Annotated in this window: 116 protein-coding genes and 3 tRNA genes (1 of these 119 cut by a window edge); 96 read left to right on the forward strand and 23 right to left on the reverse strand. The window is 70.6% G+C overall.

Translation table 11 applies throughout. The features are described from left to right. The first annotated feature begins 148 nt into the window (after nt 1–148). Complete coding sequence (locus ACGF12_RS04135) at nt 149–853, forward strand: response regulator (protein WP_393025216.1); 705 nt, start codon at nt 149–151, stop codon at nt 851–853. 258 nt (nt 854–1,111) lie between these two features. Here the strand turns inward: ACGF12_RS04135 and ACGF12_RS04140 are convergent, their stop codons facing one another. After that, nucleotides 1,112–2,380, reverse strand: a complete 1,269-nt coding sequence (locus ACGF12_RS04140) for a hydrolase (protein WP_393025219.1) — start codon at nt 2,378–2,380, stop codon at nt 1,112–1,114. A 296-nt stretch (nt 2,381–2,676) separates the two neighbouring features. Between ACGF12_RS04140 and ACGF12_RS04145 the strand changes: the two genes are divergently transcribed. From ACGF12_RS04145 to ACGF12_RS04170, 6 genes are all read left to right on the forward strand, one after another. Beyond that, nucleotides 2,677–2,749, forward strand: a tRNA-Thr gene (locus tag ACGF12_RS04145). A gap of 43 nt (nt 2,750–2,792) precedes the next feature. After that, nucleotides 2,793–2,865: transfer RNA gene (locus ACGF12_RS04150), tRNA-Met, on the forward strand. Between the two features lie 83 nt (nt 2,866–2,948). Then, nucleotides 2,949–3,113, forward strand: a complete 165-nt coding sequence (gene rpmG / locus ACGF12_RS04155) for a 50S ribosomal protein L33 (RefSeq protein WP_006604855.1) — start codon at nt 2,949–2,951, stop codon at nt 3,111–3,113. Between the two features lie 116 nt (nt 3,114–3,229). Beyond that, nucleotides 3,230–3,688: a MaoC family dehydratase N-terminal domain-containing protein gene (locus ACGF12_RS04160; RefSeq protein ID WP_380608312.1), complete on the forward strand. Its 459-nt coding sequence runs from the start codon at nt 3,230–3,232 to the stop codon at nt 3,686–3,688. Between the two features lie 5 nt (nt 3,689–3,693). Then, entirely contained in the window at nt 3,694–4,116 is a 423-nt protein-coding gene (locus tag ACGF12_RS04165; RefSeq protein ID WP_393025223.1) for a MaoC family dehydratase, read from the forward strand. Between the two features lie 181 nt (nt 4,117–4,297). Further along, complete coding sequence (locus tag ACGF12_RS04170; protein ID WP_393025226.1) at nt 4,298–5,341, forward strand: UDP-N-acetylmuramate dehydrogenase; 1,044 nt, start codon at nt 4,298–4,300, stop codon at nt 5,339–5,341. On the opposite strand, the gene ACGF12_RS04175 is transcribed toward ACGF12_RS04170, so the two are convergent. Continuing rightward, nucleotides 5,338–6,381, reverse strand: coding sequence for an adenosine deaminase (locus tag ACGF12_RS04175; RefSeq protein ID WP_387617026.1), 1,044 nt, complete (start codon nt 6,379–6,381; stop codon nt 5,338–5,340). The two genes, ACGF12_RS04170 and ACGF12_RS04175, sit on opposite strands and share 4 nt — an antisense overlap. A 259-nt stretch (nt 6,382–6,640) precedes the next feature. Then, nucleotides 6,641–7,888, reverse strand: coding sequence for a pyridoxal phosphate-dependent aminotransferase (locus ACGF12_RS04180; protein WP_393025229.1), 1,248 nt, complete (start codon nt 7,886–7,888; stop codon nt 6,641–6,643). 285 nt (nt 7,889–8,173) lie between these two features. Between ACGF12_RS04180 and ACGF12_RS04185 the strand changes: the two genes are divergently transcribed. The 13 genes from ACGF12_RS04185 (at nt 8,174) to ACGF12_RS04245 (ending at nt 24,756) form a co-directional block, all read left to right on the forward strand. Continuing rightward, nucleotides 8,174–8,246, forward strand: a tRNA-Trp gene (locus tag ACGF12_RS04185). A gap of 150 nt (nt 8,247–8,396) precedes the next feature. Beyond that, nucleotides 8,397–8,720, forward strand: coding sequence for a preprotein translocase subunit SecE (gene secE, locus ACGF12_RS04190; RefSeq protein WP_393025232.1), 324 nt, complete (start codon nt 8,397–8,399; stop codon nt 8,718–8,720). Between the two features lie 209 nt (nt 8,721–8,929). Beyond that, the gene (nusG, locus tag ACGF12_RS04195) at nt 8,930–9,802 is read left to right on the forward strand and encodes a transcription termination/antitermination protein NusG (protein ID WP_393025235.1); all 873 of its coding nucleotides are present in this window, start codon (nt 8,930–8,932) and stop codon (nt 9,800–9,802) included. Between the two features lie 165 nt (nt 9,803–9,967). Further along, nucleotides 9,968–10,402 carry a 50S ribosomal protein L11 gene (gene rplK, locus ACGF12_RS04200; protein ID WP_387617018.1) on the forward strand — a complete coding sequence of 145 codons (435 nt, stop codon included), beginning with the start codon at nt 9,968–9,970 and terminating at the stop codon, nt 10,400–10,402. A 76-nt stretch (nt 10,403–10,478) separates the two neighbouring features. Next, on the forward strand, nt 10,479–11,201 hold the full coding sequence (rplA, locus tag ACGF12_RS04205; protein ID WP_030290441.1) for a 50S ribosomal protein L1: 723 nt from the start codon (nt 10,479–10,481) through the stop codon (nt 11,199–11,201). Between the two features lie 214 nt (nt 11,202–11,415). Further along, nucleotides 11,416–12,198, forward strand: a complete 783-nt coding sequence (locus tag ACGF12_RS04210) for a hypothetical protein (protein WP_393025240.1) — start codon at nt 11,416–11,418, stop codon at nt 12,196–12,198. Nucleotides 12,199–12,302: 104 nt separating this feature from the next. Next, nucleotides 12,303–13,154, forward strand: coding sequence for a hypothetical protein (locus ACGF12_RS04215; RefSeq protein WP_393025243.1), 852 nt, complete (start codon nt 12,303–12,305; stop codon nt 13,152–13,154). A 103-nt stretch (nt 13,155–13,257) separates the two neighbouring features. Then, nucleotides 13,258–14,190: a hypothetical protein gene (locus ACGF12_RS04220; protein WP_393025246.1), complete on the forward strand. Its 933-nt coding sequence runs from the start codon at nt 13,258–13,260 to the stop codon at nt 14,188–14,190. A gap of 135 nt (nt 14,191–14,325) precedes the next feature. Beyond that, nucleotides 14,326–15,204, forward strand: a complete 879-nt coding sequence (locus ACGF12_RS04225; protein ID WP_393025249.1) for a hypothetical protein — start codon at nt 14,326–14,328, stop codon at nt 15,202–15,204. A gap of 359 nt (nt 15,205–15,563) precedes the next feature. Continuing rightward, a complete protein-coding gene (gene rplJ, locus ACGF12_RS04230; protein ID WP_030290437.1) occupies nt 15,564–16,127 on the forward strand; it encodes a 50S ribosomal protein L10 in 564 nt (187 codons plus the stop codon). A 90-nt stretch (nt 16,128–16,217) separates the two neighbouring features. Next, nucleotides 16,218–16,601 carry a 50S ribosomal protein L7/L12 gene (gene rplL, locus ACGF12_RS04235; protein ID WP_360494915.1) on the forward strand — a complete coding sequence of 128 codons (384 nt, stop codon included), beginning with the start codon at nt 16,218–16,220 and terminating at the stop codon, nt 16,599–16,601. 685 nt (nt 16,602–17,286) lie between these two features. Continuing rightward, nucleotides 17,287–20,763: a DNA-directed RNA polymerase subunit beta gene (gene rpoB, locus ACGF12_RS04240; RefSeq protein WP_393025253.1), complete on the forward strand. Its 3,477-nt coding sequence runs from the start codon at nt 17,287–17,289 to the stop codon at nt 20,761–20,763. 99 nt (nt 20,764–20,862) lie between these two features. After that, the gene (locus ACGF12_RS04245) at nt 20,863–24,756 is read left to right on the forward strand and encodes a DNA-directed RNA polymerase subunit beta' (protein WP_393025256.1); all 3,894 of its coding nucleotides are present in this window, start codon (nt 20,863–20,865) and stop codon (nt 24,754–24,756) included. 103 nt (nt 24,757–24,859) lie between these two features. On the opposite strand, the gene ACGF12_RS04250 is transcribed toward ACGF12_RS04245, so the two are convergent. The 5 genes from ACGF12_RS04250 to ACGF12_RS04270 form a co-directional block, all read right to left on the reverse strand. Continuing rightward, a complete protein-coding gene (locus ACGF12_RS04250) occupies nt 24,860–26,134 on the reverse strand; it encodes a M48 family metalloprotease (RefSeq protein WP_393025259.1) in 1,275 nt (424 codons plus the stop codon). A 153-nt stretch (nt 26,135–26,287) separates the two neighbouring features. After that, on the reverse strand, nt 26,288–27,238 hold the full coding sequence (locus tag ACGF12_RS04255; RefSeq protein WP_393025262.1) for a hypothetical protein: 951 nt from the start codon (nt 27,236–27,238) through the stop codon (nt 26,288–26,290). A gap of 44 nt (nt 27,239–27,282) precedes the next feature. After that, nucleotides 27,283–29,523 carry a hypothetical protein gene (locus ACGF12_RS04260; protein WP_393025265.1) on the reverse strand — a complete coding sequence of 747 codons (2,241 nt, stop codon included), beginning with the start codon at nt 29,521–29,523 and terminating at the stop codon, nt 27,283–27,285. After that, a complete protein-coding gene (locus ACGF12_RS04265) occupies nt 29,520–30,437 on the reverse strand; it encodes a hypothetical protein (protein WP_393025268.1) in 918 nt (305 codons plus the stop codon). Before ACGF12_RS04265 ends, ACGF12_RS04260 begins: the two co-directional genes overlap by 4 nt. A gap of 90 nt (nt 30,438–30,527) precedes the next feature. After that, nucleotides 30,528–31,247 carry a Crp/Fnr family transcriptional regulator gene (locus tag ACGF12_RS04270; RefSeq protein ID WP_393025271.1) on the reverse strand — a complete coding sequence of 240 codons (720 nt, stop codon included), beginning with the start codon at nt 31,245–31,247 and terminating at the stop codon, nt 30,528–30,530. Between the two features lie 229 nt (nt 31,248–31,476). Here ACGF12_RS04270 and ACGF12_RS04275 point away from each other — a divergent pair, with 229 nt between their 5' ends. The 7 genes from ACGF12_RS04275 to ACGF12_RS04305 all read left to right on the forward strand — a co-directional run bounded on the left by ACGF12_RS04275 (nt 31,477) and on the right by ACGF12_RS04305 (nt 38,019). Next, nucleotides 31,477–32,151, forward strand: a complete 675-nt coding sequence (locus ACGF12_RS04275) for a DUF4097 family beta strand repeat-containing protein (protein WP_393025273.1) — start codon at nt 31,477–31,479, stop codon at nt 32,149–32,151. A gap of 82 nt (nt 32,152–32,233) precedes the next feature. Further along, nucleotides 32,234–33,421: a sensor histidine kinase gene (locus ACGF12_RS04280; RefSeq protein ID WP_393025276.1), complete on the forward strand. Its 1,188-nt coding sequence runs from the start codon at nt 32,234–32,236 to the stop codon at nt 33,419–33,421. After that, nucleotides 33,418–34,098 (forward strand): response regulator, encoded by a 681-nt coding sequence (locus ACGF12_RS04285; RefSeq protein ID WP_393025279.1) that lies wholly within the window; start codon nt 33,418–33,420, stop codon nt 34,096–34,098. The genes ACGF12_RS04280 and ACGF12_RS04285 overlap by 4 nt, the downstream gene beginning before the upstream one ends. A 188-nt stretch (nt 34,099–34,286) precedes the next feature. Then, a complete protein-coding gene (locus tag ACGF12_RS04290) occupies nt 34,287–34,898 on the forward strand; it encodes a hypothetical protein (protein ID WP_393025282.1) in 612 nt (203 codons plus the stop codon). A 54-nt stretch (nt 34,899–34,952) separates the two neighbouring features. Continuing rightward, complete coding sequence (locus tag ACGF12_RS04295) at nt 34,953–35,693, forward strand: NAD-dependent deacetylase (protein WP_393025285.1); 741 nt, start codon at nt 34,953–34,955, stop codon at nt 35,691–35,693. Between the two features lie 93 nt (nt 35,694–35,786). Then, nucleotides 35,787–37,001: a cytochrome P450 gene (locus ACGF12_RS04300; protein ID WP_393025287.1), complete on the forward strand. Its 1,215-nt coding sequence runs from the start codon at nt 35,787–35,789 to the stop codon at nt 36,999–37,001. 19 nt (nt 37,002–37,020) lie between these two features. Further along, nucleotides 37,021–38,019 carry an ADP-ribosylglycohydrolase family protein gene (locus ACGF12_RS04305; protein ID WP_393025290.1) on the forward strand — a complete coding sequence of 333 codons (999 nt, stop codon included), beginning with the start codon at nt 37,021–37,023 and terminating at the stop codon, nt 38,017–38,019. A gap of 279 nt (nt 38,020–38,298) precedes the next feature. On the opposite strand, the gene ACGF12_RS04310 is transcribed toward ACGF12_RS04305, so the two are convergent. Beyond that, nucleotides 38,299–38,610, reverse strand: a complete 312-nt coding sequence (locus ACGF12_RS04310) for a hypothetical protein (RefSeq protein ID WP_393025293.1) — start codon at nt 38,608–38,610, stop codon at nt 38,299–38,301. Continuing rightward, the gene (locus ACGF12_RS04315; protein ID WP_393025296.1) at nt 38,607–39,029 is read right to left on the reverse strand and encodes an ATP-binding protein; all 423 of its coding nucleotides are present in this window, start codon (nt 39,027–39,029) and stop codon (nt 38,607–38,609) included. Before ACGF12_RS04315 ends, ACGF12_RS04310 begins: the two co-directional genes overlap by 4 nt. A 208-nt stretch (nt 39,030–39,237) precedes the next feature. Between ACGF12_RS04315 and ACGF12_RS04320 the strand changes: the two genes are divergently transcribed. From ACGF12_RS04320 to ACGF12_RS04330, 3 genes are read left to right on the forward strand one after another with little or no spacing between them, the layout of a single operon-like run. Further along, nucleotides 39,238–40,509, forward strand: a complete 1,272-nt coding sequence (locus tag ACGF12_RS04320; protein WP_393025299.1) for a tetratricopeptide repeat protein — start codon at nt 39,238–39,240, stop codon at nt 40,507–40,509. 17 nt (nt 40,510–40,526) lie between these two features. Beyond that, complete coding sequence (locus ACGF12_RS04325) at nt 40,527–40,994, forward strand: NUDIX hydrolase (protein ID WP_393025301.1); 468 nt, start codon at nt 40,527–40,529, stop codon at nt 40,992–40,994. Nucleotides 40,995–41,035: 41 nt separating this feature from the next. Further along, nucleotides 41,036–42,358, forward strand: a complete 1,323-nt coding sequence (locus tag ACGF12_RS04330) for a serpin family protein (protein WP_393025304.1) — start codon at nt 41,036–41,038, stop codon at nt 42,356–42,358. Between the two features lie 3 nt (nt 42,359–42,361). Here ACGF12_RS04330 and ACGF12_RS04335 read toward each other — a convergent pair whose 3' ends face one another. After that, a complete protein-coding gene (locus tag ACGF12_RS04335; RefSeq protein WP_393025307.1) occupies nt 42,362–43,477 on the reverse strand; it encodes an ADP-ribosylglycohydrolase family protein in 1,116 nt (371 codons plus the stop codon). Nucleotides 43,478–43,617: 140 nt separating this feature from the next. Between ACGF12_RS04335 and ACGF12_RS04340 the strand changes: the two genes are divergently transcribed. Next, nucleotides 43,618–44,841 (forward strand): RNA-guided endonuclease InsQ/TnpB family protein, encoded by a 1,224-nt coding sequence (locus ACGF12_RS04340; RefSeq protein WP_393025310.1) that lies wholly within the window; start codon nt 43,618–43,620, stop codon nt 44,839–44,841. Nucleotides 44,842–44,928: 87 nt separating this feature from the next. On the opposite strand, the gene ACGF12_RS04345 is transcribed toward ACGF12_RS04340, so the two are convergent. The 3 genes from ACGF12_RS04345 to ACGF12_RS04355 all read right to left on the reverse strand — a co-directional run bounded on the left by ACGF12_RS04345 (nt 44,929) and on the right by ACGF12_RS04355 (nt 48,790). After that, nucleotides 44,929–46,200 carry a DUF2786 domain-containing protein gene (locus ACGF12_RS04345; protein WP_393025313.1) on the reverse strand — a complete coding sequence of 424 codons (1,272 nt, stop codon included), beginning with the start codon at nt 46,198–46,200 and terminating at the stop codon, nt 44,929–44,931. Nucleotides 46,201–46,313: 113 nt separating this feature from the next. Then, a complete protein-coding gene (locus tag ACGF12_RS04350; protein WP_393025315.1) occupies nt 46,314–47,927 on the reverse strand; it encodes a transporter in 1,614 nt (537 codons plus the stop codon). Next, on the reverse strand, nt 47,924–48,790 hold the full coding sequence (locus ACGF12_RS04355; RefSeq protein WP_393025318.1) for an ABC transporter ATP-binding protein: 867 nt from the start codon (nt 48,788–48,790) through the stop codon (nt 47,924–47,926). The genes ACGF12_RS04350 and ACGF12_RS04355 overlap by 4 nt, the downstream gene beginning before the upstream one ends. A gap of 256 nt (nt 48,791–49,046) precedes the next feature. Here ACGF12_RS04355 and ACGF12_RS04360 point away from each other — a divergent pair, with 256 nt between their 5' ends. The 8 genes from ACGF12_RS04360 to ACGF12_RS04395 all read left to right on the forward strand — a co-directional run bounded on the left by ACGF12_RS04360 (nt 49,047) and on the right by ACGF12_RS04395 (nt 57,873). Continuing rightward, nucleotides 49,047–49,604, forward strand: a complete 558-nt coding sequence (locus ACGF12_RS04360; RefSeq protein ID WP_393025321.1) for a DUF1707 and DUF4190 domain-containing protein — start codon at nt 49,047–49,049, stop codon at nt 49,602–49,604. Between the two features lie 318 nt (nt 49,605–49,922). Beyond that, nucleotides 49,923–51,521: a DUF2142 domain-containing protein gene (locus tag ACGF12_RS04365; RefSeq protein WP_393025324.1), complete on the forward strand. Its 1,599-nt coding sequence runs from the start codon at nt 49,923–49,925 to the stop codon at nt 51,519–51,521. 377 nt (nt 51,522–51,898) lie between these two features. Further along, nucleotides 51,899–52,270: a 30S ribosomal protein S12 gene (rpsL, locus tag ACGF12_RS04370; RefSeq protein WP_014144289.1), complete on the forward strand. Its 372-nt coding sequence runs from the start codon at nt 51,899–51,901 to the stop codon at nt 52,268–52,270. Between the two features lie 2 nt (nt 52,271–52,272). Then, on the forward strand, nt 52,273–52,743 hold the full coding sequence (gene rpsG / locus ACGF12_RS04375) for a 30S ribosomal protein S7 (protein WP_148644378.1): 471 nt from the start codon (nt 52,273–52,275) through the stop codon (nt 52,741–52,743). 39 nt (nt 52,744–52,782) lie between these two features. Continuing rightward, entirely contained in the window at nt 52,783–54,888 is a 2,106-nt protein-coding gene (fusA, locus tag ACGF12_RS04380) for an elongation factor G (RefSeq protein ID WP_393025327.1), read from the forward strand. 221 nt (nt 54,889–55,109) lie between these two features. Continuing rightward, complete coding sequence (gene tuf / locus ACGF12_RS04385) at nt 55,110–56,303, forward strand: elongation factor Tu (RefSeq protein WP_031063092.1); 1,194 nt, start codon at nt 55,110–55,112, stop codon at nt 56,301–56,303. Nucleotides 56,304–56,491: 188 nt separating this feature from the next. Next, complete coding sequence (locus ACGF12_RS04390) at nt 56,492–57,451, forward strand: glycosyltransferase family 2 protein (protein WP_393025331.1); 960 nt, start codon at nt 56,492–56,494, stop codon at nt 57,449–57,451. Then, a complete protein-coding gene (locus tag ACGF12_RS04395; protein ID WP_393025334.1) occupies nt 57,448–57,873 on the forward strand; it encodes a GtrA family protein in 426 nt (141 codons plus the stop codon). Before ACGF12_RS04390 ends, ACGF12_RS04395 begins: the two co-directional genes overlap by 4 nt. On the opposite strand, the gene ACGF12_RS04400 is transcribed toward ACGF12_RS04395, so the two are convergent. Then, complete coding sequence (locus ACGF12_RS04400) at nt 57,860–59,395, reverse strand: DUF2142 domain-containing protein (protein WP_393025337.1); 1,536 nt, start codon at nt 59,393–59,395, stop codon at nt 57,860–57,862. The genes ACGF12_RS04395 and ACGF12_RS04400 overlap by 14 nt on opposite strands. Nucleotides 59,396–59,520: 125 nt before the next feature. Here ACGF12_RS04400 and ACGF12_RS04405 point away from each other — a divergent pair, with 125 nt between their 5' ends. Beyond that, the gene (locus ACGF12_RS04405; protein WP_393025340.1) at nt 59,521–59,958 is read left to right on the forward strand and encodes a GtrA family protein; all 438 of its coding nucleotides are present in this window, start codon (nt 59,521–59,523) and stop codon (nt 59,956–59,958) included. A gap of 63 nt (nt 59,959–60,021) precedes the next feature. On the opposite strand, the gene rfbC is transcribed toward ACGF12_RS04405, so the two are convergent. Both rfbC and rfbA read right to left on the reverse strand, forming a co-directional pair. Continuing rightward, nucleotides 60,022–60,627 carry a dTDP-4-dehydrorhamnose 3,5-epimerase gene (rfbC, locus tag ACGF12_RS04410; RefSeq protein WP_393025343.1) on the reverse strand — a complete coding sequence of 202 codons (606 nt, stop codon included), beginning with the start codon at nt 60,625–60,627 and terminating at the stop codon, nt 60,022–60,024. Then, nucleotides 60,624–61,499 (reverse strand): glucose-1-phosphate thymidylyltransferase RfbA, encoded by an 876-nt coding sequence (gene rfbA, locus ACGF12_RS04415; protein ID WP_393025346.1) that lies wholly within the window; start codon nt 61,497–61,499, stop codon nt 60,624–60,626. The genes rfbC and rfbA overlap by 4 nt, the downstream gene beginning before the upstream one ends. An 83-nt stretch (nt 61,500–61,582) precedes the next feature. Between rfbA and rfbB the strand changes: the two genes are divergently transcribed. From rfbB to glmM, 43 genes are all read left to right on the forward strand, one after another. Then, a complete protein-coding gene (gene rfbB / locus ACGF12_RS04420; RefSeq protein WP_393025348.1) occupies nt 61,583–62,560 on the forward strand; it encodes a dTDP-glucose 4,6-dehydratase in 978 nt (325 codons plus the stop codon). Beyond that, entirely contained in the window at nt 62,557–63,492 is a 936-nt protein-coding gene (rfbD, locus tag ACGF12_RS04425; RefSeq protein ID WP_393025351.1) for a dTDP-4-dehydrorhamnose reductase, read from the forward strand. The genes rfbB and rfbD overlap by 4 nt, the downstream gene beginning before the upstream one ends. After that, the gene (locus tag ACGF12_RS04430) at nt 63,489–64,826 is read left to right on the forward strand and encodes a lipopolysaccharide biosynthesis protein (RefSeq protein WP_393025354.1); all 1,338 of its coding nucleotides are present in this window, start codon (nt 63,489–63,491) and stop codon (nt 64,824–64,826) included. The genes rfbD and ACGF12_RS04430 overlap by 4 nt, the downstream gene beginning before the upstream one ends. A 68-nt stretch (nt 64,827–64,894) precedes the next feature. Then, nucleotides 64,895–65,584 (forward strand): glycosyltransferase family 2 protein, encoded by a 690-nt coding sequence (locus tag ACGF12_RS04435; RefSeq protein WP_393025357.1) that lies wholly within the window; start codon nt 64,895–64,897, stop codon nt 65,582–65,584. Beyond that, nucleotides 65,581–65,979, forward strand: a complete 399-nt coding sequence (locus ACGF12_RS04440; RefSeq protein ID WP_393025360.1) for a DUF2304 domain-containing protein — start codon at nt 65,581–65,583, stop codon at nt 65,977–65,979. The genes ACGF12_RS04435 and ACGF12_RS04440 overlap by 4 nt, the downstream gene beginning before the upstream one ends. Before the next feature lie 5 nt (nt 65,980–65,984). Further along, the gene (locus ACGF12_RS04445) at nt 65,985–66,887 is read left to right on the forward strand and encodes a glycosyltransferase family 2 protein (RefSeq protein ID WP_393025363.1); all 903 of its coding nucleotides are present in this window, start codon (nt 65,985–65,987) and stop codon (nt 66,885–66,887) included. A 2,145-nt stretch (nt 66,888–69,032) separates the two neighbouring features. Beyond that, nucleotides 69,033–70,829: a hypothetical protein gene (locus tag ACGF12_RS04450; protein WP_393025365.1), complete on the forward strand. Its 1,797-nt coding sequence runs from the start codon at nt 69,033–69,035 to the stop codon at nt 70,827–70,829. A gap of 391 nt (nt 70,830–71,220) precedes the next feature. Then, nucleotides 71,221–71,529: a 30S ribosomal protein S10 gene (gene rpsJ, locus ACGF12_RS04455; protein WP_012785157.1), complete on the forward strand. Its 309-nt coding sequence runs from the start codon at nt 71,221–71,223 to the stop codon at nt 71,527–71,529. A gap of 14 nt (nt 71,530–71,543) precedes the next feature. Further along, nucleotides 71,544–72,191, forward strand: a complete 648-nt coding sequence (gene rplC / locus ACGF12_RS04460; RefSeq protein ID WP_393025368.1) for a 50S ribosomal protein L3 — start codon at nt 71,544–71,546, stop codon at nt 72,189–72,191. A gap of 4 nt (nt 72,192–72,195) precedes the next feature. Continuing rightward, nucleotides 72,196–72,873 (forward strand): 50S ribosomal protein L4, encoded by a 678-nt coding sequence (gene rplD / locus ACGF12_RS04465; RefSeq protein WP_393025371.1) that lies wholly within the window; start codon nt 72,196–72,198, stop codon nt 72,871–72,873. Next, nucleotides 72,873–73,190 carry a 50S ribosomal protein L23 gene (rplW, locus tag ACGF12_RS04470; RefSeq protein ID WP_030280768.1) on the forward strand — a complete coding sequence of 106 codons (318 nt, stop codon included), beginning with the start codon at nt 72,873–72,875 and terminating at the stop codon, nt 73,188–73,190. Before rplD ends, rplW begins: the two co-directional genes overlap by 1 nt. A gap of 43 nt (nt 73,191–73,233) precedes the next feature. Beyond that, nucleotides 73,234–74,070, forward strand: coding sequence for a 50S ribosomal protein L2 (gene rplB / locus ACGF12_RS04475; RefSeq protein WP_393025374.1), 837 nt, complete (start codon nt 73,234–73,236; stop codon nt 74,068–74,070). 11 nt (nt 74,071–74,081) lie between these two features. Next, a complete protein-coding gene (gene rpsS, locus ACGF12_RS04480; RefSeq protein WP_030055821.1) occupies nt 74,082–74,363 on the forward strand; it encodes a 30S ribosomal protein S19 in 282 nt (93 codons plus the stop codon). A gap of 50 nt (nt 74,364–74,413) precedes the next feature. After that, complete coding sequence (gene rplV, locus ACGF12_RS04485) at nt 74,414–74,761, forward strand: 50S ribosomal protein L22 (protein WP_030055822.1); 348 nt, start codon at nt 74,414–74,416, stop codon at nt 74,759–74,761. Beyond that, a complete protein-coding gene (gene rpsC, locus ACGF12_RS04490) occupies nt 74,761–75,585 on the forward strand; it encodes a 30S ribosomal protein S3 (RefSeq protein ID WP_393025377.1) in 825 nt (274 codons plus the stop codon). Before rplV ends, rpsC begins: the two co-directional genes overlap by 1 nt. 5 nt (nt 75,586–75,590) lie before the next feature. Then, nucleotides 75,591–76,010, forward strand: coding sequence for a 50S ribosomal protein L16 (gene rplP / locus ACGF12_RS04495; protein ID WP_030055824.1), 420 nt, complete (start codon nt 75,591–75,593; stop codon nt 76,008–76,010). Further along, nucleotides 76,010–76,234, forward strand: coding sequence for a 50S ribosomal protein L29 (rpmC, locus tag ACGF12_RS04500; protein WP_049649042.1), 225 nt, complete (start codon nt 76,010–76,012; stop codon nt 76,232–76,234). Before rplP ends, rpmC begins: the two co-directional genes overlap by 1 nt. Further along, a complete protein-coding gene (gene rpsQ / locus ACGF12_RS04505; RefSeq protein WP_030055826.1) occupies nt 76,234–76,506 on the forward strand; it encodes a 30S ribosomal protein S17 in 273 nt (90 codons plus the stop codon). Before rpmC ends, rpsQ begins: the two co-directional genes overlap by 1 nt. 102 nt (nt 76,507–76,608) lie before the next feature. Then, a complete protein-coding gene (gene rplN / locus ACGF12_RS04510; protein ID WP_030055827.1) occupies nt 76,609–76,980 on the forward strand; it encodes a 50S ribosomal protein L14 in 372 nt (123 codons plus the stop codon). A gap of 15 nt (nt 76,981–76,995) precedes the next feature. After that, nucleotides 76,996–77,307: a 50S ribosomal protein L24 gene (gene rplX / locus ACGF12_RS04515; protein WP_030232484.1), complete on the forward strand. Its 312-nt coding sequence runs from the start codon at nt 76,996–76,998 to the stop codon at nt 77,305–77,307. Then, nucleotides 77,307–77,876, forward strand: a complete 570-nt coding sequence (gene rplE / locus ACGF12_RS04520; protein WP_030300393.1) for a 50S ribosomal protein L5 — start codon at nt 77,307–77,309, stop codon at nt 77,874–77,876. The genes rplX and rplE overlap by 1 nt, the downstream gene beginning before the upstream one ends. Nucleotides 77,877–77,880: 4 nt before the next feature. Next, nucleotides 77,881–78,066 carry a type Z 30S ribosomal protein S14 gene (locus ACGF12_RS04525; RefSeq protein ID WP_030055830.1) on the forward strand — a complete coding sequence of 62 codons (186 nt, stop codon included), beginning with the start codon at nt 77,881–77,883 and terminating at the stop codon, nt 78,064–78,066. Nucleotides 78,067–78,335: 269 nt separating this feature from the next. Further along, on the forward strand, nt 78,336–78,743 hold the full coding sequence (rpsH, locus tag ACGF12_RS04530) for a 30S ribosomal protein S8 (RefSeq protein WP_030280781.1): 408 nt from the start codon (nt 78,336–78,338) through the stop codon (nt 78,741–78,743). Between the two features lie 22 nt (nt 78,744–78,765). Next, on the forward strand, nt 78,766–79,305 hold the full coding sequence (rplF, locus tag ACGF12_RS04535) for a 50S ribosomal protein L6 (protein WP_393025382.1): 540 nt from the start codon (nt 78,766–78,768) through the stop codon (nt 79,303–79,305). 3 nt (nt 79,306–79,308) lie between these two features. Further along, nucleotides 79,309–79,692, forward strand: a complete 384-nt coding sequence (gene rplR, locus ACGF12_RS04540) for a 50S ribosomal protein L18 (protein ID WP_030280785.1) — start codon at nt 79,309–79,311, stop codon at nt 79,690–79,692. A gap of 48 nt (nt 79,693–79,740) precedes the next feature. Then, on the forward strand, nt 79,741–80,364 hold the full coding sequence (gene rpsE, locus ACGF12_RS04545) for a 30S ribosomal protein S5 (protein WP_030055834.1): 624 nt from the start codon (nt 79,741–79,743) through the stop codon (nt 80,362–80,364). Beyond that, the gene (gene rpmD / locus ACGF12_RS04550; RefSeq protein ID WP_030055835.1) at nt 80,364–80,546 is read left to right on the forward strand and encodes a 50S ribosomal protein L30; all 183 of its coding nucleotides are present in this window, start codon (nt 80,364–80,366) and stop codon (nt 80,544–80,546) included. The genes rpsE and rpmD overlap by 1 nt, the downstream gene beginning before the upstream one ends. A 2-nt stretch (nt 80,547–80,548) precedes the next feature. After that, on the forward strand, nt 80,549–81,001 hold the full coding sequence (gene rplO, locus ACGF12_RS04555) for a 50S ribosomal protein L15 (protein ID WP_255752515.1): 453 nt from the start codon (nt 80,549–80,551) through the stop codon (nt 80,999–81,001). Nucleotides 81,002–81,326: 325 nt separating this feature from the next. Next, entirely contained in the window at nt 81,327–82,637 is a 1,311-nt protein-coding gene (secY, locus tag ACGF12_RS04560) for a preprotein translocase subunit SecY (protein WP_393025385.1), read from the forward strand. Beyond that, on the forward strand, nt 82,637–83,290 hold the full coding sequence (locus ACGF12_RS04565; RefSeq protein ID WP_393025388.1) for an adenylate kinase: 654 nt from the start codon (nt 82,637–82,639) through the stop codon (nt 83,288–83,290). Before secY ends, ACGF12_RS04565 begins: the two co-directional genes overlap by 1 nt. Nucleotides 83,291–83,406: 116 nt before the next feature. Further along, entirely contained in the window at nt 83,407–84,246 is an 840-nt protein-coding gene (gene map / locus ACGF12_RS04570; RefSeq protein WP_393025391.1) for a type I methionyl aminopeptidase, read from the forward strand. A 142-nt stretch (nt 84,247–84,388) separates the two neighbouring features. After that, on the forward strand, nt 84,389–84,814 hold the full coding sequence (gene mscL / locus ACGF12_RS04575; RefSeq protein WP_393025394.1) for a large conductance mechanosensitive channel protein MscL: 426 nt from the start codon (nt 84,389–84,391) through the stop codon (nt 84,812–84,814). A 192-nt stretch (nt 84,815–85,006) separates the two neighbouring features. Further along, nucleotides 85,007–85,228, forward strand: a complete 222-nt coding sequence (gene infA, locus ACGF12_RS04580) for a translation initiation factor IF-1 (RefSeq protein ID WP_003956442.1) — start codon at nt 85,007–85,009, stop codon at nt 85,226–85,228. A 32-nt stretch (nt 85,229–85,260) separates the two neighbouring features. Further along, nucleotides 85,261–85,374 (forward strand): 50S ribosomal protein L36, encoded by a 114-nt coding sequence (gene rpmJ / locus ACGF12_RS04585; protein WP_003956441.1) that lies wholly within the window; start codon nt 85,261–85,263, stop codon nt 85,372–85,374. A gap of 176 nt (nt 85,375–85,550) precedes the next feature. Continuing rightward, complete coding sequence (gene rpsM / locus ACGF12_RS04590) at nt 85,551–85,931, forward strand: 30S ribosomal protein S13 (protein ID WP_380608253.1); 381 nt, start codon at nt 85,551–85,553, stop codon at nt 85,929–85,931. 72 nt (nt 85,932–86,003) lie between these two features. After that, nucleotides 86,004–86,411 carry a 30S ribosomal protein S11 gene (gene rpsK / locus ACGF12_RS04595; RefSeq protein WP_030232513.1) on the forward strand — a complete coding sequence of 136 codons (408 nt, stop codon included), beginning with the start codon at nt 86,004–86,006 and terminating at the stop codon, nt 86,409–86,411. Nucleotides 86,412–86,556: 145 nt separating this feature from the next. Beyond that, nucleotides 86,557–87,579 (forward strand): DNA-directed RNA polymerase subunit alpha, encoded by a 1,023-nt coding sequence (locus tag ACGF12_RS04600; protein ID WP_049649049.1) that lies wholly within the window; start codon nt 86,557–86,559, stop codon nt 87,577–87,579. 127 nt (nt 87,580–87,706) lie between these two features. Next, nucleotides 87,707–88,186 carry a 50S ribosomal protein L17 gene (gene rplQ / locus ACGF12_RS04605; RefSeq protein WP_350519919.1) on the forward strand — a complete coding sequence of 160 codons (480 nt, stop codon included), beginning with the start codon at nt 87,707–87,709 and terminating at the stop codon, nt 88,184–88,186. A 90-nt stretch (nt 88,187–88,276) separates the two neighbouring features. After that, nucleotides 88,277–89,191, forward strand: coding sequence for a tRNA pseudouridine(38-40) synthase TruA (gene truA, locus ACGF12_RS04610; protein WP_393025398.1), 915 nt, complete (start codon nt 88,277–88,279; stop codon nt 89,189–89,191). Nucleotides 89,192–89,232: 41 nt separating this feature from the next. Further along, nucleotides 89,233–90,891 carry an ABC-F family ATP-binding cassette domain-containing protein gene (locus tag ACGF12_RS04615; protein WP_393025401.1) on the forward strand — a complete coding sequence of 553 codons (1,659 nt, stop codon included), beginning with the start codon at nt 89,233–89,235 and terminating at the stop codon, nt 90,889–90,891. Nucleotides 90,892–91,123: 232 nt separating this feature from the next. Then, nucleotides 91,124–91,567, forward strand: coding sequence for a 50S ribosomal protein L13 (gene rplM, locus ACGF12_RS04620; protein WP_030055846.1), 444 nt, complete (start codon nt 91,124–91,126; stop codon nt 91,565–91,567). Nucleotides 91,568–91,613: 46 nt separating this feature from the next. Further along, nucleotides 91,614–92,123 carry a 30S ribosomal protein S9 gene (gene rpsI, locus ACGF12_RS04625; RefSeq protein ID WP_049649053.1) on the forward strand — a complete coding sequence of 170 codons (510 nt, stop codon included), beginning with the start codon at nt 91,614–91,616 and terminating at the stop codon, nt 92,121–92,123. Between the two features lie 162 nt (nt 92,124–92,285). After that, on the forward strand, nt 92,286–93,650 hold the full coding sequence (gene glmM, locus ACGF12_RS04630; RefSeq protein ID WP_393025404.1) for a phosphoglucosamine mutase: 1,365 nt from the start codon (nt 92,286–92,288) through the stop codon (nt 93,648–93,650). A 110-nt stretch (nt 93,651–93,760) separates the two neighbouring features. Here glmM and coaA read toward each other — a convergent pair whose 3' ends face one another. Continuing rightward, a complete protein-coding gene (gene coaA, locus ACGF12_RS04635; protein WP_393025407.1) occupies nt 93,761–94,756 on the reverse strand; it encodes a type I pantothenate kinase in 996 nt (331 codons plus the stop codon). Nucleotides 94,757–94,855: 99 nt separating this feature from the next. Here coaA and glmS point away from each other — a divergent pair, with 99 nt between their 5' ends. Further along, the gene (gene glmS, locus ACGF12_RS04640) at nt 94,856–96,712 is read left to right on the forward strand and encodes a glutamine--fructose-6-phosphate transaminase (isomerizing) (RefSeq protein ID WP_393025410.1); all 1,857 of its coding nucleotides are present in this window, start codon (nt 94,856–94,858) and stop codon (nt 96,710–96,712) included. Between the two features lie 39 nt (nt 96,713–96,751). Here the strand turns inward: glmS and ACGF12_RS04645 are convergent, their stop codons facing one another. Continuing rightward, nucleotides 96,752–97,309 (reverse strand): Uma2 family endonuclease, encoded by a 558-nt coding sequence (locus ACGF12_RS04645; RefSeq protein ID WP_393025413.1) that lies wholly within the window; start codon nt 97,307–97,309, stop codon nt 96,752–96,754. 175 nt (nt 97,310–97,484) lie between these two features. Between ACGF12_RS04645 and ACGF12_RS04650 the strand changes: the two genes are divergently transcribed. The 5 genes from ACGF12_RS04650 (at nt 97,485) to ACGF12_RS04670 (ending at nt 102,634) form a co-directional block, all read left to right on the forward strand. Next, complete coding sequence (locus ACGF12_RS04650; RefSeq protein WP_393025415.1) at nt 97,485–98,960, forward strand: NAD(P)H-hydrate dehydratase; 1,476 nt, start codon at nt 97,485–97,487, stop codon at nt 98,958–98,960. 153 nt (nt 98,961–99,113) lie between these two features. Then, on the forward strand, nt 99,114–100,313 hold the full coding sequence (gene alr, locus ACGF12_RS04655; RefSeq protein ID WP_393025418.1) for an alanine racemase: 1,200 nt from the start codon (nt 99,114–99,116) through the stop codon (nt 100,311–100,313). Next, complete coding sequence (locus ACGF12_RS04660; protein WP_393025421.1) at nt 100,310–101,731, forward strand: alpha/beta fold hydrolase; 1,422 nt, start codon at nt 100,310–100,312, stop codon at nt 101,729–101,731. The genes alr and ACGF12_RS04660 overlap by 4 nt, the downstream gene beginning before the upstream one ends. 108 nt (nt 101,732–101,839) lie before the next feature. Then, on the forward strand, nt 101,840–102,334 hold the full coding sequence (gene tsaE, locus ACGF12_RS04665; protein WP_393025424.1) for a tRNA (adenosine(37)-N6)-threonylcarbamoyltransferase complex ATPase subunit type 1 TsaE: 495 nt from the start codon (nt 101,840–101,842) through the stop codon (nt 102,332–102,334). 105 nt (nt 102,335–102,439) lie between these two features. Next, nucleotides 102,440–102,634, forward strand: coding sequence for a hypothetical protein (locus ACGF12_RS04670; protein WP_380608238.1), 195 nt, complete (start codon nt 102,440–102,442; stop codon nt 102,632–102,634). A 9-nt stretch (nt 102,635–102,643) separates the two neighbouring features. Here ACGF12_RS04670 and ACGF12_RS04675 read toward each other — a convergent pair whose 3' ends face one another. Continuing rightward, nucleotides 102,644–103,213 (reverse strand): hypothetical protein, encoded by a 570-nt coding sequence (locus ACGF12_RS04675; RefSeq protein WP_393025741.1) that lies wholly within the window; start codon nt 103,211–103,213, stop codon nt 102,644–102,646. Between the two features lie 156 nt (nt 103,214–103,369). Between ACGF12_RS04675 and tsaB the strand changes: the two genes are divergently transcribed. The 5 genes from tsaB (at nt 103,370) to ACGF12_RS04700 (ending at nt 106,885) form a co-directional block, all read left to right on the forward strand. Beyond that, nucleotides 103,370–104,026 (forward strand): tRNA (adenosine(37)-N6)-threonylcarbamoyltransferase complex dimerization subunit type 1 TsaB, encoded by a 657-nt coding sequence (gene tsaB / locus ACGF12_RS04680; protein WP_393025428.1) that lies wholly within the window; start codon nt 103,370–103,372, stop codon nt 104,024–104,026. Between the two features lie 23 nt (nt 104,027–104,049). Next, a complete protein-coding gene (rimI, locus tag ACGF12_RS04685) occupies nt 104,050–104,538 on the forward strand; it encodes a ribosomal protein S18-alanine N-acetyltransferase (protein WP_393025744.1) in 489 nt (162 codons plus the stop codon). Then, on the forward strand, nt 104,531–105,637 hold the full coding sequence (gene tsaD, locus ACGF12_RS04690; RefSeq protein ID WP_393025431.1) for a tRNA (adenosine(37)-N6)-threonylcarbamoyltransferase complex transferase subunit TsaD: 1,107 nt from the start codon (nt 104,531–104,533) through the stop codon (nt 105,635–105,637). The genes rimI and tsaD overlap by 8 nt, the downstream gene beginning before the upstream one ends. Beyond that, complete coding sequence (locus ACGF12_RS04695; RefSeq protein ID WP_393025434.1) at nt 105,634–105,894, forward strand: hypothetical protein; 261 nt, start codon at nt 105,634–105,636, stop codon at nt 105,892–105,894. Before tsaD ends, ACGF12_RS04695 begins: the two co-directional genes overlap by 4 nt. Nucleotides 105,895–105,973: 79 nt before the next feature. After that, nucleotides 105,974–106,885 (forward strand): polysaccharide deacetylase family protein, encoded by a 912-nt coding sequence (locus ACGF12_RS04700; RefSeq protein ID WP_393025436.1) that lies wholly within the window; start codon nt 105,974–105,976, stop codon nt 106,883–106,885. Nucleotides 106,886–106,893: 8 nt separating this feature from the next. Here ACGF12_RS04700 and ACGF12_RS04705 read toward each other — a convergent pair whose 3' ends face one another. From ACGF12_RS04705 to ACGF12_RS04715, 3 genes are read right to left on the reverse strand one after another with little or no spacing between them, the layout of a single operon-like run. Further along, nucleotides 106,894–108,090, reverse strand: a complete 1,197-nt coding sequence (locus tag ACGF12_RS04705; protein ID WP_393025747.1) for an SAM-dependent methyltransferase — start codon at nt 108,088–108,090, stop codon at nt 106,894–106,896. Further along, a complete protein-coding gene (locus tag ACGF12_RS04710; protein WP_393025439.1) occupies nt 108,087–108,347 on the reverse strand; it encodes a hypothetical protein in 261 nt (86 codons plus the stop codon). The genes ACGF12_RS04705 and ACGF12_RS04710 overlap by 4 nt, the downstream gene beginning before the upstream one ends. A gap of 23 nt (nt 108,348–108,370) precedes the next feature. Next, nucleotides 108,371–108,685, reverse strand: a complete 315-nt coding sequence (locus tag ACGF12_RS04715) for a hypothetical protein (protein ID WP_393025442.1) — start codon at nt 108,683–108,685, stop codon at nt 108,371–108,373. Between the two features lie 248 nt (nt 108,686–108,933). On the opposite strand from ACGF12_RS04715, the gene groES reads away from it, so the two are divergent. Then, nucleotides 108,934–109,239: a co-chaperone GroES gene (gene groES, locus ACGF12_RS04720; protein ID WP_014136232.1), complete on the forward strand. Its 306-nt coding sequence runs from the start codon at nt 108,934–108,936 to the stop codon at nt 109,237–109,239. A gap of 116 nt (nt 109,240–109,355) precedes the next feature. Beyond that, nucleotides 109,356–109,888, forward strand: the 5' end (the start) of a protein-coding gene (groL, locus tag ACGF12_RS04725; RefSeq protein ID WP_393025445.1) for a chaperonin GroEL. The gene runs 1,099 nt beyond the window's last position; 533 of the gene's 1,632 nt are visible here — the first part of the coding sequence; the start codon lies at nt 109,356–109,358; its stop codon lies beyond the right edge, outside the window.

Genomic DNA, 109,888 nt, shown 5'->3' on the forward strand with positions numbered 1-109,888 from the left:
GCTCTCTCCCGCGGCCTCGCCGAGGCGATGGGCGGCAGCCTGGAGGTCGAGGACACCCCCGGCGGCGGCACCACCATGCTGCTCACCCTGCCCGCCGCCACCGAGTCAGCCGTCACCGAGCCAGCCGTCCCCGGGGAGGAACCACCACATGAGTGATCGAAGTGAACGAATCACCGAGAGGTGCGAGGTCCTGATCGTCGACGACGAACCGGCCCTGCTGCGCACCCTGCGGATCAACCTCAGCGCCCGCCAGTACGCCGTGCGCACCGCCGCCAGCGGCGGCGAGGCGCTCGACCGGGCCGCACACTCCGTCCCGGACGCCGTCCTGCTCGACCTCGGCCTGCCCGACGTCGACGGCATGGACGTGCTGCGCGGACTGCGCACCCGCAGCTCGGTGCCGATCATCGTGCTCTCCGGCCGGACCGACGCCGCCGACAAGATCGGCGCCCTGGACGCGGGCGCCGACGACTACCTCACCAAGCCGTTCCTGATGGACGAACTGCTGGCCCGGCTGCGCGCGGTGCTGCGCCGGCCGTTAGGCGGGGTCCCGCTGGGCCGGCCGGTGATCGGCGACCACACCGTCGACCTCGCGGCCACCACGGTGACCGGCCCGGGCGGCCAGGTGCGGCTCACCCCGACCGAGTGGCGGATCCTCAGCCTGCTGCTCGCCAACCCCGGCCGGCTGGTGCCCGGGCGGCAGATCCTGCGCGAGGTGTGGGGCCCGGCCCAGGAGGCGCGCGGCAACTACCTGCGGGTCTACCTCGCCGGGTTGCGCCGCAAGTTGGAGCGGGACCCGGCCCGCCCGCGCCATCTGGTCACCGAACCGGGGATCGGGTACCGCTACGTGCCCTGAGGACGTCAACGAACCGTCAAGGGCGGCTCGGCGGACGACAGGAGAGTGTCAAGGCCGGTCGGCGGCGGTGTTCCGTGGGCGTAGCGTCAGTGCTGGAACGAGCGGGCCCTGCTCCGTGTGGGGGAAGTCCGGGGCCGCTCTCCAGCCGCCGCCAAGGCGGCCAGCAGGTGGGGGAGGGGCGCGCGACGCACGTCGCGCGCCCCTTTGATTCCGCCGCTACGCGATATCCCGGGGTGTGTGCTCTCCCCGGTACGGGCCTCAGCCGTCCGCGCCGTCGGACTGCCGGGGCAGCGCCAGCGCCACGGTGTCCGCGAACTCCCGCACCGCACTGGTCCGGCTGACCACCCGGCCGCTGTGCACCACCAGCCGGCTGTGCCCGCCCGCGAGCGCCCCGGCCAGGCTGTCCCCGCGCACCGCCAGCAGCTCCGCCGGGAAGCCCGCGTCCACCCGGACCGGCGGCAGCCCGAGCGCCGACCGGGCCTGGTTCGCCACCGCGTCGTACGCCGCGTCCGGGTCCAACTCCCCGCCCGCGGCGAGCAGATAGGCCGACTCCAGCGGATCGGCCCGGCCGACCGGGTTGGACGGGTCCCGCAGCGCGCCGCTGCCCGCCGCCAGCGGCACCCCGGCCGAGGCCAACTCCCGTACCAGGCCCGGCCGCAGTCCGGTCACCCGGCCCTCAAGTCCGGTGCACCCGCCGTTCTGCGGCAGGCAGACCACCCGCACCCCGCAGGTCGCCAGCACGGTGGAGGCGCCCCGGGCCAGCGCCCCGCACGGCCCGAGCGACACCCGCGGCCGAAGTGGGGCCAACGCACCGGCCAGACGGGCCAGTTGGGCCGCGTCGGCGGCGGTGGTGTGCAGGTCCACCGGGCAGTCCGCCTCCCGGGCGGCCTCCAGCAGCAGTTGCACGTACCCGGCCGGGTCCGGGTCCAGCTCCGGGCAGCCGCCGGCCGCGGTGGCGCCGAGCTTGAGCGCCTCGCGCAGCTGCGCCCGCCCGTCCGCGCCGGTCCGGCCGGTGAGCAGCCGGGGCATCGCCACCGCCTGGAGCTCGGCGAGGCCCCGCAGCGCCTGCCGGGCGGTGAGCACCGCCTCCAGCCGGCGCAGCCCGTGCACGTCGCCGATCCGGACGTGGGTGCGCTGGGCGGTGGCGCCGTAGCCGAGCGAGGTGAGCGCGGCCTCGGTGATCCGGCGGGTGAGGTCGGTGGGGGTCTCCGGCGGCGGGGCGGGCAGGGCGGCGGAGAAGGCGGCGTCGTAGTGGGCGTGCGCCTCGGCGGGGGCCGGGAGCAGCAGGTAGCCCTTGAGGTCGATCCGGGCGCCGGTGGTGACGGTGGGCGCGCCGGGCAGGGCGGGCAGCGGGCCGAGGCTGCCGACGGTGCCGACGGCCTGGATCCGGTCGCCGCTGATCCGGACGTCCACCACCCGTCCGTCGGCCAGCCGGGCGTTGGCGAGCAGCAGGACCGGGCCGTGCCCGAGCGGGTTGGCCGCCGGGCCGGGCCCGGAGTGCGGCCCGTCGGCGGCTGCGCTGTCCATCGCCGGCTCCTTCTCGCGCTGCCCAGTGGGGACCAGTGGGGACCGGTGGGGGCCGGTCGGGATCGGCTCCGGGGGGATCGGCCGGTGTCCCGGTCAATGAGGGTCGAGCCTATGGCGCGCGGGGGCGGGGCGCCGGGAGGCGGGCAATAGTCGTATCGGGTCGGGGCGCACGGCCCGCGGGCCTGTCGAACGCCCTGCCTTGGATCGGTCGTCCGTCCACCTCGCCGACCTGCGGTCTTCGCCTCGGGATACGGATTTCACCTCTGGGCGCGGAACGTGTAATCTCTTCCTCGTTCGCCCCTATAGCTCAGTCGGTAGAGCGTCTCCATGGTAAGGAGAAGGTCTGCGGTTCGATTCCGCATGGGGGCTCTGGTGAGAAGCAGTCAGCTCAGGCTGTTCTGCGGATCACTGTGGCGGTGTAGCTCAGTTGGTAGAGCAAGCGGCTCATAATCGCTGTGTCACCGGTTCAAGTCCGGTCACCGCTACCCCGCGTAGTCGGTCGGGAGATCGCACTCCCGGTCGGCTACTCTTGTTGTGTTCTTATTCGTTGTCCAAGGAAGGCACTCCCGTGGCTGCCACCGACGTCCGCCCGAAGATCACGCTGGCCTGCGTGGAGTGCAAGGAGCGGAACTACATCACCAAGAAGAACCGGCGTAACGACCCGGACCGTCTTGAGATGAAGAAGCACTGCCCCCGCTGCAACTCGCACACCGCGCACCGCGAGACCCGCTGACCCTGTCACAGGGCGTCGGGCCTGTGTGAATTCAGGTCTTCTACTCCGGGCCGCATCCCTCAACGGGGGTGCGGCCCGGAGTTTTTTCGTATCCACCCGCGTTCCGAGGAGCTGCCATGGCGCTCGACCCCTCCTTCATCGGGCGTAGCTACCCGCCCACCGAGCCGTACGAGGTCGGCCGGGAGAAGATCCGCGAGTTCGCGATCGCGATCGGGGACGCCAACCCGGCGTACACCGACGCGGAGGCGGCGAAGGCCTTCGGCCACCGGGACGTGATCGCCCCGCCGACCTTCCCGTTCGTGATCACCTACCGCGCGGCCGGCCAGGTGGTCGAGGACCCGGACCTGGGCCTGGACTACAGCCGGGTGGTGCACGGCGACCAGAAGTTCGTCTACACCCGTCCGGTGCAGGCCGGCGACCGGCTGACGGTCGCGATCACCATCGACAACATCAAGTCGCTGGCGGGCAACGACGTGCTCACCGTGCGCGGCGAGGTGGCGGACGAGAGCGGCGAACACGTGGTGACGTCGATCATGACGCTGGTGGCCCGGGCCGCCGACGAGGCGGGGGAGTGAGCGGCATGGCGGTCAACTACGACGAGGTCGAGGTCGGCACCGAGCTCCCGACGCAGTCCTTCCCGGTGACCCGCGCCACGCTGGTGCAGTACGCGGGTGCCTCCGGCGACTTCAACCCGATCCACTGGAACGAGAAGTTCGCGCTGGAGGTCGGCCTGCCGGACGTCATCGCGCACGGCATGTTCACCATGGCCGAGGCGATCCGGGTGGTCACCGACTGGGCCGGCGACCCGGCCGCGGTGGTCGAGTACGGCGTCCGCTTCGTCCGTCCGGTGCCGGTGCCGAACGACGGGGTCGGCGCGGTGGTCGAGGTCTCCGCCAAGGTCGCCAAGAAGCTGGACGACCGCAAGGTGCAGGTCGACCTGCTGGCCACCACCGGCGGGCAGAAGGTGCTCGGGATGTCCAAGGCGGTCGTCCGGCTCGCCTGAGCCGCGGCCCCTTCGCCGACCGGGCTGCCGCTGATCGGCCGCCCCGGAGGCCCGCTCGACGGGCCTCCGGGGCGGTTTTCGTCCTTGTGGACGCCGCCGAGCCCGCCAGGGCCTGAGCACGGGGGGGCTCCGGCCACGGGGGCGGCGGGTCGGCCGCCCCCGCACCCGTACGCTGGTGGGCGTGCTGGTAGAAAACGACGCCCCCCTCGCCCCGCTGACCACGCTCCGGCTCGGCGGCCCGGCCCGCCGCCTGGTGACCGCCCACACCGACGACGAGGTGATCGCCGCCGTCCGCGAGGCCGACGCGGCCGGCGAGCCGCTGCTGGTCCTGGGCGGCGGCTCCAACCTGGTGATCGGCGACGCCGGATTCCCCGGCACGGTGCTGCGGATCGCCACCACCGGTTTCGCCCTGGACGGCGCGGTGCTGGAGCTGGCGGCCGGCGAGGTGTGGTCGGAGGCGGTCACCCGTGCGGTGCGCGAGCACGGCCTGGCCGGCGTCGAGTTCCTGGCCGGCATCCCCGGTTCGGCCGGCGCGACCCCGGTGCAGAACGTCGGCGCCTACGGCCAGGAGGTCGCCCAGACGATCACCGAGGTGGTCGCGTACGACCGCGTCGACGACCGGGTGGTCACCCTGACGAACGCCGAGTGCGCGTTCTCCTACCGCCACAGCCGCTTCAAGGCCGAGCCGGACCGCTATGTGGTGCTGCGGGTGCGGTTCGCCCTGACGGACCACGCGGGCCTCTCCACCCCGGTCAAGTACGCCGAGGTGGCCAAGCACTTCGGCGTCGAGCAGGGCGAGCGGGTGCCGCTGGGGGAGGCGTACGAGGCGGTGCTGAAGCTGCGCTCCGGCAAGGGCATGGTGCTGGACCCGGCGGACCACGACACCTGGTCGGCCGGCTCCTTCTTCACCAACCCGGTGCTCACGGCCGCGCAGTACGAGTCCTTCCGTACCCGCCCGGGCGCCGAGAACGCCCCCGCCTACCCGGCCCAGGAGGGCTGCACCAAGACCTCGGCGGCCTGGCTGATCGACAAGGCGGGCTTCGCCAAGGGCTACGGCAGTGGCCCGGCGACCCTCTCCACCAAGCACACCCTGGCGCTCACCAACCGCGGCTCGGCCACCGCCGAGGACCTGCTGGCGCTGGCCCGGGAGATCCGGGACGGGGTCAGGGAGGTCTTCGGGGTGGAGCTCGTGAACGAGCCGGTGATGGTGGGCGTCAAGCTCTAAGCGGCGCCGCGCCCGTCCACCAGCCAGGCGTCGATGTCCGCCAGCAGTTCCTTGCGGACGGCCTCCGGCGCGCACGAGCCGCGCACCGACTGCCGCGCCAGCTCGGCGAGTTCGGCGTCGCTGAAGCCCAGCACATCGCGGACCAGGTCGTACTGGGCGGCGAGCCGGCTGCCGAACAGCAGCGGGTCGTCCGCGCCGAGCGCCAGCGGCACCCCGGCGTCGAACAGCTTGCGCAGCGGGACGTCCTCAGGGCGCTCGTAGACGCCGAGCGAGACGTTGGAGGACGGGCAGACCTCGCAGGTGACCTGGCGGTCCGCGAGCCGGGCCATCAGCCGTGGGTCCTCGGCGGCCCGCACGCCGTGGCCGATCCGGCCGGCGCCCAGGTCGTCCAGGCAGTCCCGGACGGACTCCGGCCCGGCCAGCTCACCGCCGTGCGGGGCGGCCAGCAGCCCGCCCTTGCGGGCGATCGCGAAGGCCCGGTCGAAGTCCCGGGCCAGGCCGCGGCGCTCGTCGTTGGAGAGGCCGAAGCCGACCACGCCGTGGTCGGCGTACCGGACGGCGAGCCTGGCCAGCGTCCGGGCGTCCATCGGGGACTTCATCCGGTTGGCCGCGACCAGCACCCGGATGCCCACCCCGGTGGCCCCGGCGGCGTGCTCCACCGCGTCCAGGATCAGCTCCAGCGCGGGGATCAGCCCGCCCAGCCGGGGCGCGTAGGAGGTCGGGTCGACCTGGATCTCCAGCCAGCGGGAGCCGTCCCGCTTCTCGTCCTCGGCGGTCTCCAGGACCAGCCGGCGGATGTCGGACTCGTCCCGGAGCACCGAGCGGGCGGTGTCGTAGAGGCGCTGGAAGCGGAACCAGCCGCGTTCGTCGGTGGCCCGCAGTCGGGGCGGTTCGCCGGAGCTGAGCGCCTCCGGCAGCCGGACGCCGTGCTTGTCGGCCAGCTCAAGCAGGGTGGCGGGCCGCATCGAGCCGGTGAAGTGCAGGTGCAGGTGGGCCTTCGGGAGGCCCCTGACGTCTCGCGGGTTCAACAGGCGTTCCATTCGCCGATACTGCCGTATGCGGCCCCCAAACGGGAACCGCCCCCTTTCCGTCCCCCGAAGGGGTGAAAGAGGGCGGTGCTGCTACTCGCCCGCTCGCCTCCGGGCGCTCCTGACCCGGTGTCGACGTTCCTCGCTCCGGCGCTCGTTCCTCGCTGGTCGCTCGTCGCTTTCGGTACCGGCGCGCCCTTCGGCTCGGGGCGGTGGGTGAATCCCGTACGTCGGATTGACGTCCGTACCGGAACTACCTCGGGGTTGGGTCTCAGTCGCGGGCCTCGCCGAGCAGCTTCTGGATCCGGCTGATGCCCTCGACCAGGTCCTCGTCGCCGAGCGCGTAGGAGAACCGCAGGTAGCCGGGGGTGCCGAAGGCCTCACCCGGGACGGCGGCGACCTCGACCTCGTCCAGGATCAGGCTCGCCAGCTCGCCGGAGGTCTGCGGGCGCCGGCCGCGGATCTCCTTGCCCAGCAGGCCCTTGACCGACGGGTAGGCGTAGAAGGCGCCCTCGGGCTCGGGGCAGACGACGCCCTCGATCTCGTTGAGCATCCGCACGATGGTCTTGCGGCGGCGGTCGAAGGCGGTGCGCATCTCGTGCACCGCGGACAGGTCGCCGGAGACGGCGGCGATCGCGGCGCGCTGGGCGACGTTGGAGACGTTCGAGGTGGCGTGCGACTGCAGGTTGGTCGCGGCCTTGATCACGTCCTGGGGGCCGATCACCCAGCCCACCCGCCAGCCGGTCATCGCGTAGGTCTTGGCGACACCGTTGACCACGATGCACTTGTCGGCCAGCTCGGGCAGCAGGGCCGGCAGCGAGGTGAACTCCGCGTCGCCGTAGACCAGGTGCTCGTAGATCTCGTCGGTGAGCACCCACAGGCCGTGCTCCAGCGCCCAGCGGCCGATCGCCTCGGCCTCGGCCCGGGTGTACACCGCGCCGGTCGGGTTGGACGGCGAGACGAAGAGCACCACCTTGGTGTTCTCGGTGCGGGCGGCCTCCAGCTGCTCGACCGAGACCTTGTAGCCGGTGGTCTCGTCGGCGACGACCTCCACCGCGACACCGCCGGCCAGCTGGATCGACTCCGGGTAGGTGGTCCAGTACGGGGCCGGGACGATGACCTCGTCGCCCGGGTCCAGGATCGCCGCGAAGGCCTCGTAGATCGCCTGCTTGCCGCCGTTGGTGACCAGCACCTGGGACGCGTCCACCTGGTAGCCGGAGTCGCGCAGCGTCTTCGCGGCGATCGCGGCCTTCAGCTCGGGCAGGCCACCCGCCGGGGTGTAACGGTGGTTCTTCGGGTCGCGGCAGGCCTCGACGGCCGCCTCGACGATGTAGTCCGGCGTGGGGAAGTCGGGCTCGCCGGCACCGAAGCCGATCACCGGGCGGCCGGCGGCCTTGAGGGCCTTGGCCTTGGCGTCCACGGCGAGGGTCGCGGACTCGGCGATCGCGCCGATCCGGGCGGAGACCCGGCGGTCGGCGGGGCGGACGGACTGGTCGGGCTGCGGGGTGGAAGCGCTCATGCCTGCATCGTCCCAGAACCGGGACGGACCGGGCGTCGTGGTTTCAGTATCCGTACGGCTCCGTCCGCATCACGGCTCCCGCCGATCCGCCGGTGATCGCCGCGCCGGGCCGGACATCTGCCGGGCGGCCGGTGGACTCGGAAGAAGAGGTTCGACCAAACACCCCTCGACCACGTACACTCGCTCCTCGACGGCCACCGAAAAAGATCGGAGCTTTCACCGCCTGTGCAGACAGCGGGGGGAGATGCGGTAGGTTGGTCGCCACCAGGAGCCGCGAGGCTCCGTAGGGCAATAGCTCAATTGGTAGAGCACCGGTCTCCAAAACCGGCGGTTGGGGGTTCGAGTCCCTCTTGCCCTGCTGCTTTGTCCGTTATCAGCCCGTTCGCTCCACAGAGCGAGCGGGCTTGATGCGGAGAGGGCACCGATCAGCACCGCTTAAGCCGACCGCTCGTGCCTCAAACGGGTACGCAGGCGATGTTCGGCCGGACCCGAATTCAGGTGAGGACGAGTGACGGAGACCACGGGCTCCACCGCAACGCCTGAGAGCGGCAACCCCGAGGGGGCCGACGGCGCTGCCGAGACCACGTCTGCCGAGGGCGACAAGAAGTCCGGCAAGAAGAAGTCCGGCAAGCGGGCCAAGAAGGGCCTGTTCGCGCGGATGGGTCTGTTCTACCGGCAGATCATCGCCGAGCTGCGCAAGGTCGTCTGGCCCTCCCGGAACGAGCTCACCAACTACACCACTGTCGTGGTGACCTTCGTCGTGGTCGTGATGGCCTTCGTCGCCGGCCTGGACTACGGCCTCTCCAAGCTGAGCCTCCTGGTCTTCGGCTGACCGGCCGCCCCACCTCCGGAACCACCTCCCGACCCGGGCCGAATTCTCGGCCCGGGTCGAGCTGTCTGCGGCGGACGTACGCGCGCGTACCGTGGACTCGGTACTGTTGAAGTCTCCGAGACCTCTCCTGGCGCCCGCGCGAGCGGCCGCGCGCCGGTCCGGTTTCGGAGCGCGCCACCTTCACCATCTCCAGGAAAGAAGCAGCCACCGTGTCTGAGTCCCCCCTGTACGACGCCGACGAGACCGTCCGCGAGGCGGATGTCGCCGCCGAGCTGGACGCGGCCGAGCTGGCTGACGACACCGAGACCGCCGAGCAGATCGTGGACGCCTCGGACAGCGACGAGGACGAGGTCGAGGCCTTCGACGAGGCCGAGGCCGGCGAGCCCGCCGAGGAGGCCGCTCTGCACGTGGAGGGCGACGAGGAGCTCGCCGCCGACGAGGACGTCGTCGAGGAGTCCGTCGAGGACGCCGCCGAGGTCGACCCGGTCGCCAAGTTCCGCGAGGACCTGCGCTTCATGCCGGGTGAGTGGTACGTGATCCACACCTACGCCGGCTACGAGAACCGGGTGAAGCAGAACCTGGAGCAGCGCGCCGTCTCGCTGAACGTCGAGGAGTACATCTTCCAGGCCGAGGTGCCGCAGGAGGAGGTCGTCCAGATCAAGAACGGCGACCGCAAGACCATCCGCCAGAACAAGCTCCCCGGCTACGTCCTGGTGCGCATGGACCTCACCCCCGAGTCCTGGGGCGTCGTGCGCAACACCCCCGGTGTCACCGGCTTCGTCGGCAACGCCTACGACCCGTACCCGCTGACCCTGGACGAGGTCGTCAAGATGCTCGCCCCGGACGTCGAGCGCCAGGCCGCCAAGGAGGCCGGCAAGCCCTCGCCGGTCAAGCCGACCGAGATCCAGGTGCTGGACTTCGAGGTGGGCGACTCGGTCACCGTCACCGACGGCCCGTTCGCGACCCTGCAGGCGACCATCAACGAGATCAACCCCGACTCGAAGAAGGTCAAGGGCCTGGTCGAGATCTTCGGCCGGGAGACCCCGGTCGAGCTCTCCTTCGACCAGATCCAGAAGAACTAGTCATACGCTCTTCGGATTCGGGGCGGGGCCGAGGGCCCTGCCCCGAATCCGTTTTGGTCCAGCGGCGCGGACGCGTTAGCCTGGTCCGATGTGTGTGCTGGCGGCCGGGTGTCGCCCCGGTTCCGCACGCACCAGCAATCACCTCTCGGAAGGACCCGGAGAGACATGCCTCCCAAGAAGAAGAAGATCACGGGGCTTATCAAGCTCCAGATCAACGCCGGTGCGGCCAACCCGGCGCCGCCGGTCGGCCCCGCGCTGGGCCAGCACGGCGTCAACATCATGGAGTTCTGCAAGGCCTACAACGCTGCGACCGAGTCGCAGCGCGGCATGATCGTGCCGGTGGAGATCACGGTCTACGAGGACCGTTCCTTCACCTTCATCACGAAGACGCCGCCGGCCGCGCGCCTCATCCTGAAGGCCGCCGGTATCGAGAAGGGCTCCAGCGAGCCGCACAAGACCAAGGTCGCCAAGCTCACCAGCGCCCAGGTCCGCGAGATCGCCACCACCAAGATGCCCGACCTGAACGCCAACGACCTGGACGCGGCGGAGAAGATCATCGCCGGCACCGCCCGGTCGATGGGCATCACCGTCGAGGGCTGATCACCTTCTCGTCCCCTGTGGTAGGGCCTGCGCAGGCCCGAGACACCACAACTCCAATCACCATTCAGGAGCAGCAGTGAAGCGCAGCAAGGCTCTGAAGGCCGCGGACGCCAAGGTCGACCGCGAGCGCCTTTACGCCCCCCTCGAGGCCGTCCGCCTCGCCAAGGCGACCAGCACCACCAAGTTCGACGGCACCGTTGAGGTCGCCATGCGTCTGGGCGTCGACCCGCGCAAGGCCGACCAGATGGTCCGCAGCACCGTGATCCTCCCGCACGGCACCGGTAAGACCGCTCGGGTCCTGGTCTTCGCGACCGGCGAGCGTGCCGAGGCCGCGCGTGCTGCGGGTGCCGACATCGTCGGTGCCGACGAGCTGATCGACGAGGTCGCGAAGGGCAAGCTGGACTTCGACGCCGTCGTCGCCACCCCGGACCTCATGGGCAAGGTCGGCCGCCTGGGCCGCGTGCTCGGTCCCCGTGGTCTGATGCCGAACCCGAAGACCGGCACCGTGACCCCGGACGTCGCCAAGGCTGTCAACGACATCAAGGGCGGCAAGATCGAGTTCCGCGTCGACAAGCACTCGAACCTGCACTTCATCATCGGTAAGGCCTCCTTCACCGACGAGCAGCTGGTCGAGAACTACGCCGCCGCGCTGGACGAGGTGCTCCGCGCCAAGCCGTCCGCCGCCAAGGGCCGCTACATCAAGAAGACCGCGTTCTCGACCACCATGGGCCCCGGCATCCAGGTGGACCCGAACCGCACCCGCAACCTCCTCGTCGAGGAGGACCCGGCCGCGGTCTGAGCCTCAGCGCTCTAGAGCAGTCCGTACGGCGGGCCCGTACCCCCTTCACCGGGGGTGCGGGCCCGCCGTCGTTCGTCGGTGCGGAAGGGGCCGTCGGAAGGGCCGCCGAAACGGTTGCCGGATCGGGACACGGGCGGATGGGAACGTGTGCCCGAAGCGTCGTACGCTCTGCCGGTCAGATCATGTGGAGAACCTGTGACCGCAGGAGTGTGCCGTGTCGCCCGCCCTTCGCCCCGCCGCGCTCGCGGCGGCCCTGCTGCTGCTCGGCGCCGTCACCGGCTGCAGCGTCCTGGCCGCCCCCGGCACCCGCGTCCCCGGTGAGCCGGCACCGGTGCCGCCCAAGCAGGTGGTGCTCACGGCCGCCCAGGCGCTGGACGACACCGGCGGCGCCCGGATCGACGTGGTGCGGGAGGGCGCGTCCGGCAAGCGCACCGCGAGCGGCACGCTGGCCTGGGGCGACCGGGACGAGGCCGCGCTGACCGTCACCGACGAACTGGGCACCGGGCAGCTGACCCTCCGGGACGGCGCCATCGACCTCGCCTACCAGGGCGGCGTGGCCAAGCGCGCGGACCGCGCCACCGCCGAGTCGCTCGACCCGAAGGCCGGGGCCGACCCGGCCGACTACGCGGGCGGCTGGACCACCGACCTGGTCACCAACCCGGGCAGCCGGGCGTACGCGATGGCCCGGACCGACCGGCTCGGCTCGCTCGGCGGCGAGCAGCTCGCCGGACTGACCGTCGCGCACTACCAGGGCTCCGCGCCGGTGGCCGACTACTTCGGCGCGGACCGGGAGTTGAGCCCGCAGCAGCTCGCAGTGGTGGTCGACTGGTACCGCCGGCAAGGGGTGGCGGAGATCGGCTACGACGTCTGGGTCGGCCCCGGCCAGCGGTTGTTGAGGTTGCGTGAGACGGTCAAGGGGAGCGCCGGAACCACGGTGACCACGACGGACGTCTCAGCCTCCGGCGCGGGGGACACGGCAGCCGCCGCAGCCGGGTGACGGGAAGGGGATATTCGGTGCGGAACGGATCCGGCGATCCGTTAGAGTCCGCGTGAGAAGAAGCTGAGGATCGGCTCTTCCGAAGAACTTACGGGGGTACCTCCATGCGCGCTGTGCGCCTCGCCTCGACCGTCGCCACCGCCGCCGTCCTGCTGGCCGCTCTCACCGCCTGCGGCAGCAAGGGCGGCAGCGACGCCAAGAGCACCGACGCCAAGAGCGCCTCCGCCCAGGACCCGGGCTCGCTCGCGGGCGCGCTGACCGGGGACCCGAAGGCCGCGCTGGCCGCCTCCGCCCTGGTGATGCAGAAGGCCGGCAACGGCAAGGTCGCCATGACCTCCCCGGACACGTCCAACCCCGGTGGCGGCGGCACCGCCGACTGGAAGGACCCGGCCAAGGTGTCCGTGGACGTGGCCGCCGACATGGAGGGCAAGAAGCTCAAGATCCGGGTGGTCGGGACGGACGCCTACGTCGGCGGCGACGACGCCAGCGCCCCGGCCCTGGGCGGCAAGCACTGGGTCAAGGTGCCCGCCTCGGAGGAGATGGGCGGTGCCTTCCTCGTGATGGGCCAGATGATGAACCCGGTCGCCCAGCTCACCGTCGCCGCCCAGAGCGGCAAGCTGAGCAAGGTCGGCCAGGAGACCGTGGACGGCGTCCAGACCACCCACCTGCGGGCGGTCGAGGACACCTCGGTCCTGGTGGCCGGGATGACCACGCTCACGCCGGAGCAGCGCCAGTCCGTCCAGAAGACGCTGGAGGAGGACGGCAAGACCCTCACCATCGACTTCTGGCTGAACGGCAAGCAGGAGCTCGTGAAGTACCAGGAGTACGGCGACACGAACGGCGAGTCGAAGGCCGTCACCATCAAGTACTCCGACCTGGGCAAGGGCGACAAGATCGAGGCGCCCGCCGCCGGCGACCTCGGCTCCCAGGCCGACCTGCTCAAGCTGTTCGGCTGAGCCGACTGATCCGCTGAACCGAGCGCACCCGCTCGATCCGCACCGACCACCGGCTACCGCCCCGGGCGCACCACGCGCCCGGGGGTTCTCAAGGGGGGAACCAATGGCTGGAACCCGCAAGGCCGCCGTCGCCGTCGTCCTCGCCGCCCTGGCGCTGACCGCGACCGCCTGCAACAACAACGACGACAGCAAGAACGCCGCCCCGGCCGCGCCGACCACCGCCGCGCCGACCACCGCCGCGGCGGCCGCGACCAGCGCCGCCGCCCCGAGCACCCCGCCGGCCAAGGTGAGCCCGGCGGTGTTCCTGGAGCAGGTCAGCAAGAAGACCGGCGCGGCCAAGTCGGCCAAGGTCGACGAGGTGATCACGGTCGGCCAGGTCACCATGAAGGGCCAGGGGGCGATGGGCTGGTCCGACGGCCTGGAGGCCGACCTGACCATGGACCTGACCGGCTCCCCGATGGCCAAGGTCCTGGAGCCGCTCACCGGCGGGCCGAAGGTGCACTACCTGTACACCAAGGACGCGATGTTCATGGGCCTGGGCGGTCAGCTGGTCCAGAGCGGCGGCCCGCGCTGGCTCCGTTACGACAAGGCCGAGATGTCCAAGGCCAGCGGCGGCTCGACCGACCAGCTCCAGAGCGCGGACCCGGTCCAGGGCGTCCGGACGCTGATCGCCAGCGGCAAGGTCACCGAGGTCGGCCCGGAGACGGTGAACGGCAAGGCCACCACCCACTACTCGGGCGAGCTCGCCGCCGCCGACCTGGTCAAAGCGAGTGGCCCGGGCGTGACCCAGGAGCAGGCCGACCTGATCAAGCAGAACCTGGACAAGGCCGGTGTCACCAGCGAGCAGGTCGACGTCTGGGTCGACGCCGACCAGCTGGTCGTCAAGCGGATGGAGCAGGCCGACACCAAGGCCGGACCGATGAACGTCGCCGTGAGCTACTCGGACTACGGCACCCCGGTCATCGCCTCCACCCCGGGTGACTTCCTCACCCTCGCCGACCTGGCGAAGCTCGCCGACAGCGGCTCCGGCAGCTGATCCCGTCCTGCGCTCCGGCGCCCGACTCGTCCGACCCGGTGGATGAGTCGGGGCTGGTGGAGTTCGACGAGGGGGCCGCTACCGGTTGATCCCGGTCCGGATGGCAAGGTGGCCCGGGTGAGAGAGGAACGGACGATGGCGGGACGGCAGCGGTTGGCGGCGCTGGCCGCGGTCGCCGTGCTCGCGAGCGGGCTGACCGGTTGCGGCGGGGGCGACGACGCCGCCGGCACGCCGTCCGGCGGTCCGACGTCCGCCAGCGCCCCGTCGACCAGCGCGACCCCGACCGGTCCGGCCAAGCCGACCGACCGGTCGCCGCACGGCGTGCTGCTCTCCGCCGAGCTGGCCGCGCAGACCGCCCGCCGGGCCAAGGTCAGCTACCGGCTGGGCGCCGACGCCGGCTCCGGCTCGCTGTTCTGGGCGCCCAAGACGGCGCTGCAGATCAAGCGCTCCACCCCGGCCGAGGCCGAGCAGCTGATCGTCGTGGACACCGTCGCCTACCAGGGCGGCGACGCCGCGACCGCGGCCCGCAACGGCGGCAAGCACTGGGAGCGCTTCACCGTCCCGCCCGGACCGGACGGTCACAAGGAGGTCCCGTACGCGGGGCTGATCGACCAGCTGAACCCGGTCGAGGCGCTGGCCGCGGCCACCGCCGACGGGGTGGACCCGACCTTCGTCGGCGAGGAGAAGTACGAGGACTCGACCGTCGAGCACTACCGGGTGACCACCACCGCCGAGAAGTACGCGGCCGCCCAGACCCAGCTGAGCCAGGCCCGCCGGGACGGCCTGCGGGCGGCCCTGGCGCCCGGCGGCTCGCTCTCGCTCACCGTGGACCTCTGGCTCAACGACAAGGACCAGCTGGTCCGGCTGCAGCGCACCGGTACCGGGGACAGCGGGCGGGCGGACGACTCGGTGCTCTACTCGGACTTCGCCGGGCCGCTGCTCTCGGCCCAGGCCCCGGCCGAGACGGACACCGTGGACACCGGGGTCCGGACGATCTCCCCGCTGGCCCGCTGAGCCGCTCCCGGGCCTTCACCCGCCCGGGGACTCGGGGGGCGATTTGCGCCGTACGAACGGTCCGGTTACTGTTGCCGAAGCCAAAGACCGCTGGTTGTCGCCGATCGCCCGTGAGGGAGTCGGTGGCCGAAGGATCTGCGCTTCGCGCAGGCAGCCCGCGCAGGTGTGTCTGGAGCTTCGATTTCCGGGTCCGCGTTCGCGCGGGTCGCCCGTTGAGGTCGTTTCGAGCCCCGTGCGCCTGCGCACCGGGGCTCATTGCGTTTCCGCAGGAGCTTTCCTTCCGTCCGGTCGGTTCGAGGTGTGAATGGTCGACTTCACGGTCGGCCGGACTTCGACATCACGGAAGGAGGCGTAAGCCTATGGCCAGGCCCGACAAGGCTGCTGCCGTCGCCGAGATCACGGACAAGTTCCGTGGCTCCTCCGCGGCGCTGCTGACCGAGTACCGCGGTCTCTCGGTGAAGCAGGTCAAGACCCTGCGTCGCTCGCTCGGCGACAACGCCGAGTACGCCGTGGTGAAGAACACGCTGACCAAGATCGCGGCCAACGAGGCCGGGATCTCCGAGCTCGACGACCTGTTCAACGGTCCGACGGCTGTTGCCTTCGTCACCGGTGACCCGGTGGAGTCGGCGAAGGCTCTGCGTGACTTCGCCAAGGAGAACCCCGCTCTCATCATCAAGGGCGGTGTCCTTGACGGCAAGGCGCTGTCCGCCGATGAGATCAAGAAGCTCGCGGACCTCGAGTCCCGCGAGGTGCTGCTCGCCAAGCTGGCGGGTGCCCTGAAGGCCAAGCAGTCCCAGGCTGCCGCGCTCTTCCAGGCCCTGCCGTCGAAGCTCGTCCGCACCGTGGACGCGCTGCGCGACAAGGTCGAGCAGGGCGGTGCCGGTACGCCGGCTCCCGCCGCCGAGGACGAGGCCGCCGAGTAATTCGGCAGGCTCACGCCTCGCTGCGGGCCCGTACGCCCGCCAACCCGTACATCCGGCACCACCTGCCGATTTAGTGGAAGGACGCCAATCATGGCGAAGCTGACCCAGGACGAGCTGCTCGCGCAGTTCGAGGAGCTCACCCTCATCGAGCTCGCTGCCTTCGTGAAGGCCTTCGAGGAGAAGTTCGACGTCACCGCTGCCGCCCCGGTCGCTGTGGCCGCCGCCGGCGTTGCCGGCCCGGCCGCCGAGGCCGCTGAGGAGCAGGACGAGTTCGACGTCATCCTCGACGGTGCCGGCGACAAGAAGATCCAGGTCATCAAGGAGGTGCGCACCCTGACCTCCCTCGGCCTGAAGGAGGCCAAGGACCTCGTTGACACCGCTGGTGCCAAGGTCCTGGAGAAGGTTGCCAAGGACGTTGCCGAGAAGGCCAAGGCCGCCCTTGAGGGTGCCGGCGCCAAGGTCACCGTCAAGTGACTTCTCGCCCCCTCTGAGGGGGCCTGAGGCCGGGCCGATCACCCTTGCGGGTGGTCGGCCCGGCCTTTTCGCGTTTCCGGACACGCGGTCCCCTTCCGCTGTCCGGATCGGCACGGCCACCGGTGTGGCCGAACGCCCACTCGGCACTGTCGGTGCCGAGGAGTATGGTGATCACCGTCATCGGCGGTGGCCCCCACCACGGCTTCTGTAACGCCGGAGGGGTTCGGGCCGATAGACGGGTCGAGGTCCGCACCGCCGGCGGGCCCTTGACGAACCCGGCGCGGCGCGCGATTCTCAAGGCGCGAGTCCGCCCGGTTGGTTTGCGGCTGGATGCATAACCAGCGGCTCCGGCGGGAAGTGACTCCACGTGAGTTAGAGCAGTACCCGGTGGGCGCACGCGTCCGCCGGCTACCGGGAGGAGTCTCCGATTCGGTCTCCGAATCAGAGCTGGACAGCAGTGTGGCCTTTGGCTACACTGTCCCTTTGCGCTGCCTGTTAGCTTCTCCGTGACTCGTCGCCCGGAGTTTGCGTTGCCCTGAAGGGGTCTGGCACCGCCTCCGCAAAGCGGCTCTGACCTGGGGTTTCGACCCCGGCAGAGGCCGGTGGCGGGAGGCGGCACCTAGGCTCAAGCAGGCCCGGCTGGTACGCGCGTAGTGAGCTCCGAGCCCTCGGAAGGACCCCCCTCTTGGCCGCGCCGCGCAACGCCTCGAACAATTCCGCCGCATCCACCGCCCCGCTCCGCGTCTCCTTCGCGAAGATCAAGGAGCCCCTCGAGGTCCCGAACCTCCTGGCCCTGCAGACCGAGAGCTTTGACTGGCTGCTCGGCAACGCGGCCTGGAAGACCCGGGTCGAGCAGGCGCTGGAGTCCGGTCAGGACGTCCCCACCAAGTCCGGTCTGGAGGAGATCTTCGAGGAGATCTCCCCGATCGAGGACTTCAGCGGGTCGATGTCCCTGACCTTCCGCGACCACCGTTTCGAGCCGCCGAAGAACTCCATTGACGAGTGCAAGGACCGCGACTTCACGTTCGCGGCTCCGCTCTTCGTCACGGCCGAGTTCACCAACAACGAGACCGGTGAGATCAAGTCTCAGACGGTCTTCATGGGCGATTTCCCGCTCATGACCCACAAGGGCACGTTCGTGATCAACGGCACCGAGCGTGTCGTCGTGTCGCAGCTGGTCCGCTCCCCGGGTGTGTACTTCGACTCCACCCTGGACAAGGTGTCCGACAAGGACATCTACTCCTGCAAGGTCATCCCCTCGCGTGGTGCCTGGCTGGAGATGGAGATCGACAAGCGCGACATGGTCGGCGTCCGCATCGACCGCAAGCGCAAGCAGTCCGTCACCGTGCTGCTCAAGGCTCTCGGCTGGACCAACGAGATGATTCTCGAGGAGTTCGGCGAGTACGAGTCGATGCGCAACACCCTGGAGAAGGACCACACCCAGGGCCAGGACGACGCGCTGCTGGACATCTACCGCAAGCTGCGTCCGGGCGAGCCGCCGACGCGCGAGGCCGCGCAGACGCTTCTGGAGAACCTGTACTTCAACCCGAAGCGCTACGACCTGGCGAAGGTCGGCCGGTACAAGCTCAACCGCAAGCTGGGCAACGCCGAGTCGCTGGACTCCGGCGTGCTCACCGAGCCCGACATCATCGGTGCGATCAAGTACCTGGTGAAGCTGCACGCCGGTGAGACCGAGTGGCGTGACGAGACCGGCCGCGACATCGTGGTCGAGGTCGACGACATCGACCACTTCGGCAACCGCCGCCTGCGCAACGTCGGCGAGCTCATCCAGAACCAGGTCCGTACGGGTCTCGCCCGTATGGAGCGCGTCGTGCGCGAGCGCATGACCACCCAGGACGTCGAGGCGATCACGCCGCAGACCCTGATCAACATCCGGCCGGTCGTCGCCTCCATCAAGGAGTTCTTCGGCACCAGCCAGCTGTCGCAGTTCATGGACCAGACGAACCCGCTGTCGGGCCTGACCCACAAGCGTCGTCTGTCCGCCCTCGGCCCCGGTGGTCTCTCCCGTGAGCGCGCCGGCTTCGAGGTCCGTGACGTGCACCCCTCGCACTACGGCCGCATGTGTCCGATCGAGACCCCGGAAGGCCCGAACATCGGTCTGATCGGGTCGCTGGCCTCGTACGGCCGGGTCAACGCCTTCGGCTTCATCGAGACCCCGTACCGCAAGGTCGTCGACGGTGTGGTCACCGAGCAGGTGGACTACCTCACCGCCGACGAGGAGGACCGCTACGTCATCGCCCAGGCGAACGCGCCGCTGACCGCGGACCTGCACTTCGCCGAGCCGCGCGTCCTGGTCCGCCGCCGTGGTGGCGAGATCGACTACATCCCGGGCTCCGAGATCGACTACATGGACGTCTCGCCGCGCCAGATGGTGTCGGTCGCGACCGCCATGATCCCGTTCCTCGAGCACGACGACGCCAACCGCGCGCTCATGGGCTCGAACATGATGCGCCAGGCGGTGCCGCTGCTGAAGAGCGAGGCCCCGCTGGTCGGTACCGGCATGGAGTACCGCTGCGCCGTCGACGCCGCCGACGTGATCACCGCCGAGAAGGCCGGTGTCGTCCAGGAGGTCTCGGCCGACTACGTCACCGTGGCCAACGACGACGGCACGTACACCACGTACCGCGCCGCCAAGTTCACCCGCTCCAACCAGGGCACCGCCTTCAACCAGAAGGTGCTCGTGGACGAGGGTGCCCGGGTCGAGTCCGGCCAGGTGCTGGCCGACGGCCCCTGCACCGACGCGGGCGAGATGGCCCTCGGCAAGAACCTGCTCGTGGCGTTCATGTCGTGGGAGGGTCACAACTACGAGGACGCGATCATCCTGTCGCAGCGCCTTGTGCAGGACGACGTCCTCTCCTCGATCCACATCGAGGAGCACGAGGTCGACGCCCGTGACACCAAGCTCGGCCCCGAGGAGATCACCCGGGACATCCCGAACGTCTCCGAGGAGGTCCTCGCCGACCTCGACGAGCGCGGCATCATCCGGATCGGCGCCGACGTCGTCACCGGTGACATCCTCGTCGGCAAGGTCACCCCGAAGGGTGAGACCGAGCTGACCCCCGAGGAGCGCCTGCTCCGCGCGATCTTCGGTGAGAAGGCCCGTGAGGTCCGCGACACCTCGCTGAAGGTGCCGCACGGTGAGTCCGGCAAGGTCATCGGCGTCCGCGTCTTCGACCGCGAGGAGGGCGACGAGCTTCCCCCGGGCGTGAACCAGCTGGTCCGCGTCTACGTGGCCCAGAAGCGCAAGATCACCAACGGTGACAAGCTCGCCGGCCGCCACGGCAACAAGGGTGTCATCTCCAAGATCCTGCCGGTCGAGGACATGCCCTTCCTCGAGGACGGCACCCCGGTCGACATCATCCTCAACCCGCTGGGTGTCCCGTCCCGAATGAACCCGGGACAGGTCCTGGAGATCCACCTCGGGTGGCTCGCCAAGCAGGGCTGGGACGTCTCCGGTCTCGCCGACGAGTGGGCCCAGCGCCTGCAGGCGATCGGCGCCGACCAGGTCGAGGGTGGGACCAACCTCGCCACCCCGGTCTTCGACGGCGCCCGCGAGGACGAGATCACCGGCCTGCTGGACAACACCACCCTCACCCGTGACGGTGAGCGCCTGGTGAACTCCACCGGCAAGGCCCGCCTGTTCGACGGTCGCTCCGGCGAGCCGTTCCCGATGCCGGTCTCGGTCGGCTACATGTACATCCTCAAGCTGCACCACCTGGTCGACGACAAGCTGCACGCCCGTTCGACCGGTCCGTACTCGATGATCACCCAGCAGCCGCTCGGTGGTAAGGCGCAGTTCGGTGGTCAGCGCTTCGGTGAGATGGAGGTGTGGGCCCTGGAGGCGTACGGCGCTGCGTACGCACTGCAGGAGCTGCTCACCATCAAGTCCGACGACGTCCTCGGCCGAGTCAAGGTCTACGAGGCCATCGTCAAGGGCGAGAACATCCCCGAGCCCGGCATTCCCGAGTCCTTCAAGGTTCTCATCAAGGAAATGCAGTCGCTCTGCCTCAACGTGGAGGTGCTGTCCTCGGACGGCCAGTCCATCGAGATGCGGGACTCCGACGAGGACGTGTTCCGCGCCGCCGAGGAGCTCGGCATCGACCTGTCCCGGCGCGAGCCGAGCAGCGTCGAAGAGGTCTGACGGAGGTCGGGCCGGCTGTCCCGAGCAGCCGGCCCGCCCCCAGGCCCCCCTCAGACCACAGATAAGACTCTCGAATTACGAAAGAGGGCTTGACGACCAGTGCTTGACGTCAACTTCTTCGACGAGCTCCGCATCGGCCTGGCCACCGCCGACGACATCCGCCAGTGGTCGCACGGCGAGGTCAAGAAGCCGGAGACCATCAACTACCGCACCCTGAAGCCCGAAAAGGACGGCCTCTTCTGCGAGAAGATCTTCGGCCCGACCCGGGACTGGGAGTGCTACTGCGGTAAGTACAAGCGCGTCCGCTTCAAGGGCATCATCTGTGAGCGCTGCGGCGTCGAGGTGACCCGCGCCAAGGTGCGCCGCGAGCGGATGGGCCACATCGAGCTGGCCGCCCCGGTGACCCACATCTGGTACTTCAAGGGTGTGCCGTCCCGCCTCGGCTACCTGCTCGACCTGGCGCCGAAGGACCTCGAGAAGGTCATCTACTTCGCCGCCTACATGATCACCTGGGTCGACGACGAGCGCCGCCAGCGCGACCTGCCGTCCCTGGAGGCGCACGTCTCGGTCGAGCGCCAGCACATCGAGAACCGTCGCGACTCCGACCTCGAAGGCCGCGCCAAGAAGGCCGAGAACGACCTGGCCGAGCTGGAGGCCGAGGGCGCCAAGGCCGACGTGCGCCGCAAGGTGCGCGAGGGTGCCGAGCGCGAGATGAAGCAGCTGCGCGACCGTGCGCAGCGCGAGCTCGACCGCCTCGACGAGGTGTGGGCCCGCTTCAAGAACCTCAAGGTCCAGGACCTCGAGGGCGACGAGCTGCTCTACCGCGAGCTGCGCGACCGCTTCGGCACCTACTTCTCCGGCTCGATGGGCGCGGCGGCCCTCAAGGACCGCCTGGAGACCTTCGACCTGGCCGAAGAGGCCGAGCGTCTGCGCGAGATCATCCGCACCGGCAAGGGCCAGAAGAAGACCCGTGCGCTGAAGCGCCTCAAGGTCGTCTCCGCGTTCCTGCAGACCAGCAACAAGCCCAACGGCATGGTGCTGGACTGCGTCCCGGTCATCCCGCCGGACCTGCGTCCGATGGTGCAGCTGGACGGTGGCCGCTTCGCGACCTCCGACCTGAACGACCTGTACCGCCGCGTGATCAACCGCAACAACCGCCTGAAGCGCCTGCTCGACCTCGGTGCCCCCGAGATCATCGTGAACAACGAGAAGCGCATGCTCCAGGAGGCCGTCGACGCGCTGTTCGACAACGGCCGCCGCGGCCGTCCGGTCACCGGTCCGGGCAACCGCCCGCTGAAGTCCCTCAGCGACATGCTGAAGGGCAAGCAGGGTCGTTTCCGCCAGAACCTGCTCGGCAAGCGAGTCGACTACTCGGCCCGTTCGGTCATCGTCGTCGGCCCGCAGCTCAAGCTGCACCAGTGCGGTCTGCCGAAGGCCATGGCGCTGGAGCTCTTCAAGCCGTTCGTGATGAAGCGCCTGGTCGACCTGAACCACGCGCAGAACATCAAGTCGGCCAAGCGCATGGTCGAGCGTGCCCGCCCGGTCGTGTGGGACGTGCTCGAAGAGGTCATCGCCGAGCACCCGGTCCTGCTGAACCGTGCGCCCACCCTGCACCGCCTCGGCATCCAGGCCTTCGAGCCGCAGCTGGTCGAGGGCAAGGCCATCCAGATCCACCCGCTCGTCTGCACCGCGTTCAACGCGGACTTCGACGGTGACCAGATGGCCGTCCACCTGCCGCTCTCCGCGGAGGCGCAGGCCGAGGCCCGCATCCTGATGCTGTCCTCGAACAACATCCTGAAGCCGGCCGACGGTCGCCCCGTCACCATGCCGACCCAGGACATGGTGCTCGGTCTGTTCTTCCTGACCTCGGACCGCGACAACGTGAAGGGCGCCGGCCGCACCTTCTCGTCGACCGCCGAGGCGATCATGGCCTTCGACGCCCGCGAGCTGGACGTCCAGGCCCCGATCGAGCTGCGCCTCGGCGCCGGCACCGTCCCGCCGCGCGGCTGGACCGCTCCGGTGGACGAGGACGGCCAGCAGACCTGGTTCGAGGGCGAGCCCTTCCGCCTGAGCACCACCCTGGGCCGCGCGCTCTTCAACGAGCTGCTGCCCGAGGACTACCCGTTCGTCGACTACGAGGTGGGCAAGAAGCAGCTCTCCGCGATCGTCAACGACCTGGCGGAGCGCTACCCCAAGGTCGTCGTCGCGGCGACCCTGGACAACCTGAAGGCGGCCGGCTTCCACTGGTCGACCCGCTCGGGTGTCACCGTCTCGATCTCGGACGTCATCGTCCCGCCGAGCAAGCCCCAGATCCTGGAGGGCTTCGAGGCGAAGGCGGAGAAGGTCCAGAAGCAGTACGAGCGCGGTCTGATCACCAACGACGAGCGCAAGCAGGAGCTCGTCGGCATCTGGACCCAGGCGACCAACGAGGTCGCGGACGCCATGGCCGCGAACTTCCCGAAGACGAACCCCATCTTCATGATGGTCGACTCGGGTGCTCGTGGAAACATGATGCAGATGCGTCAGATCGCCGGTATGCGTGGTCTGGTGTCGAACGCCAAGAACGAGACCATCCCGCGACCCATCAAGGCGTCGTTCCGTGAGGGTCTCACCGTGCTGGAGTACTTCATCTCCACCCACGGTGCCCGTAAGGGTCTGGCCGACACCGCCCTCCGTACCGCCGACTCCGGTTACCTCACCCGTCGTCTGGTCGACGTCTCCCAGGACGTCATCATTCGCGAGGAGGACTGCGGCACCGAGCGCGGCCTGAAGCTGTCGATCGGTTCCGTGGGCGCCGACGGCGTGCTGCGCAAGGCCGACGACGTCGAGACCAGCGTGTACGCCCGCATGCTCGCCGAGGACATCACCGTCGACGGCAAGCTCCTCGCCACGGCCAACACCGACCTCGGTGACGTGCTGATCGACGAGCTGATCCGCCACGGCGTGTCCGAGGTCAAGGTCCGCTCGATCCTGACCTGTGAGTCGGCCGTCGGCACCTGTGCCTTCTGCTACGGCCGCTCGCTGGCCACCGGCAAGCTGGTCGACATCGGTGAGGCGGTCGGCATCATCGCCGCCCAGTCCATCGGTGAGCCCGGTACCCAGCTGACCATGCGTACCTTCCACACCGGTGGTGTGGCCGGTGACGACATCACCCAGGGTCTGCCGCGTGTCGTCGAGCTCTTCGAGGCCCGTACCCCCAAGGGTGTGGCCCCGATCTCGGAGGCCACCGGCCGGGCGCGGATCGAGGACACCGAGAAGACCCGCAAGATCGTCATCACGCCGGACGACGGCACCGACGAGATCGCCTACCCGGTCTCGAAGCGTGTGAAGCTGCTGGTCAGCGAGGGCGAGGCGGTCGAGGTCGGCCAGAAGCTGACCATGGGTGCCACCAACCCGCACGACGTCCTGCGCATCATGGGCCAGCGTGCCGTCCAGGTCCACCTGGTCGCCGAGGTCCAGAAGGTCTACAACTCGCAGGGTGTGTCGATCCACGACAAGCACATCGAGATCATCATCCGGCAGATGCTCCGCCGCGTGACGATCATCGAGTCGGGCGACGCCGAGCTGCTCCCGGGCGAGCTCGTCGAGCGCGGCCGGTTCGAGACCGAGAACCGTCGCGTGGTCTCCGAGGGCGGTCACCCCGCCTCCGGCCGTCCGCAGCTGATGGGTATCACCAAGGCCTCGCTGGCCACCGAGTCCTGGCTGTCGGCCGCCTCCTTCCAGGAGACGACCCGGGTCCTCACCGACGCGGCGATCCACGCCAAGTCGGACCCGCTGCTGGGCCTCAAGGAGAACGTCATCCTCGGTAAGCTCATCCCGGCCGGTACGGGTCTGCCCCGCTACCGCAACATCCGGGTCGAGCCGACCGAGGAGGCCAAGGCCGCGATGTACTCGGCCGTCGGCTACGACGACTACGACCTGTCGCCCTTCGGCGCCGGCTCCGGCCAGGCCGTTCCGCTGGACGACTACGACTACGGCCCGTACACCGGCTGAGTCGCGCGTCACTGATCGCAGGGCGGTCACCCCTCACGGGGTGGCCGCCCTGCGGCGTTTCCGGCTACCGGGTGTGGTCAGCAGGCCTGCTCGGCGGGCGGGTTCAGCGCGCGCCGGTGGCCGCCGCCGCGCGCCAGTCCTCCAGGCGGCGGATCCGGGTGTGGGTGTCGGGGTGGGTGGACAGCAGCCGCTGACCGAGGCCCGGGCGGACGGCCCGGCCGCCGTTCTCCCGCGCGGCGACCGCCAGCGCCGCCTCCTCGTCCCGCAGGAAGCCGTGGAAGACCTCGATCAGGGCGTCGGCGAAGCCGAGCTCGGCCGCCTGGACGTCGGCCCGTAGCTCGGAGCGGCGGCCGACCGCGGCGAGCAGGTAGGGCGTGACGAGGAGCAGCAGCAGCGGCGGGAAGGCGAAGGCCACGGCCACCACCAGGACCACCGAGACCAGCCCCACCACCAGCGCGCCGAGCAGCGAGAAGAACGCGGCGATCCGGAACGCGATCACGGCGACGAAGCGGAACAGCGCCCAGCTGAACCGGGCCGGCAGCGAGTACCAGTAGCCGAGCAGGCCCGCCCAGGCGTGGCCGCCGCGGTGGTGGCCGAGCTCGTGCGCCAGCACACCCGCCAGCTGCGCGGCCGGCAGGGTGTCCAGCGCGTACCGGGTGACCGCGACGATGTGCCCGGCGGCCGCCGTCGCGTTGATGCTCTTGTGGTCCTCGATCCACAGGTCGTACGACTCCGGGTTCACCCCGGCCTTGGCGGTCACCTGGTGCCAGATCGGCTCCAGGCGGGTCAGCTCGGAGTGCAGCGCCGGGCGCATCCGGAACAGGTAGCGGGCGAGGATCTTCTCGGTGGGGCGGTGGAAGACCAGTGCGCCCGAGGCGATCCAGAGACCGATCAGCAGCAGGTTGGCGGGGGAGGGGAGGAACAGCGAGACGATCGCGACGACCACCAGGCTGCAGAGGAAGTGCGGGAGCTGGAACAGCAGTTGACCGATCGTGGTGGCGTCGGCGCCGCGCTGGCGGGCGGCCAGGTGGATCCGGCCGGTGTGCGGGTCGATGTCGACCGTGGGGTCGAGAACGGGCGGCTGCGGCGGTGCGGGCGGCGGGGCGAAGCCCTGGGCCGGGACGTGGGGCTGCCGCTGAGGCGGGGGTGCGTACTGCGGCGGGACGGTGGTGGGGTACTGCGGCGGGGGCGGAGGTGCGGTGGGGTACTGCGGCGGGGCCGCGGCCGGGTACTCCGGTGCGGCGGTGGGGTACTGCGGCGGGGCCGCGGCCGGGTGCTGGGGAGCGCCGTGCGGGTGCTGCGGCGGGACGGTCGGGTAGGGCGGCGGGGACGTCGGGTACTGCGGCGGCGGAGCGTCCGGATAGGTCGGTTCGGTCATGACGGAGTCCTTGGGACGGGACGCGCGCGACAGCGGCGTCCGTACGGCGGTGGACGGGTGCGGACGGGTGCGGACGGGTGTGCGGAACCGGGTCAGCCCAGCAGCAGGGCGGTGACCGGCGGGAACAGGTCGGCGCCTACGGGTTCCCCGGGTTCACCGGGGGAGCGGCGGGTTCGGGCCCTTGTCGAGCCGGGGCGTCCCCGGGGCGCCGGGCCGGGCGCGCAGGATGGCCTCGAACGCGGCCTTGGCGTCCCGGCGCGGGCCCTCCAGTTCGAAGTCCTCCAGGGCGTCCTGGTCGAGCAGCCGCTGGATCACCGAGAGCTGCCCCTGGACCAGCTCCTGCTGCTCGTCCTTCAGGTAGCCGAGCGCCCGCGGCAGGTCTTCCGGGTGGGCGGCGACCTGGAGGGCCCAGGCGGCCACCCCGCCCTGCTCCAGGTGGTACTGGTAGAACTTCGCCTTCGCGGCCAGGATCTCGTTCGCCTCCTGGACCTGCCGGAGGGCGTGCGGATGTGCCTGGGTGTCGAAGTGGTACCCGCGCAGCCGCTCCTTCTGGTCGCGGGCGGCCTGGTCGATGTCGAGCTGGACGGCGCAGCCCACCCGCAGGCCCTCGGCCTCGGCGACCGGGTACTCGTCCAGCGCCTGCTGGACGGCGAGTTCGGCCTCGCCGCTCTGGTCGGTGGTGAGGGTGCGGGTGACCGCGCGCATCCGCTGCCGGATGCGGGGGACGAGCACGGCCGGGACGTCACCGATCCGGCTGGTCACCACCAGTTCCGGGACCGTGACCTGCCAGTCGATCTCCACCACGGCCTCGAAGGCGCCGACGTCGTCCCGGCCGGGCAGCCGCTCCACCATCCGCAGGTGGTGCAGGCCGAGGTCGATCTCGTACGCGGCCTGGTAGCCGCGGCCGACCAGATCGCTGAAGCCGGGGCGGTGCGGTGGGAGGAAGACCTGGTGCTCGCCGGAGGGCGAGGTCAGCACCAGCGCGGAGTCGGCGCGGGCGGCCGGCCGCTTGGGCAGGCCGAGCGAGCGGCCCAACGGGTGGACCTTCAGGACCGGGTCACTGAGGTCCCCGGTGGGGAGGTCGGGGCGGTGTCGTGCCGACATGCGCGGATGCTCCAGGATCGGGACGGGTCGGGTGGACTTCGGCCTCAGCCGCTGGACGGGGACGGCGCGGGCGGCAGGGTGGCCGGGCCGCCGTCGCGGACGGTGCGGACGAGGTGGTCGAGCCGCTGGCGGTCGCGCTCGGTGACCGCCAGGTCGTCGAACAGCTCGGTGAGTCGGGAGTCCGTCTCGGGCTGGTCGGTGGCGCCGATCAGCCAGCCGCGCAGGACGCCCAGGGCGACGGTGCCGTAGAGGCGGTCGGTGAGGGCCGTACGCCACAGGAGGGCCAGCAGGGACCGGACCGGCGGCGGCTCCTCGGGGGCCGACAGCACCGTGACGCTGACCACGCCCCCCGGTTCGGGGCGCGGGCTCCGGGCGTACCAGTCGAGCAGCAGCGGCCGGCCCACGACGGTGTCCTCGGTGCGCTGCGCGGCGGTCAGGAAGGTGGCCAGGGCGAGCTGCCGCAGGCCGGCCGGGCCGGAGAGCCAGCGGACCAGGGCGCGCAGGGCCTCCTCGGCCTCGGGGGAGAGCAGCAGCAGTTCGGCGGCCTCGACCAGGCCGAGTGCCTGGTAGCGGTTGGGCTGGTCGACGGCCGGGGCCTGGTTGCCGAGCCGGAGCTTGGCGGCGAGTTGGTCGAGTTCCGCGGCGGTGAGCCGGTCGGCGGCCAGTGCGAAGGCCTCCAGCGCCTGGGCCGGGAGCAGCGGGCCGAGCAGGGCGTAGCAGCGGATGGCGGTCCAGCGGCGGTGGGCGTTGTCGTCGGCCGCCCAGCTGCGCAGGATGCGCGGGACGGCGCCGGTGCCCGCGTGGTACGCGAGGGCGAGGCTGTTGGCGGCCTGGACGCACAGCCGGAAGTCCTTGGCGCCGGACCACGGGCCGAGCAGGGCGCTCATCGTGGCGGAGAGGTCGACGGAGGCGAGCAGGGCGGTGGCGGAGGCCACCCGGGTGCGGACCAGGGCGCGGGAGTCGGTGGCCAGCGCGTTCAGCCAGCCGGTGATCGCGGGGCGGGCGGAGGGATGGCTCGCCCAGACCTCGCGCAGCAGCGTGTGCGAGGTGCGGGGGTCGAGGAAGGAGGCCATCCGCTGCGGGACCGGGCCCCACGGGGTCTGCTCGGTCTCCTCGGTGAGTTCGGCCCGGGCGAGGGTCATCCGCTCCTCGATCGAGCTGCCGAACGGCGGGATACCGTCGGGCCGTCCGGGGGTGCGGATCGTCTCCAGTCGGCGGAACAGCTTGTCGGCGCCCTCGGCGGCGAGCGGGTACGGGGCGTGGTCGAAGACGGCCAGGGAGATCAGGAACGCCTTTTCGCGGATCGGGAGTTCGGGGTCGCCGAACCAGCGGCCGACCTGCTCCTGGACGACGCCGTGGCCGAAGTTGGTGAGGTTCGAGGGTTTGTCCGTTCCGGGCGAGTACTCGGAGAGCGCGACGGCGAACTCGGCGAGTTCCCGCATCGGCCGGTTCTGCGCCAGGAACTCCCGGACGGGGTCGAGGGCGAGCAGCTCTTTGATCGGCGGGGCCGAGACGTGCGCCAGCCGAGCGGACAGATGTTTGCGGAGCACGTCCCGGGGGTCGGGCGGCTGCCAGTCGACCGTGGACAGTTCACGCATCGAGCCGGATCGGACGGTGGTGATGACCAGGTAGCCGTCCTGTTTGGTGAGGGTCTCGCGGAGACGGTCGAGGTCGGGGCGGCGCAGCGGGCGGGTCCGGGAGGTGGTGTAGTCAGCGAGCAGGTAACCCTTGGCCTGCTCGGCGCCGGTGAGCAGCGAGGCGGGGGAGACATCGGGGTCGAGGTTGCGGACCTGCCGCGCACCCAGCACTCGCAGAAGCATCAGCCCGGCGGAGCGGCGACCGGTGTCGGCACGGCCGGTGAGGATCAGGACCCGCTGCTCGCGAAGTTGCCGGATGGCGTCATCGAAGTCCGGTCCGGGTTGGAAGACCGAGGTCAGGGCGGCGAGTTCGTCGAGAGGGACCTCGCCCGAGGCGTGCAGCGGCGCGCCGAAGGCGGAGCCGAGCTGGTAGACGGTGGTCTTGTGGCCGGTGACGACGTCGCCGTGGACCTGCCCGCCGGAGACGGTGTGCTGGTCGCCGCCGACGAGGTCGCCGCCGAAGCGGGGGTTGCCGCCGGCGAAGAGGAAACCGTGGCCGGCGAAGGCGTCCGGGACGTGCTCCAGCAGTTCCTGGGCGGCCTCCCAGGCGTTCTGGGGTTCCTCGGGCGGGGCCTCCTGGAGTTCGGCGCCGTCCTGGTCGGGGTCGGCCGGCTGCTGGGAGGCCTCCTGCTCGGGGGTGGCGGTCATCGGTCGCCGCCGACGGTGTTGCCGGTGTTGACGTCGCCGTGGACCTCGCCGCCGGAGACGACGTGCTGGTCGCCGCCGATCAGGTTGCCGCCGAAGGACGGTGAGCCGCCGAGGAACTGGAAGGTGGCGGGCGTCCGGCTCGGGGCCGGGGCGGCGGCGGAGCTCGGGGCCGGGTCGGCCGAAGGGGCGGCGGGGGCCGGGGCCGGGCCAGCCGAAGGGGCGGCGGATGGGGAGGCGGAAGGGGAGGCGGAAGGGGCGGCGGCCGCGATGGGAATGCCCTGGGGGGCCGGAGGGACGGCGACCGGCGTCGGCGCCGGTTCGCCGTACAGCCAGGCGGGGAAGTCGCCCTCCTTGCCCTGGACGGTGATCCGGTGGAAGGCGTCCGTCGGCAGCCCGCCGTGGCCGTGTCGGACGATGCCCTGGTAGACCGCGTCGGAGACGCTGAGCACGCACGGGCCGTCCCGGTGCTTCAGCGCCTCCCGCAGGGCCGTCGAGTCGAGCAGCCGGAAGGCCTGGTTGAGGTCCCAGCCGACCACGCCGCCGAGCGCTCCGCCCAGCTCCTGGACGGCGACCTCGCCGGCGGCGAGCACGATCCGCAGCCGCACCCGGGCGCTGTCGGCGGCGAGGCGGTTGTTGGCGTGCAGCAGGGTGGGGGTCTCGTTGATCAGGGCGTGCAGCAGTTTGGGTTTGGGGACGGTGGGGCTGATCAGGGCCATCACCGAGTCACCGCGGTCCTCCAGCCGCTGTTCGGCGGGTTCGATGCCGGCGCTGCGCAGTGTCTCGTGCAGGACGGAGTAGAGCATCCGGCGCATGAAGGCCTGCTCGACGTCGTCCCGCCGGCCGAACTGCTCGATGTCCAGCAGCAGGATGGTGTGGTTCACCGGCTCGGTCATGGTCACCTCTCGGTTCGTCATCGGGCCTCAGCCTGCCCGGTGCGGGCACGGTGGCGTGAGCGCGGGTGAGGCATTCGTTCTGTGACGGTGTGCACAGAACCTCTGTACGGATCAACGGAGTTGACCGGGCCTCCGGAGCAGGTCGGGGCGCGCGATGACCAGCGAGCGGCGGCTGGTGGCGACGATGCCGCGGTCCCGCAGGGACTTGAGCAGTCGGGCGACGGCCTCCCGGGAGGCGCCCACCGAGCCGGCCAGCTCCTGCTGGCTGAGCGGGACCGAGATGACGATGCCCTCGTCCGTCCGGCGCCCGTGGGTGCGGGCCAGTTCCAGCAGGAGGTCGGCGAGGCGCTCGCTGACGCTGAGCGAGGCGAACTTCAGCCGGTGGTGGTCGGCCGCGCGCAGCCGGTCGGTGGAGAGTGCCAGCAGTTGCATCGAGGCCGCGGGGGTGCGTTGCAGGTAATCGGTGAAGGTGGCGCGGTCGACGGCGGCGGCCTCGACCTGCTCCAGCGCGGTGACGGTGGCCGCCCGAGGTCGTCCGCTGAGGGCGGCGGACTCGCCGACGATGTCGCCCGGTCCGCGCAGCGCGAGCAGTGCCTCGTACCCGTTCTCGGCGGCGGCGGTCACCTTCAGCCAGCCGTGCAGGACGAGCAGGACGTGGTCGGAGGGTTCGCCCTCGCGCAGCGCGGTGGACCGCGCGGGGTAGCTGAGCCGGCGGCCGAGGGCGAGCAGTGCGCTGCGGTCGGCGTGGTCCAGCCTGGCCAGGAAGGGCACGCGGTCGTCGAGGCCGTGGCCGGTCGCGGGACCGGGTCCGCCGGACGGCGTGTTGGCCATGGCTGATCAGCCCTCGTTGTGTTCGCCTCGGCAGGGGTGGGCGTGGGTGGTTGAGCGCGGGCAAACAAGCTACTCGCGAACCGGCCGCGCCGTCGGCGATTCCGCGAATTCCCCTCGGCTCCCCCTCGCGGGGGAGCCGAGGGAACCGCTCCGGCGGGGGAGGTGGCGGAGGGGCCGCTGCGGGAGGCTTCTCGGTGTCGGGATGACGGGGCTTGTGAAGGGGCCGGAAATGAAGCGAGTGCTGGGCGCGATGGCGATCACCGCTGGGGTGCTGGTCGGGATGTCGGGTTGTCTGCCGATCGGGGACGACCAGGAGCACCGGACGGTCAGCTACGGGGTGGCCGAGCAGGTCAAGGAGCTGGTGGTCGAGGGGCAGAACGGCGGCGTGGTGGTGACCGGCGGCGACGATGCGGTGCACGTGGTCGAGAACCAGAACTACAAGGGGGACGCGCCGAAGAGCACCCATGAGATCAAGGACGGCGTGCTCCGGCTGACGTACGACTGCGACTCCTGCGGGATCGGCTACACCGTGCGGGTGCCGGCCGGGACCAAGGTGCGGGTCAAGGAGGGCAACGGCGGCATCAAGCTGTCCGGGCTGGCCGCCGAGGTCGACGCCGACGTGACGAACGGCGGGGTCGAGGCCGGTGGGCTGACCTCCCCGCAGGTGCGGCTGAGCGCCGTGAACGGGGGAGTGCGGGCCACCTTCGCCGGCGCGCCGGCGAAGGTGGAGGCGACGACCTCGAACGGCGGGGTGAACCTGAAGGTGCCGTCCGGGGAGACGTACACGGTGGACGCGCGGGCCACGACGGGCGGGACGGACGTGAGCATCCCCTCCCAGCCGGGCGCGGCGCACAGCATCACCGCGCGGGCGGAGACCGGCGGTGTGACGGTCAGCGGTGCCTGACCGGGCGGTGCCGGAGGTTCTGCCGGTAGGGCATGATCTTCTCCGCGGGGGCGGGGCCCCCGGGTACGGGGGAGGTGCGACGGTGGAGCGCGTGGCGCGCTGGCGGACACGGACGACCGGGCTGAGCCCGTACGTGCTGGACACCTTCCTGGCGGTCTGCTCGGCCGCGGTGTCGGTCTGGGCGGTCTACAACGACGACACGGACTGGCCCTGGTGGGTCTACCTGCTGGCGGTGTCCACCGCGCTGTACCTGCCCTGGCGGCGCCGCGTCTCGCTGACCGCCCTGATCGTCGGCAGTGTGCCGTCGCTGGTGCTGTCGGTGGTGGCGCACTCGGCGAACCCGCAGGTGCCGCTGTACGCCGTGATCGGGATGTACACGGTGGCGGAGCGCTTCCCCGACCGGCAGCGCTGGCCGGTGCTGGCGGTGGTGGTGGTCGCCAACGTGATCGGCACCCACTCGCCGAACGGCGCGCTGTTCAGCGTGCTCACCTCGGGCGGTTCCTTCGTCTTCGGCGCCTTGGTGCGCACCCAGCGGGAGTTGGCCCGGATCCAGGCGGAGCGGGCGCGGGAGGCCGGCGAGCGGGCGGCCACCGAGGCGGCCCGGGCGGTCGCCGAGGAGCGGGCCCGGATCGCCCGGGAGATGCACGACATCCTGGCGCACGCCGTGTCGTTGATGGTGATCCAGGCCGAGGCCGGGCCGCTGGTGGTGCACAACAAGCCGGAGCGGGCGATCCGCGCCTTCGACACCATCGCCGATTCGGGCCGTGACGCGATGGTCCAACTCCGGCGCGTGCTCGGGGTGCTGAAGGATCCGGAGGCGGGGCGGGAGCTGGCGCCGCAGCCCCGGCTGGCCGAACTCGCCGACGTGGCCGAGCGGGTGCGCGGGGCCGGCCTGCGGGTGGAGTTCGAACTCGCGGACGGGCTGGGCGCGGTGCCCGCCGACGTGGAGGCGGCGGCGTACCGGATCGTGCAGGAGGCGCTGACCAACACCGTCAAGCACTCCGGGGCCGACCGGGTCGCGATCCGGGTGCGGCGCACCGGTGACGTGCTGGAGGTCGTGGTGTCCGACAACGGGCGCGGCGTGCCGCTGAAGGCCGACCGTACGGTGGCCGGCTGGTCCGGCGGGCGCGGGCTGGTCGGCATCCGCGAGCGGGCGGCGGCCTGCGGCGGCCGGGCCGAGGCCGGTCCGGGGCCGGAGGGCAAGGGGTTCCTGGTGAGTGTCCGACTGCCGCTGGGGCCGGCGGGCGTGGTGGAGAGGGTGGGCGGATGACGTCGATACGGGTGGTGGTCGCGGACGACCAGGAGCTGGTGCGGGCCGGGTTCGGGATGATCCTGGACGCGCAGCCGGACATCGAGGTGGTGGCCGAGGCGTGCGACGGCGCCGAGGCGGTCGAGGCGGTGCGCGCCCACAACCCGGACGTGCTGCTGCTGGACGTCCGGATGCCGGTGATGGACGGGCTGGAGGCGGCCCGCCGGGTGTGCGCCGAGTTCCCGTCCACCAAGGTGATCATGCTGACCACCTTCGACATCGACGACTACGTCTTCGACGCGCTGTACGCGGGCGCCAGCGGCTTCCTGCTCAAGGACGTCCGCCGGGACGACCTGGCGCACGGGGTGCGGATGGTCGCCTCGGGGGAGGCGCTGCTCGCGCCCTCGGTGACCAAGCGGCTGATCGGCGAGTTCGCCGCCCGCCGTCCGGGGGCGCCGGACCGGGCGCAGCGGCCGCCGTCCAAGCTGCTGGAGCAGCTGACCGTGCGCGAGCAGGAGACGCTGCGGCTGATCGCGCGCGGGCTGTCCAACGCGGAGATCGCGGCCGAACTGGTGGTCAGCGAGCACACCGTGAAGACGCATGTCAGCAATGTGCTGAGCAAGCTCGGGCTGCGCGACCGGGTGCACGCGGTGGTGTTCGCGTACGAGGCCGGGGCGGTGGTGGCGGGGGAGTCCTGACGTCCGGCAGGGGAGGCGCGACGTCCGGCAGGGGAGGCCTGAGCGGCTTTCCGGCAGGGCGGTCCTGACCGGCTCCCCCCAGCGGGGGAGACCGGGAGTTCGCCGGTGCGGGCGATCCGCGACGAGGGCCCCGGCCGGGAGGCTCTGGGGTGTCGCAACGGATCACGGACACCACGGGAGAACCTCGCATGAACGCCCTCCGGAACAGCCGCCTCACCTGCTACGCCGCCGTCGGCGCCCCCGCGCTGATGGCCCTCTACGGCGGCATCCGCCTGGTGCCCGGCTCCCGCGCCCCGGGCCTCGGCTGGACCGCCGGGCACACCGCGATGTTCGCGGGCCTGCTGCTGTTCGCCCCGGTCCTCCTCGCCCTGCGCCGGCTGCTCGCCCCGCGCGGCACCACGGTCGGGCGGCTGGCCGCGAACACCGCGCTGGGAACGGCGCTCATCGGCCTGGCGGCCGCGCTGACGCAGATCGGGATCGACCTCTACGTCGGCCTGGCCTCGGCCACCAAGGACGAACAGGCGCGCCTCTTCGAGCGGGTCCAGGACGTCCCCGGGGTGCTGCCGGCCGTCTACAAGGTCGGCCCGCTGCTCTTCTACGTCGGCCTGCTGGCCCTGCTGGTCGCCGCCTCGGTGGGCGCGGCCCGGACGCTGCGCTGGTGGAGCCCGGTGCTGATGCTGCTCGGTACCGTCGCCTCGGTCGCCGACCTGGCCTTCATCCCGCTCGCCGCCGCCTGCTACCTCGGCGCGCTCTCCCCGCTCACCCGCCCGGCCCCCGCGCTCCGCGCGGCGCTGGCCTGACGGGGCGGTTATATCGGTGGCCGGGGGCGGTGCGGCGGCCGTACCGTCCCGGGTATGAACGCCAAGCGTCCTCTGATCGCCGTGCTCACCGGCGCGGGCATCTCGACCGACTCCGGCATCCCCGACTACCGCGGCCCGCAGGGGTTGTGGCAGAAGGACCCGTCGGCCCAGCGGCTCGTGACCATCGGCCCGTACCTGGCCGATCCGGAGGTGCGCGCGCGGGCCTGGCTGATGCGCCGCGACGCCGGCGCGCTGGCCGCCGAGCCGAACGCCGGGCACCGCGCGCTGGTGGACCTGGAGCGTTCCGGGCTGCCGGTGCGGGTGCTCACCCAGAACGTGGACGGGCTGCACCAGCGGGCCGGCCTGCCCGCCCGCAAGGTGCTCGAACTGCACGGCACCGCCCGGGAGGTGCAGTGCGTGCGCTGTCGGGTCACCGGGACGATGGAGGAGGCGCTGGCGCGGGTCGAGGAGGGCGAGCCGGACCCGGCGTGCCGGGACTGCGGCGGCATCCTCAAGCCGCGCACGGTGATGTTCGGGGAGAACCTGGACCCGGTGGTGCTGGACCAGGCCGACGCGATCGCCAAGGCCTGCGACATCTTCGTCGCGGTGGGCACCAGCCTCCAGGTCTACCCGGTGGCCGCGCTGCCGCAGATCGCGGTGGAGGGCGGTGCCCGGCTGATCGTCATGAACGGCGAGCCGACCCCCTTCGACGAGGCCGCCGCCGAGGTGATCCGGGAGCCGATCTCCCGCGCGCTGCCCGAGCTGGTGCGGCGGCTGGTGACGGAACGGGCGTGAGAAAAGGGGCAGCCGGAAGGGGTTCTTCACGGACGCACCGCATGCGTACGATGATCCTTCCGGCTTCCCCTCACGGCCTGGAGTGAACGACCGATGACGACGACGGCGAAGTTCGACCCCTGGTCGGCGGCTTTCGTGGCCCACCCGTACGACGCGTACGCCGAGCTGCGCGAGCACGCGCCGGTGACGTACTTCGAGCCGACGAACCAGTGGCTCGTCTCCCGCCACGAGGACGTCAGCGCCCTGCTGCGCGACCGCCGACTCGGCCGCACCTACACCCACCGCTTCAGCCACCAGGAGTTCGGCCGCCCCGAGCCCGACCCGGCGCACGAGCCCTTCCACACCCTCAACGACCACGGGCTGCTCGACCTGGAGGCGCCCGACCACACCCGGATCCGCCGCCTGGTCTCCAAGGCGTTCACCCCGCGCATGGTCGAGGGGCTGCGGCCGACCGTCCAGCGCCTCGCGGGCGAACTGGTCGACGGGCTGCTCGCCGCCGGCGGCGGCGACCTGATCGCCACCGTCGCCGAGCCGCTGCCGGTCGCCGTGATCGCCGAGATGCTCGGGGTCCCGGAGGGCGACCGGTACCTGCTGCGCCCCTGGTCCGCCGACATCACCGGGATGTTCGAACTCAACCCGAGCGAGGAGACCGCCCGCCGGGCCGTCACCGCGAGCATTGAGTTCTCCGACTACCTGCGCACCCTGATCCGCGAGCGCCGCACCGCCCCCGGCGCCGACCTGATCAGCGCCCTGATCCAGGCTCAGGAGGGTTCCGACGCGCTCAGCGAGCAGGAGATGGTCTCCACCTGCGTGCTGCTGCTCAACGCCGGCCACGAGGCGACCGTCAACACCACCGGCAACGGCTGGTGGGCGCTGTTCCGCAACCCCGGGGAACTCGCCCGGCTGCGCGGCTCGGTGGACGAACTGCTGCCCACCGCCGTCGAGGAACTGATGCGCTGGGACACCCCGCTGCAGATGTTCGAGCGCTGGGTGCTGGAGGACATCGAGGTCCGCGGCGTCACCATCCCGCGCGGCGCCGAGATCGCGCTCCTCTTCGGCTCCGCCAACCGCGACCCCGAGCGCTTCGCCGACCCCGACCGGCTCGACCTCGCCCGCGCCGACAACCCGCACATCACCTTCGGCGCCGGAATCCACTTCTGTCTCGGCGCCCCGCTTGCCAGACTGGAGCTCACCGAGTCCTATGGCACCCTGCTGCGCCGGGCCCCGGGCCTGCGGCTGGTCCGCGAGCCCGAGTGGAACCCGGGCTATGTGATCCGAGGACTCAAGGAACTGCTGGTCGAGGTGTGACGAAGAGGGGGGAGCTGCCGTGGGCAAGGCGACGGGGGCACTGCTGGGGCTGGCGATCGGGGACGCGATCGGCCGGGTGACCGAGTTCAAGAGCGTCGAGGCGATCGCCGCCGACCATCCCTATTGGCGGCAACTCCCGCTGCCGCAGCGGGCATTGGTCACCGACGACACCCAGATGACCCTCGCCCTCGGTCGCGGCCTGCGCACCGCCCTGGAGCGCGGGCCACTGACGCCCCTTCGGCTGGAGCGGCCGGTGCGCGAGGAGTTCGTCGACTGGTGGCGCTCCCCGGAGAACAACCGCGCCCCCGGCATGACCTGCCTGCGCGCCTGCGAGCGGCTCAGCCGTCCCGAATACCGCTGGCAGCAGGCCAGCGACGTCGGTTCCAAGGGCTGCGGCGCCAACATGCGGGTCGCCCCGATCGGGCTGATCCGCGATCTGGACGCCCGACAGCTCTCCGGCGCCGCCCAGCTGCAGTCCGCGCTCACCCACGGCCACCCGACCGCGCTCGCCGCCAGCGACCTCACCGCCTTCGCCGTGCGCAAGCTCGCCGAGGGCGTCCCGCCCGCCGGGCTGCCCGCGGTGCTGCGGGCGTACGCTCTGGCGAGCCGCGAGCGGTACGACGAGTTCTGGCTCGGCGACCTCGCCGACCGCTGGTACGGCGCCTCGCCGCAGGCCGTCATCGCCCGCGGCTGGGACGACTGCCTCAAGGTGCTCGACCAACTGGAGGCCGCGCTCGCCGCGCCCGACCTGGAGGCCGACCCGTGCCTGGCCACCGGTGAGGGCTGGGTCGCCGAGGAGGCCTTCGGCACCGGCCTGCTCTGCTTCCTGCTGCTGCCGGACGACCCGGTGGCCGCCGTGCGCAGGGCCGCCTACTCCAGCGGCGACTCCGACTCCCTCGCCTGCCTGGCGGGTGCCTTCGCGGGCGCCCACCACGGCGAGGAGGTCTGGCCGCAGGAGTGGGTCGAGCGGATCGAGTACCGGGACGAGCTGCTGGCTCTCGGGGCGCTCTGGGACTGAGCGGTCAAGGCCCGGTCTCGCGGCCAAAGATCCGCTGGAACAGCGCCGCCTTGTTCAGGTCGGCCAGCTGGTCGTCAACTCCCGTGTTTTCCCGCCAGATCCGTCGCATCAACTGCATCCGGCAGCTGTCGAGGTACCCAGGCTCGCCGCACCATCGCGTCACCTCACGGTGGGCGGCACGCCTACTCGGCGAGATGGCCCGGATCGGTCGCATGAACTGACCGTCCAACCACCACCACGTGCGGAAGCGGTCGAGTCGGGCCCGCAGGCGGCGCCGCTTCACCGGGGCGATCCGGGGGCGGCCGGGTACAGCTTGACCAGGTGGGGCGTCAGGCCGAGGAACGCCAGCGACCGCACCTCGCCGTACGTCGCGAGCCGGTGGCCGATGCGCTGCGCGGAGTCCGGCCCGAACAGCTCGTCGAAGTAGTCCAGTTGCTCGATGGTGAGCGGCAGCGCCCGCAGCGAGGCGAGGAGCGCCGACAGCGCTTCCGGCAGCTTGGCGAACTGCGCGGGTTCCGTGATCCCCTTGACCTCCACCACTACGGGGAACGGGTACGGCGCAGCCTCCCCGGACGTACCCACGAGCCTCATCGCGCACCACCTTCCGGGCCCACCAGAGCCCAAATGATCTTTCCGATGCCTTCCGGCCGGGGCTCGCAGCCCCACTCCACGGACAGGGCCTCCACCGGACACAACCCACGCCCCGAGAGGTCGTCCGGGCCGGCTGCGCGCCGGATCACCGGCTTCTCGCTGCTCGCGTCGTGCACTTCGATCCGGAGATGGCCGCACAGCAACTCGAAGCGCACGGCGACCTTTCGCCCGGGCGAAACCCTCGCGTGCACAACCGCGTTGGTCACCAACTCCGTGAGTACGACCTCACCGTCACTCAGGAGGGCAGGACCGTAGGGAACCCGGGCGAGGAAATCGCGCAGGTGATTCCTGGCGGTCCGGACAGACCGCCGGTGTCGCGTGAGCATCGCTTCGAACGCGGAGATCTCGACGGTCGACATCTCGCTCCTCCTCTGACGGCAATTCCCTGCGCACAGAAGAGGATTCAAGTAGTGGGGCCATAGTCGCTCCCCCGTGGTGGGTATGCCCATGATGGGTACACTTGGTGATCACCGCGCGACTCGGCGTCAGATCGGCACATGGGACGTGGTCATGTCTGAAGCTCCAACGCCCGCAGCACTGCCACCGCACGTCCTTGAGCGCGCCGACGTGCGCGATGCCCTGAACCGTCGCGACCTGGGCGAAGTCTTCGCCCTTGCCCGGAAGTGGGGCGGCATCAGCTTCACCAAGATCGGCGAGGCCATCGACGTGAAGGCCGAACGAGTCGGCAGGTTGGCCCGTGGTGAAGGCGCGATCACCACCATGGAGAAGATCATCCAGGTTGCCGACGGACTGCGCATCCCTGGTCGTCTTCTCGACTTGGCTGCCCGGCCCTGGGAACGCGGTGCTGTGGTAGGAGTGGTCGCACAACCGCCAGCCGCCGTTGCCCTGCCGCCCACAGGAAGCTTCGGCCTGTGGGAGGTGGCCGAGATGGTGCGACGTATCGAGCAGTCCGACATAAACCCGGCGTCGATGGAGTCGATCGAGGCCGCGATCTACCAGCTCTGTCGGGCGTATCCGTACGCGCCGGCGGCCGACCTCCACCAGAAGACCCGCGAGGGGATCAACTTCGTGACCCGGCAGTTGGAGCGCCGGATCTCGCTCAAGCAGCACCGTGACCTACTGGTCGATGCCGGATGGCTTTTCCTGCTCGGTGGATGCCTCGAATACGACCTGGGCCAGGTCGAGGCCGCGAACCTCAGCAGGGCCGCAGCCCTTCGCGTCGGAGCCGAGAGCGGCCACGGAGAGATCGTCGCGTGGGCATGGGAGCTTGAGGCGTGGTTCGCCCTCACGCAGGGGCGATTTGCCGACGTGATCACCGCCGTAGAGGCCGGCCACGCCGCAGACGCCAGCCACTCCATCGGGGCTCAGCTCTACGGGCAGGCCGCCAAGGCGTACGGGCGCATGGGCGACGGTCGAGGTGTGCGAGACGCCCTTGAGGCCGGGCGCGCGAGGCTGGAACGCCTTCCCAAGCCGGAGCACCCGGATCACCACTTCGTCATCGATCCTGACAAGTGGGACTTCTATGCGATGGACGCGTACCGGCTGCTCGGCGACGACGACCGCGCCACGGTCCACGCCCGTGAGGTCATCCGGGTGGGCACGGCGTCCGACGGGTCCGAGCGCTCACCCATGCGCATGGCGGAGGCCAGGCTGACGCTCGGTGTCGCTGCGGCCCGCCGAGGTGAGCTTGAGGAGGCCGTTTCCGTCGCCGGGCGAGCCTTCGAGGCCGAGCGGAAGTCATTGCCGTCCCTCCTCATGATCGCCGGGGAGCTGGACCAGGAACTCCAGGCGAACTACCCGAAGGAGATTCTGACCCGGCAGTTTCACGAGCAGCTGGTCACCATCGGGGCGGAGAGCAAGCCCGCTCTGCCGTTCTAGGAATCCTCGGAATCGCAATGGCCAGGCGTGACTACGAAGACGATCCGAACGCCCCCGAGGCCAACAGCCTGGTTCCGGCCGCTTCCGTGGTCGTGGTGGACGAGACGGGCCGAGTCCTGCTGCACCGGCGCACCGACAACGGCATGTGGGCACTGCCGGGCGGAAAGATGGAGCTGGGCGAATCCCTCGCTGGATGCGGGATTCGCGAGACCCTCGAAGAGACGGGTATCGAGATCGAGATCACCGGGATCGTCGGCACCTATACGAACCCGGGCCACGTCTTCGCGTACGACGACGGGGAGGTCCGCCAGGAGTTCTCCATCTGTCTCCTCGGATGGGCTGTCGGTGGCACCCTCCGCACCTCGGACGAGTCCTTCGAAACCGCCTGGTTCCACCCGGACGAGGTGGACGCGCTGCCCATGGTCGCGAGCATCCGTAAGCGGCTCGATGACTGGCGAAGCGGTCGGATTCCTGTCGTCCGGTAGCCGAGGCGGAACCCGAAGGCGGGGTGCCGCGTCGAAGGGCCATGACGAACAGCAGCACCGGAACCCGTCGTCGTACGTCCCGCCGCCCGGCGGCGCTGCTCCTCGCCGCCGCGCTCGCCACCCCACTGGTGGCCGGCTGCGGCAGCACCGGGGCCGCCGGTACCTCGGAGCTGAAGGCCTCCGCGCCGGCCAGTCGGCCCGCGGTGGACCCGGCCCAGGCGGCGGCCACCGCGAAGGCCACCGACGCCTTCGGGCTGGACCTCCTGCACACCCTCACCGCGGCGCCGGACGGCGCCGGGCACAACCTGGTGGTCTCCCCGTCCGGGCTGTCCACCGTGCTCGCCATGTTGATGCCCGGCGCCCGCGGCGCGACCGCCCAGGAACTCGCCAAGGCCCTGCACACCGACCTCGACCCGAAGCGGTACGCCCTCGTCACCGGCGCGCTGAACCGGCCCGTCCCGACCAGCGACGGGCTCACCCTGCGCCGGAGCGACGAGGTCTGGACGCAGCAGGGCTTCCCGGTGGAGCCCGATTACCTGGCCACCCTCGCCGCCGCCTTCGACGCCGGAGTGCACACCACCGACTTCAAGAAGGACCCGGAGGGCAGCCGCAAGGCGGTCAACGCGGCCGTGGAGAAGGCCACCGAGGGGCGGATCAAGGACCTCTTCGCGCCGAACGCGATCAACGGGGGCACCCGGCTGGTCCTCGCCGACGCGCTCTACCTCAAGGCGAAGTGGGCCTCCGAGTTCAAGCCCGCGCACACCGAGGACCGCCCGTTCCACAAGCTCGACGGTGCCACCCCGAACGTCTCGATGATGAGCCAGACCGGCGAGTTCAAGTACGCGGACGGCTCCGGCGGGATCGTCGGCGAGCCCTGGCAGGCCGTCGAACTGCCCTACAAGGACGGCAACTTGGCGATGGACCTGATCGTCCCCGCGCAGGGCGGCTTCGCGGCCTTCACCAAGGGGCTGGACCAGCCGCAGCTGGACCGGATCCTCGGCGCCCTCGCCGAGCAGCCCGTCGACCTGCAGCTGCCGCGCTTCCACTTCGACACGTCCAACGAACTCACCCCCGCGCTGCGCTCGCTCGGCGTCCACGCGGCCTTCGACAACGCCGACCTCGGCGGCATCGCCAAGGAGCCGCTCGTCGTCAGCACGGTGGTGCAGAAGGCCACCGTGCAGGTCGACGAGGAGGGAACGGTCGCGGCGGCCGGCAGCGGCGTCGGGGTGGGTGCCGCAGCGGCGCCGGCCCCGCGCCAGGCCGCCCAACTGCACATCGACCGGCCGTTCCTGTTCCTGATCCGGGACACCTCCACCGGCCGACCGCTGTTCCTCGGTCAGGTCGCCGACCCTCAGGCGAAGTAACTCCTACCAGGCCGGGTAGCGCCCGCCGAGCGCCGGGTGGTGGGGGTCGCGGCTGCCGAACAGCACCAGCAGGTCGTCCGCGACGGTCAGCAGCTCGGCCCGCCCCTCGACCGCCCCGGCCCACTCGGCGGGCAGCGCCGAGGCGCCGTACGCGGCCCCGACCAGGTTGCCGCAGACCGCGCCGGTGGAGTCGCTGTCCCCGGAGTGGTTCACCGACAGCAGCAGCGCGGTGCGCACCGGGTCGGGGTCGAGGGTGGCCGCCAGCAGCGAGTACACCGCGATGGCCAGGCACTCCTCGGCGATCCAGCCCAGCCCGACCCGCTCCACCGTCTCCGCCGAGGGCTCGGCCTCCTGGGCGAGCCGCACCGCCCGGGCCAGCGCCTGGACGGTCTCCTTGGACTTCGGCAGCTCGCGGATCTGCTCCACCGTCTCGCCGACCGCCGCCCACGGCTCCGTCCCGGCCGCCAGCCGCTCGACCAGCGCCGCGAAGGCGCCCGCCGCGAGGTAGCCGGTCGGGTGTCCGTGGGTGAGCTGGGCGCACTGCACGGCCAGCCCGAAGGACTGCTCGACGCCCAGGCGGGCCAGCCCGAACGGCGCCGAGCGCATCACCGTGCCGCAGCCCTTGGACCCGGGGTTGATCGGCCCCGGGCGCCCGATCGCGGCCGGCGCCTCGAACACCGGGTGCTCGGACGTCCCGCTCAGGCACGCGTTGCCCGGCGCCCGCCGCGCGTACAGGAAGGGCCGGCCCAGCAGCCAGCCGTCGTACGGGCGGGGCTGCGGATCGGTGTCCGGCTCGCCCTGGTACTGGGTGCGCAGCCAGCGCCGGTAGGCGCCGTGCACGGCCTCCGGAACCGAGCCGCCGCCGCCCGTCCAACCGCGGACGAAGCCGCGGATCAGGCCCTCGGCGGTGAACAGCGTCATCTGGGTGTCGTCGGTGACCTCCACCGGACCGCCGCCCCCGGACGGCAGCGCGGTCACGCCCTGCGGCCCGAACCGGTCCTGGATCTGGTGGAGTTGCTGGAACTCCACCGGCCAGCCCAGCGCATCGCCGATCGCGCCGCCGAGCAGCGCTCCGCGCACCCGGTCCCGGTAACCCGACTCCGCCGCCGACTCCGTCACCGGATTTCTCCCAGGGTGATCCCGGCTTCAGCTGGGAGGGGAATGGGTACTTGGAGCGGAGCCGCGAAGCGATGGAGTTCTCTGCGCATCTGTACGGGCCTCTCTAGTTGATGTCAGTGGGGTCGGCTAGCTTGTGGGTCATGACGATGCGACAGGTAGTGGAGGAGGCCGGGTATGCCCGGTACATCTACCGCCTACGTGTGTCGTCGACCGCGTCCGGGCTGCTGGGCGCGGAGTGGGGCAGGTGCCGGTGGGTGTGGAATGAATGCGTCCACATGTCGCGCAAGGTCCATCTGCACAACCGGACCGATCCGGAGGCGCAGCGCAGCTGCGGACCGGCCGATTTGGACAAGCTCCTGACACAGGCGCGCGGGGCGATGGCGTGGCTGAGTGAGGGTGCGTCGGTCCCGCAGCAGCAAACCGTCCGGGACTTCGCGAAGTCCCGCGCCAAGGCGCTCAAGGACATCAAGGCGGGGCTTCCGGTGAGTCGGCGTGCCGGGATGCCGAAGTCGAAGAGGAAGCGCGAGGCGCGGGCGTCGCTGAACTACACACGGCGTGGTTTCCGGATCAAGGACGGCTGCCTGCACCTCGCGGGCGGCATCGTGGTGACCGTGGTGTGGTCGCGGGATCTTCCGGGTGATCCCTCCTCGGTCCGGGTGTACCAGGACGCCATCGGGCACTGGTACGCGAGCTTCGTGGTCCCTGCAGCCGTCGAGCCGCTGCCCGTCACGGGTCGCGTCATAGGGATCGACTGGGGCGTCAAGGAGATCGCCACCACAACCAGCGACGCCCACGACCTCCCCCACCCCCAGCATGGGAAGAGCGTCGCGCGGAAACTCGCCCACTACCAGCGCCAGATGGCCCGACGGCTCCAGCCGAAGGGCAAGGCACAGACCAAGGGCTACCGCAAGGCCCGGCGGCAGGCCGCGAAGCTGCAACGGAAGGTCGCGAACCAGCGCCGGGACACCGCCCGCAAGTGGGCCAAATCCGTTGTCCGTGACCATGACGCCCTCGCGGTGGAGGACTTCCGGCCGACGTTCCTCGTCAGGACCACGATGGCCCGCAAGGCCGCCGACGCCGCCATCGGCGCGACCAAGACGGCCCTGATCGAGCAGGCCCGCAAGCACGGTCGGGCCGTGCACCTGGTCAACCCCGCGCACACCACGATGGACTGCGCGCACTGCGGTGCGAGAGCCAAGCACCGCCTCCCCCTCTCCGAACGGATCTATACGTGCACCGCGTGCGGGGTCTCGTCCCCCAGGGACAAGAACTCCGCGCGTGTGATGCTCGTCCGGGCTGGTCTCAACCCGGCTGGTGCCGATCGCGGAAGACCGCAACGTCCGCCGGACGTCGCGGCAGCGTGAGCCAGGAATCCCCCGCCCCCAAGCGGGGGAGGAGTCAAGTCGAATCCCCCTTCGTTCGTGGCGGGGTCGTTTCTATCAGGCCGGCCGTCAGTTGTGGATCTCGCCCCGCCCGTGGAGCGCGGCGCGGTCGGCGGCGGCGCGTCCGGCCGCCCAGCCCTCGCCGTCGCTGACCCGCACCCGCTGCGAGACCAGCTTCGGGAACAGCCGGCCCACCTCCTCGTCCACCTTCGCCGAGCGGGCGGCCAGCGCGGGCAGCAGCCGCTCGTCCGGCAGCAGCTGCTCCTCGGTGCCGTCCTCGCGCAGGTGGCGGCCGGCCGCGGCGGCGCTGGTGGTCCGCTCGGTGGCGGCGGTCAGCCGCTCGCGGATCCGCGCCGCGTACGCGACCAGGAAGGACTGCCGGAACGCCTTGCTGCGGGAGTCCTTGCCGGAGCCGGCCTTGTTGAGCGCGTGGGTGGCCTGCACCAGCAGCGAGGTGTAGAGCAGCTCGACGCCGTCCAGGTCGCCGTCGAAGCCGATCACGGTGCAGAAGCCGTACTCCTTCGCCCACACCACCCGGCACCGGTTCGCTGCCGCGACCGCGTCCAGCAGCATCGTCTTGGGGCCCTCGTATGGGTTGTCCACGCCGATCCGCAGCGCCGCCGGGGCGTCCCGGTCGGCACCGGCCGCGGCCAGCAGGGCCTCGTCGATGCTGTGCTGGGCCATCAGCTGCTGGGCCTTGGCAGTCAGCGCCTCGGCCTCCTCCGGGTACTCGGTGGACTCGGCCTTGGCCAGCAGCGCCCGGATCCGCGCCAGCATCCGCGGTTCCCCGGTCACCGGCCCGGTGGCGTGCTGCGCCCGTACGGACTGTCCGGGCACCGGGCCGACCGGGGCGATCGGGGGCAGCCGGCCCCAGCTGCGCAGCAGCTCCAGGACGGCGGTGGCGAGCGCGAAGCGGTCCAGCCGGTGCCGGTGGGCGAAGGCGTCGAGGTACTGCTCGTCGGCCGGCCACCAGACCTCGGTCTCCAGCTCGCGAAGCTGCTCCTGCCAGCGCCGGTCCAGGCCCGCGGCGGGGTGGCGGCGGCCCTCGGCGGCGATCAGGTCCACCGCGAGCGCCAGGTGGACGGGCTTCAGCTGGCGCCGCACCACCCGCACCAGGTCGGCCGGGCGCCAGCCCGCCGACCAGCAGCGGCCCACGGCGGTGTCCACGTACCCCAGCAGCGCCCGGCTGACCGCCGGCCACTGCCCGGCCGAGGCGGCCAGCAGACAGGCCCCGGTGTCCAGCGCGAGGTCCAGCCCCTCGTCCGGGGCGGTGAGCACCGACCGCACCGCCTGCTCCAGCAGCGGCCCGGCGTTCCCGCCCTGCTGCGCGCGCTTGCCCACGGTGTGTCCCTGCTCTCCTCGACGGCCCGGCCTCTCCGGCCCATGATGCCGGAGCGGCCGAGCGGACCGACGAGGCGGCGGGATCCGGGGGCGTACCCGGAGCCTGTCCGGCCTCAGCGCTCGATCGCCTTGGCCAGGATCTCCGGGGTGCGCTCCAGCAGCCGGGCGGCCGCCAGCCGGATGCCCAGGGTGGCGATCAGGCCGCCGTAGAGCGGGCCGACCAGCAGCACCGGCCAGGTCGGCCCGTCCGAGGTCAGCGCCCAGAGCAGGTAGCCGCCGACCGGCAGGGCGAGCAGCGCGACGCCGAACATCGAGCCGAACTGGTTGAGCAGGATCAGCCCGCCCTGCCCGGGGGCCGCGTTGCGCATCGGGTTGCTGTCGGCCGGCATGGTGTACGGCGCGAGCACGCTGAACACCGAGCCGAGCGCGACGCCGCAGCCGAGCATCGCCAGCGCGAGGCCGAGTGCGGAGGGCAGCCCGGCCCAGTCGCCGGTGACGGCGGCCAGCACCAGCCCGAGCACCGCCGCGACCGGCACGGCGTACGACAGCACCGCGTACGCCCGGCCGCGCAGCTCGTCCCGGGCGTCGGCCGGGGTGCGCAGGGTGGCGGCGACCATCCAGAACGCCGAGCCGTCCATGCCGAACAGGTTGAGCATCTGCAGCCCGAGGAAGGTCCCGGTCATCGCCAGCAGGTAGACGCTGGACCAGCCCTGGACCACCGACAGCACACAGATCACCAGTGTCATCCCGATGCTGGTGAACAGCGCCGCCTTGGCCCGTGGCTCACGCCAGGCGTACCGCAGGTGGCGCTGCATCACCGCGCCGGTCCGGCCCCGGGGCAGGAAGCGCCAGCCGCGCGACGCCTGCACCCCGCGGGCCACCTCCAGGGTGGAGGAGTCGGCGGTGACCATCAGCTCCTGCAGGCTGCTTTGCCACCAGCGCAGCAGCAGGGCCAGCAGAGCCCCGGCCGCGGCCAGCTGCAGCAGCGCCGGCGCGTACCGGCCCTGGCCGGCGGTGTGGGTGGCGTCGGCCGCGCTGATCGGCGGGATCCAGCGCAGCACCGAGGCGATCGGCTTCAGCGGGCTGAGGTCGATCGGCCCGCCCCGGCGGCCGAAGATGCTCTGCGAGCCGACGTTGGCGGCCTGGACCAGCAGCGCGAAGGCCAGCCCGCCGAAGATCGCGAAGTCCTTGCCGCGCCGGCTGGACAGCATCCGGGCGTTGCCGGCCGCGACCGCCCGGGAGAGCGTGACCAGGCAGAGCACCGCGAGCGGCACCCCGACCACCGCGGCCGCGGCCGAGGCACCCCCCTCGGCGCCGGACAGCGCCGCGCCGGTCACCAGCACCAGGCTGATCAGCGGACCGGGCCCGATCAGCGCGGCCAGCAGCGAGCCGCGCAGCAGCGGTCCGGGCCGCAGCGGCAGCATGGTGAGCCGGGTCGGGTCGGAGCTCTCGTCGCTGGAGAACAGGAACAGCGGCAGCGCGGCCCAGCCCAGGGTGAGCACGCCGAGCAGCACCACGCCGGCGTTCGCGGAGCCGGCGTAGCGCCCGTTGAGCATCGCCAGCGCGAAGGCGATACCGCCCGCGAAGGCCAGCCCGACGACGCCGCCGATCAGGTACACGGTGGTACGGCCGGGGCTGCGGCGCAGCCCGTTGCGCAGTAGCCGCAGCTTGAGCGCCACCAGGGCGCGGACCACCGTCCGCCCGTCGGGCACGGAGGCCGCGGTCACTGCCCACCGCCGAGCCGCTCGCCGCCGAGCCGCTCGCCGCCGAGCCGCTCGCTCCCGGCGTGTCCGCCGCCGAGCCAGCCGAGCGCCTGGCCGTCGTCCTCGCGGACGCCGATCAGGTCGAGGAAGGCCGCGTGCAGGCCGCGCTCGCCGCGGACGGCGTCCAGCGGGCCGTGGGCGATCACCCGGCCGGCGTTGACCACCGCGACCCAGTCGCAGAGCTGCTCGACCAGTTCCATCACATGGCTGGAGAAGACCACCGTGGAGCCCGCCGCCGCGTACCGCTTGAGCACGCCGCGGATGGTCTGGGCGGAGACCGGGTCGACGCCCTCGAAGGGCTCGTCGAGGAACAGCACGTCGGGGTTGTGCAACAGCGCGGCGGCCAGCCCGATCTTCTTGCGCATGCCGGTGGAGTAGTCGGCGACCAGCTTGTCGGCGTCCCGGCCGAGGTCCAGGACGGTCAGCAGCTCCTCGGCGCGGCGGTCCACCTCGGCGCCGGGCAGGCCGCGCAGCCGGCCGGTGTACTGGAGCAGTTCGCGTCCGCTGAGCCGCTCGAACATCCGCAGGCCCTCGGGCAGGATGCCGATCCGGGCCTTGACCGTGACCGGGTCGGCCCACACGTCGGCGCCGTGCACCAGCACGGTGCCCTGGTCGGGCCGGAGCAGGCCGGTGACCATGGACAGCGTGGTGGTCTTGCCCGCGCCGTTCGGCCCGACCAGGCCGATGAAGGCGCCGGCGGGCAGTTCGAGGCTGAGCCCGGCCACGGCGGCCTGGCTGCCGAAGTGCTTCCACAGTCCCTGGATACTGACGGCGGACGGGGTGCCCGGTCCGGGGTGCCCGGAGGGCGACGGTACTGACGCCTGCATGGCGGCCTTCTGTCTCTACTCGTGTGCGGGTGGCTGAACGGTTGTCCGGGGCCCCAGCCTGTCACTGCCCGAACGGACTGTCGTCGGCTTTGAGCATCCCCTGAGCGTGTCCGCCGAACGGGTGAGGCGCGCCGCCCGGAAACCGCGTCGCCGCGGCGGGCGGGCCGATTTGGCAACTACTCAGCTCCACCGTTCGTCCTGCACTATGAGGAACAGTGAGCACGCGCGGGGGTGCCGCGTTGCCGGGAGGTGGCGGATGTCCGTTCAACCGTGGGGCGAGTCCCGTCCCGTGCATCCGCACGGCCATCGGCCCGCGGTGCCGGGCTGGCAGCCCGCGCCCTCCCCGCAGGCGGTGATGAGGGCGAGCCACGCGGACCGGGACCGGACGGTGGACGTGCTGAAGGCTGGCTTCGCCGAGGGCCGGCTCTCCGCCGAGGAGTACGAGCAGCGCCACGAGGCGGCCGCCCTGGCGCGCACCTACGGCGAGCTGGCCGCGCTGGTGGCCGACCTGCCGGCCGGGCCGATGGTGGCGCCGCCGCTCCAGGCCGCGCAGCCGGTCCCGGCGACCTTCCTGCCGCCTCCCGTGCCGCAGGTCCGCCCCACCAACGTGCTGGCAGTGGTCTCCGTGGTCTGCGGCCTGACCGGCTTCATGGCGCTGCCGGCGGTGGGCGCGGTGGTCGCCGGCCACATCGCCCGGGCGCAGATCCGGGAGCGCAACATGAACGGGGACGGGGCGGCCGTCCTCGGGCTGGTCCTCGGCTACCTGGGCACGGCCTTCTGGGCCCTGATGATCCTGCTGGGCGCGGCCGCGTAGCTCGCCCGCTGTCCGTCGCTCGCCGTCCTCCGCTCGCGGAGCGCCGCCCGTTCCGACCGAGGGCCAGGACACCGGAGGCCGCTCCGGCGTGGTGATCTTCGTCGCACTGGGAGCCGCTCGCGGGCCGGGCATCCGCGGGCCGTCGGCTTTGCCAATGCGCTGCATGCCACCGGTGTCCGGGGCTGCGGAGGGTCATCGCCCGGTACGTCGCCGTCGCCGGAGTGCCGTCCGCTCCGCTGCTCCGGTTCGGTACGGTCTCCTCGTCGATACCAGTTCCCGCGTGACGCCGAACTGACCCGAGGGCCCCGGATCCAGATGATGAACACTGCCGTCAAGAGCCTCGCCGACCGGCTCGTCGCCTCACCGAGACGGCTGTGGGCCGTCGCTTTCGCGATCTTCTTCGTGTTGAGCGCGTCCTGGTCGATCGCCACGCCGATCGGCGCTTCACCGGACGAGCACGCACACGTCATCCGGGCGGCGGCGGTTGCCCGCGGCCAGGTCGAGGGCCGGGAGGTGATGGTCCCGCACGTGGTCGCCTCCATCGAGGGGAAGTTCGCCGAGACCGGTGTCCAGCTGCCGCACATCTACCAGGACCTGAAGGACGTCAACACCTGTTACGTCTTCAAGCCCTGGAAGTCGGCCAAGTGCGCCCCGGCGCTCAAGGAGACGCCCGGGACGACCCTGGTGACCACGGCGGCGGGCCGCTACCACCCGGCGTACTACTTCGCCGTGGGCTGGCCCAGCCTGTTCGTCCACGGCGAGACGGCCTTCTACCTGATGCGCCTGATGTCGGCGCTGATCTGCTCCGCCCTGGTGGCGAGCGCGGTGGTCTCGGCGGCGGAGTGGCGGCGGCGGTCCTTCACCCTGCTCGGCGTGGTCACTGCGGCCACTCCGATGGCGCTCTTCATGTTCGGTGTGGTCAACCCGAGCGGCCCGGAGATCGCCGCGGGCATCCTGGTCTGGAGCGCCGGGCTGCCGATGCTGATGAACCCGGACCCGCACCTGCTGACCCGTCGGCTGGCCCGGCTGGGTGCCGGCGCGGTGGTGCTGATCTGCATCCGGCCGCTGGGGCTGGTCTGGTTCGCCGGGGCCCTCTTCTTCGGGCTGCTGCTGGGGCGGAAGGGCGCACTGCGCGAGGTGTTGCGGCGACGGTCGACCTGGCTCTGGGGCCTGCTGGCGGTGGCGGCGGCCGGGTCGGCGCTCGCCTGGTCGTCGAGTCACCCGGACAACTCGGTCATCGACACCCCGAGCAACCTCACCCCGCTGGTCGCGGGCCGGAAAACCTTCGACAACGGCCTGCTGTACATGAAGCAAATGATCGGCTACTTCGGCTGGTTGGACGCGCAGGCGCCGGCCGCGACGCTGCTGGTCTGGTGCGCCGTGGTGATCGCCCTGGCGCTGTTCGCGCTGTGCTACGCCCGGTTCCGGGACGTCCTGGCCATCGTGGGGGTGATGGCCGGGATCGTGGTGATACCGATAGCGGCCCAGGCCGTGCAGGCGCGCCAGCTGGGCATGATCTGGCAGGGCCGCTACCTGCTGCCGTTCGCCGTCGGGCTGCCGATCATGTGCGCCGCGCTCTGCCACGAGCGACTGCCGTGGGGCGGTTTCGCCTGGCGACGGCTGCTGGTGCTCTCCGGCTTCTCGCTCGCCCTGGTCAACGTCGTCGCCTTCGTCTGGGCGCTGCGCCGCAACGCGGTCGGCACCGACGGTGCGCTGCTGATCAGCCCGGCCGCCTGGGGGCCGCCCGGCGGCTGGCCGATCTGGGTCGCGGTGTACTCGGTGGCGGCGCTCGCGACGGGTCTGCTCACCGCGGTGTCGGACCACCGTGGGCGGGCCCTGCCGCCGTTGTCCGACGGGCCCTGGAACAGCGTCGCGGAGGACCGCGCCCGGCTCGCCGGGGCCCGTTCGGAGGCGTAGGGTTTCGCAGTGCGGGCGGTGCTCGGTTGTGGTAAGGAGTTCCGCCCCGGACCGGTTCCCGCCCCGGTTCCGGCGAGAACCCCACCACCTGCGGCGTTGCATTTGTTTTGACCGCGCCCCATGCGCTAGGTACGCTCTGACCTTGTGCCTGGGGTGTCCCCGGGTCCTTGTGCGTGCATGCACACCGGTCGCCGCGCCGAGCCGGAGCGCCTCCCAGCGCGCCGCGCGTAGAGCGCCGTCGCTGTACATCAGCTCATGGGATTCCGTGTCGGAATAGCCCAACACACCCGACCGCGTGGGTCGACCACGGGGTCGTGTGCGAGGGAACACCGCAGGTTAGTTCCACCAAGCCTTGGCACACAGAAAACGGAGAAACGGTGCCTACGATCCAGCAGCTGGTCCGAAAGGGCCGGCAGGACAAGGTCGAGAAGAACAAGACTCCCGCGCTGAAGGGCTCCCCGCAGCGCCGTGGGGTCTGCACGCGTGTGTACACGACCACCCCGAAGAAGCCGAACTCGGCGCTTCGCAAGGTCGCCCGTGTGCGCCTCACCAGCGGGATCGAGGTCACCGCTTACATCCCGGGCGAGGGCCACAACCTGCAGGAGCACTCCATCGTGCTGGTGCGCGGTGGTCGTGTGAAGGACCTTCCTGGTGTCCGCTACAAGATCATCCGCGGTTCGCTCGACACCCAGGGTGTCAAGAACCGCAAGCAGGCCCGCAGCCGCTACGGCGCCAAGAAGGAGAAGTAAGAATGCCTCGTAAGGGCCCCGCCCCGAAGCGCCCGGTCATCATCGACCCGGTCTACGGCTCCCCGGTCGTCACCCAGCTGGTCAACAAGATCCTGCTGCACGGCAAGCGCTCCACCGCCGAGCGGATCGTGTACGGCGCCCTCGAGGGCGTCCGCGAGAAGACCGGCTCGGACCCGGTCGTCGCGCTGAAGCGCGCGCTGGAGAACGTCAAGCCGGCCCTCGAGGTCAAGTCCCGCCGTGTCGGTGGCGCGACCTACCAGGTTCCGGTCGAGGTCCGTCCGGGCCGCGCCAGCACCCTGGCGCTGCGCTGGATGGTCGGTTACTCCCGCGCTCGTCGCGAGAAGACCATGACCGAGCGCCTGATGAACGAGATCCTCGACGCCAGCAACGGTCTGGGCGCTTCCGTGAAGCGTCGCGAGGACACCCACAAGATGGCCGAGTCCAACAAGGCCTTCGCGCACTACCGCTGGTAGTCCGTACCCCGTCACTAGACAGAGAGAGAACGAGCCACCATGGCTGCAACCTCCCTTGACCTCGCCAGGGTCCGCAACATCGGGATCATGGCGCACATCGACGCGGGCAAGACCACCACCACCGAGCGGATCCTGTTCTACACCGGTGTGTCGTACAAGATCGGTGAGGTCCACGATGGCGCTGCCACCATGGACTGGATGGAGCAGGAGCAGGAGCGCGGCATCACGATTACGTCGGCCGCGACGACCTGCCACTGGACCGTCGACGGCGTCGACAACACCATCAACATCATCGACACCCCGGGTCACGTCGACTTCACCGTCGAGGTGGAGCGTTCGCTGCGCGTCCTCGACGGTGCCGTGACGGTGTTCGACGGTGTCGCCGGTGTCGAGCCCCAGTCCGAGACCGTGTGGCGGCAGGCTGACCGCTACGGCGTCCCGCGCATCTGCTTCATCAACAAGCTGGACCGCACGGGCGCGAACTTCTTCTTCTGCGTCGACACCATCGTGGAGCGCCTCGGCGCCACCCCGCTGGTGATGCAGCTCCCGATCGGTGCCGAGGCGGACTTCCAGGGCGTTGTCGACCTGGTCCGCATGAAGGCTCTGGTCTGGTCCGCCGAGGCCGCCAAGGGCGAGATGTACGACGTCGTCGACATCCCGGCCGAGCTGCAGGAGCAGGCGGACGAGTACCGCACCCAGCTGATCGACACCGTCTCGAACGTCAGCGACGAGATCATGGAGCTCGCCCTCGAAGAGGCCGAGATCCCGGTCGAGCTGCTGCAGGACGCGATCCGCAAGGGCACCCTGAACTCGGACTTCACTCCGATCTTCTGCGGTACCGCCTTCAAGAACAAGGGCGTTCAGCCCCTGCTCGACGCGGTCGTCAAGTACCTGCCGTCGCCGCTGGACATCGAGTCCATCGAGGGCACCAAGCCGAACGACCCGGAGACCAAGATCTCCCGTAAGGCTTCGGACGACGAGCCGCTGGCCGCGCTGGCGTTCAAGATCATGTCCGACCCGCACCTGGGCAAGCTCACCTTCGTCCGGATCTACTCCGGTCGCCTGGAGTCCGGCACCTCCGTGCTGAACGCCGTGAAGGGCAAGAAGGAGCGCATCGGCAAGATCTACCGCATGCACGCGAACAAGCGTGAGGAGATCGAGTCGGTGGGCGCCGGCGACATCGTCGCCGTCATGGGCCTGAAGCAGACCACCACCGGTGAGACGCTGGCCGACGAGAAGAACCCGGTCATCCTGGAGTCCATGGACTTCCCGGCCCCGGTCATCCGCGTCGCCATCGAGCCCAAGTCCAAGGGTGACCAGGAGAAGCTGGGTGTCGCCATCCAGCGTCTCGCCGAGGAGGACCCGTCCTTCCAGGTCAACACGGACGAGGAGACCGGCCAGACCATCATCGCGGGTATGGGCGAGCTGCACCTCGAGGTGCTCGTCGACCGTATGCGCCGTGAGTTCAAGGTCGAGGCCAACGTCGGCAAGCCGCAGGTCGCGTACCGCGAGACGATCCGTCAGGCCGTCGAGCGCATCGACTACACCCACAAGAAGCAGACCGGTGGTTCCGGTCAGTTCGCCAAGGTGCAGATCGCGATCGAGCCGCTCGAGCAGGCCGAGGGCTACGAGTTCGTCAACAAGGTCACCGGTGGCCGCGTGCCGCGGGAGTACATCCCGTCGGTCGACGCCGGCTGCCAGGAGGCCATGGAGTTCGGTGTTCTCGCCGGCTACCCGCTGCAGGGTGTCCGCGTGAGCCTGCTCGACGGCCAGTCGCACGACGTCGACTCCTCCGAGCTCGCGTTCAAGATCGCCGGTTCGATGGCCTTCAAGGAAGGCGCCCGGAAGGCCAAGCCGGTCCTCCTGGAGCCGATGATGGCCGTCGAGGTCACCACGCCCGAGGACTACATGGGCGACGTGATCGGTGACATCAACTCTCGCCGTGGCCAGATCCGGTCCATGGACGAGCGTCACGGTGCCCGCGTCGTCACGGCGCTGGTGCCCCTCTCCGAGATGTTCGGCTACGTCGGTGACCTGCGCAGCAAGACCTCTGGTCGCGCGAGCTACTCGATGCAGTTCGACTCGTACGCCGAGGTCCCCAAGGCCGTGGCTGAGGAGATCATCGCCAAGTCCAAGGGCGAGTGAGGTCCGGCACTGCCGGCTTCAGAATCAGTCCGACATTCGGGATGATTCCGACCCCTTAGGCTATTAGGAGGCGACCCGGGAGGATCCTGACGGATCCTCCCGGGGCCTCCGGCCCCCACCCCGCGGGACGGTGCGAGGTGCTTCCGGCACCACGGACCCAGCCCGATCAAGACCAACTGACGTCAGCACGGCGTACAGGAACTGTCCTCAGGAGGACTGCAGTGGCGAAGGCGAAGTTCGAGCGGACGAAGCCCCACGTCAACATCGGCACCATCGGTCACATCGACCACGGTAAGACGACCCTTACCGCGGCCATCACCAAGGTGCTGCACGACGCGTACCCGGAGATCAACCCCTTCACGCCGTTCGACCAGATCGACAAGGCGCCGGAGGAGCGGCAGCGCGGTATCACCATCTCGATCGCGCACGTCGAGTACCAGACCGAGGCGCGTCACTACGCCCACGTCGACTGCCCGGGTCACGCGGACTACATCAAGAACATGATCACCGGTGCGGCCCAGATGGACGGTGCGATCCTCGTCGTCGCCGCCACCGACGGCCCGATGCCGCAGACCAAGGAGCACGTCCTCCTGGCCCGCCAGGTCGGCGTCCCCTACATCGTCGTCGCCCTGAACAAGGCCGACATGGTGGACGACGAGGAGATCCTGGAGCTCGTCGAGCTCGAGGTCCGTGAGCTGCTCTCCGAGTACGAGTTCCCGGGCGACGACCTGCCGGTCGTCCGCGTCTCCGCGCTGAAGGCGCTGGAGGGCGACAAGGAGTGGGGCGAGAAGCTCCTCGGCCTCATGCACGCGGTCGACGAGAGCATCCCGACCCCGGCCCGCGCCGTGGACCAGCCGTTCCTGATGCCGATCGAGGACGTCTTCACGATCACCGGTCGTGGCACCGTCGTCACCGGTCGTATCGAGCGTGGCATCCTCAAGGTCAACGAGACTGTCGACATCATCGGCATCAAGGAGACCAAGACCACCACCACGGTCACCGGCATCGAGATGTTCCGCAAGCTGCTCGACGAGGGTCAGGCCGGTGAGAACGTCGGTCTGCTGCTCCGTGGCATCAAGCGCGAGGACGTCGAGCGCGGCCAGGTCATCATCAAGCCGGGTTCGGTTACCCCGCACACCGACTTCGAGGCCCAGTCCTACATCCTGTCGAAGGACGAGGGTGGCCGTCACACCCCGTTCTTCAACAACTACCGCCCGCAGTTCTACTTCCGTACCACGGACGTGACCGGCGTCGTGACCCTCCCCGAGGGCACCGAGATGGTCATGCCGGGCGACAACACCGCCATGACCGTCGCGCTGATCCAGCCGATCGCCATGGAGGAGGGCCTGAAGTTCGCCATCCGTGAGGGTGGCCGCACCGTCGGCGCCGGCCAGGTCACCAAGATCATCAAGTAATTGATGCTCTGACCTGCCTGCCTCGTCAGGCTAGTCCGAAGGGTCCCGCGCACTACGTGTGCGTGGGGCCCTTCGGCGTCTCACCCTGCGCTCACCTGCGCACCCTTCCTCTCACGGACAGCTCATGGCTGACTGTTATGGTCGGCTCACCATCCAGCCCCGCCGTCGCGGAAAGTGGGACCCAACGCATGTCTACGGCACCGCTGCTGTCGGTCGTGATGCCGATCTACAACGAGCAGGAGGCGCTCCCGCTGACCGTCCAGCGGCTGCGTCCGATCCTGGACGGGCTGGGGGTCGACTACGAGGTCGTGGGCGTCGACGACGGCAGTCGGGACGCCACGCCCGTCCTCATGCAGAAGATCCGGCAGGACTGGCCGGAGTTCCGCATCGTCCGCTTCGCCCGCAACTCCGGGCACCAGGCCGCGCTCACCGCGGGCATCCACCGGGCCCTCGGTGACTACGTGGTGAGCATCGACGCCGACCTGCAGGACCCGCCGGAGAAGATCCCGGAGATGCTCGACCTGGCACGCCGGCAGAACCTCGACGTCGTCTACGGCGTGCGCGGTGACCGCGGCACCGACACCGCCTTCAAACGCCGCACGGCCGGCGGGTACTACTGGCTGATGCGCAAGCTGGTCGGCAAGCGGATGCCCAACCAGGCCGGCGACTTCCGGCTGCTCAGCCGCGCGGCGGTGGACGCCCTCAAGCAGCTGCCCGAGCACCAGCCGGTCTACCGGCTGCTGGTGCCGTGGCTCGGTTTTCCCAGCGGCGAGGTGGTCTACGTCCGCGAGGAGCGGGTGGCCGGCGGCACCCATTACCCGCTGTCCAAGATGGTGCGGCTCGCCCTGGACAGCATCACCAACTTCTCCGCCGCCCCGCTGCGGCTGGCCACCTACCTCGGCCTGGTGAGCTTCGTGGTCTGCATCGGGCTCGCGATCCACGCCACCGTCGCGTACGCGCTCGGGTCGACCGTGCCCGGCTGGTCCTCGCTGTTCATCGGGATGCTGTTCCTCGGCGGCGTGCAGCTGATCTGCGTCGGACTGCTGGGGGAGTACGTCGGCCGGATCTACTCGGCGGTGCAGGCCCGCCCGGCCTACTTCGTCGGGTACGACTCGGCCGAGGACGACGAGCGGGGCCCCGGCCGGTGACCTTGACCGAGGAGCCCGCGGAGCCCACCCCGCAGACCCGGCGGCAGCTGCCGTCCTTCCTGGTCATCGGCGTCCTCAGCACCCTCTTCTACCTGGGGCTGTTCGTCGCCGCGCGCTGGTTCACCAACCCGCAGGCGGCCAACCTGATCGCGCTGGCGGTCAGCGCGGTGGCCAACACGGCGGCCAACCGCCGGTTCACCTTCGGCGTGGTCGGCTCGCAGGGCGTGGTCCGCCACCAGCTGCAGGGCGCGGTGGCCTTCCTGATCGGGCTCGGCCTCAGCAGCGGTGCCCTGGCGCTTCTCGACGTGGCGGTGCCGCACGCGTCCCGGGTGGTGGAGGTGACCGGGCTCGTGGCAGCGAACGGTCTCGCCACCGTGGCCCGGTTCGTCCTCCTCAAAGTGTGGGTCTTCAGGAAGCGCTGACCGCGGCGGGCCGCTGTTCCTGCGCGGCCTCGGCCCGGCGGCCGGTACTGCTCCAGGCCCAGTACCCGAGCACCAGGCAGCCGACCACGGCGGTCAGCAGTGCTGTCGCCGAGCCCGCCGGCGGGTGCCAGGTGCCGGACAGCGGGTTGAGCGGGGTGTACTCGAGCGAGGAGCCGACCCCGGCCTGCCAGCGGATCATCGTGTACCCCAGGAAGGCCAGCTGGAGCGGCAGCACCACCAGCGTGATCGTGCGGACCAGCCGGGCGGAGTGGTCATGGTCCAGCACGCCACGGCGGCCGATCAGGTAGGCCGCCAGCAGCGGCACGCCGACCGCGACCGGCAGCAGGTAGCGGCCCTGGCCGCCGAAGCCGTACTTGTGCGCCCCGATCGCGTCGGAGAGCGATATCACGCCGAACGGCACGATGAAGAAGAGGAACATCCGCCAGCGGTCGCTCCACCGGCCGAACGCGACGGCCGGCAGGATCAGCGCGCCCATCACCAGGTACCAGAGGATGTAGGCGGTGCCCGGAAGGTAGGTGTCCAGCCACGAGGGCACACCGATCATCTCGGTGAAGTAGTTGGGCCAGCGCACGACCACTTCGTGCCGCAACCCCTGGGCCATGGTCAGCTGCGGCGGCACGTTGACCGGCGCCATCTCGCTGGCCTTCATCACCACGGTCCACAGGGCGCCCGCCGCGCCCGTGACGAACAGTGCGGCGGCGGCCCACCAGGTCGGCCGGAAGCGCAGCAGGCCGCGCAGCCGTTCGCGCGTGGCCGGGACCAGCATGATGCCGATGATGGCCGCGCACCACAGCGGCCCGAGGGCACGGACCGTCATCAGGACCGAGCCCGCGATGCCGATCTGGACCATCGCGGCCCGGCGCAGCGGCTGCTCCGGTTCCAGCATGGTCGGGATGAGCGCCGCGATCAGCGCCAGGCCTGCGGCGATCTCGACACCGTTGGGGTTGACCGAGCCCGCCAGGTGGGCGGTGATCGGGGTCACCGCCGCGAGCACACCGGCGGCCGCGATGCGGTGCCTGGTCCAGGCGACCATGCTGTGCGCGGCGGTGGCCAGCAGCGCGGACACCAGCCCGGCGCTGATCAGCCGGGCCAGCGTGACGCCCAGCCAGTTCGGCCAGAGCGCCAGCGGCCAGCCGACCACCGCGTAGAAGACCGGGTTGTAGCGCCCGGCCCGGGTCGCCACCTTCTCCACGTGCTCGTCCCCGCCGGGAGCCTTGGCGCAGGCCGCCGACTTGTCCGGGTGGAACGCCCAGCAGTTGTCCCGCACCAGGGAGACCGGGATGTGCTGGTAGGCCCCGGTGCCGCCGCCCGCCGCCTCGGGCTTCGGCGCGAACTCGCCGCGCGCGACGCCGGCAGCGCGGATGATGTGCTGGGCCTCGTCCGGGCTCGCGTCGTACGGCGCGGCGAGCGCCCACCCCGCGCACAGGAGGAAGAACCCGATGAAGGCGGTCCACCAGGTCCGCGGGAACAGCGGACGGCCCGAGCGGCCGGATCTGCTCACGGCGGGAGCGGGGGGAGAGGTCACGGCGGGGGAGTATGAGGACACGCGACCAAGATTACGGGTGTCCGAATTCTCTTGCCCGGGCGGCTGTGTAGCCGCGGGGCCTTGCACTTACGATTCCCCCCGTGACTCAACTGGAATCGCCCGCGGAAGTGTCCGGATCCTCCGCGAAGGGCCGAATTGCCGGACTGCTGGGCCATAGCGCGGTGCGGTTCCTGGCCGCGGGTGTTACCAGCACCACGGTCGACATGGGCCTGCTCTTCGTCCTGCACGGGGTGCTCAAGCTGCCGCTGGCCCCGTCCACCCTGGTCGCGGTGCTGGCCGGCTTCAGCACGAACTTCGTGCTGAACCGGATATGGGCCTTCGAGAGCTCATCCCCGGTCGGCAAGCAGACCGCCCGTTATCTCGTGATGGCGGGGGGGAACTGGATCGGCACCGTGCTGGTGGTCGGCGGGCTCGTGAAGCTCGGCCTGTTCTACCTGCTCGCCCGCGCGGTCGCGCTGGTGGCCCTCTCGGTCGTGAACTACTTCGGCTACAAGTACTGGGTGTTCCGGGACAAGTGACCAGGATGCGCGAAGGCCCGGCCGGTGCGAACCGGCCGGGCCTTCGCGCATCCTGAGGGGGCCTCAGCCCTGCTCGGTGCGCAGGCTCTCGGTGAACGCCTTGCAGGACTCGTACGTCGGCAGCAGGCCGGAGGAGATCGCCTCCGCCAGCGACGGCGCGGCCTCGTCGCGGGCCGACAGCAGCGGCTGTTCGGCCGGCCACTTGATGTCCAGGTCCGGGTCGAGGGGGTGCACGGAGTGCTCACCGGTCGGGTTGTACGTCTCGGAGCAGAGGTACGAGAGCGTGGCGTCGTCGGTCAGCGAGCAGAAGCCGTGGCCGAGGCCCTCCGGGATGTAGACCGCGCGGCGGTCCACGTCGTCGAGTCGGACGCTCTCCCAGCGGCCGAAGGTCGGCGAGCCGACCCGCAGGTCCACGATGACGTCGAGCACGGCGCCGCGTACGCAGGTCACGTACTTGGCCTGGCCGGGCGGCACGTCGGCGAAGTGGATGCCGCGGACCACGCCGCGCGAGGAGACCGAGAGGTTGGCCTGGGCCAGCCGCAGCGGGTGGCCGACGACCTCGGCCAGCCGGTCGAAGCGGTACCACTCGGTGAACAGCCCGCGGGGGTCGCCGTGCAGCTGCGGGGTGATCTCGATCAGGCCGTCGATGGTCAGTTCGCGGAACTTCACCGGGTGTTCTCCTCGTCCAGCAGGGCCAGCAGGTACTGTCCGTAACCGCTCTTCAGCAGCGGTTCGGCGAGCTCGCGCAGCTGGTCGTCGCTGATCAGGCCGGCTCGCCAGACGGTCTCCTCGATGCAGCCGATCTTGAGGCCCTGGCGCTCCTCGATGACCCGGACGAACTCGGAGGCCTGGACCATCGAGACGAAGGTGCCGGTGTCCAGCCAGGCGGTCCCGCGGTCCAGGATGGTGACGTTCAGCTCGCCCTGACGCAGGTAGGCGTCGTTGACCGCGGTGATCTCCAGCTCGCCGCGCGCGCTGGGCTTCAGACCGCGGGCGATCTCCACGACCTGGTTGTCGTAGAAGTACAGGCCGGGGACGGCGTAGCGGGACTTGGGCTTGGTGGGCTTCTCCTCGATGGAGATCGCGTGGCCGTGCTCGTCGAACTCGACCACGCCGTACGCGGTCGGGTCGGCCACCGGGTAGGCGAAGACCCGGCCGCCGGGGGTGTCGGTGTCCTTGGCCAGCCGGGTACCGAGGCCGCTGCCGTGGAAGATGTTGTCGCCGAGGATGAGGGCGACCGACTCGTCGCCGATGAAGTCCGCGCCGAGTACGAAGGCCTGGGCGATGCCCTCGGGCTTCTCCTGGACGGCGTACTCCAGCTTCAGGCCCAGCTGCGAGCCGTCGCCCAGCAGGCGCTCGAACTGGTCGCGGTCGGCGGGGGTGGTGATGATCAGGATCTCGCTGATGCCTGCCATCACCAGGGTGGACAGCGGGTAGTAGATCATCGGCTTGTCGAAGACCGGGAGGAGCTGCTTCGACACCGCTCGGGTCAGCGGCCAGAGCCGCGAGCCGGTGCCGCCGGCCAGAAGGATTCCACGCATGGGGTGCACCTTATTCGAGTCCGACGAGGTCAGTGAGGCCCGGGTCGGCGGCTCCCCGGCGCGCCGGTAGACTGCGGCGTACTATGCGCATCCTCGTGACCGGCGGTGCCGGCTTCATCGGTTCTGAATTCGTCCGCCAGCTGCTGGGCGCCGACTCCACCGACCAGATCACGGTCTTCGACAAGCTCACCTACTCGGGTGTCGAGGCCAACCTGGCGCCCGTGGCGGGTCACAGCGGCTACTCCTTCGTCCAGGGCGACATCTGCGACGCCGACGCCGTCGACCAGGTGATGCCCGGTCACGACGTCGTGGTGCACTTCGCGGCGGAGTCCCACGTGGACCGCTCGATCGCGGGCGCCGGCCCGTTCGTGCTGACCAACGTCGTCGGCACCCAGGTCCTGCTGGACGCCGCCCGCAAGCACGGCGTGGGCCGCTTCGTGCACGTCTCCACCGACGAGGTGTACGGCTCGATCAGCGAGGGCTCGTGGACCGAGACCTGGCCGCTGGCCCCGAACTCCCCGTACTCGGCCTCCAAGGCCGGCTCCGACCTGCTCGCCCTGGCCTACCACCGCACCCACGGCATGGACGTCGTGGTGACGCGCTGCTCCAACAACTACGGGCACTACCAGTTCCCCGAGAAGGTCATCCCGCTCTTCACCACCAACCTGATCGACGGCAAGAAGGTCCCGCTGTACGGCGACGGCGGCAACATCCGCGACTGGCTGCACGTCTCGGACCACTGCCGCGGCATCGAGCTGGTCATGCGCGGCGGCCGCTCCGGTGAGGTCTACAACATCGGCGGCGGCACCGAGGTCACCAACAAGGAGCTGACCGGCCTGCTGCTGGATGCCGCCTGCGCCGGCTGGGACATGGTCGAGCACGTGGAGGACCGCAAGGGCCACGACCTGCGCTACTCGCTGGACATCAGCAAGATCCGCGAGGAGCTCGGCTACGAGCCGCAGGTCCGCTTCGAGGACGGCCTCGCCGCGACCATCACCTGGTACCGCGAGAACCGCGCCTGGTGGGAGCCGCTGAAGCAGAAGGCGGCGCTGCAGAAGTGAGCGCCACTTCCCCGGGCCGGGTCCGCTGGCTCGTCACCGGTGCGGCCGGCATGCTCGGCCAGGACCTGCTGACGGTGCTCGCCGGTGACCCGACGGCCGAGGTGACCGCCCTCGGCCGCGCCGACCTCGACATCACCGACGCGGCGGCCGTGCTGGCCGCCGTCGAGGGCCACGACGTCGTCGTCAACTGCGCCGCCTGGACCGCCGTCGACGCGGCCGAGACCGAGGAGGAGACCGCCACCGCCGTCAACGGCACCGGTGTGCGCCACCTCGCCGCCGCCTGTGCCAAGACCGGCGCCCGGCTGCTCCAGGTGTCGACCGACTACGTGCTGCCCGGGGACGCCGCCGAGCCGTACGCCGAGACCGCGTCGACCGGCCCGGTCAACGCGTACGGCCGCGGCAAGCTGGTCGGCGAGCAGGCCGTGGCGGAACTCCTCCCGCAGCACGGTTACGTGGTGCGCACCGCCTGGCTGTACGGCGAACACGGCAAGAACTTCGTCGCCACCATGCTGCGGCTCGCCGCCCAGCGCGAGACGCTGGACGTCGTGGACGACCAGCAGGGCCAGCCGACCTGGTCGCTGGCCCTGGCCCGGCAGCTCGTCGAGCTCGGCACCGCCGCGCTCGCCGGGCGGGCCCCGGCCGGGGTCTACCACGGCACCGCGGCCGGCCGGACGACCTGGTGCGGGCTGGCACGTGAGGCCTACCGGCTGAGCGGCCTCGACCCGGAGCGGATCCGTCCGGCCACCTCCGCGGCGTACGTCACGCCCGCCGTCCGGCCCGCGTTCAGCGTGCTGGGCCACGACCGGTGGACCGCGGCGGGCCTCAGCCCGCAGCCGGACTGGCGCGAGCAGCTCGCCGAGGCGCTCGGCACCCCCGTCTTCACCGAGCTGGCCGTCAAGGCCCGGACGACCGAGAGCGACAGAGCGCAGTGAGGAATCCGCTGACCAAGGTGGCCGCCGCGCTACCGCCGGGAACCCTGGCGGTGGCGGGCGGCACTGTCGTGCTCGGCGCGGCTTCGTACATCCACCTCGGTGTGGCGGGCCACAGCCTCTCCGTCGACGACATGGCGAACGTGTCCCTGCTGTGGACCATCGTGATGTCCGTCGGCATCGGAGTGTTCTTCCCGATCGAGCAGGAGCTGACCCGGATCGTCGCGGCCCGCGCCGCGCTCGGGCACGGCGCCGCCCCGGTGCTGCGCCGCGCGACCCTGCTGACCGGCGGGATCCTCGCCACCGTGCTGCTGGTGCTCGGGGTCGGCTCGCGCCAGATCGCCGACGCCATGTTCCACGGCGACCGCTCGCTGGTGCTGGCACTGGGCGGCGCGTTCCTCGGCATGGCGGTCTGCTACCTCACCCGCGGCGTGCTGGCCGGCCTCGGCCGGTTCGGCGCGTACGGCACTCAGCTCGGCCTCGACGGCGGCCTGCGGATCGGGCTCGCCTTCGGCGCCGCGGTCGGCGGGGTGCACTCGGCGCTGGCGTTCAGCCTGATCCTGGCCGTCGCGCCGGTCGCGGCCACCCTGCTGACCCTGCCGCCGCTGTTCCGGGCCGTCCGGCCCGGCCCGCGGGTGCCCTGGTCGGAGCTCTGCTCCGGGCTGGGCCTGCTGATCTGCTCGACCCTGCTGTCCCAGGTCGTGGTGAACGCCGCCGTGGTGAGCACCAAGCTGCTCGCCCCCTCGGACTCCGCCCTGATCGCCGCGCTGCTCAACGCGCTGGTGCTGGCCCGGGTCCCGCTCTTCGTGTTCGGCTCGCTCCAGGCCTCGCTGCTCAGCGGGCTGTCCTCGGCGATCGCGGTCGGCGACCGTGCGGCCTTCACCGGTATGCTCCGGCGGATCGGCGTCGTGGTCGGCGGACTCGGCGTGGTCGGCGGGATCCCGGCGGTGGCCCTCGGCCCCTGGCTGATCCAGGTGCTCTTCGGCGCCAAGCCGGTGCTCGGCTGCCTCGACTTCTTCTGGATGTCCGCCGGCACCGTGGCGTACATGTTCGCGATGGTGCTCGGTCAGGCGCTGATGGTATTCAAGCGGCACAACCTGCAGCTGCTCTGCTGGGCGGTCGGGACTGCGGTCCTCGCCGGGGTCACCTTCCTGCCGGGCGACGTGTCCACCCGTGTGGTCGTGGCCTACACGGCCGGATCGGTGGTCGCCGTGCTGGGTATGCTGGCCGCTCTCAGGCGCAGCTTCCCCGGTTCGACCGGGAACCGGGCCGGTACCGCGCTGAGCACGTCGGAGCAGGCCGCGCCCACCATGACTGCCGGGGTGGTCGGCGAATGACCGCACCGCCCCACGCCATACAGATTGCCGCGCACGAGCGCGGGAGACACCCCGAACATGGAGCCCCCGTGTCCCAGTACGACGATGTCTGGCTGGTGATCCCGGCCTACAACGAAGGCCAGGTGATCGCTGACGTTGTGGAGGAAGCGCGCAAGACGTTCCCGAACATCGTTGTGGTCGATGACGGCAGTGCGGACGACTCGGCCAAGCACATCATGACGACGGGTGCCCACCTGGTGCGGCACCCGGTGAACCTCGGTCAGGGCGCCGCGCTGCAGACCGGCCTCGCCTACGCGCTCGACCAGCCCGACGCCAAGTACTTCGCCACCTTCGACGCGGACGGCCAGCACCAGACCGCCGACGTCGAGAAGATGGTCGCCCTGCTCCGCACGGGCGAGGCCGACGTGGTCCTCGGCTCGCGCTTCATCGAGCAGAACGGCCAGGTGCCGTGGATCAAGCGCGTCGTGCTGCGGACCGCCGCAACGGTCAGCCCGACCGCGCGCAAGCTCAAGCTCACCGACTCGCACAACGGCCTGCGCGTGCTCAACCGTGAGGCCGCGAGCCGGATCCGGATCACCATGAACGGCATGGCCCACGCCTCGGAGATCGTCAGCTTCCTGGCCGGCGCCGACCTTCGGGTGGCCGAACTCCCGGTGGACATCCTCTACACCGACTACTCACGCGCCAAGGGTCAGTCCCTGATCAACGGCGTGAACATCATCTTCGACATTTCGCTTCGGGAGCGTGGCCGCCGATGAACTACTTCTGGATCCAGCTGGTGCTGATCGTGGGCGCGGTCACCCTCGCGTTCATGTTCATCCGGCGTTGGGACGCCGCGAACACCCGCGCCTGGAAGCGCATCGCGTTCTCCGTCTTCGTGATCGCGAACATCTACGCGATCCTGCGTCCGAGTGACGTCACCTGGGTGGCCCACAAGCTCGGCGTCGGCCGCGGCACCGACCTGGTGCTGTACGTCATGGTCCTGGCCATGGGCTTCCTGACCCTGAACACCTTCCTGCGCTTCCGCTCGCTGGAGAAGAAGCTCACGGACCTGGCCCGCACCGTCGCGATCAACGAAGGCTCCCGGCTGAACGGGGAGCGCTTCGACCTCGACCTGCCGATCTCGGCCCCGGTGAAGAGCAACGGAGCCTGAGTCCCATGGCGACCTTCGAGTTCATGCTGCCGTACTACGGCGACGTGGCGTTGATGCAGGCCGCCGTGCACAGCATCCTGGGGCAGACCGACCCGGACTTCCGGCTGACCGTCATCGACGACGGCAAGGAGCCGGACGTCCCGGGCTGGTTCGCCGAGCTCGGCGACGAGCGGGTCCGCTACCTGCGCAACGAGCAGAACCTGGGGATCACCAAGAACTTCCAGAAGTGCGTGGAGCTGTCCACCGCGGACCACGTGGTGATCATGGGTTGCGACGACCTCCTGCACCCGCACTACCTGGAGACCGTCCGGGCGATCCTCAACGCCAACCCGGACCTGGGCATGGTGCAGCCGGGCGTCGAGGTGATCGACGGTGACGGCGTGGTCAGCCACGGCCTGGCCGACAACGTGAAGGGCAAGCTGTACGCCCCGAACGTCAAGGGCCGGCGCCTGATGGGCGGCGAGGAGCTCGCGGCCAGCGTGCTGCGCGGCAACTGGCTGTACTTCCCGTCGATCTGCTGGCGGGGCGAGGCCCTGCGCCAGGTCAACTTCCGCGACGAGTACTCGGTGATCCAGGACCTGGCACTGGTGGTCGACCTGCTGGAGCGGGGTGAGTCGATGATGATCGACAACACCACGGTGGTCTTCCAGTACCGCCGCCACGCGGTCAGTGAGTCATCGGTGCAGGCCTTCTCCGGCACCCGCTTCACCGAGGCGGAGCGCTACTTCAACGCGGTGGCCGAGCGGATGGACGCCCGCGGCTGGCCCAAGGCCGCCCGCGCGGCCCGGGTCCGCAGCGCCTCCCGCTTCCACGCGCTCACGATGCTCCCCGGCGCCCTGCGCCGCGGCCAGTCGGACGGTGCCAAGGTGCTGCTCCGGCACGCGCTGACGGCGGGCCAGAAGCACTGACCGCCTCGATCGGTCGCAGCACGGCAGTGGGTCGGTAGTCCGAGTCGGACTACCGGCCCACTGCCGTGTGCGGAGGGCTTCCGGCGTGACCGTCAGCCCAGGATCGCGGCCAGTCGGCCGAACGCTCCGGCACCTTGCGCCGGGTACGGGGTGACCGTCGGGCAGCCGAGCTTGCCCGGGTCCACCGATGGCGTGAGCAGCGGCTTGAGGTCCTTCGGCTTGCCGCACTTGCCCCCGGGCGCGTAGCGGGAGCAGTGGCCGTCGAAGTCCGCGGTGCCCTGCGCGGTCCAGGCCAGCGCGCCGGTGCCCCAGCGCGGGTCGGGCATGTACTTGCTGGCGGTGGCGGAGCCGGCCATGCCGAACAGCAGGCCCAGCGCGCAGATGGTGCCGACGGCCACGGCACGCGGGTTGAACCGGGACGGGAGCCGCCAGCCGGTGGTCCACGGCGCCCGCCGGCCAGACGGCCTGGTCCTGCTCCATGTGGGAGGCGTACCAGTAGCGCATCAGCAGGGCACTCGCGGAGCAGGCGGCGGCGGTCAGGACGACGGCCCGGTTGATCCCGATGGCCAGCGCGATCCCGAGTCCGACCAGCAGGAGGATCGAGAAGAGGCCGACTCCGCCGAGTTCGCCGGGGATCGGCCAGGTGCTTTGTGCGTCGGTGCCGGGCAGGTCGTCGCGCCACATGGCGAAGTACGTCGGCTCGACGTAGGTGTCGAAGTAGCAGTAGCCGTCGACGGTGCTGCCGGCCGATCCGAGCAGGCGGGTCAGATACGTGCCGGCCACGGCGAGGAGGACCCCACCCGCGGCGCCCACCGTGCACAGGACGGTGAGCAGTGCCGGCGTGCCGGCGCTGCGGCGGGTGCGCAGCAGCAGGACCACCGCGAGGACGACCGCTCCGACGGCGGACCAGACGAACCAGCCGGAGTAGAGCAGGAACAGCAGGGCGAGCGCGAGGCCGAGGACGGCGCCGCGGACGGCGGCGGTCTTGCGCGAGATCCGCGGCGCCTGCTGGATCACCTGCATCAGCTTCGCCAGGACGGGGATGAAGGCGACCAGCACGAAGTTGGTGTAGGGCTTGTAGGGCTGGGCCATCGGCAGCGCGGCCGTGACGCCGATCCCGAGCGCCCAGAGCGGGGGCAGCAGCAGCCGCCAGGAGAGGTAGGCGAGCGGTCCCAGCAGCGCGACGAACAGCAGGTCGACGAGCTTGAGTGCGTAACCGACCTGTCCGTGGGTGAAGTGTTCGGCGACGAAGGCGACGATGTGGGGGAACATCGGCGGGTAGGCGCCGTCGAGCGGCTTGCCGTCCAGCAGGGCGCCGACCCACGCCTGGAGGCTGCCGGAGTCGCCGCCCTGGGCGAACAGCGGCCAGTTGGTGTCGCGCAGCGCCAGCGAGATGCCGGAGGCCAGGATGCCCGAGGACAGGCCCGCGACCGCCGCGGCGGCGAACCGCACCGGGGTGTCCGACCAGCGGCGCATCGCCGGCCAGCAGACCATGACGATGCCGCCGAGCCGGAGGAGGAGTTGCAGCTGGATCGCGGCGAGGCCGCTGACCTGGCCTGTTCGCGATATCGGGTTCAGAATGACGAACCGGGCCAGCCAGGCCATCAGAAGTGCGGCCACGAGCGCGGTCAGGATCTAGGCGGTCCACAGGGCGACGGGGACCCGACCAGCGGTGGCTGGTCTGCCCCGAGTGGACCGGGCGCGCTGGGTCTCGCCCGCGACCGATGCGGGGTACAGGTTCGTCACTGTTTGATCCTCGTTGAGCTGTTGCAAGCGGAATGATGCGCGGGCAGTGTGCGCTCCCGGGCACCCGGTCGTCACAGGTGCCCCGTGCGATTCTGCCAGGGCCGTGGGCGGCCTCCCCGGGCGGTAGGCGTTTTCGAAACGGCGGGTAAAGGGCGGAACGTCGAAATGCGACAAGAAGGTTGATATGGCGTCCCAAAAGCCATTCCTAATTCGTATGCATGCGATTCGTTGAATGATCGCGCTGGCCCCACATCGGGCCGCATGGCAGACTTCCGGTGCGATCCGACGAGTGGGGGAGCGCGCCGGGAGCGCCCGGCGCACCTTTGAGTCGGACATGACGAGTACTGGTTCGACAAGTAGGGAAGTGTCTCGGTGCAGCCGCTGATCGACTCTGCCCATGTGTCCGACGGGCAGAGACGGGGGGAGGGCGACGGCGAGAGCGTGGCCGGGTCCGCCGCCACGACGCCGCCCTCGGCCGCTCGGATCCGACTGAGGGCCCTCGCTGCGCACCGGTGGTTCTGGCCGGCGGCGCTGCTGGTCGGCTACCTCGCGCAGACGCTGTTCCGGCTCGTGCTGTCGATGCACAACTACTACCCGTCGGTGCACGCGGACGAGGACTCGTACCTCGTGATCGCCCGGGTGCTGGCAGGCCGGCCGACCACCGAGATGCCCGTTGGCGTCGTCATCCCGGGCGGGTACCCGCTGCTGCTGGCGCCGGCGCTGCGGATCGCCGACAACCCCAACACCGCGTACCACTTGATCATGGGCATCAACGCGGTGCTCAACGCGCTGGTCTTCCCGCTGGTCTTCGTGGCCGCACGGCGCCTGGCCCTGTCCCGGCCGCACGCCTACCTGACGGCGGCCGCCGTGGCCCTGATGCCGCCGGTGATCTTCTACTCCCAGTTCGTCATGTCGGACACCGTCCTCCCGGTGCTCCTGCTGGCCTGGCTGATCGCGATGCACGGCTGGCTCTCGCCCGGCTCGCCGCGCCGTCGCGCGCTCTACGCGGCCGGGATGAGCCTGGCGGCCGGGTACTCGATGGCCACCCACGACCGCGGTGGCGTGGTCGTGGCGCTGACCGCGCTGGTCCTGGTCGTGGTACTGGCCTTCGGCTGGGCGCCGCGGCTCTCCTCGCTGGCCGGCCTCGGCGTGCTCGCCGTGTCGCTGGTGGGCGTCAAGCTGCTGGCAGGCTTCGTCGAGAACCAGTTCAAGGACGTGCCGCCGAGCACGGTCGGCAACAAGGTCTTCGAGAACCTGGAGAACAGCCGGTACATCGGGACCATCATCGGTCGCACCTTCGGCCAGCTCTGGTACTTCATGACCTCCACGTTCGGCTTCGGCGCGATCGCCTTCGTGCTGTGCCTGGTGGTCCTCTTCCGCGCCCGGTTCTCGGTGGCGGACCGGGTGGTGGCCTTCTGCATGACCGCCATGGTGTTCGGCACCGCGCTGGCCTCCGCTGCCGGCCTGGCGGACACCGACCGGCTGGACAACTGGGTGTACGCCCGGTACTGCGCGGTGCTGGTGCCGCTGTTCATGGTGGTCGGCCTGGCCGCCCTGTTCCGGGCGGGCCTGCGCCCGTTGCTGAAGCTCGCGCTGGTCGGCGCGGTGCTGATCGGGGTCATCCAGGTCTCGGTCTCGGCGTACGCGGGCCGTGAGCTCAAGGGCTGGGCCATACCGTGGACGGTGCCGGACGCGCAGTTCCTCGCCTCGACCTGGGACGGTCTGCACATGGCCCGGACGGCCGCCGGGGCACTGGCGGTGCTCGCCGCCTGCCTACTGCTGCGGGTCGCGGGCGGCCGCCGGATCGTCGCGGCCGTGGTGGGCTGCGTGACGATCTTCGCTGCCTACGCGACGGTCACGATCACCAATAACGTCGCCGAGCCGCACTCCCAGTACCGCAAGTACGAGGCGGTCAACCTCGAGAAGGAAGCCGGCCTGCGCAAGGGCGACAACCTGATCATGGACTGGGACCTCGACTGGGGCACCCGGATGGTGCTGACCTACGAGGTCTACTGGGGCCGGGTCTGGACCGACAACGTGAAGAACGGCAACACTCCGCCGGCGACGGCCACCGCGATGCTGCTCACCCTCGGCAAGGACGCCACGCCGGAGAGCAGCTGGGCGAAGCCGCTGCCGGGCTGGCACGTCGCGAAGTACAGCAAGGACCACGGCTGGGTGCTCTGGCGCAAGGGCTGACCGGCGGGACCATCCGATCGGGGCCGGTGAGGAACACCTCACCGGCCCCGATTGGCATCCGGGCTGCTCCATGTGGCAGTATGTCCAAGTTGCTCGGTTGAGTGCCGATGCTGCGCGCCTCCCGCCGGGAGGACCGGAAGCGAGTCCCATGTACTCGTCGTTCCCGTGATGGCCGTCAAGCGTGAGTTCTACGCCACGGCAGCTGCGGGGCGGACGTACGGGAATCTTCCGGGAAGCGTGGGCGGGGCCTCGGCCCGGCTCCCCCACCCCGAAATTTTGAAACCGACGAGTTCTTCGCCGGTTTTTTGCAAGCGCGAGTGCGACACGCCCGAGCGCGGGGGTCGGAGGGGGAGTCGTGCGGCGACTAAGACAGAAGGACTACTGAGTAGCCATGGCGGGACAGAAGATCCGCATCCGGCTCAAGGCCTACGACCACGAGGTCATCGACTCCTCGGCGAAGAAGATCGTCGAGACGGTGATCCGTACTGGTGCGCAGGTCGCGGGCCCGGTGCCGCTGCCCACTGAGAAGAACGTGTACTGCGTCATCCGCTCGCCGCACAAGTACAAGGACTCGCGCGAGCACTTCGAGATGCGTACTCACAAGCGTCTGATCGACATCCTCGACCCCACGCCGAAGACGGTTGACTCGCTGATGCGTCTCGACCTGCCGGCGGGCGTCGACATCGAGATCAAGCTCTGAGAGGCGCACCGAAGATGGCTAAGCAGATTAAGGGCATCCTGGGCGAGAAGCTCGGCATGACCCAGGTCTGGGACGAGAACAACCGGATCGTTCCGGTGACCGTCGTCAAGGCTGGGCCCAATGTCGTGACCCAGGTCCACACCGCCGACAGCCCGGCCGGCTACGACGCCGTCCAGATCGGCTTCGGCGAGATCGACCCCCGCAAGGTGAACAAGCCCCTCGCGGGCCACTTCGCCAAGGCCGGTGTCACCCCCCGTCGCCACCTGGTCGAGCTCCGTACCTCGGACGCTTCCGAGTACACCCTGGGCCAGGAGATCACCGCCGAGCTGTTCGAGGCGGGTGTCAAGGTCGACGTGACCGGCACCTCCAAGGGCAAGGGCTTCGCCGGTGTCATGAAGCGCCACAACTTCCGGGGCCTCGGCGCCGGTCACGGTGTGCAGCGCAAGCACCGCTCGCCCGGCTCGATCGGTGGCTGCGCCACCCCGGGTCGCGTGTTCAAGGGCGTGAGGATGGCCGGCCGGATGGGCCACGAGCGTGTGACCACCCAGAACCTGACCGTCCATGCCGTTGACGCGGAGAAGGGGCTGCTCCTGATCAAGGGCGCAATCCCGGGCCCGAACGGCGGCCTCGTCCTCGTCCGCACCGCGGCGAAGGGGCTGTGAGGATATGAGCACCATTGACATCCTGTCGCCCGCGGGCGACAAGACCGGCAGCCTTGAGCTGCCGGCCGAGATCTTCGACGCGAAGGTCAGCGTTCCGCTGATGCACCAGGTCGTCGTGGCGCAGCTCGCTGCGGCCCGTCAGGGCACCCACAAGACCAAGACTCGTGCCGAGGTCCGCGGTGGCGGCAAGAAGCCGTACCGCCAGAAGGGCACCGGCCGCGCCCGTCAGGGCTCGACCCGTGCGCCGCAGTTCGCCGGCGGTGGCGTCGTGCACGGTCCCGTGCCGCGTGACTACTCGCAGCGGACCCCGAAGAAGATGATCGCCGCCGCCCTGCGCGGTGCGCTCACCGACCGGGCCCGCCACAACCGCATTCACGTCGTCACCGGCGTGACCGCGACCGAGGCGCCGTCGACCAAGGCCGCCAAGGGCCTGTTCGGCAAGATCACCGAGCGCAAGAACATCCTCCTCGTCGTCGAGCGTGCCGACGAGCTGGGTCTGAAGAGCGCCCGCAACCTGCCGCACGTGCACATCCTGGACGCCGGTCAGCTGAACACCTACGACGTGCTCGTCTCCGACGATGTGGTCTTCACCCAGGCCGCCTTCGAGCGTTTCGTGGCCGGTCCGGCCGCGTCCGCCAAGGCCGTTGCCGCTGAGGGCGAGCTCGAAGGGAGCGCCGCCTGATGAGCGACGTTACGAGCAAGACGTTCACGGACCCCCGTGACGTCCTGGTGAAGCCGGTCATCTCCGAGAAGAGCTACAGCCTTCTCGACGAGAACAAGTACACGTTCATCGTGTCGCCGGGCGCCAACAAGACCCAGATCAAGCAGGCCGTCGAGGCGGTCTTCTCGGTCAAGGTCGAGGCTGTCAACACGATCAACCGTCAGGGCAAGCGCAAGCGTTCCAAGACGGGCTTTGGCAAGCGCAAGGACACCAAGCGCGCCATCGTGACGCTGGCCGAGGGCAACCGCATCGACATCTTCGGTGGTCCGGTCTCCTAACGGAGATCGTGATCGTCGATAAGGACGAGGACGAGAGAGCCAAATGGGCATCCGCAAGTACAAGCCGACTACGCCGGGCCGTCGTGGCTCCAGCGTGGCCGACTTCGTAGAGATCACGCGGTCCACGCCGGAGAAGTCGCTGGTTCGCCCCCTGCACAGCAAGGGCGGCCGTAACAACGCCGGTCGGATCACCGTTCGCCACCAGGGTGGCGGTCACAAGCGCGCCTACCGCGTGATCGACTTCCGTCGTCACGACAAGGACGGCGTGCCGGCCAAGGTCGCGCACATCGAGTACGACCCGAACCGCACCGCGCGCATCGCGCTCCTGCACTACGCGGACGGCGAGAAGCGCTACATCATCGCGCCGCGTGGCATCGCGCAGGGTGACCGGATTGAGAACGGCGCTGGCGCCGACATCAAGCCGGGCAACAACCTGCCGCTCCGCAACATCCCGGTCGGTACCACCATCCACGCGGTGGAGCTGCGTCCCGGTGGCGGTGCCAAGATGGCCCGCTCCGCGGGTTCCGGCATCCAGCTGCTGGCGCGTGAGGGCAAGATGGCGCACCTGCGCATGCCCTCCGGCGAGGTCCGCCTGGTGGACGCGCGTTGCCGCGCCACCGTCGGCGAGGTCGGCAACGCCGAGCAGTCGAACATCAACTGGGGCAAGGCCGGCCGTATGCGCTGGAAGGGCGTCCGCCCGACCGTGCGTGGTGTCGCCATGAACCCGATCGACCACCCGCACGGTGGTGGTGAGGGTAAGACCTCTGGTGGCCGCCACCCGGTCTCGCCGTGGGGCCAGAAGGAGGGTCGCACCCGTCGCCCGAAGAAGGCGTCGGACGCTCTCATCGTGCGCCGCCGCAAGACCAACAAGAAGCGCTAGGAGCAGGTCAGATGCCGCGCAGTCTCAAGAAGGGCCCCTTCATTGACGGCCACCTTCTCAAGAAGGTGGACGCGCAGAACGAGGCGGGTACCCAGAACGTCATCAAGACCTGGTCCCGTCGCTCCGTGATCTTCCCGGCCATGCTCGGCCACACGATCGCGGTGCACGATGGCCGTAAGCACGTCCCGGTGTTCGTCACCGAGTCGATGGTCGGCCACAAGCTCGGCGAGTTCGCGCCGACGCGTACCTTCCGCGGTCACGTCAAGGACGACCGCAAGTCGAAGCGTCGCTAGTCGCCAGCGAGATTACCGACTCAATGACTTACACCAGCAAGGGGACAACCATGGAAGCCAGGGCCCAGGCGCGGTACATCCGCGTCACGCCCATGAAGGCCCGCCGCGTGGTGGACCTCATCCGTGGCCTGCCGGCCACGGAGGCCCAGGCCGTCCTGCGTTTCGCTCCGCAGGCCGCCACCGTGCCCGTCGGCAAGGTGCTCGACAGCGCTATTGCCAACGCCGCGCACAACTACAACCACTCCAACGTGGACGACCTCGTCATCAGCGAGGCGTACGTTGACGAGGGTCCGACCCTGAAGCGGTTCCGTCCGCGTGCGCAGGGTCGTGCCTACCGGATCCGCAAGCGGACCAGCCACATCACCGTGGTCGTCAGCAGCAAGGAAGGGACCCGGTAATGGGCCAGAAGGTTAACCCGCACGGGTTCCGCCTCGGCATCAGCACGGACTTCAAGTCCCGCTGGTACGCCGACAAGCTGTACAAGGACTACGTCAAGGAAGACGTTGCCATTCGTCGCATGATGACGAAGGGCATGGAGCGCGCCGGTATCTCCAAGGTCGAGATCGAGCGCACCCGCGACCGCGTCCGCGTCGACATCCACACCGCCCGTCCCGGCATCGTCATCGGGCGTCGCGGCACCGAGGCCGACCGTATCCGCGGCGACCTCGAGAAGCTGACCGGCAAGCAGGTCCAGCTGAACATCCTCGAGGTCAAGAACCCCGAGCTGGACGCCCAGCTCGTGGCTCAGGGCGTCGCGGAGCAGCTGTCCTCGCGCGTCTCCTTCCGTCGTGCCATGCGCAAGTCGATGCAGGGCACCATGAAGTCCGGCGCCAAGGGCATCAAGGTCCAGTGCTCCGGTCGTCTCGGCGGCGCCGAGATGAGCCGTTCGGAGTTCTACCGCGAGGGCCGTGTGCCGCTGCACACCCTGCGCGCGAACGTCGACTACGGCTTCTTCGAGGCCAAGACCACCTTCGGCCGTATCGGCGTGAAGGTCTGGATCTACAAGGGCGACGTCAAGAACATCGCCGAGGTCCGCGCTGAGAACGCCGCTGCCCGCTCGGGCAACCGCCCGGCCCGTCCCGAGGCTGGTCGTCCCGCCCGCGGTGGCGAGCGCCGTGGTGGCGAGCGCGGTGGCCGCGGCCGTCGCCCCGCCGCTGCCGAGGCCCCCGCGGCCCCGGTCGCCGAGGCTCCGGCTGCCGAGAACACCGGAACGGAGGCCTGACCCCAATGCTGATCCCCCGTAGGGTCAAGCACCGCAAGCAGCACCACCCGAAGCGCCGTGGCGCTGCCAAGGGTGGCACCGAGCTCGCGTTCGGCGAGTACGGCATCCAGGCCGTCACCCCGGCCTACGTGACGAACCGGCAGATCGAGTCCGCTCGTATCGCCGTCACCCGTCACATCAAGCGTGGCGGCAAGGTCTGGATCAACATCTACCCGGACCGTCCGCTCACCAAGAAGCCGGCCGAGACCCGCATGGGTTCCGGTAAGGGTTCGCCCGAGTGGTGGATCGCGAACGTGCACCCGGGTCGGGTCATGTTCGAGCTGTCGTACCCCAACGAGAAGGTGGCTCGTGAGGCGCTGACCCGCGCAGCTCACAAGCTCCCGATGAAGTGCCGGATCATCCGGCGCGAGGCAGGTGAGAGCTGATGTCGGCCGGCACCAAGGCTGCTGACCTCCGCGAGCTGGACAACGAGGGTCTCGTTGCCAAGCTCCGTGAGGCCAAGGAGGAGCTGTTCAACCTCCGCTTCCAGGCGGCGACCGGGCAGCTCGACAACCACGGACGGCTCAAGCTCGTCCGCAAGGACATCGCGCGGATCTACACCCTGATGCGCGAGCGCGAGCTGGGCATCGAGACGGTGGAGAGCGCCTGATGACTGAGAACACCAACGAGACGCGCGGCTTCCGCAAGACCCGTGAGGGTCTCGTCGTCAGCGACAAGATGGACAAGACCGTCGTCGTCGCCGTCGAGGACCGCGTCAAGCACGCTCTGTACGGCAAGGTCATCCGCCGTACGAACAAGCTGAAGGCGCACGACGAGGCGAACGCCTGCGGCATCGGCGACCGGGTGCTCCTCGCGGAGACCCGTCCGCTGTCCGCGACGAAGCGCTGGCGCGTCGTCGAGATCCTCGAGAAGGCCAAGTAACGAAGTTGATGCGGTACGGCCGTATGTGCACCGGGCCCCTTGCGGGCGCTGGTGTGAGCAGCGGCCGGCCCGTCAGCTCTCGTTGACGATCAGGAGAAAGCTGTGATCCAGCAGGAGTCGCGACTGCGTGTCGCCGACAACACGGGCGCGAAGGAAATCCTTTGCATCCGCGTTCTCGGTGGCTCCGGTCGCCGCTACGCCGGTATCGGGGACGTCATCGTCGCGACCGTCAAGGACGCGATCCCCGGCGGTTCGGTGAAGAAGGGTGACGTCGTCAAGTGCGTCGTCGTCCGTACCGTGAAGTCGCGTCGTCGTCCGGATGGCTCGTACATCCGCTTCGACGAGAACGCCGCGGTTGTTCTGAAGAACACCGAGGGTGACCCCCGTGGCACCCGCATCTTCGGCCCGGTGGGCCGCGAGCTGCGTGACAAGAAGTTCATGAAGATCATCTCGCTTGCGCCGGAGGTGCTCTAACTCATGGCGAACAGCATGAAGATCAAGAAGGGTGACCTGGTTCAGGTCATCACCGGCAAGGACAAGGGCAAGCAGGGCAAGGTCATCCAGGCCATGCCGGCTGAGAACAAGGTCCTGGTCGAGGGTGTGAACCGGGTCAAGAAGCACACCAAGCCGGGCCCGGGCACTCAGGGTGGCATTGTCACCGTCGAGGCCCCGGTGCACGTCTCCAACGTCCAGCTGGTCGTGGAGAAGGACGGCAAGAAGGTCGTCACCCGCGTTGGCTACCGCTTCGACGACGAGGGCAACAAGATCCGCGTTGCCAAGCGAACCGGTGAGGACATCTGATGTCTGAGACGTCTGTTGAGAAGGTGACCCCCCGCCTCAAGGAGCGTTACAACTCCGAGATCAAGGGGCAGCTGCAGGAGCAGTTCTCGTACGAGAACGTCATGCTGACGCCCGGCCTGGTCAAGGTCGTCGTCAACATGGGTGTCGGCGAGGCCGCCCGTGACAGCAAGCTGATCGAGGGCGCGATCCGCGACCTGACCGCGATCACCGGTCAGAAGCCGGCCGTGACCAAGGCCCGCAAGTCCATCGCGCAGTTCAAGCTGCGCGAGGGCCAGCCGATCGGCACCCACGTCACCCTCCGCGGTGACCGCATGTGGGAGTTCCTGGACCGTCTGGTCTCGCTGGCCCTGCCGCGAATCCGTGACTTCCGTGGTCTCTCCCCGAAGCAGTTCGACGGCCGTGGCAACTACACCTTCGGTCTGACCGAGCAGGTTATGTTCCACGAGATCGACCAGGACAAGGTCGACCGTCAGCGCGGTATGGACATCACCGTCGTGACCACCGCTCAGACCGACGACGAGGGCCGGGCGCTCCTGCGCGCTCTGGGCTTCCCGTTCAAGGAGGCGTGAGCCAATGGCGAAGAAGTCCCTCATCGCGAAGTCCGAGCGCAAGCCGAAGTTCGGCGTCCGGGCCTACACCCGGTGCCAGCGCTGCGGCCGTCCGCACTCGGTGTACCGCAAGTTCGGCCTCTGCCGTGTCTGCCTCCGTGAGATGGCGCACCGCGGCGAGCTGCCGGGCGTGACCAAGAGCTCCTGGTAATCCAGAGCTTTAGGCACCGCTAGCGAAGTAGAGGTGCCCGATCCCACACCGCCCATTTTTGGGCTGCCGTACGGATTCCCGTAAGGTAGTGGGGTCGGGCCCCCTGCCACGGCTTCCCCATGGATGCCCGTGGTCCTCTTCTGGGAGGGCTCGCACCCAGTCTTACTACGACGTAGGTCCCCTGCGCTTGTGCCCCCGACGCACTCGTTCCGAGTGCGGTGGGGGGACCTGGTGCGGAGAAACCGCGGCGAGAGAGGCCTGAGGCCATCATGACCATGACCGACCCCATCGCAGACATGCTCACGCGTCTGCGTAACGCGAACTCGGCGTACCACGACTCCGTGGCGATGCCGGCCAGCAAGATCAAGGCGCACGTCGCCCAGATCCTGCAGCAGGAGGGGTACATCTCCTCCTACAAGGTTGAGGAGCCCGCTGAGGGCGAGGTCGGCAAGAAGCTGACCATCGAGCTCAAGTTCGGCCCCAACCGTGAGCGCTCCATCGCCGGCATCAAGCGCATCAGCAAGCCGGGTCTGCGCGTTTACGCAAAGTCCACCAACCTGCCGAAGGTGCTCGGCGGCCTGGGCGTGGCGATCATCTCCACGTCCTCCGGTCTCCTCACCGACAAGCAGGCTGCCAAGAAGGGCGTAGGCGGAGAAGTTCTCGCCTACGTCTGGTAATTCGGGAAACGGAGGTACAGCAATGTCGCGCATTGGACGGCTGCCCATCCCGGTTCCCGCCGGCGTGGACGTCACCATCGATGGCCAGGCGGTCTCGGTGAAGGGCCCGAAGGGCACCCTCACCCACGTCGTCGCCGCGCCGATCGGGATCGGTAAGGGCGAGGACGGCACGCTGCTCGTCACCCGCCCCAACGACGAGCGTCTGTCGAAGGCCCTGCACGGCCTTTCCCGCACGCTGGTGGCGAACATGATCACCGGCGTGACCGCGGGCTACCGCAAGTCGCTGGAGATCAGCGGTGTCGGCTACCGAGTTCTGGCGAAGGGCTCCGACATGGAGTTCCAGCTGGGCTACAGCCACCCGATCCTGGTCGAGGCCCCCGAGGGCATCTCCTTCGTCGTCGAGTCGGCCACCAAGTTCCACGTGGACGGCATCGACAAGCAGAAGGTCGGCGAGGTCGCCGCGAAGATCCGCAAGCTGCGCAAGCCCGACCCGTACAAGGCCAAGGGCGTCAAGTACGCGGGCGAGGTCATCCGCCGCAAGGTCGGAAAGAGTGGTAAGTAAGCGATGAGCGTCTCTGTCAAGATCGGCAAGGGCAACGCCTACAAGAGCGCCGCTCGCAAGCGCCGCGCGATCCGCGTTCGCAAGCGCGTCGTCGGCACCGAGGTGCGTCCGCGCCTCGTTGTGACGCGCTCGAACCGTCACATGGTCGCCCAGGTCATCGACGACGCCAAGGGTCACACCCTGGCGTCGGCGTCCACCCTCGACGTGTCCATCAAGGGCGCCGAGGGCGACAAGACCGAGCTGGCCAAGAAGGTCGGGAGCCTGGTCGCCGAGCGCGCCAAGGCCGCCGGCATCGAGTCGGTCGTCTTCGACCGCGCGGGCAACCGGTACGCCGGCCGCATCGCCGCCCTGGCGGACGCGGCTCGCGAGGCCGGGCTCGACTTCTAAGCCGCTCGTCGACTCTGTCGGCGGACGTAAACGAGAGAGGTAATTCCAATGGCTGGACCCCAGCGCCGCGGTAGCGGCGCCGGCGGTGGCACCGGCGGTGGCGAGCGGCGCGACCGTAAGCGTGACGACCGGGGCAACGCCCCCGCCGTCGAGAAGACCGCTTACGTCGAGCGCGTCGTCGCGATCAACCGTGTCGCCAAGGTTGTCAAGGGTGGTCGTCGTTTCAGCTTCACCGCGCTGGTCGTGGTGGGCGACGGTGACGGCACCGTGGGTGTCGGTTACGGGAAGGCGAAGGAGGTTCCGGCCGCCATCGCCAAGGGTGTTGAGGAGGCCAAGAAGAACTTCTTCAAGGTCCCCCGTATCCAGGGCACCATCCCGCACCCGATCCAGGGTGAGAAGGCCGCCGGCGTCGTGCTGCTGAAGCCCGCCGCCCCCGGTACCGGTGTTATCGCCGGTGGTCCGGTGCGCGCCGTCCTGGAGTGCGCCGGCATCCACGACATCCTGTCGAAGTCGCTCGGCTCGGACAACGCGATCAACATCGTGCACGCCACCGTGGCTGCTCTGAAGGGCCTCGTTCGCCCCGAGGAGATCGCCGCCCGTCGTGGCCTGCCGCTGGAGGACGTGGCTCCCGCCGCTCTGCTGCGGGCGCGTGCTGCAGGGGTGAGCGCCTGATGGCTCGCCTGAAGATCACGCAGACCAAGTCGTACATCGGCAGCAAGCAGAACCACCGTGACACCCTGCGTTCGCTTGGCCTCAAGCGCATGCACGACGTCGTGGTGAAGGAGGACCGTCCCGAGATCCGCGGGATGGCCCACACGGTCCGTCACCTGGTGACGGTTGAGGAGGTGGACTGATCATGGGCGACAACCCGATCAAGATCCACAACCTGCGTCCCGCCCCGGGTGCCAAGACCGACAAGATCCGCGTGGGTCGTGGTGAGGGTTCCAAGGGTAAGACCGCCGGTCGTGGTACCAAGGGCACCAAGGCCCGCTACCAGGTTCCGCAGCGCTTCGAGGGTGGCCAGATGCCGCTCCACATGCGTCTGCCGAAGCTGAAGGGCTTCAAGAACCCGTTCAAGATCACGTTCCAGGTCGTCAACCTCGACAAGCTGGCCGAGCTCTACCCGCAGGGTGGCGAGGTCACGGTCGAGGACCTGGTCGCGAAGGGCGCGGTTCGCAAGAACTCCCTCGTCAAGGTGCTCGGCACCGGCGAGATCTCGGTCGCCCTGCAGGTGACGGTTGACGCCGTCTCCGGCTCGGCCGCCGAGAAGATCACCGCCGCCGGCGGTACGGTCACCGAGCTCGTCTGAGCCCGCTGACCACCGGCTTCGAGCCCCGCACTTCCTCCGGGAAGTGCGGGGCTCGTGCTTTTTCGGGCCATTCCTGTATTGGCCGCTTCGGCCCGGTAAGGCCCTCGTTCTTTTGTGTGGCAAAACCGGGCATCCCGTACCCCGTGAGTGGGGGAGCGGCCGTATGCGCTTCTTTCGAGTGGCCGCGCACTGTTAGAGTCCGTGGAGTTCCCTTGTAGGCTGCGCGTAGGCTCGCCTGTGCCGTCTGTACGGGAGCCCGAACCGCAAACTCCCCATTCAGGACCGACCCTCCCGCCGACGACGCGCGGGAGGCGCAGGAGGCACCGTGCTCAGTGCGTTCGCGCGGGCGTTCCAGACGCCCGACCTGCGCAAGAAGCTGCTGTTCACGCTGGGCATCATGGTGCTGTTCCGGCTGGGCTCGCACATTCCGATCCCGGGCGTGAGCTTCACGGCCGTGAACGAGTGCGTGAAGGAGACCAAGAACAACGGCCTCTTCGGACTCGTCAACCTGTTCAGCGGTGGCGCGCTCCTCCAGCTGACGATCTTCGCCCTCGGCATCATGCCGTACATCACGGCGAGCATCATCCTCCAGCTCCTCACCGTCGTGATCCCGCGACTGGAGGCGCTGAAGAAGGAGGGCCAGGCCGGTACGGCGAAGATCACCCAGTACACCCGCTACCTGACCATCGCGCTCGCCGTGCTCCAGGGCACCGGCATCGTCGCGACGGCCTCCAGCGGCGCGCTGTTCTCGGGCTGCCCGCTGGCCAACCAGATCGTGCCGGACACCTCGGTGTTCCGGATCGCCACCATGGTCATCACGATGACGGCCGGCACCACGGTCATCATGTGGCTGGGCGAGCTGATCACCGACCGCGGCATCGGCAACGGCATGTCGCTGCTGATCTTCACCTCGATCGCGGCGCAGTTCCCGGTCAACATGTGGGCGATCAAGCAGTCCGGCACCATCGGCGGCGGCTGGGTCGAGTTCCTCTCCGTCATCGCGGTCGGCGTCATCGTTGTGATGCTGGTCATCTTCGTTGAGCAGGCCCAGCGCCGGATCCCGGTCCAGTACGCGAAGCGGATGATCGGCCGCCGGGCGTTCGGTGGCACCTCGACCTACATCCCGCTCAAGGTGAACCAGGCCGGTGTCATCCCGGTCATCTTCGCCTCATCGCTGCTGTACATCCCGGCTCTGGTGGTTCAGCTGACCAACAGCCAGGCCGGCTGGGCGGTGTGGATCAAGCAGAACTTCGTCAAGGGTGACCACCCGATCTACATGGCCACCTACTTCCTGCTGATCGTCTTCTTCGCCTTCTTCTACGTCGCGATCTCCTTCAACCCCGAAGAAGTTGCCGACAATATGAAGAAGTATGGTGGCTTCATCCCGGGTATCCGGGCCGGCCGGCCGACGGCCGAGTACCTGAACTACGTGCTGACCCGAATCACGTGGCCGGGTTCGCTCTACCTGGGCCTGATCGCGTTGATCCCGATGATCGCCCTGGTCGCCTTCGGACAGCAGACCAACTTCCCGTTCGGCGGCACCAGCGTTCTCATCGTCGTCGGCGTCGGACTCGAAACTGTGAAGCAGATCGAGAGCCAGCTCCAGCAGCGCAATTACGAAGGGTTCCTCCGCTGATGCGTATCGTCCTCGTTGGTCCTCCCGGGGCCGGGAAGGGTACTCAGGCGCACTTGCTCGCCGCGACCCTGTCCATCCCCCACATCTCCACCGGCAACCTGTTCCGTACGAACATCAGCCAGGGCACCCCGCTGGGGCTCGAGGCGAAGTCGTACATCGACGGTGGCCGTCTGGTCCCGGACTCGGTGACCATCGGGATGGCCGAGGACCGGATGCTCCAGGAGGACGCCGTCAACGGCTTCCTGCTGGACGGCTTCCCGCGCAACCTGGGCCAGGCCGAGGCGCTGGACGAGTTCCTCAAGTCGCAGGGCATCAAGCTGGACGGTGTGCTGGACCTGGAGGTCCCCGAGGACGAGGTTGTCAAGCGGATCGCCGGCCGTCGCCTGTGCCGCAAGAACGACACCCACGTCTTCCACGTCGCCTACAACCCGCCGAAGGTCGAGGGCGTCTGCGACGAGTGCGGTGGCGAGCTCTACCAGCGCTCGGACGACACCGAGGAGGCCGTGCGGGTCCGGCTGGAGGAGTACCACTCCAAGACCGAGCCGATCATCGGTTACTACAAGGAGCAGGGTCTCCTGGTGACCATCCCGGCCCTCGGCAAGGTGGACGAGGTCACCCAGCGCGCGATCGAGGCGCTGAAGCAGAACGGCTGAGTTCCCTCAGCGAGGTACGCGTGTACGGCCGGGTCGCCCGTGGAGCGGGCGGCCCGGCCGTTTCGGCGTCGTACGGTGGTAGGCAGTGGTAATCCGGACTTGGAAGGCGTGACCTGATGGTGGAGATCAAGACCCCCGAGCAGATCGCGAAGATGCGAGCGGCCGGGCTGGTCGTCGCCGAGGCGCTCAAGGCCTGCCGCGAGGCGGTCGTTCCCGGGGTGACCACCCAGGAACTCAACGACATCGCGGACAAGGTCATCACCGGCCACGGCGCCACCTCGAACTTCCGCGCCCACCACGGCGGCCTGTGGTTCCCCGGTGTGATCTGCGCCTCGGTGAACAACGAGGTCGTGCACGGCATCCCGGGCGAGCGGGCGCTGCAGGAGGGCGACATCATCTCGATCGACTGCGGCGCCATCCTGGACGGCTGGCACGGCGACTCGGCGATCACCGTCGCGGTCGGCGAGGTCCGCCCCGAGGTCGAGATGCTGAGCCGGGTGACCGAGGGCTCGATGTGGGCCGGAATCGCCCAGATGAAGAAGAACAACCGCCTGGTCGACGTCTCCAAGGCGATCGAGGGCTACATCCGCCGCCAGCCGCTGCCGCCCAAGGGCAAGTGGGGCATCACCGAGGGCTACGGCGGCCACGGCATCGGCACCGCGATGCACATGGAGCCGCACGTGCTGAACTACGTCGAGCGCGGCCGCGGCAAGGGCCCGAAGCTGATCCCCGGCACCGTGCTGGCGATCGAGCCGATGGTCTCGCTGGGCACCCCGCACACCACCGTGCTGGACGACGAGTGGACGGTCGTCACCAACGACGGCACCTGGGCCTCGCACTGGGAGCACTCGGTGGCCGTCACCGAGCAGGGCCCGCTGGTGCTGACCGCCTTCGACGGCGGCAAGGCCGAACTCGCCAAGCTGGGCATCACGGCCGCGCCGGACCCGCTGGCGTAGTCCCGGCGGCGCCCGACCGCCGCTCCTGACAAGGGATCAGAGCCCTGGAGGTTTGGACCTCCAGGGCTTTTGTCCTATTTTTAACGGCTGGCAGTGGCAATCTGCGGCTTGACTGGCCTTCGATCGATGCAGGAGAGAGCACGTGCTCAAGGGATTCCGCGACTTCATGATGCGCGGCAACGTCGTCGACATGGCGGTCGGTGTGGTCATCGGTGCCGCGTTCACCGCCGTGGTGACCGGCTTCGTGTCGGCCTTCCTCACCCCGCTGGTCGGTGTGGTGGTCGGCGCGGCCGGCGACTTCAGCTCGTACAAGGCCGACATCGGCGGGGTGATCTTCCCGTACGGCCAGTTCCTGAACGTGCTGATCGCGTTCTTCATGACCGCCGCGGTGCTGTACTTCTGCGTGGTGCTGCCGGTCACCAGGGCCACCGCGCGCTACCTGCCGAAGAAGCCGAAGACCCCGAAGCGCCCCTGCCCCGAGTGCCTGACCGAGATCCCCGAGGCGGCCCGCCGCTGCTCGGCCTGCACCGCCCACGTCGAGCCGCTGACCGTCTCCACCGGGGTCTGAGGCGCGGGTGTGACGTGTACCGCCTTCCGGGCCCCGGTTTTGGCCCATCGCACGCGCTGGCGTAGGATGGACCGTCGGCTCACTCGTAGCGTGCTTCAGCACGCCCTCTTCCCCTCGGGGCTGGGGTGAACCCAGGTTCGCACGAGCGTTCCGCATACGGTAGCCGGTCCCGGAAGGTGGATCTCGCAGTTCATGGCTAAGAAGCAAGGCGCCATTGAGATCGAGGGCACCGTGATCGAGTCTCTTCCGAACGCGATGTTCAAGGTCGAGCTGCAGAACGGTCACAAGGTCCTCGCGCACATCAGTGGCAAGATGCGCATGCACTACATCCGCATCCTGCCGGACGACCGGGTCGTCGTGGAGCTCAGCCCCTACGACCTCACGCGCGGCCGGATCGTCTACCGCTACAAGTAAGAACGTCAGATCTAGACCCGGAGAACCTGAACATGAAGGTCAAGCCGAGCGTCAAGAAGATCTGCGACAAGTGCAAGGTGATCCGCCGTCACGGCCGGGTCATGGTGATCTGCGACAACCTGCGCCACAAGCAGCGCCAGGGCTGATCTCTCCCCAGCATTTCTCGTAGTACTTCGCGCGACGCGAAAACGTCATAAGCGGGCTACCCGATCCGTCCTGGAACAGGCGGACTGCCGCCCCCGGTCAGAGGCCGGGGCTCCCTCACCGTGAGGTGTCGGAGTAGGTAGCACGCAAGACCTCTGAAGAACCACAGGAGCCTTGAATGGCACGCCTCGCCGGCGTTGATCTCCCCCGTGAGAAGCGGATCGAGATCGCCCTCACCTACGTGTACGGCATCGGCCGTACCCGCGCCCAGCAGACCCTCGCCGAGACCGGCGTCAACCCGGATGTCCGCGTTCGCGACATCACCGAGGACGACCTGGTCAAGCTGAGCCAGTACATCGACGCCAACTTCACGGTCGAGGGTGACCTCCGCCGCGAGGTGGCCGCCGACATCCGCCGCAAGGTCGAGATCGGCTGCTACGAGGGTCTGCGTCACCGCCGTGGCCTGCCGGTCCGCGGCCAGCGCACCCACACCAACGCGCGTACCCGCAAGGGCCCGCGTCGCGCGATCGCCGGTAAGAAGAAGCCGGGCAAGAAGTAGTCCGTCCCGTAACCGGACATCCCTCCGGCCCGCGGGTCAGCGGACCGACCACCTCAGTAGGAGAACAGACTTATGCCCCCCAAGGGTCGTCAGGCTGCCGGCGCGAAGAAGATCCGCCGCAAGGAAAAGAAGAACGTCGCTCACGGCCACGCGCACATCAAGAGCACGTTCAACAACACCATCGTTTCGATCACCGACCCCGCGGGCAACGTGATCTCCTGGGCCTCCGCCGGCCACGTCGGCTTCAAGGGCTCGCGCAAGTCCACCCCGTTCGCCGCGCAGATGGCCGCCGAGGCCGCTGCCCGTCGCGCGCAGGAGCACGGCATGCGCAAGGTTGACGTCTTCGTGAAGGGTCCGGGCTCCGGCCGCGAGACCGCGATCCGTTCGCTCCAGGCCACCGGCCTGGAGGTCGGCTCGATCCAGGACGTCACCCCCACCCCGCACAACGGCTGCCGTCCGCCGAAGCGCCGCCGCGTCTGACGCAGCGCCTTCGGGCACGCAGTCTCTGCTTTAAACCTGGTACGGGCTCCTACGCCGTTGAATCAACACAGCGCGCAGGAGCCCGTACTCTTGGTCCTGTCGGCATCAAATAGTGGGTGCCGAAGACAACTGGAGGAACCTCCCCATGCTTATCGCTCAGCGTCCTTCGCTGACCGAAGAGGTCGTCGACGAGTTCCGCTCGCGGTTCGTGATCGAGCCGCTGGAGCCGGGCTTCGGCTACACCCTCGGCAACTCCCTGCGCCGCACGCTCCTGTCGTCGATCCCGGGTGCCGCTGTCACCAGCATCCGCATCGACGGCGTCCTGCACGAGTTCACCACCGTGCCGGGCGTCAAGGAGGACGTGACCGACCTCATCCTCAACATCAAGCAGCTGGTCGTCTCCTCGGAGCACGACGAGCCGGTCGTGATGTACCTGCGCAAGCAGGGCCCGGGTGTCGTCACCGCCGCCGACATCGCCCCGCCGGCGGGTGTCGAGGTGCACAACCCCGAGCTGGTCCTCGCCACGCTGAACGGCAAGGGCAAGCTGGAGATGGAGCTGACCGTCGAGCGCGGTCGCGGCTACGTCTCCGCCGTCCAGAACAAGGCCTCCGGCCAGGAGATCGGCCGCATCCCGGTCGACTCGATCTACAGCCCGGTGCTGAAGGTCACCTACAAGGTCGAGGCCACCCGTGTCGAGCAGCGGACCGACTTCGACAAGCTGATCGTCGACGTCGAGACCAAGCCCGCCATGCGTCCGCGCGACGCCATGGCCTCGGCCGGCAAGACCCTGGTGGAGCTGTTCGGCCTCGCCCGCGAGCTGAACATCGACGCCGAGGGCATCGACATGGGCCCGTCCCCGACGGACGCCGCCCTGGCCGCCGACCTGGCGCTGCCGATCGAGGAGCTGGAGCTCACCGTCCGCTCCTACAACTGCCTCAAGCGCGAGGGCATCCACACCGTGGGTGAGCTCGTCGCCCGCTCCGAGGCCGACCTGCTCGACATCCGCAACTTCGGCGCGAAGTCGATCGACGAGGTCAAGGCGAAGCTGGCCGGCATGGGCCTGGCCCTCAAGGACAGCCCGCCCGGGTTCGACCCGACCGCTGCCGCCGACGCCTTCGGCGCCGACGACCTCGACGACTCGCACTTCGCCGAGACCGAGCAGTACTAAGAGATTTGGCCGCGGGGGCGGTTCCACGGAGCCGCCCCCGTCGTCATGAAAGCCGTACGGGCACCGTGCCCGTACGCCCGCTGCGGTACCTGGTACGGCCGCAGTCGGAGATTCAAGGAGTAATTCCATGCCGCGTCCCACCAAGGGTGCCCGCCTCGGCGGCGGCCCGCACCACGAGCCGCTGCTGCTCGCCGGTCTGTGCCGGGAGCTGTTCCAGTACGGCCGCATCACCACGACCGAGGCCAAGGCCCGTCGGATGCGCCCGCTGGCGGAGAAGCTGATCACCAAGGCGAAGAAGGGCGACATCCACAACCGTCGCCTGGTTCGCAAGACGATCACCGACATCGCCGTGCTGCACACCCTCTTCACCGAGATCGCGCCGCGCTACGAGAACCGCCCGGGTGGCTACACCCGCATCACCAAGATCGGTCCCCGTCGTGGCGACAACGCCCCGATGGCCGTGATCGAGCTGGTCGAGGCGCTGACCGTCGCGCAGACCGCCGTCGGCGAGGCCGAGGCCGCCACCAAGCGCGCCGTCAAGGAGGCCGACGAGGCCGCTGCCGTCGAGACCAAGGCCGACGAGGCCGAGGCCGCCGAGCAGGCCTGACGCCTCTAGGTGTTGCCGCGGGCCCGCTTTCCCAGCGATGGGGGAGCGGGCCCGTTCCTTGTCCGCGAGGTCCCTGGGAGAAGAGAAGCAGTGGTCAGTGATTGCGCCGAGCAGCCGCCGGTGAAGGACGGTCCGGCCGACGGGTACGTCCGGGTCCGGCTCGACCTCGCCTACCACGGCGCCGAGTTCTCCGGCTGGGCCCGCCAGAAGGGCGGCCGCCGGACGGTCCAGGAGGAGATCGAGAGCGCGCTGCAGGTCGTCACCCGCAGCCAGGAGCTCTTCCCGCTCACCGTGGCCGGCCGCACCGACGCCGGGGTGCACGCCCGCGGTCAGGTCGCCCACGTCGACCTGCCGGCCGAGCTGTGGGAGGCGCACCGGGAGAAGCTGCTGCGCCGGCTGGCCGGGCGGCTGCCCGGGGACGTCCGGATCTACCGGGTCGGCGAGGCGCCGGCCGGGTTCGACGCGCGCTTCTCGGCGATCTGGCGCCGGTACGCGTACCGGGTCGCCGACCACCCCGGCGGGGTCGACCCGCTGCTGCGCGGGCACGTGCTCTGGCACGACCGGCCGCTGGACCTGGACCGGATGAACGCGGCCGCGAAGCTGCTGCTCGGCGAGCACGACTTCGCCGCGTACTGCAAGAAGCGCGAGGGCGCCACCACCATCCGCACCCTGCTGGAGCTGCACTGGGACCGTGTCCCGGTGGACACCTACGCGGCGCAGGAGGGCTCGCTGGCGGTCGCCACCGTCCGGGCCGACGCCTTCTGCCACAACATGGTCCGGGCGCTGGTCGGCGCGATGCTGCTGGTCGGTGACGGGCACCGGCCGGTGGAGTTCCCGGGCGAGGTGCTGGCCGGCGGGGTCCGCAACTCGGCGGTCAACGTGATCCGGCCGTACGGGCTCACCCTTGAGGAGGTCGGCTACCCGCCGGACGACCAGCTCGCCGAGCGCAACCGCCAGGCCAGGCGGATGCGCACGCTGCCCGGGCAGCCTGCCGCCGCCGGGTAATCCGTTTTGGCCGGGGGCGTCCGCTTGCGACAATCGCTCCCATGGGACACGTCGAGATTTCGCACCTGGAGTACTACCTGCCGGACGGGCGGGTGCTGTTCGACGACGCGTCCTTCCGGGTCGGCGAGGGCGCCGCGGTCGCCCTCGTGGGGGCCAACGGCGCCGGCAAGACGACGCTGCTGCGCATGATCGCGGGCGACCTCCAGCCGCACGGCGGCTCGGTGACGATCAGCGGCGGGCTCGGCGTGATGCGCCAGTTCGTCGGCACCACCGGCCGCGAGGACCAGGCGTCCACCCCCGGCGCGCTGCCGGCCGACGCCTCCGTCCGGGACCTGCTGGTGTCCGTCGCCCCGGAGCGGATAGCCGTGGCCGCCCGCGCGGTGGACGCCGCCGAGCTCGCGATGATCGCGCAGGACGACGAGAAGACCCAGATGGCCTATGCCCAGGCGCTCTCCGACTGGGCCGACGTCGGCGGCTACGACTACGAGACCGACTGGGACGTCTGCACCATGGCGGCCCTCGGCGTGCCCTTCGACAAGGCCCAGTGGCGCGGCCTGAACACCCTCTCCGGCGGCGAGCAGAAGCGGCTCGTCCTGGAGGCACTGCTGCGCGGCCCGGAGGAGGTGCTCCTCCTCGACGAGCCGGACAACTACCTGGACGTCCCGGGCAAGCGCTGGCTGGAGGAGGCCATCAAGGCCACCTCGAAGACCGTGCTGTACATCTCGCACGACCGCGAGCTGCTGTCGAAGACCGCCGACAAGATCATCAGTGTCGAGGCGGGCGCGGCCGGCAGCAGCGTCTGGGTGCACGGCGGCGGCTTCGACACCTTCCACGAGGCCCGCAAGGACCGCTTCGCGCGCTTCGAGGAGCTGGGCCGACGCTGGGACGAGGAGCACGCCAAGCTCAAGAAGCTCGTCGTCACCCTGCGCCAGGCCGCCTCCGTCAGCCACGCCCTGGCCACCCGCTACGCCGCCGCGCAGACCAGGCTGAAGAAGTTCGAGGAGGCCGGCCGCCCCGAGGAGCCCCCGCGCGAGCAGAGCATCACCATGCGGCTCAAGGGCGGGCGCACCGGCGTGCGCGCCTTCACCATGGAGCGGCTGGAGCTCACTGGCCTGATGCAGCCCTTCGACCTGGAGGTCTTCTACGGCGAGCGGGTCGGTGTCCTCGGCGCCAACGGCGCGGGCAAGTCGCACCTGCTGCGGCTGCTGGCCGGCGACGAGACGGTCGAGCACACGGGGGCGTGGAAGCTCGGCGCCCGGGTCGTCCCGGGGCACTTCCGGCAGACGCACGCCCACCCGGAGCTGTTCGGGCGTACCGTCCGCTCGATCGTCGAGGAGGAGCACGCGCTCAGCCGCGGCGCCGCGATGGGTGCGCTGCGCCGGTACGAGCTGGACCGGCAGGAGGAGCAGAAGTTCGAGTCGCTGTCCGGCGGCCAGCAGGCCCGGCTGATGATCCTCAAGCTCGAACTCTCCGGCGTGACGGCCCTGTTGCTCGACGAGCCGACCGACAACCTGGACCTGGAGAGCGCCGAGGCGCTGCAGGCCGGGCTGGAGGTCTTCGACGGCACGGTGATGTGCGTCACCCACGACCGGTGGTTCGCCCGGACCTTCGACCGCTACCTGGTGTTCGGGGCCGACGGCCGGGTGTTTGAGTCGCCCGAGCCGGTCTGGGACGTCACCCGGGTGGAGCGCGAACGCTGAGTGACGGCCGGATGGGCGGGAGGGGATTTTTGACCCCTCCCCGCCCGCCCGGTAATCTGGACGCTTGATGTGCGTATTGGCTCGCTCTATCTCACGTGAGAGGTCGGTACGCCGGAGACATCAGGTCGACGACCAGCGGTCCCCCTTGAATTGCGTCCAAGGTTGGCCAGGCTGCTCTTCCGTCCGGGTGCTCCTGTCAGGACTCACTCACTGAAAAGCGAAGGCTACGACCGTGCGTACGTACAGCCCCAAGCCCGGCGACGTCCAGCGTCAGTGGCACGTCATCGACGCGACCGACGTCGTGCTCGGCCGCCTGGCTTCCCAGGCCGCCAACCTCCTCCGGGGCAAGCACAAGGCGATCTACGCGCCGCACGTTGACACTGGTGACTTCGTCATCATCATCAACGCCGACAAGGTGCACCTGTCCGGTAACAAGAAGACCCAGAAGCTGGCCTACCGCCACTCGGGCTTCCCGGGCGGTCTGCGCTCGGTGCGCTACGACGACCTGCTGGCGAACAACCCGGAGAAGGCCGTCGAGAAGGCCATCAAGGGCATGATCCCCAAGAACAGCCTGGGCCGCCAGATGCTCTCGAAGCTGAAGGTCTACTCGGGCGACCAGCACCCCCACGCTGCCCAGCAGCCGGTGCCGTTCGAGATCACCCAGGTCGCGCAGTAATTCCGGCCACCAAGCCCCCCATCACTGAAAAGAGCTGAGGAACACCGTGGCCGAGACCACTGAAACCCTTGAGGTCGACTTCGACGAGGCCGTTGAGGCTGTCGAGGGCGAGTACACCTCCGAGGAGAGCTACACCTCCGAGTCCCTGGCCGGCCGCTTCGGCGAGGCCGTCCCCGGCGCCGGCCTCGGCCGTCGCAAGGAGGCGATCGCCCGCGTGCGCATCGTCCCCGGCACCGGCCAGTGGAAGATCAACGGTCGCACCCTTGAGGGTTACTTCCCGAACAAGGTGCACCAGCAGACCGTGAACGAGCCCTTCAAGCTCCTGGAGCTGGACGGCCGTTACGACGTCGTCGCCCGCATCAGCGGTGGCGGCGTCTCCGGCCAGGCCTACGCGCTGCGCCTCGGCGTGGCCCGTGCCCTGAACGAGGCCGACGTGGACAACAACCGCGGCGCCCTCAAGAAGGCCGGCTTCCTGACCCGTGACGCCCGCGCCGTCGAGCGCAAGAAGGCCGGTCTGAAGAAGGCCCGCAAGGCGCCGCAGTACAGCAAGCGCTAATCGCGTCCCCGGGGGTGCGTTCCGCCCTGGCGGCGTACCCCCTGGTTGCGCAAACCGTCGCCCCGGAGTACCTCGTGTACTCCGGGGCGACGTGTTCCCCGGCTAACGTGCGGCGGCCGGGATCATCGGTGGGTTCCGAGCATGGTGATGGAGGACGGGACAGTGGGACGACTCTTCGGTACGGACGGCGTACGCGGGGTGGCGAACGAGGGCCTGACGGCGGAGCTGGCGCTCGGCCTGTCGGTCGCGGCCGCCCATGTGCTCGGCGAGGCCGGCGCCTTCGACGGGCACCGGCCGGTCGCGGTGGTCGGCCGTGACCCGCGTGCCTCGGGCGAGTTCCTGGAGGCCGCGGTCATCGCCGGTCTGGCCAGCTCCGGCGTCGATGTCCTGCGGGTCGGTGTCCTGCCCACCCCGGCCGTGGCCTACCTCACCGGCGCGCTCGGCGCCGACTTCGGCGTGATGCTGTCCGCCAGCCACAACGCCATGCCGGACAACGGCATCAAGTTCCTCGCCCGCGGCGGCCACAAGCTGGACGACCGGATCGAGGACGCGATCGAGGCGCACTACCGCAAGCACACCGTCGGCGGCGAGGACTGGAACCGTCCCACCGGTGCGGCCGTCGGCCGGGTGCGCGAGTACACCGAGGGCTTCGACAAGTACGTCGCCCACCTGATCGGCGTGCTGCCCAACCGCCTGGACGGCATCAAGGTCGTCATCGACGGCGCCCACGGCGCCGCCGCGTACGTCGCCCCCGAGGCCTTCGCCCGGGCCGGCGCCGAGGTCGTCCACACCCTGGGGGCCGAGCCCACCGGCCTCAACATCAACGACGGCGTCGGCTCCACCCACCTGGACCGGCTGCGCGTCGCGATGAAGGAGCACCGCGCCGACCTCGGCATCGCCCTGGACGGCGACGCCGACCGCTGCCTGGCCGCCGACGCCGAGGGCCAGGAGGTGGACGGCGACCAGATCATCGCCATCCTCGCCGTCGCCATGAAGGAGGCCGGCACCCTGCGCCGCAACACCGCGGTGGCCACCGTGATGTCCAACCTCGGCTTCAAGCTGGCGATGGAGCGCGAGGGCATCGACCTGGTGGAGACCGCCGTCGGCGACCGCTACGTGCTGGAGGCGATGAAGGAGCAGGGCTTCGCGCTGGGCGGCGAGCAGTCCGGCCACGTCATCCTGCTGGACCACGCCACCACCGGCGACGGCACCCTGACCGGCCTGATGCTGGGCGCCCGACTGGCCGCCACCAAGCAGCCGCTGGCCGACCTGGCCGCCGTGATGACCCGGCTGCCGCAGGTGCTGATCAACGTCAAGGGCGTCGACAAGAGCCGGGTGAAGACCAGCGTCGAGCTGGCCGAGGCGATCGCCGCGGCCGAGGCCGAGCTGGGCTGCACCGGCCGGGTGCTGCTGCGCCCGTCCGGCACCGAGCCGCTGGTCCGGGTCATGGTCGAGGCCGCCGACCCGGCGCAGGCCGAGACGGTCGGGCAGCGGCTGGCCGAGGCGGTGCGCACCCACCTGGGCTGACGGCCCCCCGGTAGGCACGCGCAGGCCCCCACTGGAGACAGTGGGGGCCTGCGGGCGTTTCCAGGGCTCCGGGGGCCTCCGGGGGCCTTCCCGGGCTTCGCGGGGGCTTGCTAGAGCTTGCGCAGCAGCGCCCGGCGGACCTTGTGGTCCGGGCCCTTCTGCAGGATCAGGGTGGCCCGGCCGCGGGTCGGCAGCACGTTCTCCAGCAGGTTGGGCTTGTTGATGGTGCGCCAGACCTGGCGGCCGTACTCCATCGCCTCCTCCTCCGGCACCTCGGTGAAGCGGCGGAAGTAGGAGTTCGGGTCCTGGAAGGCGGTCTGCCGCAGCTTGCGGAAGCGGTCCAGGTACCAGTGCTCGATGTCGTCGGTACGGGCGTCGACGTAGATCGAGAAGTCGAAGTAGTCGGCGACCGCGAGGCGGGTGCGGCCGTCGGTGCCGGGCAGGGCCGGCTGGAGCACGTTCAGGCCCTCGACGATCAGGATGTCCGGGCGCTCCACGGTCAGCCGCTGGTCCGGCACGATGTCGTACACCAGGTGGGAGTACACCGGCGCGGTGACCCGCTCCCTGCCCGCCTTCACGTCCGCGACGAAGCGCATCAGCGCCCGGCGGTCGTACGACTCGGGGAAGCCCTTGCGGGCCATCAGGCCTCGGCGGCGCAGCTCGGCGTTGGGCAGCAGGAAGCCGTCGGTGGTGACCAGTTCGACCCGGGGGTGCTCGGGCCAGCGGGCCAGCAGGGCCTGCAGCAGACGGGCCGTGGTGGACTTGCCGACCGCGACCGAGCCCGCCACGCCGATGATGAACGGGGTGCGGGTGCGCTCGGTGTCCGGGGTGTCCAGGAACGTGCCCAGCGCGCCGCGCAGCTCGTGGGTGGCGTGGATGTACAGGTTGAGCAGCCGGGACAGCGGCAGGTAGACGTCGCGGACCTCGTCCAGGTCGAGCGCCGTGCCGAGGCCGCGCAGCTGCTCCACCTCCTCGGCGGTCAGCGGAAGCGGCGTACGCTCGCGCAGCGCGCTCCACTCGGCCCGGCTGAGGTCCACGTAAGGGGACGGCGACGGGCCGGGCGTGGCGGCGCCCCGCGTACAGAGTTCGGTCAGCACATGCTCCATTGTGAGCCGTGGCGGTGTTCACGGTGGCTGTGGTGTCGGTCACGCAGAGTTGGTCGGAGGCGGGAAAACGGCCACAGAACCGCCCTTATGCTGGCACGCATGTGCGGAATTGTTGGATACGTGGGCGCGCAGTCCGCCCTCGACGTAGTAATCGCGGGCCTGCAGCGACTGGAGTACCGGGGCTACGACTCGGCCGGTGTCGCGGTGCAGGCGCAGGACTCCCAGGGGCAGTGGGGTCTGGTCACGGACAAGCGGGCCGGGAAGCTCGCCAACCTCGAGAAGTCGCTCGCCGAATCCCCTCTGCCCGGCGGCACCACCGGCATCGGCCACACCCGCTGGGCCACCCACGGCGGCCCGACGGACGCCAACGCCCACCCTCACCTGGACGACGACAACCGGGTGGCCGTGGTCCACAACGGCATCATCGAGAACTTCGCCCAGCTGCGCGCCGAGATCGCCGAGCGCGGCCACACCCTCCGGTCCGAGACCGACACCGAGGTCGTCGCCCACCTGCTGGGCGAGGCGTACGAGGGAGACCTCGCCGAGGCCATGCGGGTGGTCTGCCGCCGCCTGGACGGTGCCTTCACCCTGGTCGCCGTGCACGCGGACGCGCCCGGCGTGGTCGTCGGCGCCCGCCGCAACTCGCCGCTGGTGGTCGGCCGCGGCGAGGGCGAGAACTTCCTGGCCTCGGACGTCGCCGCCTTCATCGCGCACACCCGCGAGGCGATCGAGCTGGGCCAGGACCAGGTCGTCGAGCTGCGCGAGAGCGGCGTGACGGTGACCAACTTCGACGGCACCCCGGCCGAGGTGCGCGAGTACCACGTCGACTGGGACGCCTCCGCCGCCGAGAAGGGCGGCTACGACTACTTCATGCTCAAGGAGATCGCCGAGCAGCCGAAGGCCGTCGCCGACACCCTGCTGGGCCGGATCGGCGCCGACGGCCGGCTGACCCTGGACGAGCTGCGCATCTCCGACGCGGACCTGCGCTCGGTCGACAAGGTCGTCATCGTCGCCTGCGGCACCGCGTTCCACGCGGGCATGATCGCGAAGTACGCGATCGAGCACTGGACCCGCATCCCCTGCGAGGTCGAGGTCGCCTCGGAGTTCCGCTACCGCGACCCGATCATGGGCCCGGGCACGCTGGTCATCGCCATCTCGCAGTCCGGCGAGACCATGGACACCCTGATGGCCCTGCGGCACGCCCGGGAGCAGGGCGCCAAGGTGCTGGCGATCTGCAACACCAACGGCTCCACCATCCCGCGCGAGTCGGACGCGGTGCTGTACACCCACGCCGGCCCGGAGGTCGCGGTCGCGTCCACCAAGGCGTTCCTGACCCAGCTGGTCGCCTGCTACCTGGTCGCCCTCTACCTGGGCCAGGTGCGCGGCACCAAGTGGGGCGACGAGATCGTCACCATCATCCGCGAGCTCGGCGACGCGCCGAAGCAGGTCGAGCAGGTCCTGGAGACCATGGAGCCGGTGCGCGAGCTGGCCCGCTCGCTGGCCGACGCCCGCTCGGTGCTGTTCCTCGGCCGCCACGTCGGCTTCCCGGTGGCCCTGGAGGGTGCGCTCAAGCTCAAGGAGCTCGCCTACATGCACGCCGAGGGCTTCGCGGCGGGCGAGCTCAAGCACGGCCCGATCGCGCTGATCGAGGAGGGGCTGCCGGTCGTGGTGGTCGTGCCCTCGCCGCGCGGGCGGTCGATCCTGCACGACAAGATCGTCTCCAACATCCAGGAGATCCGGGCCCGCGGCGCCCGCACCATCGTGATCGCCGAGGAGGGCGACGAGGCGGTCGTGCCGTACGCGGACCACCTGATCCGCATCCCGGCGACCCCGACCCTGCTGCAGCCGCTGGTCTCCACCGTGCCGCTCCAGGTCTTCGCCTGCGAGCTGGCCACGGCCAAGGGCCACGAGGTCGACCAGCCGCGCAACCTGGCGAAGTCGGTCACCGTCGAGTAGTCGCTCGCCCTCTCACGGCGTCCCTGCGGTGGCTGCGTCCTACCGCAGGGGCGCCGTGTCGAGCGTGAAGGAGAACGGGGCGGGCAGGTCGACGGGCTTGCCGAACGGGACCTCGTTGCGGGCCACGTAGTCGTCCCCCTTGGGTTCCGTGAACAGCGTGACCATGCCTTTGCCGCGGTCGACCAGGAGGTAGCAGGGGATGCCGGCAGCGGCGTAGCCCCGGCGCTTCTGCTCGCGGTCCTTGATCGGGTTGGTCGACGTCACCTCGAAGACCAGCAACACGCCGGATGGGTCCGCCCAGGAATTGGCGTTCAGGAAGTGACCGACCGGGCTGACGGTGCCGTCGGGAATGAACCGGCCGGTCGGCACGATCAGACCCTTGTTGCCGGACAGGTCGAACTCGACCTCGGCCTTGCGCATGAACTGCCGGTTGAGCAGCGAGAACGCGGTCTCGTGTTCTCCATCCGGCGGCGGTGTCACGACAATGTCCCCTTCGACGAGCTCGGCCTTGAAGCCCGGCGGTGTGTCCAGCCGCAGGAATGCCTGGAGGACTTCCTCCGGGTCCGCGGAGCGCTCGACTGCTGGCATGGCGACCATGGCCCTTCTCCCTCCTGTGGGTCCGTGCCGAGCCACAAGGTAGGCGTACGGACCGACACCGGCGGGGGATCGAAGTGGGTGTCACTCGAAAGTGTGCCGCAGGCCCGGCCCCCGTGGGGCGGTGACGCGGGCTAGCGTCGGCGGGTAGCCCGCGCCTGCCGAAGGAGTTCTCCCCATGCGTCATGCACACCCTGTGGAAACCGTCCGGGCCGCCGAGGCCGCGCTGATGGCGCGGCTGCCGGAGGGCACGCTGATGCAGCGGGCGGCCGCCGGGCTCGCCACGACCTGCGCCCGGCTGCTGACGCGGCGTCGGGGGCGGGTGTACGGCAGCCGGGTGACGGTGCTGGCGGGCAGTGGGGACAACGGGGGTGACGCCCTGTACGCCGGGGCGGCACTGGCGCGGCGCGGGGCGCGGGTGACGGCGGTGCTGCTGGCGCCGCAGAAGGCGCATCAGGGCGGGCTGGCCGCGCTGCGGGCCGCGGGCGGACGGGTGACGGCGGAGCGGGAAGTCGGCCTGGCCGATATCTCACGCGCGGACCTGGTGCTGGACGGGATCGTCGGCATCGGTGGCCGGGGCGGGCTGCGCCCCGAGGCGGAGCCGTACGCGCGCGCCGAGCGACGCGGCCTGGTGGTGGCGGTCGATCTGCCCAGCGGGGTCGAGGCGGACACCGGCGAGGTGCCGGGGGCGGCGCTGCGCGCGGACGTCACGGTCTGCTTCGGCACGTACAAGCCGGGCCTGCTGGTCGACCCGGGGGCCTCGTACGCGGGCGCGGTGCAGCTGGTGGACATCGGGCTGGAGCTGCCGGAGCCGGAGGTGACGGTCCTGCAGCACGCGGACGTGGCGGCGCTGCTGCCGCTGCCGGGCGCGGAGAGCGACAAGTACCGGCGCGGTGTGGTCGGGGTGGCGGCCGGCTCGGCGACGTACCCGGGGGCGGCGCTGCTGGCGGTCGCCGGGGCGCTGCGGGGTGGCGCGGGCGCCGTCCGGTACGTCGGTACGGCGGCCGAGGAGGTGGTGCGGCGCTTCCCCGAGGCGCTGGTCACCGAGGGCGGGCCGGCCGGGGCCGGACGGGTGCAGGCCTGGGTGGTCGGGCCGGGCGGCGGCGAGGGGGCGCGGCAGGCGCTGACCGAGGCGCTGGCGGCCGCCGTCCCGGTGCTGGTGGACGCGGACGGGCTGACCGAGCTGGGCCGGCTCGGCCCGCGGGCGCTGGCCGGCCGTACCGCGCCGACCCTGCTCACCCCGCACACCGGCGAGGCCGCCCGGCTGCTCGCGGGCGCCGAGGGCGCCGCGCCGCCAGCCGCCGAGGAACTGGCCGCCGCCCGGCTGACCACCGCCCGGCGGCTGGCGGCCGCCTACCGGGCCACCGTGCTGCTGAAGGGCTCCACCACGGTGGTGGCCGACCCGGGCGGGGCCGTCCGGGTGAACCCGACCGGCACCTCCTGGCTCGCCACCGCGGGCAGCGGGGACGTGCTGGCCGGTCTGGCCGGCTCGCTGCTGGCCTCGGGCCTGTCGCCGCTGGACGCCGCCTCGGTGGCCGCCTACCTGCACGGCCTGGCGGGCCGCGAGGCGGCGGGCACCCCGGGCGCGCCGGTGACGGCGACGGGCGTCGCCGGGGCGCTCCCGGCGGTCTGGCGGGCGGTGCGGCAGGAATAGTCGAACGGAACCGAACCATCCGTTCCGGGCGTCCCAGACACGGCGGACCAGTCGTCCGCCGCAGGTCGGCGGGGTGCCCGGCGCCCCGGTGCCGACCGCCGCGCCGATGGGCCGTTCGGCGAGGACTCCGGGACGTCTGGGAGACTGACCCTGATGACAACTGCGAACACGATCGGCACAGCCACCCTCACCGACGGCGTACGGGCTGAGGCGACCATCGATCTCGCCGCCCTGCGCGGCAACCTCGCCGCGGTGCGCGAGCGCGTCGGCGGCTCCGCCGTGATGCTCGCGCTCAAGGCCGACGCCTACGGCCACGGCGCGGTCGAGTGCGCCCGGGAGGCGGTCGCGAACGGGGTCGGCTGGCTCGGCTGCGCGATGCCCGAGGAGGCACTGGCGCTGCGGGCCGCGGGCATCCGCCCGGAGCGGGCCCGCATCCTGTGCTGGCTGTGGACGCCCGGCGGGCCGTGGCGCGAGGCGCTGCGCGCGGACCTGGACATCTCGGTCAGCGGCCAGTGGGCGCTGGAGGAACTGCTGCCGGCCGTCCGGGAGACCGGCATCCCGGCGCGGGTCCACCTGAAGGCCGACACCGGCCTGGGCCGCAACGGCTGCCAGCCGCACGACTGGCCGCAGCTGGTGGCGAACGCCCGGCGCGCCGAGGCCGAGGGGCTGCTGAAGGTCGTCGGCATCTGGTCGCACTTCGCCGCCGCCGACGAGCCCGGCCACCCGTCGATCCAGGCCCAGCTGGACTCCTACCGCGCCGCGCTGGCGCACGCCGAGGCCGCCGGGCTGCGCCCGGAGGTCCGGCACCTGGCGAACTCCCCGGCCGCCCTGCTGCTGCCCGAGACGCACTTCGACCTGGTGCGCACCGGCCTGGCCGCGTACGGGCTGTCGCCGGTGCCCGAGGTCGGCTCCCCGGCGGACTTCGGGCTGCGCCCGGTCATGGCGCTGACCGCCCGGCTGGCGCTGGTCAAGCACGTCCCCGGCGGGCACGGGGTCAGCTACGGCCACCACTACGTGACGCCCGGCCCGACCACGCTGGGGCTCGTCCCGGTCGGCTACGGCGACGGCATCCCGCGCCACGCCAGCGGCACCGGCCCGGTGCAGATCGGCGGCAAGTGGCGCACGGTGGCCGGCCGGGTCGCGATGGACCAGTTCGTGGTGGACCTGGGCGGCGACACCCCCGGGATCGGCGACGAGGTGCTGTTGTTCGGCAACGGCGAGCGCGGTGAGCCGACCGCCGAGGACTGGGCCCGCGCCTGCGGCTCCATCTCGTACGAGGTCATCACCCGGATCGGCGCCCGGGTGCCCCGCCGCTACCTGGGCGGCAGCCACCGCGAGGGCCTGCCGGCATGACCGGCACGCCGGCCGAGAGCAACCCGGTCGCGGCGGTGGCCAAGGCGGCCGGCGCGGCGTCCGGGGTGAGCCGGGCCGGTGTGATCGGGATCTCCGTCGGTGTGCTGGCGGCCGGCGCGGCCGCGGGCGTCGCGATCGAGCGGCTGACGGTCGGCCGGGCGATGCGCCGCCGGGCCCGGGCCGAGCTGGACGCGACCGCCCCGTACGGCTCGCTGCGCGGGCTCCCGCTGACGGTGGCCGCGCCGGACGGCACGGAGCTGTACGTGGAGCTGGAGGGCCCCCGCGAGCGGGCGGGTGACGGCTGGGCCGAGCCGGACGGCCACCGCCCCGAGCGTCCGGGAGGCGCGCTGGCGAGTCACCGCCCCGAGCCGAAGGGGCGCGCCGGTGCCGAAAGGGAGGAGCGAGGAGGCCCGAGGAACGAGGGCATCGGAGCGACGACCGTCGGCACCGGATCCGAGCGTCCCGGAGGCGAGTGGGCGAATCACAGCGCCGAGCCGCTGACCGTGGTGTTCTGCCACGGCTACTGCCTCAACCAGGACAGCTGGCACTTCCAGCGCGCCGCGCTGCGCGAGGGCATGCGGCTGGTCTTCTGGGACCAGCGAAGTCACGGCCGCTCCGAGCGCTCCCGCTCGTACCTGGCCGGTGACCCGGCGAGCATCGACCAGCTGGGCGGCGACCTCAAGGCGGTGCTGGACGCCGTCGCGCCGACCGGGCCGCTGGTGCTGGTGGGCCATTCGATGGGCGGCATGACGGTGATGGCGCTGGCCGAGCAGCACCCGGAGCTGTTCCGGGAGCGCGTCGCCGGGGTCGCGCTGGTCGGCACCCTGGCGGGGGACTGGGACGAGGTGAGCCTCGGGCTGCCGAGGGCCGGGGCGAAGCTGTTCAAGAAGGTCGCGCCCGGGGTGATGCGGCTGCTGGGCCGTCAGGTGGACCTGGTGGAGGCGACCAGGCGGGTCGGCTCGGACGTGGCCGCCGTTTTTTACCGGAAGTTCTCCTTCGGCGGCCGGGACATCGACCCCGGTGTGGTGCGCTTCGCCGAGCAGCTGCTGGACGCCACCCCGATCGACGTGGTCGCCGAGTTCTACCCGGCGTTCGACGCGCACGAGAAGTACGCGGCGCTGGACGCCCTGCGCGGTCTGCCCGCCCTGGTGCTGGCCGGGACGAAGGACCTGCTGACGCCCGCTTCGCACAGCGAGGAGATGGCCGAGCGGCTGCCCGGTGCCGAGCTGGTGCTGGTCGAGGGCGCCGGGCACCTGGTGCTGCTGGAGCGCCCCGAGCTGGTCGACCACGAGCTGGCGCGGCTGCTGCGCCGTGCCGCCGACTTCGCCGGCGCCGCGCCGCTGCCGGAGGCCGTCCTGGAGCTCGCCAGCGAGCTGCCCCGGGAGCCGGAGCCGAACCCGGTCGTCGACCCCGCCTGACTCCCGCCCGGCCCCCCGCCCGCCACATCGGGGTGCGGCGGTGTGGCACGGTAGCGGTGGCGGCCGGTGGTCGGCGCGCCGCTACGGACCGAAGGGCAAGACACGCGCATGGGCTCGCACGCCACTCTCACCATCCCCACTCCGGAGCGGATGGGCCGGCTCGGCCGGGAGCTGGCCGCGCTGCTGCGGCCGGGTGACCTGGTGCTGCTCTCCGGCGAACTGGGGGCGGGGAAGACCACGCTGACCCGGGGCCTGGGGGAGGGGCTGCAGGTCCGCGGGGCGGTGACCTCGCCGACCTTCGTGATCGCCCGGGTGCACCCCTCGCTGGTCGGCGGCCCGGCCCTGGTGCACGTGGACGCGTACCGGCTGGGCGGGAACCTGGACGAGATGGAGGACCTCGACCTGGACGTCTCGCTGCCGGAGTCGGTGATCGTGGTCGAGTGGGGCGAGGGCAAGGTCGAGCGGCTGTCCGAGGACCGGCTGGAGGTGCGGATCGAACGGGCGATCGGTGACACCGCCGGGGAGGACCACGACCCGCGCCGGGTGGTGCTGACCGGCATCGGAGCCCGCTGGTCGGGTGTGGAGCTGACGGAGCTCGGGTAGGCGTCCCCCGTTTTACCGACAGCCTGTCGGCATGGTGTTGCGGGCGGGGCGCCGGGCGTGGTGGGATGGGTGCTGCGGTTAGGTCTGCCTAACTAGGGAGGCGCCATGTCGAGCACCACCCCCGCCCCGGAGCGCGCCGCGCGCGACACCGGGGCCGGAGAGTCCGCCCGCCGCGCTCCGGGAGCGCCGATGCGGGCGCTGCTGGCCGCCTGCGCGGCCGCCGAGGCGGTGTCCACCCCGCCCGAACCGCGGCCGGAGCAGGCCGAGGAGCCCGAGGCGGAGACACCCCGGGCTGCCTAGGGGCCTGCCTCAGGCGACCACGATCACCTTGGTGCCGTTGGGCGCGAAGTCCCAGAGCAGCTGCCCGTCGGCGCGGCCGCTGCGGATGCCGCCGGTCTTGGTCTTCGGGTCGGCGGTCGGCGTCGAGCCGTCCATCGCCGAGCTGAAGCCGAACACCACGCCGTTCTGCTGCGCGAAGCGCACCACGTGCTCGATCTGCCGGCCGTCCGTCCCGGTGCCGACCGGGGTGCGGCTGTACACCGAGTAGCTGCCCGGGGTCGGCTCGACCGTGCCCGGGGAGACCTGGAAGGTGGCCGCGACCTGCGGGTTCTTCTTCGGGTCGATCAGCCAGACGTAGTGGCTGCTCACCGAGTAGACCACCCGCGTGCCGCTGCCCGAGCTGGTCGGCAGCGGCGGGACGGTCGGGGTGGCCGAGGCGCTCGGCGTCGCCGAGGCGACCGGGCCGGTGGACGTCGCGGCGGTGGTGGTGGGACGGGCTCCGCCCGCGCGGTCCTGCGCGCCGCTGGCCTGGAAGGCCAGCAGGCTCACCACCGCCAGGGCCCCCAGGGTCAACCCCGTGACCACCACTCCAGGACCCATCTTCGCCACGTGCCGCTCCCGCCGCCGTCCTCTGTACGTACCGCCCTAATCGTGCCAGGTCCCCTCGGCCGGTCGGCAGCGCCCAGCACGTGTGTTCCGGATGGGGACACCAGCTCGATCGGTCGGCCGGTCCGACGGCGGTCTAACCTTGACCCCGTGCTGCTGCTCGCGTTCGACACCGCTACCCCCGCCGTCACCGCCGCCGTCCACGACGGCACGGCCGTCCTCGCCGAGACCCACCAGGTCGACGCCCGACGGCACGGCGAACTGCTGCTGCCCGCGATCGACCAGGTCCTGCGGGCGGCCGAGGTGGACAAGCACCGGCTCACCGGCATCGCGGTCGGCGTCGGCCCAGGCCCGTACACCGGCCTGCGGGTCGGCCTGGTGACCGCCGCCGCGCTCGGCCACGCCCTCGGGCTGCCGGTGCACGGCGTCTGCACCCTGGACGCGATCGCCTTCCAGGCCCGCGCCGAGGGCCTGGCCGGGCAGCCGTTCACGGTGGCCACCGACGCGCGCCGCAAGGAGGTCTACTGGGCCTCCTACGACGCCGAGGGCCGCCGCACCGAGGGCCCCGGCGTGGACCGCCCGGCCGAGCTGACGCCCGAGGCCCGGTCGGTGGGCGCCGGCGCGCTGCTCTACCCCGACGCCTTCCCGGGCGCCCACGGCCCCGAGCACGTCTCGGCCGGCTCCCTGGCCGGCTTCGCCGCCGCCGAGCTGGCGGCCGGCCGCGAGCTGCTGCCGAACCTCCCGCTGTACCTGCGCCGCCCGGACGCCCAGGTCCCCGCCGCCTACAAGGCGGTGCTCCCGGCGTGAACCACGGCACCACCCTGCGCCCGATGCGCTGGTGGGACATCGAGCCGGTGATGGAGCTGGAGCTCAAGCTCTTCCCCGAGGACGCCTGGTCCCACGGGATGTACTGGTCCGAACTCGCCGAGGCCCACCCCGGCGGCACCCGCCACTACACCGTCGCCACCACCGGGGACGGCGCCATCGTCGGCTACGCCGGGTTGATGGTCGTCGCCGGCGAGGGCGACGTCCAGACCATCGCCGTCGACGAGCGCCACCAGGGCGCCGGCCTCGGCGCGGCGCTGCTCACCGACCTGATCGGCGAGGCCGCCCGGCGCGGCTGCGCCGAACTGCTGCTGGAGGTGCGGGTGGACAACCTGCGCGCCCAGCGGCTGTACGAGCGCTACGGCTTCGAACCGGTGGGCATCCGGCGCGGCTACTACCAGCCCGCCAACGTCGACGCGCTGGTGATGCGCCTCGACCACCCCAGCACTGACAGCACTGACCCGAAGGACATTGAGGACACCCGCCATGGCTGACGAACCGCTCGTCCTCGGCATCGAGACCTCCTGCGACGAGACCGGCGTCGGCATCGTGCGCGGCACCACGCTGCTGGCCGACGCGGTCGCCTCCAGCGTCAACGACCACGCCCGCTTCGGCGGCGTCGTCCCGGAGATCGCCAGCCGCGCCCACCTGGAGGCGATGGTCCCGACCATCCAGCGCGCATTGGACACCGCCGGGATCAAGGCGAGCGACCTGGACGGCATCGCCGTCACCGCTGGCCCCGGCCTGGCCGGCGCGCTGCTGGTCGGCGTCAGCGCCGCCAAGGCGTACGCCTGGGCGCTGGACAAGCCGCTGTACGGGGTCAACCACCTCGCCTCGCACATCTGCGTCGACCAGCTGGAGCACGGCCGGCTGCCCTCGCCGACGATGGCCCTGCTGGTCTCCGGCGGGCACTCCTCGCTGCTGCTCAGCGAGGACATCACCACGGACGTCCGCCCGCTCGGCGCGACCATCGACGACGCGGCCGGCGAGGCCTTCGACAAGGTCGCCCGGGTGCTCGGCCTGGGCTTCCCGGGCGGGCCGATCGTCGACCGGACGGCCCGCGAGGGCGACCGCAAGGCGATCAACTTCCCGCGCGGCCTGAGCGGCAGGAACGACCCCGAGTACGACTTCTCCTTCTCCGGCCTGAAGACCGCCGTCGCCCGCTGGGTGGAGGCCAAGCGCCGGGCGGGCGAGGAGGTGCCGATCGCCGACGTCGCGGCCTCCTTCCAGGAGGCGGTCACCGACGTGCTCACCCGCAAGGCCGTCAAGGCGTGCAAGGACAACGGCGTCGACCACCTGATGATCGGCGGCGGCGTCGCGGCCAACTCCCGGCTGCGCGAGATGGCCCAGCAGCGCTGCGAACGCGCCGGGATCCGGCTGCGGGTGCCGCGGCCGGGCCTGTGCACCGACAACGGCGCGATGGTGGCGGCGCTGGGCTCCGAGATGGTGTGGCGGGGCCGCACGCCCTCCGCCCTCGACCTGTCCGCCGACTCCTCGCTGCCGGTGACCGACGTCCACGTGCCCACGGCGGACATCGGGCACGGGGACGTCCACGGCCAGGCCTACGACGCCCTCGGTGGGGGTGCCGCGTGACCGTCGCCGCGATGTGGGAGGCCCGGGCGGCGGACGGCCGCGGGGTCGAACTCGCCGCCTGGGTGCGGGAGTTCGCGCTGCCTGCGATCCGCGGCGCGGCCGGGCTGGAGCGCCTCGAACTGCTTTCCGCTTCGGGCGAACGGGTGCTGCTGATCACCTGGTGGAGCGGCGAGCCGGCCCCGGTCGCCGACCCGCCGGCCGAGCTGCTCGGCCGCCCGGTGCACCGCTGGTCCTTCACCAGCGACCACGTCGAGTAGGCGGTGGTCGGGAACCGCCACCCCGGCCGTTACCGTGCATAGCTGAGAGAAAGCTGGACGGGACCGGGAGCGCGGTGCGGTGAACAGGGACGGGCGAAGCAGGACCAGGACGTACGCGGCGGGGGCGCTGGCCCTGCTGGCCTTCGCCACCGCGTGCGGCGACAACGGGGGCGGCGGCAGCGCCGCCCCGGCCGCGACGAAGAACGCCTCGGCCGCGCCCCAGCCGTCCGGCGGTGCCGCACCGGCGGCCGCGGCCACCACCTCCGGCGCGGCCCCGGCCGAGGGCGACGCCGCGGCCTGGGCGAAATGGAACCTCAAGCCGCTCGCCCCGGCCCCCGCACCGCCCACGGACAAGCCGATCAAGCTCGAACGCACCGGCACCGTACCCGTGTTCAGCGACGTGAAGACGAGCGACAAGGTCGTCTTCATCACCATCGACGACGGCGCCGAGAAGGACCCGAAGTTCGTCGAGATGCTGACCGACCTCAAGGTGCCGATCACGATGTTCCTGACCAAGGACATCGTCAAGAACGACTACGGCTACTTCAAGCCGCTCCAGGCGCTCGGCAACCACATCCAGAACCACACCGTCACCCACCCGGTGATGAGCAAGCTCCCGGCGGACAAGCAGAAGTCCGAGATCTGCGACGACCAGGCCACGCTCACCCAGCAGTACGGCACCGCCCCGCTGCTGTTCCGCCCGCCGTTCGGCGACGGCGCCAACACCCCGATGCTCAACACCTCGGTGCAGCAGTGCGGTCCGCGCGCGATCGTGCTCTGGCGCGAGTCGATGCAGATCCACGACATGCAGTACCAGGCCGCCGACAAGAAGCTGAAGCCCGGCGACATCATCCTGGCGCACTTCCGCGGCCCCAAGGAGCTCAAGGGCGCCACGATGACCCAGATGTTCGGCGAGCTGCTGGCCCGGATCCAGGAGCAGGGCTTCTCGGTGGCCCGGCTGGACGACTACATCCAGCCGCCCGCTTCCTAGGACGCCCCTCAGGGCGCCTGGACGGGCCGGCCCAGCATCATCAGCGGGCCGTGGTCGGTGCGGCTGAGGATCACCGTGACGGTGTTCGGCCCGGAGGGCTTGAGCTGACGGCGCAACTCCTCCGGGGTGATCGCCATCCCGCGCTTCTTGATCACCACCGTGCCGACCTGACGCTCGCGCAGCAGCGCCTTCAGCTTCTTGATGTGGAACGGCAGCACGTCGGTGAGCTCGAAGGCGTGTGCGTACGGGGTGGCGACCAGCTCGTCCGAGGTCAGGTAGGCGATCTTCGGGTCGATCAGCCGGCCGCGGACCTGCTCGGCCACCTCGGCCACCAGGTGTGCCCGGATCACCGCGCCGTCCGGCTCGTACAGGTACCGCCCGACCGGTCCGGCCGGCGGGTCGGGCAGGTCACCGCCGGTCAGGCTGGCGCCCTGCGGCAGCAGGGTGGCGCGGTGCGGGCGGGCGGACTCGGTGCCGAACCAGAGCACCGCCTCCTTGACGTCCCCGTGGTCGGAGACCCACTCCGCCTCGGCGTCCGCCGGGACGGCCTCGTGCGGGATGCCCGGCGCCACCTTCAGCGCGCCGATCGGGGTCCGCCGTCCGGCCTCGATCGCCCAGGACAGCGGCGGGGCGTACGCCTCGGGGTCGAACACCCGGCCGCGCGAGGTGCGGCGGGCCGGGTCGGTGAACACCGCGTCGTAGCCGGTGACGTCCACCTCGGCGACGTCCGCGCAGCGCACCTCGACCAGCTCGGACAGCCCCAGCGCGGCGGCGTTGGCCGCGGTCGCGGCGCAGGCCGCCGGGTCCTTGTCGACGGCCAGCACCTCGATCCCGGCCCGGGCCAGCGCCAGCACGTCCCCGCCGATGCCGCAGCACAGGTCGGCGAGCCGCCGCACCCCCAGCCCGGCGAACCGGCGCGCCCGCCACTCGGCCACACTGCGTCGGGTGGACTGCTCGACCCCGTTGGGCGTGAAGTACATCAGGTCCGCGTCCGCCCCGAACTTCGCCCGCGCCCGCTGCCGCAACCGCGCCTGCCCGAACGCCGCCGACACCAGCTCCGCCGGATGTTCCCGCCGCAGCCGGGTGGCGAGCGCCAACTCCTCCTCGGGCGTGAACTCGCGCAACTCGGCGAGCAGGGCCTGACCCTCGGGGGTCAGCAGGGGCTGGAGGTTCTCGGTGTCCACGGGGCCATTCTCGCCGGTCAGTCGAGCAGCCACAGTGCCAGATCGAGGGTGAGTGGCGTGGCCAGGAGGACGACCGGCGTGATCCGGTACCCGCGCCGCCGGGCGCGCCGGGCCACCCACCCGGCCACCAGGAGCGGGATCGAGAACCAGACGGCCTCGACGATGCTGCCGGTGGTCGCCGAGTGCGGGGCGCTGTCCCACATGAGGACGATGACCACCGCGGTCCCGACCGCCATCCCGACCGGCACCGCCACCGCCGCGAGCAGCGCGGAGGCCACGTCTCGCCCCCGGGTCGGCCCGGTCACCGGAGGGCGCCCGAGCAGAACAGCACCGGCAGGACGAGCGGTGCCAGCCCGGCGATGACCGGGAGGAACCGGTACCCCTTCCGCCAGGTGCGGAAGGCCACCGTGCCGGGGACCCCGAGGACGAGCGCGGTGTCGACGAGCAGAGCGACGGTCAGGACCAGCTCCTGGGCGTGTCCTGGCACGTTCAGGACGAGTGCGATCGTGAGCGAGACGGCGACGAGCGGAAGAACCGCCAGCAGGGGCAGGAGCAGCAGGGCCGGAACCAGATCGTCCGACAGCGCCGGGCCGATGCGCTTGGGCTTCTGAGGCATGGCCCGAGTGTCGGTCGCGGGGGCGGCGTCGCACATGAGTACGGCTACTCATCCGTAGTACGGGACTTCAGGGCGCGCCGTTGGCACTCTGGTTGACTGAGTGCTAACACCGGCCTATGGTCGTCCTTAGCACTCCCCACCGGGGGAGTGCTAACGCGAAGACGCGTGTCTGACCCCCGCGACGGCAGACTCGCAGGTTCGCCCCTACCCGTTAGAAAACCCCGTAATCTCCGAAGGGGAGCTCGGACGTGACCACCAGCAGCAAGGTTGCCATCAAGCCGCTTGAGGACCGCATCGTGGTCCAGCCGCTCGACGCCGAGACCACCACGGCCTCCGGCCTGGTTATCCCGGACACCGCCAAGGAGAAGCCCCAGGAGGGCGTCGTCCTGGCCGTCGGCCCGGGCCGCTTTGAGGACGGCCAGCGTCTGCCGCTCGACGTCGCCGTCGGTGACATCGTCCTGTACTCGAAGTACGGCGGCACCGAGGTGAAGTACCAGGGCGAGGAGTACCTGGTGCTCTCCGCCCGCGACGTTCTCGCGATCATCGAGAAGTAAGACGTCCCGACCCGCCCCGGATCCGTGTCCCAAGTGACAGGGGCCCGGGGCGTGGTTGTTGGTTCACGTAGTTCGGCGGCCGCTGGGCCGGCCGCAGCCCCGAGGGAATAGGGAACATGGCGAAGATCCTGCAGTTCGACGAGGACGCCCGCCGCTCGCTGGAGCGCGGTGTCAACAAGCTGGCCGACACCGTCAAGGTGACCATCGGCCCCAAGGGCCGCAACGTCGTCATCGACAAGAAGTTCGGCGCCCCGACCATCACCAACGACGGTGTCACCATCGCCCGTGAGGTCGAGCTGGACGACCCGTACGAGAACCTTGGCGCGCAGCTCGTCAAGGAGGTCGCCACCAAGACCAACGACGTCGCGGGCGACGGCACCACCACCGCCACCGTGCTGGCCCAGGCCCTGGTCAACGAGGGTCTGCGCAACGTCGCCGCCGGTGCCGGCCCGGCCGCCCTGAAGAAGGGCATCGACAAGGCCGTCGCCGCCGTCTCCGAGCACCTGCTGTCGGTGGCCCGCGAGATCGAGGGCAAGGACGACGTCGCCGCCGTCGCGTCCCTCTCCGCCCAGGACACCCAGGTCGGCGAGCTGATCGCCGAGGCGATCGACAAGGTCGGCAAGGACGGTGTCATCACCGTCGAGGAGTC

The organism is Kitasatospora sp. NPDC048296, assembly GCF_043201815.1.
Classification (GTDB): Bacteria; Actinomycetota; Actinomycetes; order Streptomycetales; family Streptomycetaceae; genus Kitasatospora.

What these genes read in the sequence shown, in the direction of transcription:
- ACGF12_RS04220 (WP_393025246.1), top strand. Translation starts at nt 13,258, where the DNA reads ATGGCTGGAACCCGCAAGGCCGCCGTCGCCGTCGTCCTCGCCGCCCTG.
- ACGF12_RS04300 (WP_393025287.1), top strand. Translation starts at nt 35,787, where the DNA reads ATGACGACGACGGCGAAGTTCGACCCCTGGTCGGCGGCTTTCGTGGCC.
- ACGF12_RS04135 (WP_393025216.1), top strand. Translation starts at nt 149, where the DNA reads ATGAGTGATCGAAGTGAACGAATCACCGAGAGGTGCGAGGTCCTGATC.
- ACGF12_RS04615 (WP_393025401.1), top strand. Translation starts at nt 89,233, where the DNA reads ATGGGACACGTCGAGATTTCGCACCTGGAGTACTACCTGCCGGACGGG.
- tsaE (WP_393025424.1), top strand. Translation starts at nt 101,840, where the DNA reads ATGGGCTCGCACGCCACTCTCACCATCCCCACTCCGGAGCGGATGGGC.
- rpsK (WP_030232513.1), top strand. Translation starts at nt 86,004, where the DNA reads ATGCCCCCCAAGGGTCGTCAGGCTGCCGGCGCGAAGAAGATCCGCCGC.
- ACGF12_RS04140 (WP_393025219.1), bottom strand. Translation starts at nt 2,380, where the DNA reads ATGGACAGCGCAGCCGCCGACGGGCCGCACTCCGGGCCCGGCCCGGCG.
- ACGF12_RS04360 (WP_393025321.1), top strand. Translation starts at nt 49,047, where the DNA reads ATGTCCGTTCAACCGTGGGGCGAGTCCCGTCCCGTGCATCCGCACGGC.
- rpsH (WP_030280781.1), top strand. Translation starts at nt 78,336, where the DNA reads ATGACCATGACCGACCCCATCGCAGACATGCTCACGCGTCTGCGTAAC.
- rpsE (WP_030055834.1), top strand. Translation starts at nt 79,741, where the DNA reads ATGGCTGGACCCCAGCGCCGCGGTAGCGGCGCCGGCGGTGGCACCGGC.
- rpsM (WP_380608253.1), top strand. Translation starts at nt 85,551, where the DNA reads ATGGCACGCCTCGCCGGCGTTGATCTCCCCCGTGAGAAGCGGATCGAG.
- rplF (WP_393025382.1), top strand. Translation starts at nt 78,766, where the DNA reads ATGTCGCGCATTGGACGGCTGCCCATCCCGGTTCCCGCCGGCGTGGAC.
- ACGF12_RS04225 (WP_393025249.1), top strand. Translation starts at nt 14,326, where the DNA reads ATGGCGGGACGGCAGCGGTTGGCGGCGCTGGCCGCGGTCGCCGTGCTC.
- ACGF12_RS04290 (WP_393025282.1), top strand. Translation starts at nt 34,287, where the DNA reads ATGAACGCCCTCCGGAACAGCCGCCTCACCTGCTACGCCGCCGTCGGC.
- ACGF12_RS04600 (WP_049649049.1), top strand. Translation starts at nt 86,557, where the DNA reads ATGCTTATCGCTCAGCGTCCTTCGCTGACCGAAGAGGTCGTCGACGAG.
- rpsJ (WP_012785157.1), top strand. Translation starts at nt 71,221, where the DNA reads ATGGCGGGACAGAAGATCCGCATCCGGCTCAAGGCCTACGACCACGAG.
- tsaD (WP_393025431.1), top strand. Translation starts at nt 104,531, where the DNA reads ATGGCTGACGAACCGCTCGTCCTCGGCATCGAGACCTCCTGCGACGAG.
- coaA (WP_393025407.1), bottom strand. Translation starts at nt 94,756, where the DNA reads ATGGAGCATGTGCTGACCGAACTCTGTACGCGGGGCGCCGCCACGCCC.
- rplC (WP_393025368.1), top strand. Translation starts at nt 71,544, where the DNA reads ATGGCTAAGCAGATTAAGGGCATCCTGGGCGAGAAGCTCGGCATGACC.
- rimI (WP_393025744.1), top strand. Translation starts at nt 104,050, where the DNA reads ATGCGCTGGTGGGACATCGAGCCGGTGATGGAGCTGGAGCTCAAGCTC.
- rplP (WP_030055824.1), top strand. Translation starts at nt 75,591, where the DNA reads ATGCTGATCCCCCGTAGGGTCAAGCACCGCAAGCAGCACCACCCGAAG.
- rpmC (WP_049649042.1), top strand. Translation starts at nt 76,010, where the DNA reads ATGTCGGCCGGCACCAAGGCTGCTGACCTCCGCGAGCTGGACAACGAG.
- ACGF12_RS04270 (WP_393025271.1), bottom strand. Translation starts at nt 31,247, where the DNA reads ATGGCCAACACGCCGTCCGGCGGACCCGGTCCCGCGACCGGCCACGGC.
- glmS (WP_393025410.1), top strand. Translation starts at nt 94,856, where the DNA reads ATGTGCGGAATTGTTGGATACGTGGGCGCGCAGTCCGCCCTCGACGTA.
- rplV (WP_030055822.1), top strand. Translation starts at nt 74,414, where the DNA reads ATGGAAGCCAGGGCCCAGGCGCGGTACATCCGCGTCACGCCCATGAAG.
- rplB (WP_393025374.1), top strand. Translation starts at nt 73,234, where the DNA reads ATGGGCATCCGCAAGTACAAGCCGACTACGCCGGGCCGTCGTGGCTCC.
- rplW (WP_030280768.1), top strand. Translation starts at nt 72,873, where the DNA reads ATGAGCGACGTTACGAGCAAGACGTTCACGGACCCCCGTGACGTCCTG.
- ACGF12_RS04390 (WP_393025331.1), top strand. Translation starts at nt 56,492, where the DNA reads ATGTCTACGGCACCGCTGCTGTCGGTCGTGATGCCGATCTACAACGAG.
- ACGF12_RS04365 (WP_393025324.1), top strand. Translation starts at nt 49,923, where the DNA reads ATGAACACTGCCGTCAAGAGCCTCGCCGACCGGCTCGTCGCCTCACCG.
- ACGF12_RS04565 (WP_393025388.1), top strand. Translation starts at nt 82,637, where the DNA reads ATGCGTATCGTCCTCGTTGGTCCTCCCGGGGCCGGGAAGGGTACTCAG.
- ACGF12_RS04255 (WP_393025262.1), bottom strand. Translation starts at nt 27,238, where the DNA reads ATGTCGGCACGACACCGCCCCGACCTCCCCACCGGGGACCTCAGTGAC.
- rpsQ (WP_030055826.1), top strand. Translation starts at nt 76,234, where the DNA reads ATGACTGAGAACACCAACGAGACGCGCGGCTTCCGCAAGACCCGTGAG.
- rfbA (WP_393025346.1), bottom strand. Translation starts at nt 61,499, where the DNA reads ATGCGTGGAATCCTTCTGGCCGGCGGCACCGGCTCGCGGCTCTGGCCG.
- rpmJ (WP_003956441.1), top strand. Translation starts at nt 85,261, where the DNA reads ATGAAGGTCAAGCCGAGCGTCAAGAAGATCTGCGACAAGTGCAAGGTG.
- ACGF12_RS04675 (WP_393025741.1), bottom strand. Translation starts at nt 103,213, where the DNA reads ATGGGTCCTGGAGTGGTGGTCACGGGGTTGACCCTGGGGGCCCTGGCG.
- ACGF12_RS04275 (WP_393025273.1), top strand. Translation starts at nt 31,477, where the DNA reads ATGAAGCGAGTGCTGGGCGCGATGGCGATCACCGCTGGGGTGCTGGTC.
- ACGF12_RS04295 (WP_393025285.1), top strand. Translation starts at nt 34,953, where the DNA reads ATGAACGCCAAGCGTCCTCTGATCGCCGTGCTCACCGGCGCGGGCATC.
- rplQ (WP_350519919.1), top strand. Translation starts at nt 87,707, where the DNA reads ATGCCGCGTCCCACCAAGGGTGCCCGCCTCGGCGGCGGCCCGCACCAC.
- ACGF12_RS04330 (WP_393025304.1), top strand. Translation starts at nt 41,036, where the DNA reads ATGACGAACAGCAGCACCGGAACCCGTCGTCGTACGTCCCGCCGCCCG.
- rplK (WP_387617018.1), top strand. Translation starts at nt 9,968, where the DNA reads ATGCCTCCCAAGAAGAAGAAGATCACGGGGCTTATCAAGCTCCAGATC.
- rpsC (WP_393025377.1), top strand. Translation starts at nt 74,761, where the DNA reads ATGGGCCAGAAGGTTAACCCGCACGGGTTCCGCCTCGGCATCAGCACG.
- ACGF12_RS04715 (WP_393025442.1), bottom strand. Translation starts at nt 108,685, where the DNA reads ATGCCTCAGAAGCCCAAGCGCATCGGCCCGGCGCTGTCGGACGATCTG.
- ACGF12_RS04445 (WP_393025363.1), top strand. Translation starts at nt 65,985, where the DNA reads ATGGCGACCTTCGAGTTCATGCTGCCGTACTACGGCGACGTGGCGTTG.
- rplE (WP_030300393.1), top strand. Translation starts at nt 77,307, where the DNA reads ATGTCTGAGACGTCTGTTGAGAAGGTGACCCCCCGCCTCAAGGAGCGT.
- ACGF12_RS04650 (WP_393025415.1), top strand. Translation starts at nt 97,485, where the DNA reads ATGCGTCATGCACACCCTGTGGAAACCGTCCGGGCCGCCGAGGCCGCG.
- alr (WP_393025418.1), top strand. Translation starts at nt 99,114, where the DNA reads ATGACAACTGCGAACACGATCGGCACAGCCACCCTCACCGACGGCGTA.
- ACGF12_RS04310 (WP_393025293.1), bottom strand. Translation starts at nt 38,610, where the DNA reads ATGAGGCTCGTGGGTACGTCCGGGGAGGCTGCGCCGTACCCGTTCCCC.
- ACGF12_RS04355 (WP_393025318.1), bottom strand. Translation starts at nt 48,790, where the DNA reads ATGCAGGCGTCAGTACCGTCGCCCTCCGGGCACCCCGGACCGGGCACC.
- ACGF12_RS04525 (WP_030055830.1), top strand. Translation starts at nt 77,881, where the DNA reads ATGGCGAAGAAGTCCCTCATCGCGAAGTCCGAGCGCAAGCCGAAGTTC.
- ACGF12_RS04175 (WP_387617026.1), bottom strand. Translation starts at nt 6,381, where the DNA reads ATGGAACGCCTGTTGAACCCGCGAGACGTCAGGGGCCTCCCGAAGGCC.
- rplJ (WP_030290437.1), top strand. Translation starts at nt 15,564, where the DNA reads ATGGCCAGGCCCGACAAGGCTGCTGCCGTCGCCGAGATCACGGACAAG.
- ACGF12_RS04260 (WP_393025265.1), bottom strand. Translation starts at nt 29,523, where the DNA reads ATGACCGCCACCCCCGAGCAGGAGGCCTCCCAGCAGCCGGCCGACCCC.
- ACGF12_RS04325 (WP_393025301.1), top strand. Translation starts at nt 40,527, where the DNA reads ATGGCCAGGCGTGACTACGAAGACGATCCGAACGCCCCCGAGGCCAAC.
- ACGF12_RS04670 (WP_380608238.1), top strand. Translation starts at nt 102,440, where the DNA reads ATGTCGAGCACCACCCCCGCCCCGGAGCGCGCCGCGCGCGACACCGGG.
- rplX (WP_030232484.1), top strand. Translation starts at nt 76,996, where the DNA reads ATGAAGATCAAGAAGGGTGACCTGGTTCAGGTCATCACCGGCAAGGAC.
- ACGF12_RS04180 (WP_393025229.1), bottom strand. Translation starts at nt 7,888, where the DNA reads ATGAGCGCTTCCACCCCGCAGCCCGACCAGTCCGTCCGCCCCGCCGAC.
- rplR (WP_030280785.1), top strand. Translation starts at nt 79,309, where the DNA reads ATGAGCGTCTCTGTCAAGATCGGCAAGGGCAACGCCTACAAGAGCGCC.
- rpsG (WP_148644378.1), top strand. Translation starts at nt 52,273, where the DNA reads ATGCCTCGTAAGGGCCCCGCCCCGAAGCGCCCGGTCATCATCGACCCG.
- ACGF12_RS04160 (WP_380608312.1), top strand. Translation starts at nt 3,230, where the DNA reads ATGGCGCTCGACCCCTCCTTCATCGGGCGTAGCTACCCGCCCACCGAG.
- ACGF12_RS04440 (WP_393025360.1), top strand. Translation starts at nt 65,581, where the DNA reads ATGAACTACTTCTGGATCCAGCTGGTGCTGATCGTGGGCGCGGTCACC.
- ACGF12_RS04215 (WP_393025243.1), top strand. Translation starts at nt 12,303, where the DNA reads ATGCGCGCTGTGCGCCTCGCCTCGACCGTCGCCACCGCCGCCGTCCTG.
- rpmD (WP_030055835.1), top strand. Translation starts at nt 80,364, where the DNA reads ATGGCTCGCCTGAAGATCACGCAGACCAAGTCGTACATCGGCAGCAAG.
- ACGF12_RS04340 (WP_393025310.1), top strand. Translation starts at nt 43,618, where the DNA reads ATGACGATGCGACAGGTAGTGGAGGAGGCCGGGTATGCCCGGTACATC.
- infA (WP_003956442.1), top strand. Translation starts at nt 85,007, where the DNA reads ATGGCTAAGAAGCAAGGCGCCATTGAGATCGAGGGCACCGTGATCGAG.
- rplL (WP_360494915.1), top strand. Translation starts at nt 16,218, where the DNA reads ATGGCGAAGCTGACCCAGGACGAGCTGCTCGCGCAGTTCGAGGAGCTC.
- ACGF12_RS04645 (WP_393025413.1), bottom strand. Translation starts at nt 97,309, where the DNA reads ATGGTCGCCATGCCAGCAGTCGAGCGCTCCGCGGACCCGGAGGAAGTC.
- ACGF12_RS04285 (WP_393025279.1), top strand. Translation starts at nt 33,418, where the DNA reads ATGACGTCGATACGGGTGGTGGTCGCGGACGACCAGGAGCTGGTGCGG.
- ACGF12_RS04250 (WP_393025259.1), bottom strand. Translation starts at nt 26,134, where the DNA reads ATGACCGAACCGACCTATCCGGACGCTCCGCCGCCGCAGTACCCGACG.
- fusA (WP_393025327.1), top strand. Translation starts at nt 52,783, where the DNA reads ATGGCTGCAACCTCCCTTGACCTCGCCAGGGTCCGCAACATCGGGATC.
- map (WP_393025391.1), top strand. Translation starts at nt 83,407, where the DNA reads ATGGTGGAGATCAAGACCCCCGAGCAGATCGCGAAGATGCGAGCGGCC.
- rplD (WP_393025371.1), top strand. Translation starts at nt 72,196, where the DNA reads ATGAGCACCATTGACATCCTGTCGCCCGCGGGCGACAAGACCGGCAGC.
- rfbB (WP_393025348.1), top strand. Translation starts at nt 61,583, where the DNA reads ATGCGCATCCTCGTGACCGGCGGTGCCGGCTTCATCGGTTCTGAATTC.
- ACGF12_RS04165 (WP_393025223.1), top strand. Translation starts at nt 3,694, where the DNA reads ATGGCGGTCAACTACGACGAGGTCGAGGTCGGCACCGAGCTCCCGACG.
- rplO (WP_255752515.1), top strand. Translation starts at nt 80,549, where the DNA reads ATGGGCGACAACCCGATCAAGATCCACAACCTGCGTCCCGCCCCGGGT.
- ACGF12_RS04315 (WP_393025296.1), bottom strand. Translation starts at nt 39,029, where the DNA reads ATGTCGACCGTCGAGATCTCCGCGTTCGAAGCGATGCTCACGCGACAC.
- ACGF12_RS04265 (WP_393025268.1), bottom strand. Translation starts at nt 30,437, where the DNA reads ATGACGAACCGAGAGGTGACCATGACCGAGCCGGTGAACCACACCATC.
- rpsS (WP_030055821.1), top strand. Translation starts at nt 74,082, where the DNA reads ATGCCGCGCAGTCTCAAGAAGGGCCCCTTCATTGACGGCCACCTTCTC.
- ACGF12_RS04660 (WP_393025421.1), top strand. Translation starts at nt 100,310, where the DNA reads ATGACCGGCACGCCGGCCGAGAGCAACCCGGTCGCGGCGGTGGCCAAG.